General features: G+C 71.6%; 111 protein-coding genes, 1 tRNA gene, 1 pseudogene and 2 riboswitches (2 of these 115 cut by a window edge). Of the genes and pseudogenes, 62 read left to right on the top strand and 51 right to left on the bottom strand.

The window, feature by feature from the left end:
- The 5 genes in view from GKS42_RS04440 to GKS42_RS04460 are tightly spaced (at most 41 nt apart) and all read left to right on the top strand, a layout consistent with a single transcriptional unit that may run on beyond the window.
- Positions 1–621: the 3' portion of an ABC transporter ATP-binding protein gene (locus GKS42_RS04440; RefSeq protein WP_154792751.1), read on the top strand. Its footprint begins 150 nt before the window's first position; the window shows 621 of its 771 coding nt (coding positions 151–771); its start codon lies off the left edge, out of view; it ends in the stop codon at positions 619–621.
- Positions 618–1589 carry an ABC transporter permease gene (locus GKS42_RS04445; RefSeq protein ID WP_232847920.1) on the top strand — a complete coding sequence of 324 codons (972 nt, stop codon included), beginning with the start codon at positions 618–620 and terminating at the stop codon, positions 1587–1589. Before GKS42_RS04440 ends, GKS42_RS04445 begins: the two co-directional genes overlap by 4 nt.
- A gap of 41 nt (positions 1590–1630) precedes the next feature.
- Positions 1631–2809: a hypothetical protein gene (locus GKS42_RS04450; protein ID WP_154792752.1), complete on the top strand. Its 1179-nt coding sequence runs from the start codon at positions 1631–1633 to the stop codon at positions 2807–2809.
- A gap of 4 nt (positions 2810–2813) precedes the next feature.
- The gene (locus GKS42_RS04455) at positions 2814–4172 is read left to right on the top strand and encodes an FAD-binding oxidoreductase (RefSeq protein WP_154792753.1); all 1359 of its coding nucleotides are present in this window, start codon (positions 2814–2816) and stop codon (positions 4170–4172) included.
- The gene (locus tag GKS42_RS04460; RefSeq protein ID WP_154792754.1) at positions 4172–4954 is read left to right on the top strand and encodes a creatininase family protein; all 783 of its coding nucleotides are present in this window, start codon (positions 4172–4174) and stop codon (positions 4952–4954) included. The genes GKS42_RS04455 and GKS42_RS04460 overlap by 1 nt, the downstream gene beginning before the upstream one ends.
- 175 nt (positions 4955–5129) lie before the next feature.
- On the opposite strand, the gene GKS42_RS04465 is transcribed toward GKS42_RS04460, so the two are convergent.
- From GKS42_RS04465 to GKS42_RS04475, 3 genes are read right to left on the bottom strand one after another with little or no spacing between them, the layout of a single operon-like run.
- Positions 5130–6227 carry an acetamidase/formamidase family protein gene (locus GKS42_RS04465; protein ID WP_154792755.1) on the bottom strand — a complete coding sequence of 366 codons (1098 nt, stop codon included), beginning with the start codon at positions 6225–6227 and terminating at the stop codon, positions 5130–5132.
- Entirely contained in the window at positions 6224–6667 is a 444-nt protein-coding gene (locus GKS42_RS04470) for a cupin domain-containing protein (protein ID WP_154792756.1), read from the bottom strand. The genes GKS42_RS04465 and GKS42_RS04470 overlap by 4 nt, the downstream gene beginning before the upstream one ends.
- A 34-nt stretch (positions 6668–6701) precedes the next feature.
- Positions 6702–7214, bottom strand: a complete 513-nt coding sequence (locus tag GKS42_RS04475) for a flavin reductase family protein (RefSeq protein ID WP_154792757.1) — start codon at positions 7212–7214, stop codon at positions 6702–6704.
- Positions 7215–7338: 124 nt separating this feature from the next.
- On the opposite strand from GKS42_RS04475, the gene GKS42_RS04480 reads away from it, so the two are divergent.
- From GKS42_RS04480 to GKS42_RS04515, 8 genes are all read left to right on the top strand, one after another.
- Positions 7339–8784 (top strand): amidohydrolase family protein, encoded by a 1446-nt coding sequence (locus GKS42_RS04480; RefSeq protein ID WP_154792758.1) that lies wholly within the window; start codon positions 7339–7341, stop codon positions 8782–8784.
- Between the two features lie 127 nt (positions 8785–8911).
- A complete protein-coding gene (locus tag GKS42_RS04485; RefSeq protein ID WP_168217754.1) occupies positions 8912–9811 on the top strand; it encodes a DUF1684 domain-containing protein in 900 nt (299 codons plus the stop codon).
- 94 nt (positions 9812–9905) lie between these two features.
- Entirely contained in the window at positions 9906–12011 is a 2106-nt protein-coding gene (locus GKS42_RS04490; protein ID WP_154792760.1) for an ATP-binding protein, read from the top strand.
- A gap of 70 nt (positions 12012–12081) precedes the next feature.
- A complete protein-coding gene (locus GKS42_RS04495; RefSeq protein WP_154792761.1) occupies positions 12082–13521 on the top strand; it encodes an FAD-dependent oxidoreductase in 1440 nt (479 codons plus the stop codon).
- A 101-nt stretch (positions 13522–13622) separates the two neighbouring features.
- The gene (locus GKS42_RS04500; RefSeq protein WP_154792762.1) at positions 13623–14096 is read left to right on the top strand and encodes a COG1361 family protein; all 474 of its coding nucleotides are present in this window, start codon (positions 13623–13625) and stop codon (positions 14094–14096) included.
- Between the two features lie 353 nt (positions 14097–14449).
- Entirely contained in the window at positions 14450–15427 is a 978-nt protein-coding gene (locus tag GKS42_RS04505) for a methionine ABC transporter ATP-binding protein (protein WP_154792763.1), read from the top strand.
- The gene (locus tag GKS42_RS04510; protein WP_232847921.1) at positions 15424–16101 is read left to right on the top strand and encodes a methionine ABC transporter permease; all 678 of its coding nucleotides are present in this window, start codon (positions 15424–15426) and stop codon (positions 16099–16101) included. The genes GKS42_RS04505 and GKS42_RS04510 overlap by 4 nt, the downstream gene beginning before the upstream one ends.
- 49 nt (positions 16102–16150) lie before the next feature.
- Complete coding sequence (locus GKS42_RS04515; RefSeq protein WP_154792765.1) at positions 16151–16996, top strand: MetQ/NlpA family ABC transporter substrate-binding protein; 846 nt, start codon at positions 16151–16153, stop codon at positions 16994–16996.
- Positions 16997–17069: 73 nt separating this feature from the next.
- Here the strand turns inward: GKS42_RS04515 and GKS42_RS04520 are convergent, their stop codons facing one another.
- A complete protein-coding gene (locus tag GKS42_RS04520; RefSeq protein ID WP_154792766.1) occupies positions 17070–17885 on the bottom strand; it encodes an LLM class flavin-dependent oxidoreductase in 816 nt (271 codons plus the stop codon).
- 54 nt (positions 17886–17939) lie between these two features.
- Complete coding sequence (locus GKS42_RS04525) at positions 17940–18266, bottom strand: histone-like nucleoid-structuring protein Lsr2 (protein ID WP_154792767.1); 327 nt, start codon at positions 18264–18266, stop codon at positions 17940–17942.
- Positions 18267–18351: 85 nt separating this feature from the next.
- Here GKS42_RS04525 and GKS42_RS04530 point away from each other — a divergent pair, with 85 nt between their 5' ends.
- From GKS42_RS04530 to GKS42_RS04540, 3 genes are read left to right on the top strand one after another with little or no spacing between them, the layout of a single operon-like run.
- A complete protein-coding gene (locus GKS42_RS04530) occupies positions 18352–18984 on the top strand; it encodes a hypothetical protein (RefSeq protein WP_154792768.1) in 633 nt (210 codons plus the stop codon).
- Complete coding sequence (locus GKS42_RS04535) at positions 18981–19562, top strand: hypothetical protein (protein WP_154792769.1); 582 nt, start codon at positions 18981–18983, stop codon at positions 19560–19562. The genes GKS42_RS04530 and GKS42_RS04535 overlap by 4 nt, the downstream gene beginning before the upstream one ends.
- Before the next feature lie 8 nt (positions 19563–19570).
- Complete coding sequence (locus GKS42_RS04540; protein WP_154792770.1) at positions 19571–20212, top strand: hypothetical protein; 642 nt, start codon at positions 19571–19573, stop codon at positions 20210–20212.
- On the opposite strand, the gene GKS42_RS04545 is transcribed toward GKS42_RS04540, so the two are convergent.
- From GKS42_RS04545 to GKS42_RS04555, 3 genes are all read right to left on the bottom strand, one after another.
- Positions 20185–21663 (bottom strand): hypothetical protein, encoded by a 1479-nt coding sequence (locus GKS42_RS04545; RefSeq protein WP_154792771.1) that lies wholly within the window; start codon positions 21661–21663, stop codon positions 20185–20187. The genes GKS42_RS04540 and GKS42_RS04545 overlap by 28 nt on opposite strands.
- Positions 21664–21673: 10 nt before the next feature.
- Positions 21674–22651 carry an alpha/beta hydrolase gene (locus GKS42_RS04550; RefSeq protein WP_232847922.1) on the bottom strand — a complete coding sequence of 326 codons (978 nt, stop codon included), beginning with the start codon at positions 22649–22651 and terminating at the stop codon, positions 21674–21676.
- Positions 22652–22760: 109 nt separating this feature from the next.
- Positions 22761–24110, bottom strand: a complete 1350-nt coding sequence (locus tag GKS42_RS04555; protein WP_154792773.1) for an MFS transporter — start codon at positions 24108–24110, stop codon at positions 22761–22763.
- 75 nt (positions 24111–24185) lie between these two features.
- On the opposite strand from GKS42_RS04555, the gene GKS42_RS04560 reads away from it, so the two are divergent.
- Together GKS42_RS04560 and GKS42_RS04565 are read left to right on the top strand one after the other, a co-directional pair.
- Positions 24186–24818 (top strand): ArsR/SmtB family transcription factor, encoded by a 633-nt coding sequence (locus GKS42_RS04560; protein ID WP_232847923.1) that lies wholly within the window; start codon positions 24186–24188, stop codon positions 24816–24818.
- 125 nt (positions 24819–24943) lie between these two features.
- Positions 24944–25432 carry a GNAT family N-acetyltransferase gene (locus tag GKS42_RS04565; protein WP_210769311.1) on the top strand — a complete coding sequence of 163 codons (489 nt, stop codon included), beginning with the start codon at positions 24944–24946 and terminating at the stop codon, positions 25430–25432.
- Here GKS42_RS04565 and GKS42_RS04570 read toward each other — a convergent pair.
- Complete coding sequence (locus GKS42_RS04570; protein ID WP_154792775.1) at positions 25429–26826, bottom strand: aminotransferase class V-fold PLP-dependent enzyme; 1398 nt, start codon at positions 26824–26826, stop codon at positions 25429–25431. The two genes, GKS42_RS04565 and GKS42_RS04570, sit on opposite strands and share 4 nt — an antisense overlap.
- 35 nt (positions 26827–26861) lie before the next feature.
- A riboswitch (SAM riboswitch) is annotated at positions 26862–26976 on the bottom strand.
- 309 nt (positions 26977–27285) lie between these two features.
- On the opposite strand from GKS42_RS04570, the gene GKS42_RS25955 reads away from it, so the two are divergent.
- Positions 27286–27474 (top strand): hypothetical protein, encoded by a 189-nt coding sequence (locus GKS42_RS25955; RefSeq protein ID WP_168217755.1) that lies wholly within the window; start codon positions 27286–27288, stop codon positions 27472–27474.
- A gap of 86 nt (positions 27475–27560) precedes the next feature.
- The gene (locus GKS42_RS04575) at positions 27561–30599 is read left to right on the top strand and encodes a helix-turn-helix transcriptional regulator (protein WP_168217756.1); all 3039 of its coding nucleotides are present in this window, start codon (positions 27561–27563) and stop codon (positions 30597–30599) included.
- 46 nt (positions 30600–30645) lie between these two features.
- Here the strand turns inward: GKS42_RS04575 and GKS42_RS04580 are convergent, their stop codons facing one another.
- Positions 30646–31392 carry a DUF6882 domain-containing protein gene (locus GKS42_RS04580; protein ID WP_154792777.1) on the bottom strand — a complete coding sequence of 249 codons (747 nt, stop codon included), beginning with the start codon at positions 31390–31392 and terminating at the stop codon, positions 30646–30648.
- A 94-nt stretch (positions 31393–31486) separates the two neighbouring features.
- Positions 31487–31577, top strand: a riboswitch (SAM riboswitch).
- 6 nt (positions 31578–31583) lie between these two features.
- On the opposite strand from GKS42_RS04580, the gene GKS42_RS04585 reads away from it, so the two are divergent.
- From GKS42_RS04585 to GKS42_RS04595, 3 genes are read left to right on the top strand one after another with little or no spacing between them, the layout of a single operon-like run.
- Positions 31584–31820, top strand: coding sequence for a DUF1737 domain-containing protein (locus GKS42_RS04585; RefSeq protein WP_154792778.1), 237 nt, complete (start codon positions 31584–31586; stop codon positions 31818–31820).
- Complete coding sequence (locus GKS42_RS04590; RefSeq protein ID WP_154792779.1) at positions 31817–32236, top strand: rhodanese-like domain-containing protein; 420 nt, start codon at positions 31817–31819, stop codon at positions 32234–32236. Before GKS42_RS04585 ends, GKS42_RS04590 begins: the two co-directional genes overlap by 4 nt.
- A complete protein-coding gene (locus GKS42_RS04595; RefSeq protein WP_154792780.1) occupies positions 32233–33456 on the top strand; it encodes an O-succinylhomoserine sulfhydrylase in 1224 nt (407 codons plus the stop codon). The genes GKS42_RS04590 and GKS42_RS04595 overlap by 4 nt, the downstream gene beginning before the upstream one ends.
- Before the next feature lie 7 nt (positions 33457–33463).
- Here the strand turns inward: GKS42_RS04595 and upp are convergent, their stop codons facing one another.
- Complete coding sequence (upp, locus tag GKS42_RS04600) at positions 33464–34102, bottom strand: uracil phosphoribosyltransferase (protein ID WP_154792781.1); 639 nt, start codon at positions 34100–34102, stop codon at positions 33464–33466.
- 54 nt (positions 34103–34156) lie between these two features.
- Here upp and tadA point away from each other — a divergent pair, with 54 nt between their 5' ends.
- Positions 34157–34675, top strand: a complete 519-nt coding sequence (tadA, locus tag GKS42_RS04605) for a tRNA adenosine(34) deaminase TadA (protein ID WP_154792782.1) — start codon at positions 34157–34159, stop codon at positions 34673–34675.
- Positions 34676–34693: 18 nt separating this feature from the next.
- Here tadA and GKS42_RS04610 read toward each other — a convergent pair whose 3' ends face one another.
- Complete coding sequence (locus tag GKS42_RS04610; protein WP_154792783.1) at positions 34694–35461, bottom strand: VOC family protein; 768 nt, start codon at positions 35459–35461, stop codon at positions 34694–34696.
- Between the two features lie 54 nt (positions 35462–35515).
- Positions 35516–36379: an NAD-dependent protein deacetylase gene (locus tag GKS42_RS04615; RefSeq protein ID WP_174791129.1), complete on the bottom strand. Its 864-nt coding sequence runs from the start codon at positions 36377–36379 to the stop codon at positions 35516–35518.
- A gap of 79 nt (positions 36380–36458) precedes the next feature.
- Here GKS42_RS04615 and GKS42_RS04620 point away from each other — a divergent pair.
- A tRNA-Ser gene (locus tag GKS42_RS04620) sits at positions 36459–36546 on the top strand.
- Between the two features lie 103 nt (positions 36547–36649).
- On the opposite strand, the gene GKS42_RS04625 is transcribed toward GKS42_RS04620, so the two are convergent.
- The gene (locus GKS42_RS04625) at positions 36650–37687 is read right to left on the bottom strand and encodes a LacI family DNA-binding transcriptional regulator (RefSeq protein WP_154792785.1); all 1038 of its coding nucleotides are present in this window, start codon (positions 37685–37687) and stop codon (positions 36650–36652) included.
- Between the two features lie 432 nt (positions 37688–38119).
- Between GKS42_RS04625 and GKS42_RS04630 the strand changes: the two genes are divergently transcribed.
- The 3 genes from GKS42_RS04630 (at position 38120) to GKS42_RS04640 (ending at position 41252) form a co-directional block, all read left to right on the top strand.
- Positions 38120–39430 (top strand): ABC transporter substrate-binding protein, encoded by a 1311-nt coding sequence (locus GKS42_RS04630; RefSeq protein WP_154792786.1) that lies wholly within the window; start codon positions 38120–38122, stop codon positions 39428–39430.
- 63 nt (positions 39431–39493) lie between these two features.
- Entirely contained in the window at positions 39494–40447 is a 954-nt protein-coding gene (locus tag GKS42_RS04635) for a carbohydrate ABC transporter permease (RefSeq protein ID WP_154792787.1), read from the top strand.
- Positions 40440–41252, top strand: coding sequence for a carbohydrate ABC transporter permease (locus GKS42_RS04640; RefSeq protein ID WP_232847924.1), 813 nt, complete (start codon positions 40440–40442; stop codon positions 41250–41252). Before GKS42_RS04635 ends, GKS42_RS04640 begins: the two co-directional genes overlap by 8 nt.
- A gap of 60 nt (positions 41253–41312) precedes the next feature.
- Here GKS42_RS04640 and GKS42_RS04645 read toward each other — a convergent pair whose 3' ends face one another.
- Complete coding sequence (locus GKS42_RS04645; RefSeq protein WP_154792788.1) at positions 41313–42320, bottom strand: LacI family DNA-binding transcriptional regulator; 1008 nt, start codon at positions 42318–42320, stop codon at positions 41313–41315.
- Between the two features lie 343 nt (positions 42321–42663).
- Here GKS42_RS04645 and GKS42_RS04650 point away from each other — a divergent pair, with 343 nt between their 5' ends.
- The 4 genes from GKS42_RS04650 (at position 42664) to GKS42_RS04665 (ending at position 46900) form a co-directional block, all read left to right on the top strand.
- Entirely contained in the window at positions 42664–44076 is a 1413-nt protein-coding gene (locus GKS42_RS04650; RefSeq protein WP_154792789.1) for a Gfo/Idh/MocA family protein, read from the top strand.
- Entirely contained in the window at positions 44076–44432 is a 357-nt protein-coding gene (locus GKS42_RS04655; RefSeq protein WP_154792790.1) for an L-rhamnose mutarotase, read from the top strand. The genes GKS42_RS04650 and GKS42_RS04655 overlap by 1 nt, the downstream gene beginning before the upstream one ends.
- 274 nt (positions 44433–44706) lie before the next feature.
- Entirely contained in the window at positions 44707–45738 is a 1032-nt protein-coding gene (locus tag GKS42_RS04660; RefSeq protein ID WP_154792791.1) for a type IV toxin-antitoxin system AbiEi family antitoxin, read from the top strand.
- Positions 45739–45916: 178 nt separating this feature from the next.
- Positions 45917–46900 (top strand): NAD(P)-dependent alcohol dehydrogenase, encoded by a 984-nt coding sequence (locus GKS42_RS04665; RefSeq protein WP_154792792.1) that lies wholly within the window; start codon positions 45917–45919, stop codon positions 46898–46900.
- 50 nt (positions 46901–46950) lie between these two features.
- Here GKS42_RS04665 and GKS42_RS04670 read toward each other — a convergent pair whose 3' ends face one another.
- Both GKS42_RS04670 and GKS42_RS04675 read right to left on the bottom strand, forming a co-directional pair.
- Positions 46951–47865, bottom strand: a complete 915-nt coding sequence (locus GKS42_RS04670) for an SRPBCC family protein (RefSeq protein WP_154792793.1) — start codon at positions 47863–47865, stop codon at positions 46951–46953.
- Positions 47866–47889: 24 nt separating this feature from the next.
- On the bottom strand, positions 47890–48219 hold the full coding sequence (locus GKS42_RS04675; protein WP_154792794.1) for an ArsR/SmtB family transcription factor: 330 nt from the start codon (positions 48217–48219) through the stop codon (positions 47890–47892).
- A gap of 299 nt (positions 48220–48518) precedes the next feature.
- On the opposite strand from GKS42_RS04675, the gene GKS42_RS04680 reads away from it, so the two are divergent.
- The 3 genes from GKS42_RS04680 (at position 48519) to GKS42_RS04690 (ending at position 52726) form a co-directional block, all read left to right on the top strand.
- A complete protein-coding gene (locus GKS42_RS04680) occupies positions 48519–49283 on the top strand; it encodes a 3-ketoacyl-ACP reductase (RefSeq protein WP_154792795.1) in 765 nt (254 codons plus the stop codon).
- Positions 49284–49342: 59 nt separating this feature from the next.
- Positions 49343–51457 (top strand): FAD-dependent oxidoreductase, encoded by a 2115-nt coding sequence (locus tag GKS42_RS04685; RefSeq protein ID WP_154792796.1) that lies wholly within the window; start codon positions 49343–49345, stop codon positions 51455–51457.
- A 108-nt stretch (positions 51458–51565) separates the two neighbouring features.
- Complete coding sequence (locus GKS42_RS04690) at positions 51566–52726, top strand: flavin-containing monooxygenase (RefSeq protein WP_232847925.1); 1161 nt, start codon at positions 51566–51568, stop codon at positions 52724–52726.
- Between the two features lie 6 nt (positions 52727–52732).
- Here GKS42_RS04690 and GKS42_RS04695 read toward each other — a convergent pair whose 3' ends face one another.
- From GKS42_RS04695 to GKS42_RS04715, 6 genes are all read right to left on the bottom strand, one after another.
- The gene (locus GKS42_RS04695) at positions 52733–53422 is read right to left on the bottom strand and encodes an outer membrane protein assembly factor BamB family protein (protein WP_168217757.1); all 690 of its coding nucleotides are present in this window, start codon (positions 53420–53422) and stop codon (positions 52733–52735) included.
- Positions 53416–53880: a hypothetical protein gene (locus GKS42_RS25960; protein WP_168217758.1), complete on the bottom strand. Its 465-nt coding sequence runs from the start codon at positions 53878–53880 to the stop codon at positions 53416–53418. The genes GKS42_RS04695 and GKS42_RS25960 overlap by 7 nt, the downstream gene beginning before the upstream one ends.
- A gap of 328 nt (positions 53881–54208) precedes the next feature.
- Positions 54209–54412, bottom strand: a complete 204-nt coding sequence (locus GKS42_RS04700; RefSeq protein WP_154792799.1) for a hypothetical protein — start codon at positions 54410–54412, stop codon at positions 54209–54211.
- Entirely contained in the window at positions 54409–54627 is a 219-nt protein-coding gene (locus GKS42_RS04705; RefSeq protein ID WP_154792800.1) for a hypothetical protein, read from the bottom strand. The genes GKS42_RS04700 and GKS42_RS04705 overlap by 4 nt, the downstream gene beginning before the upstream one ends.
- Positions 54628–54742: 115 nt before the next feature.
- Entirely contained in the window at positions 54743–55210 is a 468-nt protein-coding gene (locus GKS42_RS04710) for a hypothetical protein (RefSeq protein WP_154792801.1), read from the bottom strand.
- A 19-nt stretch (positions 55211–55229) separates the two neighbouring features.
- Positions 55230–56576, bottom strand: coding sequence for an outer membrane protein assembly factor BamB family protein (locus GKS42_RS04715; protein ID WP_154792802.1), 1347 nt, complete (start codon positions 56574–56576; stop codon positions 55230–55232).
- Between the two features lie 204 nt (positions 56577–56780).
- Here GKS42_RS04715 and GKS42_RS04720 point away from each other — a divergent pair, with 204 nt between their 5' ends.
- Positions 56781–57863 carry a fatty acid desaturase family protein gene (locus GKS42_RS04720; RefSeq protein WP_154792803.1) on the top strand — a complete coding sequence of 361 codons (1083 nt, stop codon included), beginning with the start codon at positions 56781–56783 and terminating at the stop codon, positions 57861–57863.
- A 111-nt stretch (positions 57864–57974) separates the two neighbouring features.
- Here the strand turns inward: GKS42_RS04720 and GKS42_RS04725 are convergent, their stop codons facing one another.
- Genes GKS42_RS04725 through GKS42_RS04735 form a run of 3 tightly spaced genes read right to left on the bottom strand, consistent with a single transcriptional unit; the run spans position 57975 to position 61355 of the window.
- Positions 57975–59264: an alpha-L-fucosidase gene (locus tag GKS42_RS04725; protein ID WP_154792804.1), complete on the bottom strand. Its 1290-nt coding sequence runs from the start codon at positions 59262–59264 to the stop codon at positions 57975–57977.
- 55 nt (positions 59265–59319) lie between these two features.
- Positions 59320–60192 (bottom strand): sugar phosphate isomerase/epimerase family protein, encoded by an 873-nt coding sequence (locus GKS42_RS04730; RefSeq protein WP_154792805.1) that lies wholly within the window; start codon positions 60190–60192, stop codon positions 59320–59322.
- Positions 60192–61355, bottom strand: coding sequence for a Gfo/Idh/MocA family protein (locus GKS42_RS04735; protein WP_154792806.1), 1164 nt, complete (start codon positions 61353–61355; stop codon positions 60192–60194). The genes GKS42_RS04730 and GKS42_RS04735 overlap by 1 nt, the downstream gene beginning before the upstream one ends.
- Before the next feature lie 389 nt (positions 61356–61744).
- Here GKS42_RS04735 and GKS42_RS04740 point away from each other — a divergent pair, with 389 nt between their 5' ends.
- A complete protein-coding gene (locus GKS42_RS04740) occupies positions 61745–62086 on the top strand; it encodes a YtxH domain-containing protein (protein ID WP_154792807.1) in 342 nt (113 codons plus the stop codon).
- An 87-nt stretch (positions 62087–62173) separates the two neighbouring features.
- On the opposite strand, the gene GKS42_RS04745 is transcribed toward GKS42_RS04740, so the two are convergent.
- The 3 genes from GKS42_RS04745 to GKS42_RS04755 form a co-directional block, all read right to left on the bottom strand.
- Complete coding sequence (locus GKS42_RS04745; RefSeq protein ID WP_154792808.1) at positions 62174–63196, bottom strand: LacI family DNA-binding transcriptional regulator; 1023 nt, start codon at positions 63194–63196, stop codon at positions 62174–62176.
- A gap of 159 nt (positions 63197–63355) precedes the next feature.
- Positions 63356–63715: a hypothetical protein gene (locus GKS42_RS04750; protein ID WP_154792809.1), complete on the bottom strand. Its 360-nt coding sequence runs from the start codon at positions 63713–63715 to the stop codon at positions 63356–63358.
- Between the two features lie 39 nt (positions 63716–63754).
- The gene (locus GKS42_RS04755) at positions 63755–65098 is read right to left on the bottom strand and encodes an MFS transporter (RefSeq protein WP_168217759.1); all 1344 of its coding nucleotides are present in this window, start codon (positions 65096–65098) and stop codon (positions 63755–63757) included.
- A 101-nt stretch (positions 65099–65199) separates the two neighbouring features.
- Between GKS42_RS04755 and GKS42_RS04760 the strand changes: the two genes are divergently transcribed.
- Complete coding sequence (locus tag GKS42_RS04760) at positions 65200–65772, top strand: ArsR/SmtB family transcription factor (protein ID WP_154792811.1); 573 nt, start codon at positions 65200–65202, stop codon at positions 65770–65772.
- A gap of 49 nt (positions 65773–65821) precedes the next feature.
- On the opposite strand, the gene GKS42_RS04765 is transcribed toward GKS42_RS04760, so the two are convergent.
- Positions 65822–67012 (bottom strand): ROK family transcriptional regulator, encoded by a 1191-nt coding sequence (locus GKS42_RS04765; protein WP_154792812.1) that lies wholly within the window; start codon positions 67010–67012, stop codon positions 65822–65824.
- 79 nt (positions 67013–67091) lie between these two features.
- Here GKS42_RS04765 and xylA point away from each other — a divergent pair, with 79 nt between their 5' ends.
- From xylA to uppS, 4 genes are read left to right on the top strand one after another with little or no spacing between them, the layout of a single operon-like run.
- Positions 67092–68273 (top strand): xylose isomerase, encoded by a 1182-nt coding sequence (xylA, locus tag GKS42_RS04770; RefSeq protein ID WP_154792813.1) that lies wholly within the window; start codon positions 67092–67094, stop codon positions 68271–68273.
- 10 nt (positions 68274–68283) lie between these two features.
- The gene (locus GKS42_RS04775) at positions 68284–69729 is read left to right on the top strand and encodes a xylulokinase (RefSeq protein ID WP_154792814.1); all 1446 of its coding nucleotides are present in this window, start codon (positions 68284–68286) and stop codon (positions 69727–69729) included.
- A 1-nt stretch (position 69730) separates the two neighbouring features.
- Entirely contained in the window at positions 69731–70087 is a 357-nt protein-coding gene (locus GKS42_RS04780) for a cupin domain-containing protein (protein WP_154792815.1), read from the top strand.
- A 52-nt stretch (positions 70088–70139) separates the two neighbouring features.
- Positions 70140–70889 carry a polyprenyl diphosphate synthase gene (gene uppS / locus GKS42_RS04785; RefSeq protein ID WP_154792816.1) on the top strand — a complete coding sequence of 250 codons (750 nt, stop codon included), beginning with the start codon at positions 70140–70142 and terminating at the stop codon, positions 70887–70889.
- 37 nt (positions 70890–70926) lie between these two features.
- Here the strand turns inward: uppS and tyrS are convergent, their stop codons facing one another.
- Positions 70927–72129: a tyrosine--tRNA ligase gene (gene tyrS, locus GKS42_RS04790; RefSeq protein WP_154792817.1), complete on the bottom strand. Its 1203-nt coding sequence runs from the start codon at positions 72127–72129 to the stop codon at positions 70927–70929.
- 266 nt (positions 72130–72395) lie between these two features.
- Here tyrS and GKS42_RS04795 point away from each other — a divergent pair, with 266 nt between their 5' ends.
- Complete coding sequence (locus GKS42_RS04795; RefSeq protein ID WP_154792818.1) at positions 72396–73619, top strand: glycosyltransferase; 1224 nt, start codon at positions 72396–72398, stop codon at positions 73617–73619.
- Here the strand turns inward: GKS42_RS04795 and GKS42_RS04800 are convergent.
- The 7 genes from GKS42_RS04800 to GKS42_RS04830 form a co-directional block, all read right to left on the bottom strand.
- Positions 73588–74529, bottom strand: a complete 942-nt coding sequence (locus GKS42_RS04800) for an AEC family transporter (protein WP_154792819.1) — start codon at positions 74527–74529, stop codon at positions 73588–73590. The two genes, GKS42_RS04795 and GKS42_RS04800, sit on opposite strands and share 32 nt — an antisense overlap.
- Positions 74526–75413 (bottom strand): NAD(P)-dependent oxidoreductase, encoded by an 888-nt coding sequence (locus GKS42_RS04805; protein ID WP_154792820.1) that lies wholly within the window; start codon positions 75411–75413, stop codon positions 74526–74528. The genes GKS42_RS04800 and GKS42_RS04805 overlap by 4 nt, the downstream gene beginning before the upstream one ends.
- Before the next feature lie 47 nt (positions 75414–75460).
- Positions 75461–77383, bottom strand: coding sequence for a DUF6807 family protein (locus GKS42_RS04810; protein ID WP_232847926.1), 1923 nt, complete (start codon positions 77381–77383; stop codon positions 75461–75463).
- The gene (locus tag GKS42_RS04815) at positions 77380–78966 is read right to left on the bottom strand and encodes a glycoside hydrolase family 43 protein (protein ID WP_154792821.1); all 1587 of its coding nucleotides are present in this window, start codon (positions 78964–78966) and stop codon (positions 77380–77382) included. Before GKS42_RS04815 ends, GKS42_RS04810 begins: the two co-directional genes overlap by 4 nt.
- A 418-nt stretch (positions 78967–79384) precedes the next feature.
- Positions 79385–80902, bottom strand: coding sequence for a glycerol kinase GlpK (glpK, locus tag GKS42_RS04820; RefSeq protein WP_154792822.1), 1518 nt, complete (start codon positions 80900–80902; stop codon positions 79385–79387).
- Between the two features lie 109 nt (positions 80903–81011).
- Positions 81012–81716, bottom strand: coding sequence for an MIP/aquaporin family protein (locus GKS42_RS04825; RefSeq protein WP_232847927.1), 705 nt, complete (start codon positions 81714–81716; stop codon positions 81012–81014).
- A 136-nt stretch (positions 81717–81852) separates the two neighbouring features.
- Entirely contained in the window at positions 81853–83589 is a 1737-nt protein-coding gene (locus GKS42_RS04830; protein ID WP_232847928.1) for a glycerol-3-phosphate dehydrogenase/oxidase, read from the bottom strand.
- 170 nt (positions 83590–83759) lie between these two features.
- Between GKS42_RS04830 and GKS42_RS04835 the strand changes: the two genes are divergently transcribed.
- Together GKS42_RS04835 and GKS42_RS04840 are read left to right on the top strand one after the other, a co-directional pair.
- The gene (locus GKS42_RS04835; RefSeq protein WP_154792825.1) at positions 83760–84746 is read left to right on the top strand and encodes a sugar-binding transcriptional regulator; all 987 of its coding nucleotides are present in this window, start codon (positions 83760–83762) and stop codon (positions 84744–84746) included.
- Complete coding sequence (locus tag GKS42_RS04840; RefSeq protein ID WP_232847929.1) at positions 84743–85318, top strand: amino-acid N-acetyltransferase; 576 nt, start codon at positions 84743–84745, stop codon at positions 85316–85318. The genes GKS42_RS04835 and GKS42_RS04840 overlap by 4 nt, the downstream gene beginning before the upstream one ends.
- Before the next feature lie 89 nt (positions 85319–85407).
- On the opposite strand, the gene GKS42_RS04845 is transcribed toward GKS42_RS04840, so the two are convergent.
- The 3 genes from GKS42_RS04845 to GKS42_RS04855 form a co-directional block, all read right to left on the bottom strand.
- Complete coding sequence (locus tag GKS42_RS04845) at positions 85408–85959, bottom strand: hypothetical protein (protein WP_154792826.1); 552 nt, start codon at positions 85957–85959, stop codon at positions 85408–85410.
- Between the two features lie 132 nt (positions 85960–86091).
- A complete protein-coding gene (locus tag GKS42_RS04850) occupies positions 86092–87093 on the bottom strand; it encodes an HhH-GPD family protein (RefSeq protein WP_154792827.1) in 1002 nt (333 codons plus the stop codon).
- A 147-nt stretch (positions 87094–87240) separates the two neighbouring features.
- Complete coding sequence (locus GKS42_RS04855; RefSeq protein WP_154792828.1) at positions 87241–88080, bottom strand: LysR family transcriptional regulator substrate-binding protein; 840 nt, start codon at positions 88078–88080, stop codon at positions 87241–87243.
- A gap of 36 nt (positions 88081–88116) precedes the next feature.
- On the opposite strand from GKS42_RS04855, the gene GKS42_RS04860 reads away from it, so the two are divergent.
- On the top strand, positions 88117–88494 hold the full coding sequence (locus tag GKS42_RS04860; protein WP_154792829.1) for a DUF5997 family protein: 378 nt from the start codon (positions 88117–88119) through the stop codon (positions 88492–88494).
- Between the two features lie 68 nt (positions 88495–88562).
- Positions 88563–89519, top strand: a complete 957-nt coding sequence (locus GKS42_RS04865) for a hypothetical protein (protein ID WP_154792830.1) — start codon at positions 88563–88565, stop codon at positions 89517–89519.
- 55 nt (positions 89520–89574) lie between these two features.
- On the opposite strand, the gene disA is transcribed toward GKS42_RS04865, so the two are convergent.
- The 3 genes from disA to cls form a co-directional block, all read right to left on the bottom strand.
- Positions 89575–90654, bottom strand: a complete 1080-nt coding sequence (gene disA, locus GKS42_RS04870) for a DNA integrity scanning diadenylate cyclase DisA (RefSeq protein ID WP_154792831.1) — start codon at positions 90652–90654, stop codon at positions 89575–89577.
- A gap of 55 nt (positions 90655–90709) precedes the next feature.
- Positions 90710–92113 carry a DNA repair protein RadA gene (gene radA, locus GKS42_RS04875; RefSeq protein WP_154792832.1) on the bottom strand — a complete coding sequence of 468 codons (1404 nt, stop codon included), beginning with the start codon at positions 92111–92113 and terminating at the stop codon, positions 90710–90712.
- An 87-nt stretch (positions 92114–92200) separates the two neighbouring features.
- The gene (cls, locus tag GKS42_RS04880; RefSeq protein WP_154792833.1) at positions 92201–93640 is read right to left on the bottom strand and encodes a cardiolipin synthase; all 1440 of its coding nucleotides are present in this window, start codon (positions 93638–93640) and stop codon (positions 92201–92203) included.
- Between the two features lie 346 nt (positions 93641–93986).
- On the opposite strand from cls, the gene GKS42_RS04885 reads away from it, so the two are divergent.
- From GKS42_RS04885 to proC, 3 genes are read left to right on the top strand one after another with little or no spacing between them, the layout of a single operon-like run.
- On the top strand, positions 93987–94979 hold the full coding sequence (locus GKS42_RS04885) for a carbon-nitrogen hydrolase family protein (protein ID WP_168217760.1): 993 nt from the start codon (positions 93987–93989) through the stop codon (positions 94977–94979).
- A gap of 48 nt (positions 94980–95027) precedes the next feature.
- Positions 95028–95618, top strand: a complete 591-nt coding sequence (locus tag GKS42_RS26380; protein WP_232847930.1) for a hypothetical protein — start codon at positions 95028–95030, stop codon at positions 95616–95618.
- A 32-nt stretch (positions 95619–95650) separates the two neighbouring features.
- Positions 95651–96484, top strand: a complete 834-nt coding sequence (proC, locus tag GKS42_RS04890) for a pyrroline-5-carboxylate reductase (protein ID WP_232847931.1) — start codon at positions 95651–95653, stop codon at positions 96482–96484.
- 71 nt (positions 96485–96555) lie between these two features.
- Here the strand turns inward: proC and GKS42_RS04895 are convergent, their stop codons facing one another.
- Both GKS42_RS04895 and GKS42_RS04900 read right to left on the bottom strand, forming a co-directional pair.
- The gene (locus GKS42_RS04895) at positions 96556–97254 is read right to left on the bottom strand and encodes a potassium channel family protein (protein WP_154792836.1); all 699 of its coding nucleotides are present in this window, start codon (positions 97252–97254) and stop codon (positions 96556–96558) included.
- A complete protein-coding gene (locus GKS42_RS04900; RefSeq protein ID WP_232847932.1) occupies positions 97247–98623 on the bottom strand; it encodes a TrkH family potassium uptake protein in 1377 nt (458 codons plus the stop codon). The genes GKS42_RS04895 and GKS42_RS04900 overlap by 8 nt, the downstream gene beginning before the upstream one ends.
- 75 nt (positions 98624–98698) lie before the next feature.
- Between GKS42_RS04900 and GKS42_RS04905 the strand changes: the two genes are divergently transcribed.
- The 3 genes from GKS42_RS04905 (at position 98699) to GKS42_RS04915 (ending at position 100535) form a co-directional block, all read left to right on the top strand.
- The gene (locus tag GKS42_RS04905; protein WP_154792837.1) at positions 98699–99886 is read left to right on the top strand and encodes an acetoin utilization protein AcuC; all 1188 of its coding nucleotides are present in this window, start codon (positions 98699–98701) and stop codon (positions 99884–99886) included.
- A 146-nt stretch (positions 99887–100032) separates the two neighbouring features.
- Complete coding sequence (locus tag GKS42_RS04910) at positions 100033–100242, top strand: helix-turn-helix domain-containing protein (RefSeq protein WP_154792838.1); 210 nt, start codon at positions 100033–100035, stop codon at positions 100240–100242.
- 194 nt (positions 100243–100436) lie between these two features.
- Positions 100437–100535: a 30S ribosomal protein bS22 gene (locus GKS42_RS04915; RefSeq protein ID WP_003792170.1), complete on the top strand. Its 99-nt coding sequence runs from the start codon at positions 100437–100439 to the stop codon at positions 100533–100535.
- 536 nt (positions 100536–101071) lie between these two features.
- Here GKS42_RS04915 and GKS42_RS04920 read toward each other — a convergent pair.
- Positions 101072–101872, bottom strand: a complete 801-nt coding sequence (locus tag GKS42_RS04920; protein ID WP_154792839.1) for an HAD family hydrolase — start codon at positions 101870–101872, stop codon at positions 101072–101074.
- A gap of 125 nt (positions 101873–101997) precedes the next feature.
- Between GKS42_RS04920 and GKS42_RS04925 the strand changes: the two genes are divergently transcribed.
- Positions 101998–102261 (top strand): glutaredoxin family protein, encoded by a 264-nt coding sequence (locus GKS42_RS04925; RefSeq protein ID WP_210769313.1) that lies wholly within the window; start codon positions 101998–102000, stop codon positions 102259–102261.
- 98 nt (positions 102262–102359) lie between these two features.
- Here GKS42_RS04925 and GKS42_RS04930 read toward each other — a convergent pair whose 3' ends face one another.
- Positions 102360–102914: a YceI family protein gene (locus tag GKS42_RS04930; RefSeq protein ID WP_154792841.1), complete on the bottom strand. Its 555-nt coding sequence runs from the start codon at positions 102912–102914 to the stop codon at positions 102360–102362.
- Between the two features lie 147 nt (positions 102915–103061).
- Between GKS42_RS04930 and GKS42_RS04935 the strand changes: the two genes are divergently transcribed.
- Genes GKS42_RS04935 through ccsB form a run of 6 tightly spaced genes read left to right on the top strand, consistent with a single transcriptional unit; the run spans position 103062 to position 108446 of the window.
- On the top strand, positions 103062–103568 hold the full coding sequence (locus GKS42_RS04935; protein WP_154792842.1) for a MarR family winged helix-turn-helix transcriptional regulator: 507 nt from the start codon (positions 103062–103064) through the stop codon (positions 103566–103568).
- A 43-nt stretch (positions 103569–103611) separates the two neighbouring features.
- A complete protein-coding gene (locus tag GKS42_RS04940; protein WP_154792843.1) occupies positions 103612–104256 on the top strand; it encodes a histidine phosphatase family protein in 645 nt (214 codons plus the stop codon).
- A complete protein-coding gene (locus GKS42_RS04945) occupies positions 104253–104867 on the top strand; it encodes a TlpA family protein disulfide reductase (protein WP_232847933.1) in 615 nt (204 codons plus the stop codon). Before GKS42_RS04940 ends, GKS42_RS04945 begins: the two co-directional genes overlap by 4 nt.
- Positions 104868–104895: 28 nt before the next feature.
- Positions 104896–105690 carry a cytochrome c biogenesis CcdA family protein gene (locus tag GKS42_RS04950; RefSeq protein ID WP_154792844.1) on the top strand — a complete coding sequence of 265 codons (795 nt, stop codon included), beginning with the start codon at positions 104896–104898 and terminating at the stop codon, positions 105688–105690.
- Entirely contained in the window at positions 105691–107421 is a 1731-nt protein-coding gene (resB, locus tag GKS42_RS04955) for a cytochrome c biogenesis protein ResB (protein ID WP_232847934.1), read from the top strand.
- Entirely contained in the window at positions 107418–108446 is a 1029-nt protein-coding gene (gene ccsB / locus GKS42_RS04960; RefSeq protein WP_154792845.1) for a c-type cytochrome biogenesis protein CcsB, read from the top strand. The genes resB and ccsB overlap by 4 nt, the downstream gene beginning before the upstream one ends.
- A 126-nt stretch (positions 108447–108572) precedes the next feature.
- Here ccsB and GKS42_RS04965 read toward each other — a convergent pair whose 3' ends face one another.
- Positions 108573–109043: a PLD nuclease N-terminal domain-containing protein gene (locus GKS42_RS04965; RefSeq protein WP_154792846.1), complete on the bottom strand. Its 471-nt coding sequence runs from the start codon at positions 109041–109043 to the stop codon at positions 108573–108575.
- Positions 109044–109065: 22 nt separating this feature from the next.
- Here GKS42_RS04965 and GKS42_RS26385 point away from each other — a divergent pair.
- Positions 109066–109242, top strand: a pseudogene (locus GKS42_RS26385) (DUF4229 domain-containing protein); the annotation flags it as partial.
- Between the two features lie 159 nt (positions 109243–109401).
- Here GKS42_RS26385 and GKS42_RS04975 read toward each other — a convergent pair.
- Together GKS42_RS04975 and GKS42_RS04980 are read right to left on the bottom strand one after the other, a co-directional pair.
- Positions 109402–110280, bottom strand: a complete 879-nt coding sequence (locus GKS42_RS04975; protein ID WP_154792848.1) for a 1,4-dihydroxy-2-naphthoate polyprenyltransferase — start codon at positions 110278–110280, stop codon at positions 109402–109404.
- Between the two features lie 66 nt (positions 110281–110346).
- On the bottom strand, positions 110347–111579 hold the full coding sequence (locus tag GKS42_RS04980; RefSeq protein ID WP_232847935.1) for an AMP-binding protein: 1233 nt from the start codon (positions 111577–111579) through the stop codon (positions 110347–110349).
- 58 nt (positions 111580–111637) lie between these two features.
- Between GKS42_RS04980 and GKS42_RS04985 the strand changes: the two genes are divergently transcribed.
- On the top strand, positions 111638–112247 hold the 5' portion of the coding sequence (locus GKS42_RS04985; RefSeq protein ID WP_168217761.1) for a DUF3048 domain-containing protein. Its footprint extends 461 nt past the window's final position; 610 of the gene's 1071 nt are visible here — the first part of the coding sequence; the start codon lies at positions 111638–111640; its stop codon lies off the right edge, out of view.

Below are 112247 nucleotides of genomic sequence, written 5' to 3' on the forward strand. Positions count from 1 at the left end.
GGGCCCTCCGGCTGTGGCAAGTCCACGCTGCTGCGGCTGGCTTCGGGCCTCGACCACGTGACCGGCGGCACCATCGAGGTGAACGCCCATTCCACCAGCTACGTGTTCCAGGAACCCGCCCTCCTGGAATGGCGGTCCGCGATCCGTAACGTCGAACTGACCGGCGAGCTGCGCGGGGTGCCGACCTCCGACCGTCGCGCCCGAGCCCAGGAGGCGCTCGACCTGGTCGGCCTGACCGGCTTCGAGCAGCAGTTCCCGCGACAACTGTCCGGCGGCATGCGGATGCGCGTGTCGATCGCCCGCGCCCTCGTCACCGAACCCGACCTCGCGCTCTTCGACGAACCGTTCGGTGCGCTCGACGAGATCACCCGGCTGCGGATGCAGACCGAGCTGCAGCGGATCTTCCAGCTCAAGCAGTTCGCCGGGCTGTTCATCACCCACTCGGTCTCCGAGGCCGTGTACCTGTCCAACCGGGTGATCGTGATGAGCGGCCGGCCCGGCCGCGTGGTCGCGGACATTCCGATCCCCTGGGACTACCCCCGACCGCCCGAACTGCGTTACGAACCCGAGTTCGGCGCCATCACCGGCGAGGTCTCGGCCGCACTGGGAGAGCACTCATGAAGACCACCACGACCAAGGCGGGGCCGGAGCGGGACGCCCTGGACGCCGTCGGAGCGGAGATCACAGAGAGGGCCGTCGCCCCCATGACCCCCACCGAGACCGACGTCGAGTCGGCAGCCGCGGCGGACGTCGCGGACGAGACCGCCGAACAGGCCCACGGCGGCGGTGCCCCGACCACCCCGTGGTGGCGCTCGGCGATCCGGCAGTCCGCCCCGATCCTGCTCGCCCTCGCCGGGATCGCCGCGATCTGGTACCTCGTCTCCCTCGCCCTGCTGCCGCAGGACCAGCGGTTCCTGCTCCCGCCGCCGCACGAGGTGTTCAGCCGGGCCCTGACGAACAGCGCCCTGATGACCCCGATGCTCGAGGCCCTCGGCCGGACGATGGTGGTCGCGATGATCGGCCTCGTCATCGCCGTGGCCCTTGGCATCGGCTGGGCCGTGGTGATGTCCTCGTCCGGCTGGGCGGAGCGGATCCTGTACCCGTACGCCGTGATCATGCAGACGATCCCGATCCTCGCGCTCGTGCCGCTGATCGGGATCTGGTTCGGGTACGGGTTCCCGGCGCGGGTGATCGTGTGCGTGATCATCGCCCTGTTCCCGATGATCTCCAACACCCTGTTCGGCCTGCAGTCGGCGTCGCCGTCCGCCCATGACCTGTTCACCCTGAACAAGGCGACCGCACTGCAACGGCTCACCAAGCTGAAGTTCCCAGCCGCGCTGCCGTCGATCTTCACCGGCCTGCGCAACGCCGCCGGCCTGAGCGTCATCGGCGCCATGGTGGGGGACTACTTCTTCCAGCAGGGCCCGGTCGGCATCGGCGGGCTGCTGCGCACCTACACGCTACGCCTGCAGATGGACGCCCTGTTCACCGCGATCGCCCTCACCGCCGTGTTCGGCGTGCTCGTGTTCACCATCTTCGCCGTGCTGGACCGGCTCGTCATCGGCCGCTGGTACGGCCTCAAGCGCTGACCTCCCCCTCACCCCGACCCCCACCCGAGGAGAACCACGTCATGAACCGAAAGATGAGTATCGCGGGCCTGAGCGCCGCGGGCCTGCTCGCCCTCACCGCCTGCGGCGGAGCCTCCGACGCGGCCGACGACCCGACCGGCAGCGAGCTCGACGCGACCGTCGCGGAGGCGGGCAGCGCCTTCGACCTCTCCGACGTGTGCCCGGCCACCGTGGTCATGCAGCAGGACTGGCAGCCAGAGGCCGAGCACGGCGCCATGTACAACCTGGTCGGCTCGGACTACACGATCGACACCGACGCCAAGTCGGTCACCGGGTCCCTCGTGGTCGACGGCGTCGACACCGGCGTGGACATCGAGGTGCGGCCCGGCGGGCCGAACGTCGGGTTCCAGTCGGTGCCGGCCCTGATGTACCTGGACGACGACATCACCCTCGGCGCCGTGAACACCGACACCGCCATCAGCGGCTACGAGACCCAGCCCACGATCGCCGTCACCTCCCAGATGACGGTCAGCCCGCAGATCCTGATGTGGGACCCGGACACCTACCCGGGGGCCACGACCATCGAGGAGGTCGTCTCACAGGGTGCGGTGGTGGTCACCTCCGGTGACGTGATCCCGACGCTGCTCGCGGAGACCACCGCCTTCGACCTGGCCAACTCCGACACCAGCTACGAGGGCACACCGGCCCGGTTCGTCTCCGACACCACGATCACCCAGCAGGGCTTCGCCACCGCGGAGCCGTACATCTACGAGAACGAGATCGCCGAGTGGGGCCGCCCGGTGGCCTACCAGCTGCTCGCCGAGGTGGGCTACAACATCTACCCGGAGCCGCTCGCGGTGCGGGCCGACAAGCTCGACGAGCTCTCCGACTGCCTCGCCAGGCTCGTGCCGATCATGCAGCAGTCCCAGATCGACTACCTGGCCGACCCGGGGCCGACGAACGAGCTGATCGTCGAGCTCGTCGAGGCCTACGACCTGTCCTGGACGTACTCGCTCGGCGTCGCCGACTTCTCGGCCGCCGCGCAGGTCTCCGAGGGCATCGTCACCGACGACCCGGCGTCCGGGGTGTTCGGTCAGTTCGACCCCGAGCGGATGCAGGCGATCGTGGACACGTTCGTGCCGTTGCTCGAGGCCCAGGGTCTGATCACCGTCACGGACATCGACCCGACCGAGCTGTACACGAACGAGTTCATCGACGCCTCGATCTCGATGGAGAACTGAGCCGATGACCATCAGCGCCACCCCCAGCGTTGCCGAGAGGTCGCACCGCCTCGCCGAGCTCCTCACCTTCGAGCTCGGCGAGGGGGCGGTCTCCACGGAGCCCGAACTGATCCGGAAGGTCTCCTCGGACTGGTCCCGGATGTCCCCGATCCTGCAGGAGAAGGTCCCCGCAGGCCGGTACCTCGCAGACCTCGTGGTCCGGCCGAACGCCCCGGAGGAGGTGCCCGTCGTCCTGGCCCTCGCCCTCGAGGCCCGGGTGCCGGTCACCCCCCGCGGCGCCGGCACCGGCAACTACGGCCAGCTCACGCCGTTCGAGGGCGGCGTCACGCTGGACCTGCGCGGCCTCGACACGATCACCGTCGAAGAGCAGACCATCACCGCCGGTCCCGGTGCGAAACTCACCGCGATGGACGCGGCCGGCCGGGCCGCCGGGCGGGACATCTGGATGTTCCCGTCCACCAAGGGGTCCACGATCGGCGGGTTCATCGGTGGCGGCAGCGCCGGCACCGGGACGACTCTGCGCGGCACCACCACGGACGGGTTCGTGGAGTCGCTGACCATCGCCCCGATGGACGGCAGTGCCCGTGCCTTCACGGTGCATGGCGAGGACACCCAGCCCTACATCCACACCTACGGGGTCACCGGCGTCATCACGTCGGCGACGGTGCGCACCGACCCGGCCCGGGACTGGGTGGCCATCTACGCCGCCTTCGACGGCTACGCCGACCTGGTCGACGTGCACCGGAGCCTGCTCGACCTTCCGGTGCTGCCCCGGCTCGCCTCCGCGGACGAGCCTGCCCTGGTGCCGACGCTGCCGGCGTCGGTGCCGCTGGACCCGGAGCGGTACAGCCTCCGGGTGATCGCCGAGGCGTCGACGGTCGCCGAGATCGAGCGCCGGATCCGGGCCGCGGGTGGGTCGGTGGTCGCGGTGCTGGAGGACTACGCGGAGACGGACAAGCTCTCCTCGATGTCCTACAACCACCCGATCTACTTCTGGCAGCAGGCCGAGGGGAACCCGCCCTGCTTCCACCTGGAGACCGGTGGCACCGTGCTCTGGGACGACCCGGACGCCATCCGCGCCGTGTACCCGAACACCCGTCTGCACCTGGAGCTGATGGGCACCGGGCCGCTCGCGATGGTGGTCGGTGACTACGTGGACGAGGCCCAGGTCCTGGCCGGCATCCCGGCCCTTGAGGCGGCCGGGCTCGGCGTGCACTCGCCGCACCAGTGGTACGTCGACCGGAACGTTGCCCTGGCGGTCGAGACCGCCCGACGCACCGACCCACGCGGCCTGCTGAACCCCGGCAAGCTCGATCCGGGGCTGGCCCGCCCGGACACCCGCTCCACGATCGGGACCCACTGATGGGCGCGCCGAAGTTCATCGACCTGACCTTCCGGCAGGTCGAGGCGCTACCCGCCGACACCGTCGCGGTGCTGCCGCTCGGTGCGATCGAGCAGCACGGTCCGCACCTGCCCGTATCCACCGACTACGTGACCGCGACCGAGGCGGCCGAGGCGGCGGTCGCCTCGGTCGCCGAGGCCGGCGCCGCGAGCGTGGTGCTGCTGCCCGGGCTCGCCTTCACGAAGTCCGACGAGCACCACTGGGCACCCGGCACGATCTGGCTGACCTGGGAGACGCTCATGGCCACCCTGGTGGACATCGGCCGGTCCCTGCAGACGTCCGGGATCACGCGGCTCATGTTCGTCAACGGCCACGGCGGCAACTCCGCGCTCGGCCAGGTCGCGTGCCGGGAGATCCGGCGCAGGTTCGGGCTGCGCACGTTCTTCTCGCACCTGTCCGTGCCGCCGGACCAGGCCCGGGACGTCGCGAACCCGCACGAGCTCGGTCTCGGTGTCCACGGCGGGCACAGCGAGACCTCGCTGATGCTGCACCTGCGCCCCGAGCTCGTGCACATGGAGCTCGCCGAGCGGCGCGTACCCGAGCACCTCGCCGACTACGAGCTGATCGGGTTCGGCAAGCCGGTCAGCTTCGGCTGGCTGTCGGACGACTTCGGCCCGGACGGCCACATCGGCGACCCGACCACCGCGGACGCGGACACCGGCAAGATCCTCTTCACCGCCGCCGTCGAGCGGATCGCCCGGGCGATCGTGGAGGCATCGGTCTTCGACCCCACCCCGCGCTGACCCCGTCCCGGTCCGGGCTCCTCGCCCTGCCGCGGTGAGACAGACCCTCACGCCTGAGGAAGAAGGGCGTGGGGGTCTGTTTCGGGTGCCAGGTTCTGGCTCGCCGCGGGGCGGACCGGCGGCGGGTGCGGCGGGTGCGGCGGGTCCGGGCGGGGTCGCGCGCGGTCGCGCGGGTTCAGGCGAGGTCGGTCAGGTCCGCCTTGCGGATCTTGCCGTGCACGCCGCGGACCCGATCGACCACCTGGGAGACGGCGAAGTCACCGGCGGCGGACAGGTAGGCGTACGCGTGCGCCGGGTGCATGCCCAGGTCGGTGAGGAGAGCGACGGCGGAGCGTACGGCCGCGCGCATCGCCACGTTCAGGTCCGGGTCGAGCCCGATCGGGACGAGCAGGTCGGGCGTCTCCGCCCAGAGCTCGCCCGGGCGGGGCAGGTGCGCGGCCGGGATGAGGTCGAACCGCACACTCGCGCGCAGGGGCGCCTCGAACGCGGTGAGGGCGACCTCGCCGTCGCCCTGGGCGTAGTGCGGGTCGCCGACGTAGGCCAGCGCCCCGTCGACCTGGACCGGCACGTGCAGCGTGGACCCGACCGTCAGCAGCGAGACGTCGACGTTGCCGCCGTGCGCGCCGGGCGGCACCGAGTGGGCCCGCTCGGATCCCGCCACGGCCACGCCCATGGTGCCGAGGAAGGGCGCGAGCGGAAACCGGACCCGCCGATCGTCGCTCGGGCCGACGGCCATGGTGCCCACCAGCGACGGCGACGACGACGCGCCCGGGTGGGCGCCGCCGTCGGGCATCGGCTCGACCCGGGCCAGGATCGAGGTGACCGGCGCGCCCTCGAGCGGGAACTGCTCGGGCAGCGCCCCGCGCCCGTGCCGGCTCGAGACGATGCCGTAGTCGGCGCGCATCCGCAGGTCCAGGACGGTCATCGAGAGCACGTCGCCCGGGCGGGCGCCGCGGACCCGGATCGGCCCGGTGACCACGTGCGGGCCGTGCGCGGCAGGGTCGTGGGATACCTCGGCGGCGACCGCGACGGCGTCCCGGAGCACCTCGGTGATGCCGTGGCCGGCGAAGAACGCGGCGGGGTCGCGGCCCTGGTCCTCGAGGATGCCCTCGTGGGAGACGGTGTCGATCAGCACGGTCTCGCCGGGGTCGATCGTGAGCACCGGGTCGTCGCCGGCGCAAGGCAGCTCACCCCACAACACGGTCCCAGGGGTGGCCGGGAGGTACCGGCCACCCCCGGGACGTGAGTCGAGGGGTTGGAGGAGGGTGCTCACACCACCTGCGGGAGGCCGGCGCAGAGCACCGAGCGGTCGGCTGCGGTGAGCGCGACCTCGGTGCCGTCCGTGACGAGCTTCGCGAAGCCACCGTCGTTGGACATGATCGTGATCGTGTAGAGGTCCTCGGTCTCGGAGGTGTTGATGATCCGGTGCTCGGAGCCCTCCTGGAGGATCAGCACGTCACCGGCGGTGAGGGTCACCACGGCCTCGTCGCTGTGGGCCTGCGCCTCGCCCTTGAGGACGATGAAGATCTCGGCGGACTCCTCGTGGGAGTTCAGCGGTTGGGCGCCGCCCGGCTCCCAGACCTCCAGGAACACGCTGGTGTTCGTGCCGTCCTTCGGTCCGGCCAGGCAGGCGAGCTTCACCGTGTCCTCCGGGCCGATCAGGAAGGCCGGGGTGTCCGCGAGCTTGCGGATGACGGGTGCTGCTCCACTCATGGTGGTGTTCCTCTCGTTGGTGGTGCGGGTGGGGTCAGGAACGCGGGAGTGTGTGGAAGCGCCGGTCCACGTAGGCGAGGGCCGAACCGCCGACGACGGCGGGGGCGTGCACCGCGTCGACGGCGCCGAGGATGATGACGTGGTCCCCGGCGTCGGCGGTCTGCGTGATGGTGCACTCGACCGAGCGCAGGCTGTGCTCGGCGAGCCAGGGCAGGCCGCCCGGGGTGAAGCGGTGCGGGGTGCGCGCGAACTTGTCCGTGGCGCGGGACGCGAACAGGGTCGCGACGTCCTGCGCGCCGCCGTGCAGCACGTTCGCGACGAACGCGCCGCGCTCGAGCACGGCCGGCAGGGTGCGCGACCGGACGTCCACGCACAGCCCGAACATCGGCGGTGTCACGCTGACACTGAACCCGGTGGAGACCGTCAGCCCGCTCGGGCTGCCGTCCGCGCCGGTGGTGGTGATGACGCAGACCCCGGCGGCCAGGCCCGCCATGGCGGCGCGGAACTCATCGGTGACGGCGGTGCCGGGCGGTGCGGTGGTGGTCATGGAGAGGCTCCCCGGGACTCAGAAGGATGTTGATGTCATCAACATTCACGGTAGGGGCGCGATGTTTCGGTCACGTGACGCGCCGTTAATATCCCGGTGACGTCTCGCCGGGAGCATGCGAGTCATGACCCCCGCGCTCCTGCTCACCGACGCCCTGCTCCTGCCGATGGCCGACCCGCGCCCGGGTGAGCCCGACTGGTTCCGGGGCTGGCTCGCGGTGGGGCACGACGGGCGGATCTGCGGCATCGGCCCGGGCGAGGCCCCGACGGCGCTGCTCGCCCCGGGCGTCCAGGTGCGCGCGCTCGGTGGGGCGATCGTGGCGCCGGGCTTCATCTCCGCGCACTCGCACCTGTTCACCTCCGGCCTGCGGGGGATCGCGCCGGAGTCGACGCTCTACCCGTGGGTCGGCGCGATGATGGACGTGTTCGCCCACACCGACGCCGAGGACATGTACTGGTCCACGCTGCACGGCGCCCTGGACTTCATCGCGAACGGGATCACCAGCGCCTACAACTTCACCCAGTCCCGGGTCACCTGGCGCTACGACCCCGCCACGGCACGCAACGTGCTCGCCGCCGTGCACCCGCCGGAGAACCTCACCCGCCAGTTCGACGGCGCCGCCGACGCCGGGCTGCGCACCATCGCCTCGATCCGCCTGGACGACGAGGCCGGTCCGCGGGCCGAGGTGCTCGCCACGTTCGCGGACATGGTCGCCGCCGCCCGCACGCACACCCCGCCGGAGCTGTTCCTCGGTGCGTCCGTGATGGGCGCCGTCCAGTGGGCGGCCGGCCCGAGCACCGCCGAGGTCGAGGCGCGCGCGATGCGCACCCACGGGATCACGAACCAGGCTCACTTCGTGGAGACCGCGCAGGGCCTGGACGTGCAGCGGGCGAAGTTCGACTGGTACGTCCGCGCCGGTGCGCTCGGGCCGGACCTGCTGTTCGGGCACTTCATCCACCCGACCGACCAGATGGTCGACGCCGTGGCCGCGGCCGGCGGGCGGATGGTGTGGCAGCCGACCTCGAACGGGCGCCTGGCCTCCGGCGTCGCGGACGTGGTGCGGTACGCCCGGGCCGGGATCGGCATCGGGATGGGGCTGGACGACCAGGCCTGCACCGACATCTCCGACCCGTTCGGGAACATGCGCCTCGGCCTGTACTCCCAGCGTGCGCTGCACCACGACGCCGCGGTGATGTCGGCCCGGCAGGTGCTGCGCCTGCACACGTTGGGATCCGCGGAGGTGCTCGGGGTCGCCGACCGGGTCGGCAGCCTCGAGGTGGGCAAGTTCGCTGACTTCCTCGTGGTCGATCACACCGCGCCGGACACCGGGCCGGTCTGGGACGTCTACGCCACGTACGTGATGGCCTGCGGGCTGCGCAACCTCAAGGACGTCTACATCGGCGGGCGGCTGGCCGCGCGGGAGGGCACCTGCACCGCCCCGCGCGCGGCCGACGCGCCCGGGCAGCTGCGCGAGCGGATCGGCCGGGCCGCGGCGGCCGCGGGGACGCCGCTGCCGGACCTGGCCGCGGCGCGGGCCACCCCGTCCGAGGAGCCCGCGGCACTCGTGTGAGCAAATCGGGCTCCCACGATGTGGACGCCCGGCCGCCAGCATCCGGGACCGTCGGGCGCCGTCGACCACCGTCCGAGGCACCCGCCGAGGATGGGCGTCGTACCCGTCATCCACAGGAGGCAGCCCCGTGAGCATCACCGACAACCCCGTCCGTCCCAGCGGCTCGACCGACACGACCGAGGCGGTTGTGCAGTGGCGGGACTGGCACGCCGCCCGCGAGGAGCAGCTGCGCGGCAAGCACGACTGGCTGTCCCTGGTGGACTACCTCTGGGTGCCGCGCGCGGAGCGTGCGCTGGCGAACCTGCCCGGCGCCTGGTGGGCCGACGAGGACGGCCTGCACCTGCGGGCAACCGCCGTCGACGGCGTCCGTGTGCTCGGTCCTGACGGCGAACCCGGCGCGGTGCTCGACGGCGTCGCCGGCGTGGTGGTCGGCGAGGCCAAGTCGGCGAGGTTCGCGCTCACCGCAGACGACGTGCTCGTCGAGGTCATCCTCCGCGGGGGCCTGTACGCGCTGCGCGTCCGGGACCCGCGCTCTGCGACCCTGGCCGGCTTCGAGGGCGTGCCGACCTATGACTACGACCCGTCCTGGGTGCTCGAGGTGAGCACCACGACCTACCCGCAGGCACGGCCGACCACCGTCCTCGCCGCCGCCCCCGGCCTGACCCAGGTGGCCTCCGCCGTCGGAGAGGTCACCTTCACCCGGGACGGCGCCGAGCACCGGCTGATCGCGGTCGGAAAGGGCGATTCGTGGGCCGTGCTGTTCAGCGACGAGACCTCCGGGGTGACCAGTTCCGGCTGGCGCGTCGCCGGCGTCACCGGCGACCCGGGTACGGGCACCGCGACCCTTGACCTGAACCGCGCCGTGAACCTGCCGTACGCGTTCACCGACTACGGCACCTGCCCGCGCCCGATCGAGGGCAACCACCTCGCCCTTGCCGTCACGGCGGGGGAGAAGGCGCCGACCGGCCGGACCGGGGTGCCCGGCGAGGACGTGCCGAGCAGGGTCCCCGCCGAGCAGCCCGCCTGACGCAGGACGGACCGACTCGGCGCACCGACACCTGCCGGGCCGGCCCCGCAGCATTGCGCTCGTACCCGGGCGGAGCGAGGTCTAGCCTGAGCGCATGGGTGCGGCCGAGCCGCCGGGGCTCGGACAGCCGGATCGGCTGTCCGAGGAGTTGGCCCGGACCCGCGAGCTCGGCTTCGTGGGCCGGGCCGCCGAACTGCGGTCGTTCAGGGACGCGCTCGCGGGCACCTCGGCGAGCCGGATCCTGTTCGTGCACGGTCCCGGAGGCATCGGCAAGACGACCCTCCTCGATGCGTTCTCCCGCCACGCGCGCGGCGCCGGCCGCGAGCCCGTCTACGTCGACGCCCGGGACCTGGAGTGCACCGCCGCCGCCATCGGTTCCGCCGTGGCCGAGCAGGCCCGGCGGTGTGGCTACCCGGCGGGGCGGGAGCCGGACGTACTGCTCATCGACGGCTACGAGCTGCTGGTGCCACTGGACCGATGGGTGCGCGAGGACCTCCTCGCGGCCCGGCCGACCACCTCCGTGACCGTCCTCGCCGGCAGGGAGCCGCCGCCGGCGAGCTGGCGGCTGGACCCCGGCTGGCGCCGGCTTGCGCAGGTGCATCCGCTGGCCGGGCTGGACGCCGCGGACAGCGACGAACTGCTCGCGCGGTTCGGCCTGCCCCGGGATCGGCGCACGGTGCTCGCCGGAGTGGGCCGTGGACACCCGCTCGTGCTCGCCATGCTGGCCGAGGCGGACCGCGGCGGGTCAGCACCTGCCGCTCTCACCGAGGCGCCGGACGTCGTGGCCCAGCTGTGCCGGCTGATCATCGACGACATCCCCGATGCCGCACACCGGGCCGGACTGGCCACCTGCGCGCACGCCACCCGAATGACGGCGGACCTGCTCGCCCGCACCGTCGGCTCCCGCGCCGAGGAGGTCTGGGCGTGGCTCGGCTCCCGCCCGTACGTGCGGCGGGGCGTGCTCGGCCTGCACGTGCACGACGTCGTCCGGGAGATCTTCGAGGCCGAGTTCATGCACCGCTCGCCGGACGCCTACGTCGCGCTGCACATCGCCGTGCGCGGCTACTTCCTGGACCGGCTCGCCGACCCCGCCGAACCACGTCCGGATCGCGCGGCCGCCGAGATCCTCTTCCTGCACCGGGCCGGGCCGCTCTCGGACCGGGTCGCGGGGCTGCGCGAGGGCGGCATCCTGCCCGTGGCCACCGCGGGCCCCGAGGACCGGGCCGGGATCCTCGCACTCATCGAGGAAGGGGAGGGTGCAGCCTCGGCCGAACTGGCCCGCCGGTGGATCGCCGAGCAGCCGGGTTGCCTGTACCGGGCCCGGTCGGACACGGGGGTCGAGGGGTTCTCGATGCAGGTGTACCTGCCGACCGGCGCTGCCCTGGACGTCGACGACCCGGTCGCCGTGGGGGTGCTGGCCGCTGCCGCGGAACGCGGGCCGCTGCGGCCCGGGGAACGGATCAACGTCAACCGGTTCGCCGGTGCGTCCGGCTCCTATCAGCAGGAGCCGATGCTGCTCCTGGTCAACGGGGTGTCCTGCCTGCTCGAGTGGGCTCGCCGGCCGGCCGCCTGGACGTTCATCGTCACCGTGGAGCCCGAGACCTACGGGCCCTACTTCGGCTACCTCGGGATGAGCGAGATGTGGCGTGGCCCGGCCGGGCCGCCCGCCCGCGGCGGCGGAGCGCCCCGGGAGGCGGTCGCCTACGGCTGGGACCGACGCCGGTTCCCCGCCGAGTCGCTCTTCGAGATGATGGCTCGGCGCGAGCTCACCGGGGAGCAGGGTCCCCCGCCCGCCGACCTCGTGCGGCCCGCCCCGTTGAGCCACACCGCCTTCGCCACCGAGGTCCGCGCGGCACTGCACCAGCTCGCCCGCCCGGACCGGCTGGCCGGGTCCGCGCTGCTCGGCTCGGCGCTGGTCGACGTGACCGCCACCGACCCGGCCGGCGGCCTCGCCCGGACCCTGACCGGTGCGATCGCCTCCCTCTCGAACGAGCGGAACGGCGGCGAGCACCGACGAGTGCTGGAACGCACCTACGTCAGGGCGGCTCCGTCGCAGGAGGCCGCTGCCGAACTGCTCGGGTTGCCGTTCAGCACCTACCGCCGCCACCTCGCGCGCGCCCAGGAGCGTCTCGTCGAGGTGCTCTGGGCGATCGAGATCGGCGAGCGGGGCCTGCCTGGGGCGGAACCGGACAGGAACTGAGCAGCAACTGACCTGTCAGGTGAGCAGCTGACGGCGAGATCGTGGCGATCCACCCACCGAGGAGATCGTCGTGACCGCCCACCGCAACCTGAGCATCGCCGTCGTCGGCGCCGGGATGACCGGCCTGACCGCCGCACTCCTGCTGGCCCGGGACGGGCACCGGGTCACCGTGCTCGAGCGCGACCCGCACCCGCCGACAGCCGCCGCGCTCGCCGCATGGACGGACTGGGCGCGCCCCGGCGTCAACCAGTTCCGGCAACCGCACCTGATGTTGCCCCGCTGGACGGCGCAGCTGCGCCGCGAGCTGCCCGACCTGGTCCACGCGCTCGAGTCGGCCGGGGCCGCCCGGGTCAACCTGCTCCACCTCCAGGCCGACCGGGTCACCCACGGCTGGCAGCCCGGCGACGAACGCTTCGACACGGTGACCGCACGCCGGCCCGTGCTCGAGGCCGTGCTCGCCCGACTGGTCGACGACGAACCCGGGGTGACCATCCGGCGTGGTGCACGGGCCACCGGCCTCGCCGTGCGCGACGGTGCCCGCCCGCCGCACGTGCTCGGGGTCGGCACCACCGCCGGCTTCGTGCCGGCCGACCTCGTCGTCGACGCCGCCGGCCGCCGGACACCCGTCCCGGGCTGGGTCAGGCAGGCTGCGGAACACGCTCCGGTGGAGCTGCGCGAGCCCTGCGGCTTCATCTACTACAGCCGGCACTACCAGGGTCGCGACCGGCACCTGCCCACCGGGGCCGGGCCGGTGCTCAGCCACCACCCGTCCCTGTCGGTCCTGACCGTGCCGGGCGAGGCGGCGACGTGGTGCGTGGTCCTGATCACGAGCTCGCGGGACCGCGCGCTGCGCTCCCTGCGCGAGACGACGGCGTGGGAGGCGGTCGTGCGGTGCAGCCCGGTCGACACGGCGTGGGCCGGGCAGGGCATCCCGAGCACCCGGGTCGAGCCGATCGCGGGCATCGAGGACGTCCGCCGCAGCTACCTGCGCGACGGCCGTCCGCTGGTGACGGGCCTGGTCGCGGTAGGGGACGCCGTCGCCGCGACCAACCCGTCGCTCGGGCGCGGCGCGACGATCGGGGTGCTGCAGGCCGCTGCCCTGCGCGATGTCCTCGCCAGCGGCGGGACCGACCCGGACGACGTCGCCCTCGCCTTCGACGGCGCCTGCGCCGAACAGGTCAATCCCTGGGTCGAGGCCACGCTGCGGTTCGACCGCCACCGCCTCGGCGAGATCGACGCCGACGTCGCCGGCAACCACTACGTCACGGACGACCCGTCCTGGGCGATGACGACGGCGTTGCTGCGGGGTGCCACCCAGGACCCGGTGCTCGCCCGTGCGTCCGCCCGGATCGCCGGCATGGTCGACCTGCCGGCCGCCGTCCTCGGCGACCCCGACACCCGGCGCCGGCTCGGCCCGCACCGCGCGGCCCCGCGCTACGCGAGCACCGATCCCAGCCGTGCCGATCTGCTCGCCGCTCTGGCCGGGGCCAATCTCGCCGTCTCCACGTGAGGCCGCCGTCCGTGCGCTCGTGATCGCTCACCCAGCAGGTGTCGGCACGAGCAGCACCACCACAGAGAACCGATCCACCCAGCTCAGCAAAGGAACCCATCATGTCTCTGCTCGACGACCTCGTCACCGCGATCGAGGACTACCCACACACCGACCTGACCCTCGAGATCATCGAGGTGGATCCGGAGGGCGACAGCATCAACGTCGGTGAGACCGGCACCTTCACCGTGCAGGTCACCAACTCCGGAGCGCTGACCGTCCGCAACCTCGTGCTCACGGCAACGGGCAGGAGCGGGGTGGAGGTCGCCGGCGCCGGGGCCGGTCAGCCCTTCGCCCACACGGCGCTCAGCAACACCTTCGACGTCCTCCCGGGGCACCAGCCCGGTCAGCCCATCCGGATGCCCGGGAGTCGGATGCGCTTCTCGGCGCCCGGCCGGGCCAAGGCCGAGACCGACCTCATCGAGGTCAGCGTCGAGTCCTGGGACACCGACTTCGACCACATGACGGGCGCGCACTCGAAGGAGGACGCGGCGGCGAAGGGCGTCTACCGCGCCGAGGTGCTCCCACCGTCGTGACGCATGCCCGATCCCGACGGGCGGGTCTCGAAGCGGTGGCGTCGCCACTCGCTCGAGGCCCGCCCGCCGGTGCCCGGACCACCGTGGGAAGGCGACCCGGTGGCGACCAGGGTCCGGGTGTCGCCGAGCCGGGCGATCAGGCCGGCCGCCCGCGGGAATGCGTCCCGTCTCGACCGGTGAGACGATTTCCGGGCGCTCGTCGAGTCGATCGGCGCCGCCGTTACCGTCGATGGGCCCGATGCGGCGTCGGCCGCGCTCGCGCGTGCCGCAACGACGAGCCGACCACGGGCCGCCGGAACATCTCAAGGGCGTTCGACGCCCGCCGTCATCCCCCACACCGAAACGAGCCAGCCATGATCACGCTGCAGGACCTGCGGAAGGTCTACCCGACCCGCAGCGGCGAGGTCGTGGCGCTCGACGGCATCAGCCTCGAGATCCCCCAGGGACAGATCCACGGCATCGTCGGCCAGTCCGGGGCCGGGAAGTCCACCCTGATCCGCTGCCTGACCGCGCTCGAGCGGCCCACCAGCGGGTCGGTGGTCGTCGACGGCGCGGAGGTGAGCGCGCTCAGCGAGACCATGCTCCGGCAGGCCCGGCGCCGGATCGGAATGGTGTTCCAGCACGTCAACCTGTTCGAGGCCCGCACCGCGGCGGCCAACATCGCCTACCCGCTCGCGATCGCCGGCGTACCCCGGGCGCAGCGCGCCACCCGGGTGCAGGAGCTCCTCGACCTGGTCGGGCTGGGCGACCGCGGCGACGCGTACCCGGCGCAGTTGTCCGGCGGTCAGAAGCAGCGGGTCGGCATCGCCCGGGCGCTGGCGACCGAGCCCGCGGTGCTGCTCTGCGACGAACCCACGTCCGCGCTCGACTCGACGACCACCCGGCAGATCCTCCGGCTGATCCGCGACGTGCGGGACCGGCTCGGCATCACGGTCGTGATCATCACGCACGAGACGGCCGTGGTCCGCGAGGTCTGCGACGCCGCCACCCTCCTCGCGGATGGCCGGATCGTCGAGTCCGGGCCGCTCGCGGACGTCGTCACCCGCCCGGGCTCGCCGCTGTCCCAGGCGCTCGTGCCGGTGCCGGACGTGGGCGTCGGCGACCAGCGCACACTCGTCCAGGTGAGCGCCGGCGGCGCGCAGACGCAGATCGCGCACGCCCTGCACGCGATCGCGACCGAGCCGGACGCCCACGTCGTCGCGGGCTCGATCGAGACCCTTGGCGGGGTGCGGGTGGGCCGATGGCACCTGGACGTGGCCGACGGCGATCGCGTGGCCGTGCTCGGACGCCTGCGTGCCGCGGGCCTCGCCATCGAGGAGGACGCCGCGTGAACTGGTGGAACGAACTCCTCGCCAACCCCGCGATCAGCGAGAAGCTGCCCGAGGCCACGCTCGAGACGCTGGGCATGGTCACGTTCGCGTCGTTCTGGACCGCGCTCGTCGGCCTGCCGCTCGGGCTCGTGCTGCACGCCACCGGCAAGGGCGGCACCCGCCCGGTCCCGGTGCTCTACGCGGTGCTGTCCGCCCTGGTGAACATCGGGCGGGCGATCCCGTTCATCATCCTGATCATCCTGCTCATCCCGGTGACCCGCGCCGTGGTCGGCACCCCGCTCGGCTGGCAGGCGGCGGTGCTGCCCCTCGCCGTCGGCGCCGTGCCGTTCTACGCCCGGCTCGTGGAGACCTCCGCCCGGGAGGTCGCCCCCGGCAAGATCGAGGCCGCCCTGATGGTGGGCGCGTCCCGGCTGCGGATGACCGGGGGCGTGATCGTCCGCGAGGCGCTGCCCTCCCTGATCGCCGGGTTCACCGTCACCGTGATAGCCCTGGTCGGCTACTCCGCGATGGCCGGCGCGGTCGGCGGCGGCGGCCTCGGCTTCCTCGCAATCACCTACGGCTACCAACGTTTCGACGCCGCCGTGATGTTCGCGGCGGTCATCGTCATCCTGGCGATCGTCTTCCTCATCCAGTTCCTCGGCGACCGGGCCGCCCGGCTCGTCGATCACCGCTGACCCGACCCCCGCTGCACCCAGCGACAACACACCGAAAGGGACACCCCCAATGCGTAGAACCCTGCTGGCCGCCTCGACCCTCACCGTGGCTGCGCTCACCCTGGCCGCCTGCGGAGGCGGTGGCGACGGCGCGGGTGGATCCGGCGACGACGAGAGCGCCGCGTCGGACGGTCACATCGTCATCGGCGCCTCCCCGACGCCGCACGCCGAGATCCTGGAGTTCGTCCAGGACAACCTCGCCGCGGACGCCGGCCTCGACCTCGAGATCGTCACCTACGACGACTACGTGCTGCCCAACACCGCCCTCTCCGAGGGCGACCTGGACGCGAACTACTTCCAGCACCTGCCCTACTTCGAGGAGCAGGTCGAGTCCCAGGGCTTCGACTTCGACCACTTCGAGGGCATCCACATCGAACCGTTCGCCCTCTACTCGGACACGCTGACGGACGTCGCGGACCTGCCCGAGGGTGGCCAGATCGGGATCACGAACGACCCGTCGAACCAGGCCCGCGCCCTGGATCTGCTCGTGCAGGCGGGGATCATCACCCTGACCGCGGACGCGCCGGAGTCAGCGGGCCTGACCGACATCGACGAGAACGAGCTCGGCCTCGAGTTCATCGAGGCGGACCCCGCCTCCCTGGTGCGCACCCTGCAGGACGTCGACGCCGCGATCATCAACGGCAACTTCGCCCTCGAGGGTGGCCTGAACCCGGCCACCGACTCCCTGCTCATCGAGGACGGCGAGGGCAACCCCTACGCGAACTTCGTCGCGGTGCGCTCCGAGGACATCGACGACCCCGACCTGGTGGCGCTCGACGGGCTGCTCCACTCCGACGAGGTCCGGGCCTTCATCGAGGAGACTTGGCCGGCCGGCGAGATCATCCCCGCCTTCTGAGCAAGCACCCCAGCGTGACCGCGGCCCCCGGGATCAACCCGGGGGCCGCCGTCGTCCATTGGGGCCGAGCCGATCAGACCAGCCGCGACCGCGCCTGGGCCACCGCGTCCACGAGCCCCAGCACCGCCTCGGTGCCGTCGGGCATGCCGTTGGCGTCCAGGCCGCAGACCGGGACCCGGCTGACCCCCACGGCCAGGTACGGGCGCACGGCCGCCTCGATGGCATCCGCCGAGGCACCCACCGGCACGTTCACCGTCATGACGACGTCGAACGGGCTGGTGCTGCCCTGCGCCGCACGCGCGTGCGTGGCCACCCGGATGCTCTGGGCCACCGCCTCCGGCGACTCGTTTCCGGCGCCCAGCAGGACGCCGTCGCCCAACTCGCCGGCGAGCGCGAGCGTCTTCGGCTTGACGGCGCCGACCAGCAGCGGCGGCGCCGGGTCCGGCGGGTACCGGAGCTGAACGGCGTCGAGGTGGACGTACGCGCCACTCGTGGTGACGGACTCGCCGTCGAGCAGGGCGCGCAACGCGGTCGTGTACTCGCGAAGGAGGGTCAGCGGCGACGTCGCGCGGGCGCCGACCTGCCCCATCCAGTCGAGCACGCCGTGACCGACACCCGGCAGGAACCGGCCGGGAAAGAGCCGGGAGATCGTGGCGATCTCCATGGCGGTGATCGCGACATTGCGCAGCGGGACCGGGAACAGGCCGATGCCGACGGTGATCCGTTCGGTCCAAGCGAGCACGGCCGAGGCGGGCGCGACACCGGATTCCGAGAAGCAGTCCTCCCAGAGCCAGAGTTCGTCCAGGCCGGCGGACTCGGCGGCGATGGCGACGTCGCGCAGACGCTCCGGGGGTTGATCGGGCGGGAAGACGATACCGAGGGTGGTCATGCCGCCCACCCTAGGTGGCCCCACCGACGCGCCGTCAGGACGCTGGGGCGGGCGTCAGTAACCGGCCTCGCGGAACGCGTCGACGACCTCACGCGGCACCCGGCTCCGCGGCGGGATCGCGATGCCGCGCGAACGGGCCCACTCCCGGACCGCCCGCGGGTCCACCGGGGTCTCCTCACGCACCGTCGCGGGCTCGACGACCCCGCCGCGGACGCGACGTGCGGCGGCGGCGAACGGCGCGAGGGCGGTGAGCAGCGCGTCCCGGTTCGCCTTGTTCAGGTCGATCTCGTAGATGGTGTCCTCGAGCGAGAACCGCACGGTGTGCTGCGCCGGACCACCGTCGAGATCGTCGGTGAGTTCGGTGACTGTCCTGGTGGCCATCGTGTCCTCTGATCGGCAACCTGCTGGGATCACCATGCTATGCGGTGCGGGGTCGCGACCAGCGCAATCGGCGTACTCTAGGCGCGTGGCCAACGACGTGGGGGCGCTGTTGAGCGTGCCGGGGATCGCGCGCTGGACCGTGCGTACCTGGCCGCGGCGGATCGCCATCGCGATGGTCGGGGTCCTGATCCTGGTGATCGCCGCCGTCGGGGGCTTCGCGAGGGTCGCACCCGAGCCCGCCCGCCAGCTCGCCGTGGGTGAGGCCGTGGACGTCGGCCCGTACACGGTGACCGTGGAGTCCTTCTTCGTCTCCGACCAGGTGGACATCTACGGCATCCCGGACGAGGCGGACGCCTGGGTCGGGGTGGTGATGGTGCTCGAGACCTCCGAGCTCGAAGGGATCCTCACCGACTACCAGAACTTCCGCCTGAGCGGCGCGGACCTGGTCGAGGAGCGGTTCCAGCAGGTGCTCCTGCTGGCCGACGACTCACGCGCGAACTTCCTGACCGCGGACCTGCCGGTCCACGTCGCGATGCTCTGGCCCGTGCGGGACTCCGGCGCCATCGGGGACGAGGTGGAGCTCACCCTCACCGAGACCTACGAGGACATCAGCTTCCTGTTCCAGACACCCACCTGGTTCGCGGGGGACCGGATCGGCGCCATCGCCGTGCCCCGCGACGACGAGGTCCCGCCCGCGCTCGTGGACGAGGAACCGTGACCGGGCGGTCCGTCCCACGCTGGGCGATCACCGTGACCATGCTCGCCGTGCTGGTGGGCGCCGGGCTCGGGGTCAACGCCCTCGAGGCCAACGCACCCCCGAACGGGCCCATCGGCGTGCGGATGACCCTCGGGAGGGACTCGGTGGTGCATCCCCTCCAGGTGAACGTCTCGGGTGCGCGTGCCTACGAGACGATCCTCGACGAGGACGAGAACCCCCTCGAGACCGTCGGGGTCTGGGTGCTCGTGGACCTGTCCTACGCCACCACCGACGAGCCGAACCTGCCCGGTGACTTCGTCCTGGTGGACGCGCACGGCCGCCGGTACCCCACGACCGGCCGCGCCTTCAGCGAATGGTTCGCCAGCCCGGACCTCTGGCACCGGGGCACCTTGGCCTTCGAGGTGCCGCTGGACGCGCTCGGCGACCTGACCTTCGAGGCCTGGCCGTCGGGTCAGGGAACGGCCTCCGACACCCCGATGCCCTACGGCGTGCTCGCGCTGCGGGTGGACCCCGGCGCGGTCGAGCCCGGTCCGGCGGTCGTGGCTGAACCAGAGCTGCTACCGGCGGGTGAACGGTGAGCGGACCGATGGCGTACCCGCCCCCGTATCACCCTGGGCAGAGCCGCGAGGACTGGATGGCGCCGGCCCGTGAGCCGCTCCCGGCCGCGCCCCCGCCGCTGCCGCAGCACCGGTCCCGGCGTGCCACGGCGGCCCTCGCGGTGGTGGGGATCCTGGTTCTGGGTGCGCTCGGCTGGCGGGTGAGCGCGGAGGCCCGGGACACCTGGTGGCACGGTGAGTCGCACGTGCCGGTACGCCTCGATGCCAACGGCGTGGCCAGCCACGAGGGCATCAGCGTCGAACTGGTCGGGGTCGAACGACTCGACGACGGTGTCACCACCTACGACGAGTGGTGGGAGCCGCCCGCGGGCACGGTGTTGTGGCAGTTCGGCCTCGCGGTGGAGAGCACGAACACCGAGATCTACAGCCTGGACGTCCTGGTCCAGGACACCCAGGGCCGGCGGTTCGAGACGGGCAACGACGTGCCCTACGGCGTGGACGGCGTCCAGGACACCCTCGACGTGGCGCAGCCGGAACCGGGCGACGATCCGTTGCCCGACGTCCAGTACCTGCTCGTCCTGATGCCGGAGGACGCGGAACCGGCCACGATCCGGCTCGAGTCGAACTGGGGCCTGGCCCCGGACTACTTCAGGCTGCCCGTGACCGACTGACCCAGCCGGTGGGTCCCGGCGGCCGGTTCGGGCGCCGCCTGCGGCGTCGTGATGCCCGACGGCGACCGGTCGCCCCAGGCCGGGTCGGCGCCCGGGTTCGTGGTGCCGCGGGCGTAGCCGAGCTGGTCGGCGTTCTCCCTGCGGCGAGGGAGCGGCAGCCGTAGCGACGGGTTGGCGCCGTAGCGTTGCAGCAGACTGTCCGCGGCCGCGGCGAGCAGGGCCGCGGAGACCATCAGCACGAGGACCTCGGCAATGACGTCGAGCGGGTCCCAGAGGGCGAACCAGCCGAGCGTGGTGATGTTACCGGCGAGCAGACGTGCCACTCCCCAGACCAGGTAGGGGATCTGGGTGATGAGGACGTAGCCGAGGCAGAAGACCAACACGGTGATCCAGCCGGCCCGCACGATCATGGCCATCCCGCCCATCAGCGCGCCGAACCGGCCGTTCGGCTCGGCCAGGGCGTGCCAGGCCTTGGTGATGGTGGTGTCGCCGAACCGGCGGGTGATGCGGCTCAGGAGTGGCGCGCGGCCGCCGAGGCGGGCCACCTCATCATCGGCGATGACGTCACTGGCCTCGATCCCGTAGATGATCGTGCCGATGGCGAGCCAGGCGATCGGTACGATCAGGGCAGTCCCGAGCGCAGCGGCGACCGGGCCGATCGCGCCGATCGCCCAGTCGCCGACGCCGCCGATGACCGGGAAGTCGATCCGTACCCCGGCCCAGAGGTCCATGACCCAGTGCGTCACCGCGCGGCTGCCCAGCCACCCGACCGCGGTGGCCACAAGGCTGCCGACCACGTAGGCACCGAGGACGATCCAGACCAGCTCGAGGTAGCCGACCAGCGCTTGCAGCGCGGTGCGGCGGGGATCGTCGCGGCCCTTCCAGAACCGCCCGGACGTGACGAAGTAGCCGCCGATGAGGCGGCCGAGCAGTGCGGCTCCCACGATCGCCAGCACCAGCGTGGAGGCCGCGTCCGGGATCCGGGCGGCGCCATCGATGTCGGTGGTCTCGAACCGGGAGAAGTCGTCCTGGATCCCGAAGTAGGAATGGTGGCGCAGGTCGTCGTCCAACCGGCCGCCGCTCTGGTAGACGACCAGGAACGGCAGGAGCACGCTGCCGGTGGCGGCGAGCAGGTCGACCGCGACGTGCCGCGAGCGTTCCCGGCGTCGCAGCACCAGGAGCATCCCGATCACCGCGAGCATGGTGCTGAACGGGACCAGCGACAGCCCGAGCATGCCGGGCACGGCCCCGAACCGGCCGAGCCACACCGCGAGGTCCAGCAGGTACCAGTGCGCCGCGACCCCGGCTACGGCGATCACCGCGAGCGGGAGCCAGTGCCGGGCCAGGAGCCGGCCGGTGGTGCGGAACAGGGACAGGCTCTCACTGAGCAGCGACCGGCCGTGACCTGAGTGCACCGGTGCTCCCTGGGGTGGGGGCGCCGGCTCGGTCATGGGCCCCACCTTAGCGAGCGGTCGCGCCGGTCCTGAGGCGGGCCGCGAGCCAGTCGAAGACGGTGCGCTCGTACTCGGCGCGGGCGACCGGCCCGGAGAGGGCGAGGTCGTGCCACCCGCCGGTGATGCGCACCGCGGTGACGTCGGGTCCGACGCGCCCGATCCGGGCATGCATGTGCTCGACGTCCAGGACGCAGTCGGCCCCGTTGAGATCGTCCTCGCTCGGCCGGCTCGCGGATCCGGACCGGGCGGACGTGCACATCAGCACCGGCGCGTCCACGTCGAGCCCGCGTGCGATCCGGGCATGGCCGCGGCGGATCGCGCGCAGCCACCCGGCGTGGACGTCGAAACCCTCGAACGGCTTCCAGGCGAGGTCGTAGTCGTGCGGGCCGCCGGTGGAGACGTGCAGGTGCCGACCGTAGTCCTCGCCGAGGCTGCCGACGTTCAGATGGGGCACCCTGGGCGCGATGAGGTCCACGACCCGCGTGGCGATCACCCGGTTGAACCAGTTCTCGTTGAGGTCGAACCACGGACTGTTCAGGACCAGGGCGTCCACGGCTCCGGGATGGTCGCTCGCGTACAGCGTCGTGACCAGTCCGCCGGTCGAGTGACCGAGCAGAACGACCGCGCGGTACCCCTCGGCGCGGATCGAGGCGAGCGCGGCGTCCAGCTCCTCGTCGTAGCTGCGCAGGTCCTCGACCCAGCCGGGTTGGCGGCCGGGCCGGATCGACCGGCCGTAGTCGCGCAGGTCGAGCGCGAAGAAGTCGTAGCCGTGCGCCGCCCAGGCGGCCGCATGGTCGGCCTGGAAGAAGTAGTCGCAGAACCCGTGCACGTACAGGACCGCGACGTCCCGGGTGCGCTCGGCGCCCAGCCGGACCAGCGTCGCGACCGGTGGCCCGGCCGCAGCGCCGTCGGGGGCGAGCGTGATCGTCCGGGCGGTGAACTCCCCGCCGAGCACGTCGGGAACGGGAGCGTCGAGACTTGTCACGGACACATCATCCCCCACCTCCGCCCCCGGCGGGGCGGGGGTACGGCCGTGCGGCGGATGGACCGGACGAGGCGCACCGGCGCCTCCGCGAGCGGTTGGGTCCGGGCGGTCAACTCGTGCCGAACCGCGCGGCATGGGCGGTCCAACCGGACTCTGCGGGCAGCGCCCTCAGGCCGCGGTTGGTGATCGCCAGGAGTGTCGCGACGGCACAGAGCGCCGCGCAGACGGCAATCGTGCCCTCGCGTCCGATCCAGGCGAGCCCGAAGCCCGCGATCAGCGGACCGAGCGGCATCGCCCCGATCCCGAGGACCATGGACGCACTGTTCGCCCGGCCGAGGAGTTCGCTCGGCGTCGCGACCATGAAGTACCCCATCAGAGCCGCGTTCAGGGCGGGGACGGCGAGCACCGAGGCCGCGAGCACGGCGGTGATCGCCCAGACCGAGTCCACGAGCGAGAGGGAGTAGGCGCCGACGGCCGCCACGGTCAGCCCCACGATCGTCAGTGCGCCGGCCGGCACCCGGGACACCAGCATCGGCGCGACGACAGCCCCGAGCAGCATCGCGGCACCCGCCCCGGCCGAGACCCAACCGATCGCAGCCGGCGACTGCCCGTCCTGCTGCAACGCGTACACCACGGTCGTGATGGCAGCGTTGAAGCCGAGGTTGATGATCGTGGACACCAGCAGGACGCCGCGCAGGTCCGTGCGGGAGAGCAGCCAGGCGAAGCCGGCGCGCAGCTCCGCGAGCGCGTTCCGCTCGGGTGCCCGCGCACCCGCCGTGGCGGTGCCCGCGGCGGGCGTGGCCGGGACGTCCGGGTCGGTCGGAGGGTGTGCCTCGGGCGCGGGGTTCGCCTCGGCCGCACGCGACGACCGGCCGAGCCACCACGCGGCGACCGCCGCGATCAGGTGACAGGCGGTCATGGCGGCGCCGACCACCCAGCCGCCGACTGCGAGCAGGGCGCCGCCGAGAGGGCCGCCGGCGAGCTGGAGCACGGCGTCCCGTCCCTGGTTCGCCGCCTGGGCGCGGCCCATCGCGCCGTCCGGCACGACCTCCTTCAGGGCGCTCTCGCCGGCGACGTCGAAGAGGCCGGTGCGCGCCGCAAGTCCCACGGCGACGACCAGGAGGGTCGTGAACGTGAGGGCGTCTCGGAGTGCGAGCAGGGTGAACGAGCCGGCGATCACGACGCCGACGGACGAGCCGAGCACCATCAGGGCGATCCGGCGGTACCGGTCCGCGATGACGCCGCCGGCCAGCGTGGTCAGCGCGCGCACGGCCAGGGCCACGGCGCCGATGATGCCGGCCCGGGCCGGGTCGTTCGTGACGATCAGGGCGAGGAGGGGGACCGCGAAGGAGAACAGGGCGGCCGCGAGCCCCTTGCTGGTGTCACTGATCAGCCAGGTGAGATACCGCGTGTTGCGCAGCAGCGACGGGGGCGCAGCAACGGTTGCGTCGGGGAGCATGACCGCAACCCTAGATCCGCAAGGAAGATTGCGCAATAGTGTTTGCGCAAGATTTGGTGGGGATATGCTCGAACCATGTCGGACACGGAGGACGAGCGCATGGAGGAGGCTGCGCCGGCGGCCAACCACGGGCACGAGGGTGGGCTCTGGAGCGAGGCCGTGATGACGTCGGCGATGCTCAAGGCGCTGGCGCACCCGCTCCGGCGGCGGATCACGAAGGTGCTCACCCAGCGGGAGTTCGCGCGCGCCGCGGACGTTGCCGCGGATCTCGATGAGCCGGCGAACAGCGTCAGCTTCCACCTGCGCGTCCTCGCGGACGCCGGCCTGATCGTGGAGGCTCCCGAGCGGGCCCGGGACCGACGCGACCGGGTGTGGACCCGCGTGCCGGGCGCCTACAGCCTCGGCACCCCCGAACATCCCGTGGAGGACGAGATGCTCGGGGGCGTCCTCATGCGCACCGTGATCGACGACCACCACGAACTCGTGCGCCGGGTGGCAGCCTGGGCCCCGGAGTACGTCACCGGCCGCGCGACGGACGTGCACGCGCTGTTCACCCAGCGGACGGTCCGCCTCACCGAGGCCGAGTTCGACGCGATGATGACGAAGGTCGAGGACGTGATGCGGGCAGCCGTCGACGCGCACGATCCCGATGACCCGGACGGCCGGGTCTGGGAGATCGACACCGTCGCGGCGGACAACACGATCTGATCGGTGCCGGGTGGCGCGGCCGCGATGGTGCGCCGGGTCCTGCCGCACGCACCACCGCACGCTCGTGCGCGGCGCCACCTGGCAGACTGAGCGGTTCGTGGGTCGCGATGTCTCGGAGGTGCCGCGTGGTCCCGTCACGCCAGGTCGTACGCCCGGCCCGCGACGGCGATCTCATGGCCCTCCAGGAGCTCGCGCGGCGCACGATCGATGCGAGCTATCGACCGTTCCTGGGCGACGAGAACGTCGATGCCTTCGTCGGCTCGGGTGCCTCGGACGAGCACGTCGCGGGCCACCTCAGGCGGGGGCAGGTGCTCTGCCTGGAGGCTGCGGGGACGATCGTCGGGCTCGCCGTCGTCGAAGGGCCGACGGTCGACCTGCTCATGGTCGACGTCCGACGGCATCGCGAGGGCCTGGGCACAGCGCTCCTGGCCCGGGTCGAGGAGTTGCTGTTCGTGCAGTACGAGTCGGTCCGGCTCGAGACCTTCGTCGGGAACACGGCGGCCCTCGCCTTCTACGAAGCGTGCGGCTGGTCGGTGACCAGCCGCACGCCTTCGGACAGCGCCATGCCCGACCGGCTCGAGCTCGTCAAGCACCGCCCGGTCGACGCCACCTAGTGCGCGACGGCGGCGAGCACCTCGGCGACCGACGGTGCGGGGCCGCAGCCCGCGCCCGCGGCGGCGGTCGCCAACACCGAAGGGGCGTCGGAGTCCGCGTGCAGTGCCTGCAGCAGTGCGATCGCCTCGGGGAGCTCGCGCTGGTCGTCGCGCGGCTGCCAGCGGCCGCCCACGACCTCGTAGTCCGACCGGGGTCCGGTGCCGACGAACTCGGACACGCCCCGGACGAGCCGGTCGACGTCCTCCTCGGTGGTACCCAGGCCGATGCTGGCCCGCAGGCCGGCTTCGACGCCCCTGGCCTCGAGCAGGGGGTGCGCGCAGAACCGCCCGTCGCGAACGCCGATGCCGTGCTCGGCGGACAGGTACGCCGCCACCAGGCCGGCGTCGTGGCCTGCCACGGTGAAGGAGACCACGCTCACCGGGTCCGCGGAGTCCGACCAGAGCCGTAGCACCTGCACGCCCGGGATCTCGGTCAGCGCGGACACCAGGCGTTCCCGCAGCGCACCGTCGTGCTCGGCGAGGCGATCCGCGACGGCGGTCAGCTCGGTCGCCGCGACCCCGAGGGCCAGGGCTCCGATCACGTTCGGGCTGCCCGCCTCGTGCCGCTGCGGCGCCGGCTCCCACGAGGTGTGGCCGACCGTGACATTCGTGACCGCGCCGCCGCCGGCGAGGTAGGGGCGGCCGGCGTCAAGCCAGTCCCGCCGACCGATCAGCGCGCCCGCGCCGTACGGCGCGTACAGCTTGTGTCCCGAGACGGCGACGTAGTCCGCGCCCGTCTCGGTCAGGGAGAACGGCCGGTGCGGCGCCAGTTGGGCGGCGTCCACGACCACCCTCGCTCCCGCCGCGTGCGCCAGGGCGACCACCTCCGCGACCGGCAGTGACTCGCCGGTCACGTTCGAGGCGCCGGTGATCGCCACCAGCCGGTAGTTCCGCGTCGCGAGGGCGTTGGTCAGGGCCTCGAGGGTCGCGGCGACAGTCCCGCGTGCCTTCAGCACGTCAGCGCCGATCCGCTGCCAGGGCAGCAGGTTCGCGTGGTGCTCGATGTCCAGGACCAGGACTCGGGCGCCGTCCGGCACGCACCCGGCGAGCAGGTTCAGCGAGTCGGTCGTGTTGCGGGTGATCACCACGACGTCGTCCTCCCGGGCGCCCACGAACCGGCCGATCGCCGTCCGCGACTGCTCGTAGAGGGCCGTGGAGACCTGGGACAGGTACCCGGCGCCGCGGTGCACCGACGCATACAGGGGCAAGGCCCGGGTGACGGCCTCGGCAACGGCGGCCAGTGCCGGGGCGCTCGCGGCGTAGTCGAGGTTCGCGTACCGCACGGTCGCGGCGCCGTCGAGCGGGACCGTCAGCGGGACTCGGGTCTCGGAGCCGACGAGGGGGAGTAGTGCCATGTGAGAGCCTCCAGATCGCTGTGGGACCCGTGGCGGGTCCGCGCTTGCCGGCGCCACCGCGGCACCGACCCGGTCGTCACCCGGGGCACCCCACCGCGGTTGGAGGGTTGCCGGCCAGCAAGCCGGGGCTACGCGCTGGCACTCATGACCTACCCGGCATGATGCCACGGGAACCCCGGCCGGTGGGCCGAACGGCGCCCGGTGTCCGCATGATGGACGCCACCGGCGGGCGTGCGTGCGACTGAGGTGCGGACGATCCCCCGAGCGCCCGCTCGGCCGTCGGCGGAGGACCCCTTACCTCTGTGACGGGTGCCGGATCCGGCATCCCTTACTCGCTCAGCCGACCCCTCAGTGCGCGGGTAAGGGGTCGGCCCCCGAGGGCCCGCGTGACCACCCGATACCTGACCCCTGTGCCTCAGCGGCACCGTATCGGTCATGGGAACGAGCAAGGAGCACATCATGGAACCGAATCTGGACATCCTGAACGCCGACCTGGCGTACCGGCGCGAGCACCTGCTGTCGGAACTCGGCTCCCGTCAGCGGAACTCACGCCACAGCGGCGTGCGCCGCCTGATCGAGGAGCGCCGGGTCCGGCGGGCGGCCGCGGCGCGCGGTCTCGACCCCGCGGACCTGATCAAGCGGGCCTGAGCGGGCCGGGCGTGGCGGCCGTCGTGGAGCCGTGGGGCGGATATACATCCGTCCCCACGGAGCCGACCCGTGACAAGATCTCGGATGTGGCACGGGTCGGCTCCGAGATCGCGCTGGTAGCGCGCGGTGACGAACTCGCGCGCCTCCGCGAGATCTGGGCGCAGGCTGCCGCCGGCTCGGCAGCGGCCGTCCTGCTCCCCGGTGACGCGGGAGTGGGCAAGACGCGGCTCGTGACCGAGTTCGCGGCCGAGGTCCGAGCCGGCGGCGGCTACGTGCTCACGGGCCACTGCGTCGGCCTCGGCGAGTCGGCCCCGCCCTACCTTCCCGTCGTGGAGATCCTCGAACAGATCCGAGACGCCGATCCCGGGATCCTCGAGGACCGGCAGGCGCTGGCGACCCTGGTGAGCCGCTCGGGCACCGACCGTCCCACCGAGCAGCTGCCGCTGTTCGACTCCTTCCTCGGCGTGCTCACCACCCTCAGTGCGGAGCGCCCGGTCCTGCTCGTGATCGAGGACCTGCACTGGTCCGACCCGTCCACGCGGGACCTGATCACGTTCCTGGTCGCGCGGATGTCCGAGCAGCGCCTCACGGTGGTGCTGACCTACCGCTCGGACGACCTGCACCGGCGGCACCCCGTGCGGCCGATGACCGTGGAGCTGGGGCGGATGCGCCGGGTCGAACGCCTCGAGCTCGACCCGTTCTCACCCGAGGAGGCGCGGGCCTTCGCGCGAGAACTGGCCCTGCTCGACCACCTCGGCACCGGTGCCGATGAGCACCTGATCGCCGACATCGCCCGCCGCTCCGAGGGGAACGCCTTCTTCGCCGAGGAACTGCTCTCCAGTGCCCGCTCGGCCACCGGCCTTGGCGACGCCCTCGCCGACGTCCTGCTCGGCCGCATCGAACGGCTCGGTCCGAACGCGCAGCGACTAGTGCGCACCGCCGCGGTCTCCGGCCAGCGCCGGATCCGGCACAGCACCCTCCGGGCGGTTCTCGATCTGACCGACGACGAGCTCGAGGAGGCCCTGCGCGACTGCGTCCAACTGCACGTGCTGGTCGCCGATCCCGACGGCGATGCCTCCTACGAGTTCCGGCACGCCCTGCTCCGCGAGGCGGCGTACTCCGACCTCCTGCCCGGCGAGCGCACCCGCATCCACGCGGCCTACGCCAGCCTGCTCGCGCACCTGCGGCTGTCCGGCTGGCGGGGCGCACAGGCCTACCACGCGAGCCGGGCGAACGACCTGCCCACCGCGTTGGCCGCGCACGTGGGTGCCGCGGACGAAGCCGCTCAGGTCGGAGCGACCGCCGACACGCTCGCGCACCTGGAGAGCGCACTGGCCCTGTGGCAGGCCGTACCGGACCCGGCCACGGTGAGCGGCACCGACGAACTCCATCTGACCATCCGGGCCTCGGATGCCGCGGTCGCCGCCGGGCAGGTGGACCGGTCCCTCGCGTTCGCACGGGCCGCTCTCAAGCTCGCCGACGCCGACGGCGACATCGTTGCGCGAGCCTCGGTGCGCCGTCGCCTCGCCAAGATCCTCTATTCGGTGGATCAGTGGCAGGAGGCACAGTCGGTCATCACCGAGGCCTGGGATCTGATCCGCGACGAGCCCACGAGTTCCGAACGCGCCTGGGTGCTGAGCACGCTCGCGTTCGGGGAGTTGAAGGACTCGAGCCGCGGCTACGCCGAGGCTGCGATCGCGGATGCCCGTGCCAGCGGGGACGGCGGCGCGGAGGCGGACGCGCTGACCACCCTGGCCTACATGCAGCTGAGCGACGGTGAGGTCGCCCGCGCCCTGACCACCCTCGAGGAGGCTCGCACACGAGCGGCCGAGGTGGGTGCCTTCGAGGTGGAGCTGCGCGCCGTGTTCAACCTGACGGTGGGCCAGTTCGAGCTCGGCGAGCTCGAAGCGGCCGCGATGCAGCTCGACCGGGGTCTGGCTCGGGCCGCGGAGACCGGACTGACCTGGGCAACCTACGGTCGGGAGCTCGCCTGGATCGCGGTGCACGTGAACTACGCGCGCGGTGCCTGGGATCTGGTCGAGCAGCTGGCGAGCCCTCCGGGCGAGCAGGCACCGGACTGGATCTCGGGCGTGCTGGCCGCGTCCGCCGGGCTGCTCGCGGCCAGTCGCGGCGAGTGGGAGAAGGTCGAGGCCGCACTGGACCGGGTCGACACCTGGGTGCTCGCCGACGACGAGCCGCTGAAGATCGCGCTGTTCGCCCGCGCCGAACGTGACCTCTGGCAGCACCGCCCGGCGGAGGTGACGGCTCCCGTCGCGGCTGCGATCGCCGGCAACCTGCACAACGCGATGGGCTCGACCGCCGATCTCGAACCGCACGACCCGGACGAGGACGAGCCGCCGATGCTGGCGCTCATCCACGTCGCCGCGGTCGGCATCACCGCCCAGGCCGACCTCGCCGCGCGGGCCCGCCAGGTCCACGACCGCGACGCCGAACGGGCGGCGGTCGCCACCGGGGAACGCTTCCTCGCCGTCGCCGAGGACGCGGCGGAACGCGGCCGGCCGCGCGCGGCCACCATCGGACCGGAGGGCCTCGCCTGGCTGGCCCGGTGCCGGGCCGAGGCGAGCCGGATGCGTGGCGAGTACGACCCGGCGCCGTGGCGCGCACTCGTCGACGCCTTCGGCTACGGCGACAGCTACCAGCAGGCGATCGCGCGCTGGCGCCTGGCCGAGGTGCTGCTCGCGCTCCGCGCGGAGGGTGGGCCGGTGGGAGCCTCGGCGATGGCCCGGCCGGGCCAGGAGTCGGACGATGACGCCGGGCCGGAGTCCGATGCCGACGACGGTGGGGACGAACTCCTGGACGCGCTCGCGACCGCGCGGACGCTGCGTGCACGGCCCCTCGAGGAGGCCCTGCTCGCGACGGCGCGCCGGTACCGACTGAACGTGCCCGGCCAGCGCGCCGCCGCCGTCGCGCTGCTCACCCCGCGCGAACAGTCGGTCCTCGAGCTCGTTGCGCAGGGGCTCACGAACCGGGCGGTCGGGACGGAGCTGTTCATCAGTGAGAAGACGGTGAGCGTGCACCTGAGCCGGGTCATGGCCAAGCTCGACGTGAGCAGCCGGACCGAGGCGGTCGCCGTCGCCATGTCACGCGGAATCCTCGGAGGCTGACCGCGGCGGGCGTGCCTGGGCGCGACCGGCCCAGGTGACGAGGCCCTCAGGCCGGGGTCGGGCCGGCCGACATGCTGAGGGCGCTGAGCCTGCCCTGATCGTCGAGCTTGGCCTCGACGTGACCGTTCGGAGCCCGCAGCGTGATGGCGCCACCTTCCTCCGCCAGCGTGAAGCCGCGCCACTGCGCGTAGGCCCGCAGCGCCCGCGGCCAGTTCGAGATCGAACCCTCGGACGCGGCCTCGGGGAGCACCGACCCGGCCCGGATCGCGCTCGCCGGGATCGGCTCGAGCGCCGGTGACTCCACCAGGAACGTCAGCACCGTGCCGTTCTCGAGTGCGAAGGTGACGAACGGCAACGGCCCGGCGATCAGGCTCGCAGCGGCCGCGAACCTGCGCGCCACGGTGGCGGGCTCCGTGGTCAACGGGACCTCCGCCGTCGTGAGCTCGGTGATGCCGAACCGCTGCCCGAACTCGCGGACCGCGGCGACCCGCGCAACCACCGGCTCGGGGAAGGAGTTGACGTTCTCCCAGCCCCACAGCCATGACTGCGGTCCCGGCGCGGCGGACCCGACGAAATGGGCGCGCACCGTGATCTCGTCCGTCCCGACGAACGTGATCGTGCCGCCGGTCATGTCCGTGCGGTAGCCCGAGCTGTACTTGTCCCCGTACGGGCCGTCGGACTGGGTCAGGTCCATCGTCTCGCGTTGGCGGTCGAGGCCGAACAGGTAGGTGTCGTCGACGACGTCCTGGAGGGAGGCGATCGAGGGCGCGGGTGGTGGCGCGGCTTCCGTCATGGCAGCCAGCGTAGGGCGGCCGACCGTCTCGCAGGATGGGCAGATGTGCCCGCGGGTTGGGGGCGGTGGGGACCCGGGCATACGATCACAGCCGGACCCATCCAGAGTGGCCGAGAGACCTGGCTCGTCGACGCCGCAGCAACCATCCCGTGTGGACATGGTGCTACCGCCAGGACCGATGGAGGAGATTCATGAGCGACCTCGCAGCACAGGACGGCCCGTCCCAGCCGGCCGCCCCGGAGCGGCACACCTACCGACTGCTGACCGGGCCGGACGACGCGGCGTTCTGCGCGCGGGTCAGCGACGCGCTCGCAGAGGGATACCAGCTGTACGGGTCGCCGTCCGTGACGTTCGACGGTGCCCGGGTGATCGCGGCCCAGGCCGTGGTGCTGCCCCAGGCCATTCAAGGAGAGGTTCGATTCGTTTGAGTTACGCAGGTGACCTGAGTCCACGCGCGGCGTGGGAACTGTTGGAGCAGAACCCGGACGCGGTGCTCGTGGATGTCCGTACCCGCGCCGAGTGGTCCTTCGTGGGCGTCCCCGAGACGAGCTCGATCGACCGCCCGACGGCGCTGATCGAGTGGAACACCTTCCCCGAGGGCCAGCGCAACCCCTCGTTCCTTGAGCAGCTCGCCGCCACCGGCCTCGCCCCCGGCGACCAGCGCCCGGTCGTGTTCCTGTGCCGCTCCGGCCAGCGCTCCATCGGAGCCGCCGAGGCCGCCACCGCCGCCGGGTTCGGCCCTGCGTACAACGTGGTGGACGGGTTCGAGGGTGGCGTCGGTCCCGAGGGCCACCGCGGCGAACGCGGCTGGCGCGCCGAGGGCCTGCCCTGGCGCCAATCATGAGCGACCCCCGCCCCCGCGCCGAGCTGCCCGAGGGCCTGTCCGACGCCACCCTTGGCGTCCGCGGCGGGATCCAGCGCACCGAGTTCCGGGAGATGGCCGAGCCGCTGTTCCTGACCCAGGGCTACGTCTATGACGAGGCCGCCGACGCGGAGGCCGCGTTCAAGGGCCAGCTCGACCGGTTCATCTACTCCCGGTACGGCAACCCGACCGTGTCCGCGTTCGAGGAGCGGCTGCGCCTGCTCGAGGGCGCCGAGGCGTGTTTCGCGACGGCCACCGGGATGTCCGCGGTGTTCACCTCGATCGCGGCGCTGGTGCGTTCCGGGAGCCGGATCGTCTCCGGACGTGCCCTGTTCGGGTCCACCGTCGTGCTGTTGAACGACATCTTCAGCAAGTGGGGGGTCACCACCGACTACGTGGACGCCCACGACCTGTCCCAGTGGGAGGCCGCCCTGGCCACCCCGGCGGACGTGGTGCTGTTCGAGACGCCGTCCAACCCGATGCAGGACATCGTCGACATCGCGAAGGTGACCGAGCTCGCGCACGCCGCCGGCGCCGTCGTCATCCTCGACAACGTCTTCGCGACCCCGATCCTGCAGAAGCCGCTGGAGTTCGGCGTGGACGTGGTGGTCTACTCCGCGACCAAGCACATCGACGGCCAGGGTCGCGTACTCGGCGGCGCGATCCTCGGCAGCCGGGACTACATCGAGGGCCCGGTCAAGCAGATGATCCGCAACACCGGACCGTCGCTGAGCCCGTTCAACGCGTGGGTGCTGCTCAAGGGGCTGGAGACACTGGCGCTACGGGTCCGGGCGCAGACCGCCGCCGCGTTGGACCTCGCGCACTGGCTCGAGGACAACCCGCTGATCTCCCGGGTCCGGTACCCGTTCCTGGACTCCCACCCGCAGGCGGCCCTGGCCAGGGAGCAGATGAGCGGTGGCGGCACCGTGGTGACGTTCGACCTGGCGATCGAGGGCGAACCGGAGGAGGTCAAGAACCGGGCCTTCGCGTTCCTGGACTCGCTGCGCCTCGTGGATGTCTCGAACAACCTCGGCGACGTGAAGTCGATCGTGACGCACCCGGCCACGACCACCCACTCCAAGATCAGCTGGGACGAGCGGGCCGCCGTCGGGATCCACGACTCCACGGTGCGGCTGTCCGTCGGGCTGGAGGACCCCGAGGACCTGAAGGCGGACCTGACCCAGGCCCTGGGTCACATCTGAGGCGGCGTCAGTCGACGACGCCGTAGAGGCGGTCGCCGGCGTCGCCGAGGCCGGGCACGATGTAACCCTTGGAGTTCAGTCGCTCGTCGACGGAGGCCGTCACGATGGTCACGTCGGCGCGCTCCCCGATGGCTTCCTGGACCGCTCGCAGCCCCTCGGGAGCGGCCAGCAGGGTGACGGCGGTGACGTCCCGGGCGCCGCGCTCGAACAGGTACTCGATCGCGGCGACCAGGGTGCCGCCGGTCGCCAGCATCGGGTCCAGCACGTAGCACTGGCGACCGGAGAGGTCGTCGGGCAGGCGGTTCGCGTAGGTGATCGCCTCGAGTGTCTCCTCGTTGCGCTGCAGGCCGAGGAACCCGACCTCCGCCGTCGGCAGCAGCCGGGTCATGCCCTCGAGCATGCCGAGCCCGGCGCGCAGGATCGGCACCACGATCGGGCGCGGCTCGGTCAGCTTCCTGCCGACAGTGGCCGTGACCGGGGTGGTGATCTCCCAGGGCTCGGTGCGGATCTCCCGGGTGGCCTCGTAGGCCAGCAGGGTCACGAGTTCCTCGGTGAGCTGCCGGAACAACGGCGACGGCGTGCGCACGTCGCGCAGCACGGTCAGTTTGTGGGCGATCAGCGGGTGCTCGGCGACGTGGAGGCGCATGGTCTCAAATGTAGCGGCCCCGATGTGGCGGCCGCTGCTCCACACTAGGAGGTGATGAACTCGCCCCAGCCGGCTCCCGGCGCAGCCGAAACGTCCGAGCACGCCCTGATGGGCATTGCCATCGACGAGGCGCGGCGGGCCGCGGCCGCCGGCGACGTGCCGGTCGGCGCAGTGCTTGTCTCGGGCGCCGGCGAGGTGCTCGCCGTCGCGCGCAACCGGCGGGAGGTCGACGGCGATCCCACGGCCCATGCGGAGATCCTCGCCCTGCGGGCGGCGGGGGTTGGGCTCGGTCGGTGGCGCCTGGACGACTGCACGCTGGTGGTCACCCTCGAACCGTGCACCATGTGTGCGGGCGCGATCGTGCTGGCCAGGGTGGCCCGCGTGGTGCTCGGCGCCTGGGACGAGAAGGCCGGGGCCTGCGGCTCCACCCGGGACGTCGTCCGCGACTCCCGGCTGAACCACCGCGCCGAGGTGGCCGGGGGAGTGCGTGCCGACGAGTGCGCGGCCCTGCTCACCGAGTTCTTCGCCGCCCGACGCGACCGGGGCGACGAGGCGCCCCGGCCGTCCCACTGAACCTGCGCCGTCGGGCGGTCAGTCCTGGAGCACCGAGATGATGTTCCCGGCCGGATCGGTGAACCACGCGATCAGCGGCCCGCCGCCCCGGTGGATGCCGAGCTCGTCCTGCTCCGCACCGTCGTACCGCTCGAACACGACGCCGCGCGCCGTCAGGTCACGCACGGTTGACTCGATGTCGATGGAGGGCAGGTTGAGGATCGTGTACGTGGCGGGCACGTGGTCCGGCTTCGGGTAGACGACCACCTTGCGGTGGCCAAGGACCAGGGAGATGATGTCGCCCGGTTCACCGTCGACCCGCAGGCCGAGCACGTCGCGGTAGAACGTGGCGACGACGGCGGTATCCGGTGCGGCGAAGCCGGAGAAGGCCTGCGAGGGGAGCATCCCGGCGGGCAGGTTCGTGTCGCCACCGGCCTCCATCGTGGCCCGCTCGGAGGGGCTCACCTGGATGATCTGGACGTAGTTGCCGTCCGGGTCCTGGGTGGTCGCGAACAGGCTCCCGTCGCGGTCCTCGAGCGGCGCCACCCAGGTGCCGCCCGCCGCCTCGATGCGTTCGACGGCGGCGCGCGCGTCGGTCACGTCGAAGTTCAGCAGGATCCGGGCCGGGTCCGGGTTGGCGGGCTGGACGTCGTCGCGTGCGTCGAGGAACAGGTAGAAGCCGCCGTAGTCCAGCACCCAGTAGGGGCCGGCCTGGTCCGCGCGCTCGGGCGGGAGCACGCTGGTGTACCAGGCGTGCAGGCGGTCACGGTCGGTGGTGCCGAGCATGAGGCTGTCGAGGGTGGTCATCGCATCTCCTTCGGTGGGTTCTTCGCAGGGATAGACCCCCGCCGACGGCGGAACTCACCGCCCGTGGTGGGCGTCGCCTGCTCGGCCCAAGGCCTCGGTCAACGCCACGAGCGTCTCGGACGCGCCGCCGTCGACCTTCACGGTGGCGAGCGGATCGCCCCGGGTGACACCGCGGTTGACGATGCCCACCGGCATACCTTCGCGGTGGGCGTGCCGCACGAACCGGAGCCCGGACATCACGGTCAGCGACGAGCCCGCCACGAGCAGCGCCTGGCCGGCGTCGACGAGGTCGAACGCCGCACGCACCCGCTCCTTCGGGACGTTCTCACCGAAGTAGACGATGTTCGGTTTCAGCATGCCCCCGCACACCGGGCAGTCGGTGATCACGAAGGACTCCGTGGCCGCGATCACGGCATCGGCATCCGGGGCGATCTCGACGTCGCCGACCTCGGTGCTGAAATCGGGGTTGAGGGCGTCCAGTCGCTCGTGCACCTCGGCCCGCGTGAACACGGTCCCGCAGTTCAGGCACCTCACCTCGTTGTAGTGCCCGTGCAGGTCGATGACCCGCTTCGAGCCGGCCCGCTCGTGCAGCAGGTCCACGTTCTGGGTGATCACGCCGAGGACGATCCCACGCTCCTCGAGCTCAGCCAGGGCACGGTGGCCCGCATTCGGCTCGGTCGTGCGCATGTGCCGCCAGCCCACGTGGTTGCGAGCCCAGTAGTGCCGGCGGAAACCCTCGTCGGAGACGAACTGCTGATAGGTCATCGGGGTCCGCGGCGGGGAGTCCGGGCCGCGGTAGTCCGGGATCCCGGAGTCGGTCGAGACCCCCGCGCCGGTCAGGACCGCGAACCGCCTGCCCGCGAGCAACTCCACCAGGTCGGCGAACGTGGACGAGGTGGGCTTGGTCACGTTCGCCAGCCTACGGGGCGGATTCCCGGGCGGCCATGTGCGGCCGGTTTGGGCGCGAGGGGCCGAGCCGGGTAACCTGTCCCGGCCAGGTAGCGTGTCCGAGCGGCCGAAGGTGCAGCACTCGAAATGCTGTGTGGGTCAACAGCCCACCGTGGGTTCAAATCCCACCGCTACCGCCCAAGGATGAGAGCCTCGCCCACGCGTGTGGGCGGGGCTCTCACCCGTTGATTGCCTGTGACCATTCACTGCGCACGTGGCGCGACGACAGCGACTGCCCCATCAGCGCGCGGGCGGTGGCGCGGTGCTGGCGCGCACCACAAGTGTGGTCGGGAGCAGGACGCGCTCGTCGTAGCGGATGCTGCCGGGCTCGGTGACCTGTTGCAGCACGAGACGGACGAGCTCGCGTCCGGCGCGGTCGAAGTCCTGCCGAACCGTCGTCAGCGGGGGATGGGCGAACCTGCTGAGGTCGATGTCGTCGAACCCGACCACGGAGAGAGCCTCGGGTATCTGCCGGCCGGCCTCGTGCGCGGCGCTCAGCAGTCCCAGAGCCATGTCGTCGTTGGCAACGTACACGGCGGTGACCGACGCGTCGGCGACGATCTCCCGGCCGGCCTCATAGCCGGACTGAGCCGTCCAGTCACCCCGCCAGACCGCCGGCGGGCTGATGCCGGCGCCCTCCAGGGTGCGGTGCCAGCTCGCGTTGCGCGTCATCGCGGGCTCGGAGTCGGCCGGGCCGGCGAGGTGGTGCACGGTGCGGTGGCCGAGCCCGAGCAGATGCTCGACGGCGTCCCGGGTGCCCTGCACCTGGTCGGCACCGACATCCGGGTAGTAGCCGATGAACCGGGAGTCGGAGACCGAGACCGGCATGCCGGTCGGGAGTAGGAAGGACTCCGGGGTGGTCTCCTCGGCCCGGATGATGATCAGGCCGTCCACGGCTTGATGGGACAGCCGCTGCACCGCGTGCCGCCAGCCGTTGGCCTCGGGCTCCCGGACGGCGAGCAACGTGACGGAGTAGCCCTCGGCCTCGGCCGCCTCGACGACCGACTGGGTCGTCAGGGCCTCGCCGGTGCGGGCGAAGGTCCGCGCGATCAGCCCGATCGAACCGAAGGCGCCGTTGCGTAGGGCTCGGGCGGCGCGGTTCGGGGTGTAGCCCAACCGGTCCATGGCCTGGAGCACCCGCTCCCGGGTTGCCGGGCGCACGTTGTCGGCCTCGTTCGCGACGCGCGAGACGGTCTGAGCTGAGACGCCCGCGAGGCCGGCCACATCCTCGATCGAGGGGCCGCGACTCCTCGGGCGCGAGCCCCGGTTGCTCACCATGACGATCCAGTCTAGTGGTGAATGGTGACGTCAACATCAAGATCGACAAGATGACTGGCGACGGTTCGATTGTTACCAGAGCGTAATGGCGAACCGAGTGACAGGGCACGGTGGGACGGTGCTAAGTTGACGTCAACATTCTGGCGCCCGACATCGTGGTCCCGACCGGGAGACGATGCCGAGCGCCGACAGCGACCGGCATGCCATGTCGGTCGCCGACCCGGATGGACGGCCCGAGGGCACTCGCTTCAGAGATGAGGAGAACGCGCGACGAAGCGCATACCGGTTCGTGGGCAGCCGGGCGCCGGGAACCCCCGGCGGCACGGCGGGTGGGTCCACGACGGGAGCACATGATCGGAGGGCGGCGTTGCCCTCCGGGGAGGCACCGACCCGTACCTCGGTGCGATACGGCCAACGAAGGACTTGTATCCGATGCGTAAGAAGATGACACTCGCGTCCGTGGCCGGCGTGGCCACGATCACGCTGGCACTGGCCGGCTGCGGTGGCGGCTCCGACCCCACCGACGGCGGAGGTGGCGGGGGCGACGGCGACGACCAGACCCTCACCGTGTGGGCCTGGGACCCGGCGTTCAACGTCTACGCGATGAACGAAGCGGCGACCATCTACCAGCAGGACAATCCGGACGTCACGGTCGAGGTGATCGAGACGCCCTGGGAGGACATCCAGACCAAGCTCACGACGCTCGCACAGACGGGTGAACTGGAGGAGCTCCCGGACATCTTCCTGATGCAGAACAACGCGTTCCAGAAGAACCTGATCAACTACCCCGAACTCTTCACCGCAGTCACCGACTCGGGCATCGACTTCACGGAGTTCCCGGAGTCCGTCGTCGCCTTCTCCACGACCGAGGGCGACAACTACGGCGTCCCGTTCGACAACGGCGCTGCGGTGTCGGCGCTGCGCACGGACATCCTGGCCGAGGCGGGTTACACGGTCGAGGACTTCACCGACATCACCTGGGACGAGTTCATCGCGAACGGGGAGGACATCCTCGCCAAGACGGGCAAGCCGCTGCTGTCCGGCACAGCCGGAGAGTCCGACCTGATCACGATGATCCTGCAGAGCACCGGCGCCAGCCTGTTCGACGCCGATGGCAACCCGACGATCACGGACAACGACGCGCTCCTGCAGGCGATCGACGTCTACACCCGCCTGGTGGAGTCCGGGGTTCTGGTCGAGGTCAACTCGTGGGACGAGTACATCGGCACCTTCGTGAACTCGAACGTCGCGGGGACCATCAACGGTGTCTGGATCCTGGGTTCGATCCAGACGGCCGCGGACCAGACCGGCCTGTGGAACATCACCAACCTGCCGAGCCTCGAGGGTGTCGGCGAGGCGACGAACTACTCGGCCAACGGCGGTTCGTCCTGGGTGGTCAGCTCCAACGCGAACACGGAGCTGGCAGCCGACTTCCTCGGCGCCACGTTCGCGGGGTCCACGGAGTTCTACGACACGATCCTGCCGTCGTCCGGCGCGATCGCGAACTGGATCCCGGCGAGCGAGTCCGCCGTCTACGCCGAGCCGCACCCGTTCTTCGCCGACCAGCCCGTCTTCCAGCTCGCCGTCGAGTTCGGCGCGCAGGTGCCGAGTGTCAACACCGGTGCGTACTACTACGAGGGTCGCGACGCCGTCAGCGCCGCGATCACGAACATCCTCAACGGTGCCGACCCCGAATCGGCCCTGGCCGAGGCGCAGGCCACCGTCGAGTTCGCGATGCAGTAGCCGACCCTGCACCGAGGGGGCCGGCAGTGCCGGCCCCCTCCGCGAACGAAACGAGGACTCACGATGTCTACCCAACTCACCCCCGTGGCTCCTGCCGCGGACCGTCAGGACGAGCGGCCGCCGTCGGGCCGCGGCTTCTCGAGCCTGGGCGGGCGGCGCTCACTGACCGGCTGGGTGTTCCTGCTCCCCGCCGCGCTGCTCATCCTGGTGATGAACTTCTGGCCGATGTTCCAGGCGTTCATCCTGTCGCTGCAGACCGGGCGCGGCGCCCAGCTGTCCTTCGCCGAGCCGCTCTGGTTCAACTACCAGCGCATGCTGGCCGACCAGACGTTCTGGATGACCCTGCGCACCACCCTGCTCTACCTCGTCATCCAGGTGCCGATCATGCTGGTTCTGGCGCTCATCCTGGCCAACATCCTGAACAACCCGCGGCTGCGATTCAAGGGCATGTGGCGCACCGCGATCTTCCTGCCGTGTGCCGTCTCCCTCGTGTCATACGCGCTCGTGTTCCGGACGATGTTCGCCACCGACGGCCTCGTCAACGACGTGCTGACCGGGATGAACCTGATCGACTCGCCGATCAACTGGCTGGGGCAGACCCAGACCGCGCAGTTCGTGATCATCGTCGGGCTGCTCTGGCGTTGGACCGGCTACAACATGGTCTTCTACCTGGCCGGTCTGCAGAACATCGATCACTCGACCGTGGAGGCGGCAAAGGTCGACGGCGCCAACAGCGTCAAGACGTTCTGGTACGTCACGCTCCCGCAACTGAAGCCGATGATCCTGCTGACCGCGATCATGTCGACCAACGGGACCATCCAACTCTTCGACGAGTCGTACAACCTCACCGCGGGCGGGCCCGCGTACACCTCGATGTCCGTGTCGCACTACCTGTACGAGGTGTCCTTCGTGCAGAACCCGAACTTCGGGTATGCGGCCGCGATCTCCTACGTGATCCTCGTCATCGTCGCGTTGCTCGCGGCCATCCAGCTGAAGGTGGGTGACAAGCGTGACTAGGCGTTCGCTGCGCAGCGTGCCCAGCCTCGTGTTCCTGACTGTGGCCGCGCTCGCTTCGGTCTTCCCGCTGTACTTCATGGTGGTCTCCGCGACCAACACGAGCCAGGACGTCCTGGGGTCGCGACTGCTGCCGGGCGGGCAGTTGGTGGAGAACCTCAACAAGCTGCTCGCCGCGCAGGACCTCGGCGCCGCGATGTGGAACTCGACGCTCAACGCGGTCGGCACCACGGCGCTGGCGTTGCTGGTGTGCTCGATCGCCGGGTATGGGTTCGAGGTCTTCCACTCCAGGAACAAGGACCGCCTGATGGGGGTGCTGCTGCTGGCGATGATGATCCCGTTCGCGGCGACGATGATCCCGCTGTTCCGGATGTTCGCGGACTTCGGACTGACCAGCACAACGATCGCGGTGATCCTGCCGGCGATCTCGGTGCCATTCGTCATCCTGCTGTTCCGGCAGGCGGCACGGTCCTTCCCGCACGAGATCGTCGAGGCCGCCAGGATCGACGGGCTGCGGGAGTTGGGCATCTTCCTGCGTATCTTCATCCCGACGATGCGCTCCACCTATGCCGCGGCGGCGGTCGTCATCTTCATGACCGCGTGGAACAACTTCCTCTGGCCCAAGGTCATTCTGATCAACGAGGCGTTCCAGACGATGCCGATGCTGATCTCGAACCTGACCTCCGGCTACGTCACGGACTATGGAGTGCTCATGCTCGCGGTGCTGTTGACGTCGCTTCCGACGATGGTTCTCTTCCTCGTGCTGCAGCGGGCCTTCGCCCAGGGGATCACCGGCGCCATCAAGTGAGGATCGTCGTCCGCCCGCTCCACCGTGCTGAGGTTACGGGCGGGCGACTTCCTCGCGCGCTCAGCCGGGTGCGGGGCCCGTGGACTCCCGCCACACGACCGTGCCGATCGGGTCGTCGTCGGCCGGGTCCGGTCGGTCGTTGAGTGCGGCGAGCAGTCGGGTGATCGCCCGCCCGCCGAGGCGTTCGTGATCCATGATCACCGTCGTGATGGTTGGCGACAGGATGGCACCCAGGGTGTGGTTGTCCCAGCCGGTGATGCTCACGTCCTCCGGTACCCGCCAGCCGCGGGCGAACGCACCCCGGAGCGCGCCGGCGGCGACGACGTCATTGCCGGCGATCACGGCCGTGGCCGCGCCCGCGGGCAGATCACGCATCGCCTGCTCGGCGGGTTCGGCGTGCCAGTCGCAGTCGATGACGCCGTACGAATGCAGGCCGAGCCGCTCGATGGTGGCCAGGTACAGGTCCCGCCGGCGCCGGGCGGACGTGTGGTCGTAGTTGCCGGCGAGGTGCACGAACCTCTGGTGACCGAGCGCGGCGAGCTTCTCGATGAGTTCAACGATCGGCGCCGCTTCGGCGAGTTCTCCGATGCTGCGCATCCGGGCGTCGTACTCGGCCGAGATCACGATCGGTGTCCGGTCGCTGCGGCGCCGGGTCGACTCGGGAAGCGGCATCAGCGAGGCGATGCCCTCGAACAGACCCGACTCGGCGAGCTCGAGCACGCGCCAGGTGCGCTCGTCGACCGGTCCGCCGAGGGTGACGACGTCGAGGATGTAGCCGGCCTCGTGAGCGACGGTCGTTGCACCGGCGAGCACCTCGAGGGAACTCACGGCGGTACCCGTCGGCAGGATGAATGCGAGCCGGCCGGTCTTGCGCCCTCGCATCGCCCGGGCCACCAGGTTCGGGCGGTAGTCGAGCTGATCGATCGCGGTGCGGATACGGACCTGGGACTGCGGGCCGACCCGGGGATCGTCGTGGAGGAATCGCGAGACGGTCTGATGGGAGACACCGGCGAGTCTGGCCACCTCGCGGATCGTCGGTCGCCGGGTCCCGGGTGCGCTCTCGCTCACGTCCGGCCTCCTCGGCACCTGTGGTTCCGATCCCGCGCCGATGCGCAGCCCTGGTTCACTCGAACGGTAATGACCGGTCATACAGACCGTCAACCCGCCGCGTCCACAGACTCCGAGTGTGGCTCGCCGGGGTGCCCCGTCTGAGCGCCTCAATCGTTGGAGAATCAACGTTCGGAGCCGATCGGGATCCGGATTCGTGACCACTGCCCGGACACTTCACCGCCTTGGTTGACCCTCGTGTGACCGTGCGCATAACATCGTGCCGCACGTTCGTCGTACCCAGAGCCGGGGCCCGTTCGTCCTGGTGCCCGTTTCGAACACGCCACAGACCCAGGAGAGCCGAATGACCAGCCGCCGTTACGCCGTCGCCGGTACCGGACACCGCGCCAGGATGTATGTGAACGCCCTCACCGGGGTACACGCCGACGCCGGCGAGATCGTCGCGTGGTGCGAGCCGAACCCGGGGCGCGCACAGTTCCACGCCGAGGCCGTGGCCCGAGACCTCGGCCGTGCGGTGGACATCCCCCGTTACGAGCCCGCGGACCTGGAGACCATGATCGCCGAGCGTGATGTCGACGTCGTCGTCGTCACGGCACCCGACCACGCCCATGCCGACCTCGTCACCCGCGCCCTCCGCGCAGGCGCGGACGTGGTCGTGGAGAAGCCGCTGACCACGACGGCCGAGGGGTGCCGGGCGATCACGAGCGCCGTCGAGGAGACCGGGCGGTCTCTCATCATGACGTTCAACTACCGGTACGCCCCGCGGAACTCGAGCCTGCGCGAGGTGATCGCCTCCGGCGAGATCGGCGACGTGACCTCGGTCCACTTCGAGTGGGTGCTGGACACCGTGCATGGTGCGGACTACTTCCGACGGTGGCACCGGGACAAGGCGAACTCGGGCGGTCTGCTCATCCACAAGTCCTCACACCACTTCGATCTGGTCAACTGGTGGCTGCAGGACGCGCCGCGCCGCGTGTACGCCTCCGGTGGGCTGAAGTTCTACGGGCCCGACGGCGCCGGCGCGGCTGAGGCTGGCCCGCGTCCCAGCCGTGGGAGCGAGGCCGAGCCCGGTGACCGCTGGTCCATCGACCTCGCCGGCGAGCCGACCCTGAAGGCCCTCTACCTCGACTCCGAGCACCACGACGGCTATGTCCGTGACCAGGACGTGTTCGCCCCGGGCATCACCATCGAGGACAACCTCGCGCTCGTGGTCGACTACCGCCGCGGGGCGATGCTCACCTACTCGCTGAACGCCCACTCGCCGTGGGAGGGGTACCGGGTCAGCGTGAACGGCACCAAGGGCCGGGCCGAACTCCAGGTCGTCGAGCGCGGCGCGGTCCAGACCGACGCCAACGGAGACGCCGTCGTGGACCCCAGCGCCAAGCCCGAGGTCGGTGGCGGCGACGAGCTGCGGCCCCGCGGTGACCGCCTGATCGTCCAGAAGCACTGGCAGGAGGCTTACGAGTACCGGATCCCGGAAGGCATCGGTGGGCACGGCGGCGGAGACGCGATCCTGCTCCGCGACGTGTTCGACGGCTCCGGCGAGGACCCGCTTGGCCGTCGCGCCGGCTACCTCGACGGCGTCCGCGCGGTGAGCGTGGGCATCGCCGGGAACATCTCGCTCGCCTCGGGCGGCCCGGTCATCGTCGACGAACTGGACCTCGGTGTGGACGTGGGCACCGGGCTGGGTGACGCCGGACCGGATGCCGTTGTGGACGCCGGTGCCGCGGAGGCGGTCGGCGGGGGAGTGGCCTGATGCCCCGTGTCTGCTTCATCTCCCGAGTCCGACCGGACCGCCTCGACGCCTACCGGGAGGCCCACGCGCAGGTGTGGCCGGAGATGCTCGAGGCCCTGCGGGACACGGGCTGGCGGGACTACTCGCTGTACCTGTCCGACGACGGTCTGCTCGTCGGGCACCTGGAGACCGACGACTATGCCGCCGCCCAGGAGGCGATGACCCGCACCGCCGTCAACCCCCGCTGGCAGGCCGCGATGAGCCAGTTCTTCGTGGACCCGGGCAACCCGGACGAGGGCTTCCAGATCCTCGACGAGGTCTTCCACCTCGAGGACCAGCTCCGCGCGAACGGACTACCCACCCGCCCCACGCCCTGACCCAACCGCCCCTACCCGGCGCCCGGACCCGACCACCCGACCGACCACCCTGACCCGACCACCTGACCCGACCATCTGACCCGGCGCCTTCGACTTAGTCGGATCGCCCTCGACCTAGCCCTCGCGGACTCACTGGGTCGGCGGCTCCGGGACTAGCTGGGCGAGGGGCAGCCGCGAGGGCCTCTCCAGGTGGGCGCATCGTCCCGTTCGGCGGGGCAGAGGGGTCTGTCCACAGGGGGCTCCGCGTGCAGCGGCGGCACGTCACCCTGGGTGCATGCCCGCTGACATCCCCGCCCCACCGGAACTGCCGGTCGTGCACCTGACCAGCGAGCTCACGCAGGCGCGGCTCTCCCAGTTGAGGTCTACCGGCGACCTGCGGCGGGTGCGGCGCGGCGCCTACGTGCAGATCGCCGCGTCGGATCCGCCGTGGCGGCGCCGGGAGACCATGATGCTCGCCCGGTGCGTGGCGATCGCCCGGACAGCCTCTGCGACATACGCGTTCAGCCATGTCAGCGCTGCGCTCATCCACGGCTGCCCGATCTGGACACCCGAACCTGCCGCACACCTGACGCAGACCGTGACCCCCAGCGTGCGACCCGGTACGGATGTGCGCCGACATGTGTCCCGGGTCCCCGCGGACGAACTGACCCGGATCCGTGGCCTGCCGGTCACCACGCTCGAACGCACGGTTCTGGACTGCATCCGGAACCTGCATCCCCGGGACGGACTGGTGATCGCCGACGCGGCGATGCGAATCTCGATCCGGCCCGACCGCCGCCACCGCGAGGCGTACGCCGAGAAGATCGAGGAACTACGCAATCGGCTCCTTGCCAGACTGGAGCGTCCGGACATGGCGAGGGGGCGCCGTCGGGCTCGCGCCGTGCTCCGTGCCGCGGATCCGTACGCCGAGTCGGCCGCCGAGTCGGTGCTGCGATGGATCGCGGTCTCCCGTGGGCTCCGGCGCCCCACGACCCAGTATCCGATCGAAACGCACGAGGGCCTGTTCTACAGCGATATGGCCTGGGTGTTCCGGAGGGCGTACAGCGATGGGTCTCCAGGGCCCTCACTGGTGCTGCACGCCGAGTTCGATGGCCAGGGCAAGTACGGAGAGGACGCCCCCCGAGCCCTGGCGGCGGTCCGTGCCGAGAAGGTACGCGAGGATGCGATCCGCGAGGTCAGTGGCCCAATGGTGCGATTCACGCGGCCGGCCCTCGACGATCCGGTGGCGGTCTTCGCCCGCCTCACCAAGCACGTCACTCGGAAGTACGTGCTGACCCTGCGCGCCGACCCCGACCTGCACGGCTGAGACGTCGGGGCAGCCGCCGAGTTAGTCCTGGGGGCTTCGAGACAGGTGGAAGTCTCCCACTAGGTCGGGGGTTTGGGGACTAGGTCGAAGACCGGGCCGTCGGGGCCCTCGATCCTCCCGTGCGGTCGGGCGCCGAAGTGCCCGGACAGGGGCGCGGCCGCAGGGTAGGTTCGCTTCCATGAGGGCCGCGGTCAGCACGCGTTACGGGGCGCCCGATGTGGTCTCCGTCCGTGACGTCCCGGCCCCGGTTCCCGGGCCAGACGAGTTGCTCGTGCGGGTCGATGTGACCACGGTCAACCGCACCGACTGCGCCTACCGGGCAGCCCACCCGTTCTTCGTCAGGTCCTTCACCGGCCTGCGTCGGCCACGCCGCACGATCCTGGGTACCGAGTTCGCCGGGGAGGTCGTCCGGACCGGCGCGCGGGTGCACCGGTTCACGGTGGGCGAGAGGGTCTTCGGCTACTGCGAGGGCCCGTTCGGGGCACATGCCGAGTACCTCGTGGTGGCCCAGGACGCGATGGTGGCGACCGTCCCGGACGGCATCGGGCAGCGTGAGGCGGCTACCGCGACCGAGGGCTGCCACTACGCGTTGTCGGCCGTCCGACGCGCTGGGGTCCGGCCAGGGGAGCGGGTGCTGGTCAACGGGGCGACCGGGGGCATCGGCTCGGCGGCCGTGCAGCTGCTCGCGGCGATGGACGTCACGGTCACCGCGGTGTGCGCCGGTGAGCATGCCGACCTGGTGCGTGGCCTGGGAGCGGCCGAGGTGGTGGACTACCTGACCGAGGACTTCACCCGCACCACGCAGCGCTACGACGTGGTGATCGACGCGGTCGGCAAGAGCACGTTCGGCCGCTGCCGCCAGCTCCTCGAGCCGGACGGGGTCTACCTGTCCTCCGAGCTCGGGCCGGGCTGGCAGAACATCCCGTTGGCGCTGTTCGGTACGCTGCGGCGCGGCCGGCAGCGGGTGGTGTTCCCGTTCCCGGACGAGGGGCAGGCAGTGGTCGAGGGGATCCGCGACCGCCTCGCCGCCGGGACGTTCCGACCGGTGATCGATCGCAGCTATCCGCTCGAGGACATCGTGTCGGCCTACCGCTACGTCGAGACCGGGCAGAAGATCGGCAACGTGGTCGTCACCGTCCGGGACGAGTCCGCGGAGCGGTAGTCGACCGGGCACGACCCGCAGCCCGGGCGCGTGATCGTGAACACCACGGGTCAGGCGCCGAGCGACTGTGCCAGCTGGCCGAGGGTGAACTCCCAACCCTGACGGTAGGAGGTCGCGGGCGCGTCGTCGACCCACGGCCCACTGTGCCGGACGTGCACGACGCAACCTCCGCCGTCGGGCACTATCCGTACGTCGACGGCCTCGTCCGGCACGGAACCGTCCGCGTCCTCCCAGACCCACGTGAACGCCAGGTGCCCGGGTTCCTCGAGTGCGAGGTAGGACCCGCGGAGCGTGATGCCCGCACCCGGTGCCTCGATGCGGTAGCCGCCACCGATACGCGCGTCGACCTCGAACCGCACGTCGTCCCAGTGGCGCCACCACCAGGAGCGCAGGCCGTCGGTCGTCGTGAACGCGGCCCAGACCCGGTCCGGCGATGCTTCCACCCGCTGCGCTAGCTCGAGCGGAGCGCGCGTGATGGTGCGCCACTGCGCGGCGGCGTCCGCCTCCACCGTGTCGTCGGCGGTGCCGTCCGGCGGTGCGCCGAGGCTGCGTGCGAGTGCGTGCAGGCACTGCTCCCACCCACCGCCGTACCCGACGGCGTGGGCCGGCTCGGCGAGCGAGTGCTGCAGACTCAGTTCGGTCGTCGCGGCGTCGAGCGCGGTGATGCGCGCGGAGATGACGCTCTCGGCCTCGCCCTGCCACGACCATGAGACGGCGATCTCCTGGGCCGAGCAGGACAGCACGCGGCCTGCGGCGATGTCGTCGGTCTCATCGCTGAGCACCGCGGTGAACGCGTCGCCCGGAGCGCTCGGCGAGCCGGCGACGTCGCCGAACCAGCGGGCGAGGCGCACGGGGTCCGTGCAGGCGTCGTGGACCTGTGCCGGCGTGGCGCGGTACGTGCGCCGGAACGTCAGGGTGGGCCGCTCGGCGGTGCCGGTGAGTGCTCGCCGGATCGTGTCATCCATCGGGGATCCTCTCGGGGTGGGGAGTCAGGCCTTCTCGGTGCGGGCGCCGCGGGCGAGCTCGGTCTCCAGCGCATCCAGCCGTTGCGGCCAGAGCCGGGCGTATCGGTCGATCCAGGCGGTCACGTCGTCGAGTGCGCCGGGGACCAACCGGTAGATCCGGCGTGAGCCCGCGGGCAGGGACTCGACGACCTCGGCCTCGCGCAGCAGGCGCAACTGGTTGGAGACCGCCGGCTGGCCCACGCCGAACTCGGCTCGAATGACATCGCCGACCCCGCCCGCGGGCCGTTCGCCCTCCGCGAGCACCTCGACGATCCGTCGGCGGACCGGATCGGCCAGCAGGGCGAATGAATTCATTAGATAGTGATATCACGGATTGATGATATGCACCAGAGTTCGAGATTCCGGGGCGAGAGCGCCGACCATCGGTGAGGTCGCCGCCATCGAGCGCGACCGGCGCACGGGCGCCACCGCTCGGGCAGCGTCGCGGCGGGACCGCGCCGCGCGGAAAGCGCTTGCCAAACGCGAGTCGATCGGTGATCATGGACTGTCCCGCCCGGCACGTCGCCGTGCGGGAGACGCCCGAACGCGGACGCTCGAAGGGCGTCGACGAACCCGCGTCCAGACCGACGTCTCGAACACCGAAGGAGCCAAGCGTGCCGAAGGTCGCACTCGTCACCGGCGGAAACCGTGGCATCGGCCTCGGCATCACGAAGGAACTGCTCGGCGAGGGGTACGCCGTCGCGATCCTCGCGACCCGCGAGGAGCCCACCGAGCTGATCGCCGAACTGAGCGAGCTCGGCGAGGTGAGCTACGTCCGGGGCAGCGTTGCCGAGCTGGCCGACCACCGCCGCTACGTCGATGCCGCGCTCGAGCGCTGGGGCCGCATCGACCTGCTCGTGAACAACGCCGGCGTCGCGCCGGCCGAGCGCAACGACCTCCTCGTAGCCACGCCGGAGAGCTTCGACCGGGTCCTCGAGATCAACCTGCGCGGCCCGTACTTCCTCACCCAGCTGGTCGCCAACGCGATGATCGAGCGCCGCGCGCAGAACCCCGACGGCGTCGTCGGCACGATCATCAACGTCTCCTCGATCTCGGCGCAGGCCGTCTCGGTCAACCGCGGTGAGTACTGCATCTCCAAGGCCGGTGTCGGCATGGCCACCCAGCTCTGGGCCGTCCGCCTGGCCCCCGAGGGGATCGTCGTCTACGAGGTCCGCCCCGGCGTGATCGCGACCGACATGACGGCGGGGGTCAAGGAGAAGTACGACGCGCAGTTCGCGGGCGGGCTTGCGCCGATACCGAGGTGGGGCACCCCGCAGGACGTCGCGGGCGCCGTCGTCCAGCTCTCGGCGGGACGGATGGCGTACTCCACCGGCGACGTGATCAACGTCGGCGGCGGCATGCAGATCCCGCGGCTGTAGAGCACCACACGTTCCGGGCGGTTCCAGCCGGCCGTCCCCACGCTCGAAAAGGAAACACGATGACCGAGACCGCAGTCCCCGGCTCCCAGACCCTGACCATCGCCGGGATCGAGGTGCCCGTGGTCACCGCGAACACCGTCGTGGTCGGCACCGGCTCGGCCGGCTTCTGTGCCGCCGACCGGCTCTGGGAGTTCGGCCAGGACGACGTGGTGATGGTCACGGACAAGGTCGGCGCCGGGTCCAGCCGCAACGCCGGCTCGGACAAGCAGACCTACTACAAGCTGACCCTCTCCGGAGACGACGGCGACTCCGTCCACGAGATGGCGAAGACGCTGTTCTCCGGCGGCGCCATGGACGGCGACAACGCGCTCGCCGAGGCCGCGCTCTCGGCGCGCGGCTTCCTGCGCCTGTGCGACCTGGGCGTGCCGTTCCCGCAGAACCGGTACGGGGAGTTCATCGGCTACAAGACCGACCACGACCCGCGCCGCCGGGCCACCTCGGTGGGGCCGTACACGTCGCGGTCCATGGTGGAGCAGCTCGAGAAGAAGGTGCACCGCAACGGCACCCGCATCTACGACGAGTGCCGCGTCGTCGATCTGATCGTCTCGGGCGGCGCGATCGCCGGCCTGCTCGTGCTTCGACAGGACGTCCCGGCGGACTCCGAGGAGTCCCAGTACCTGCTGTTCCGCACGACGAACATCGTCTACGCCACCGGTGGGCCGGCCGGGATCTACGCCACCCGGGTGTTTCCGAACGGCCAGTGGGGTGCGTCCGGCGCCGCCTACCGCGGCGGCGTGCACGGCAAGAACCTCACCGAGTGGCAGTTCGGGCTGGCCTCGACCAAACCGCGCTGGAACGTCTCCGGCACCTACATGCAGGTCATCCCGCGGTTCGTCTCGACCGACGCCGAGGGCAACGACGAGCGCGAGTTCCTCACCGAGGCCATTCCCGACTACGGCCGGCTCATGACCCTGGTCTTCCTCAAGGGTTACCAGTGGCCGTTCGACATCCGCAAGGCCCGCGACGGCTCCTCCCTGATCGACCTGCTGGTCTACCGCGAGACCGTGCTGCGCGGCCGCCGGGTGTTCCTGGACTTCCGGTCCAACCCGGTCCGCCCCGACTTCGACCCGAGCGCGCTCGACCCCGAGGCCCGCGACTACCTGGACAAGGCCGGCGTGCTGTTCGGCACCCCGATCGAGCGGCTGCGCCGGATGAACGAACCCGCCTACCAGTTCTACCTGGACCGCAACCCGTACGTGGACCTCGAGACCGAGCTCCTCGAAGTGGACGTGTGCGCCCAGCACAACAACGGTGGCCTGGTCGTGGACGCCTGGTGGCAGTCGAACGTGGCCGGCTTCTTCCCGGTCGGCGAGGCCGGCGGCGCACACGGCGTCTACCGCCCGGGCGGGGCTGCCCTGAACAGCGGCCAGGTGGGCGCCACCCGCGCCGCCCAGTTCATCGCGGCCCGGCGCACGCAGGGCCCCGTCGCGGCCGAGGAGTTCAGCGCCGCGGCGACGCCCGTCCTCGCCGATGCGCTCGCCCTGGTCGAGCGCGCCACCGCGCGCGCGGCCGCCGGCACTCCGGACAACACCGGCGACCTCCTGCGCGAGGTCGCCGAGCTCATGAGTGCGAAGGCCGGTCCGGTCCGCTCGGCGGCCTCCATCGACGAGGCGCTCGTGCAGGTGCACGCGTGGCTGCGTGATTACGACGAGCTGGTCAGCGCGGACGCGTCCTCTCGTCGTTCGGTGAACCGCACGTTCCTGGTCCGGGACATCCTCACGACGGCGTACGTGTACCTGTCCGCGATGGCGGACTATGTGGGCCACGGCGGCCGCTCGCGCGGCTCGGTCCTGTACACCGATCCCGACGGCGGCCTGCCGCTGGTCGGTCACGGCGAGTCGGCCGAGCAGGAGCTGGACCTCCCGGACCTCTTCCGGTTCACGCTCGACGGCGGCGCCCTGGACCCCGAGGTCCAGGAGTCCGCGTGGGCTCGCCCGGGCGAGTCCGGCGACGGCGCGGGCCTGGCCGGGTGGGTCGGTCCGGTCTCGCGGGAGGTCGCCGACCCGGCCGGGCGACCGCTGTTCCGGTGGCGGCCGGTGCGGCCGATCCCGTCCGGCGACGACTTCTTCGAGAACGTCTGGCGCCAGTTCCGGGAGGACGGCAACATCCACTGATCCCGCGTCACGGCAGCAGCTGAGCGCGCACGATCTCGATCACATCTCGGGCTTCGAGCGGCCCCGAACACGGCATGGCTCGGCGGGAATCGGCCTAGGCTGCCGCTCGTGAGCTCCGAGGACGTCGTCGTCATCGGCGCGGGACCCGCCGGCCTCGCTGCCGCGGCCGAACTCCGCCGCCAGGGCGTGCGTGCCCTCGTCCTGGAGCGGTCGGACACCGTCGGCGCCGCGTGGCGGGGCCGCTACGACAGCCTCCGCCTCCACACGCCCCGTGAGCTGTCCGGTCTCCCCGGGCTGCCCATCCCGCGGGAGATGACTCGCTGGGTGTCCCGCGACGACCTGGTGAGCTATCTCGAGCAGTACGCGGTGCATCACCGGTTGGACGTCCAGTTCGGCGCCGAGGTCACCGGGATCGCTCGGACACCCACGGGAGCCTGGCGTGTTGCGCTCGCGGACGGCGGCATCCTCACGGTGGCGCACGTGGTCGTAGCCGCCGGCAACAGCAACACGACGGCACCGCTCGAGGTTCCCGGCGCGGAAACGTTCACCGGTGAGCTGGTGCCCGCCTCCGAGTACACGAACGGGATCCCGTTCGCCGGCCGCCGTGTACTCGTGGTCGGCTCGGGCAACACCGGCACCGACGTCGCAGTGGATCTGGTCGGGCACGGGGCTGCGTCCGTCTGGATCGCGGTCCGTACCCCGCCGCACATCCTTCCCCGCAACCGGGGGCTGGTGGCCGCCCAGCACGCAGGAGTCCTCGTGCGGCACCTGCCGCTGCCGGTCGCCGACCGGCTCGGCTGGGTCGTCACCCGCATCGCGACCCCCGGCCTGCGGTCCCACGGGCTGCCCCGCCCGCGCACCGGACTGCTGACGCGCGTGGTCCGCGATGGCAAGATCCCGGTCCTGGACCACGGCATCGTCGGAGCGATCCGGGCCGGCACGGTCCGCCCCGTCGCGGCACTTGCCCGTCTCGATGGCTCGGACGCCGTCCTCGTCGATGGTTCTCGCTTCGCGGTGGACGCCGTCGTGGCCGCCACCGGCTACCGGCGGGGACTGGAGCCGCTCGTCGGTGGGCTCGGTGTCCTCGACGGGAGGGGACGTCCTCGTGGCGGCGGCGGGCGCCCGGTACCTGGCGCACCGGGATTGTGGTTCATCGGCTATACCGACCCGATCTCGGGCATGCTCCGGGAGATCCGCATCGAAGCCCGCCGCCTCGCCCGGGCGATCGCCGGCACGTCGTCGCGGACGCATCTTCACGCCCGCCCGTGAACCGCGTCAGCCGACCTCCCAGGCCGTCAGGACACCCTCGCCTGCTGTGAAGAACCGATCGCCGGCGGACATGGAGAGCTGCCACGATTCGGCGATCTGGAGTTCCCAGATCTGCCGCCCGGTGTGCACGTCCACGCCGATGAGCGGGCTTGTCCCACTGCTGGTCCGGTCGTAGGTGCGGCCCGCGATGACGCTCCCGGCACCGACACATGGGCAGGTGAACAACGCGTCCGTCGGGAGTGACCAGTCCAGGGCGCCGGTCGACTCACGGATGCCTCGTAGGCGGCCGGTGCCGTCCGTGGTCAGGACCCGGCCCGCGAGGCGTGCCACCGGCATCTCGCCGGGGCGGCTCCAGAGAGTTTCGCCGGACTCGGCGGCACTGGCGACGGTGTCGATCGGGAACCGGTCCGATGCCCCGGGCGCTATCTCCTCGGCGGCGATCTGTGTCCCCGACAACGGATCGTCGTCAAGTTGTAGGTCCGCCTGGTCGGCGGGAATGGTGAGTGGTTCGCGGTGGCGGGAGTACAGCACGGTGCCGTCCGGCCCGGAGACACGCCAGTCCGGAATGCTCAACGACCCTGGGACGATGCGCTCTGGTTCGGAGAGGACGGCACCGGTCGTCACGTCCAGGATCAGCCCTTGCGGCTCGGTGCGGTGCGTGGCTCGGTCGACCTCGCGGCCGACGGAGATCAGCACTTTCTGGTCGAAGACCGCGATGCTCGGCTGCCATTCCGGTATTCCTGGTGTGACGGCGGTGTTCCAGATCGGTGTGCCAAGAGGGTCCGCTGTTCCCACGCCGGGCTCGATCGACGTGCCTTCACCCCCGTCGTCAGTCCCCAGGACCGGGGCTGCTCATCGACCAGGGCCCGCGCGGCGCCATCGAACCGGGCGACCTCATACCCCGCGGCCACGGTGCGGATCAGGACGAGGTCGGCACCCGCGGCAACAGCGTGCTCGACGCCCGGTACACCGGCGGCACCCACCTCGCCGCTGAGCGGATCGATCAGGAGGACCTGGGCATCGTCCCCCTGCCCGGTCACACAGGTCAGGCGCACGGCGTCATCGGTGCAGCGCGGAGCGAGCGCCGGTACGGACCATTGATCCGTGCCGGTCCGACGGTCCAAGCCCCTGATCGAGCGCTCGTCGATGATCACGACACGGGAGGGAAAGAGGCGCAGTTCCAGGCTGATGCTCGCCCGTGACAGTTCCTGCTCCCACGCGACGCGCGGTGGCTCGGACAGGTCCGTGACCAGGCCCCAGCCTGGTGGTGGCGGCGCCGGGGGTGCGATCAGCACCCCCGCGACGACGAGGGCGGTGGCTCCCCGCCACCCACGGCACCAGGCCGCGCCAGCGGCCGGACCCTCGGCTCACGACCGGTCGACCGGAACGCTCGATGCGGACCGGCCCCGCCGCGCCGTCGGGCTCGTCGTCCCCGGCGAACGTCAGCGTGAACTCGTCCCCCGACGACCCCCGTGCCATCGGTCAGGCGCCCGGCCGCGGACCGGATGAGAGGAGCCACTTGCCGCTGTCGGTGTTGATGAGGATGTCCCCTTCGCGGGCGCTCACGCAACTCAGCGGCCCGTCGCCCGGATCGGTACAGGTCACCACACCGGACCAGTCGACGTCGTCGAGAGCATCGACCAACGGCGTGTACCGGACCGTGGCCAGCGGGTCGGTCGCCGTCACCCAGATCTGCAACGCCGGCGCGGGTGCCGTGAAGCCGCCGCGGCTGTCCGCGGCAGCACCGTCAGCGCGGCGAGCGTCCCCGCGACGATCAGGGCAAGGCCCGCGACGATCCAGACCGCCGGCGCCACGGCAGCCAGGTGCGCTCGACCGCTGGCGGCTGTCACCGGGACCGCGCCGGCCGGACCGTTCGGCGTGCCGTCGTCGGCCCCACCCACGGTGAACTCCTCAGCGGGGTCCGTCCTCGGCGTGGCGTCATTGTGCCGTATCGCGGTCGGGTGGACCGAGTAGGGGGCCGGAGCCCGCGTATGCGGCCGATGCGCAGGGTTTCGATCAGCCCACCAGCCAGGACCTGGCGCCACCGAGGACCGTCCATTTGCCGGTATCCGCGTCGATGTACGCGACCCCTTGGTAGCGCCCGGCGGTACAAACCCATTCCCCACTGGGACGCGTCGGGTCGGGCGCACCGTGTTCGTCGGATTCCAGCGAACCGCTGCAGGATGAACCCATCCAGCCGAGCCCAGCGAGGGCAGCGCTGAAGTTCAGATACTGGGTTGGCGTGAAGCCGGTGTCCTGCGACAGCTCGAGCGCTTCGGGGCGGTCAGCCAGCGCGCGCGCAAGGGTCACCGGCGCCGCATAGATTCCGGCGACGATCAGTGCGGTGCCCAGCGCCGCGAAAGCGAACGCCGGCCGGGCGTGGTGAGTCCAGGAGACCACTCGGTGCGTGGTGCCGGGACCGTCCGCCATGCCGCCGTCGGGCTCGCCGAGGACGAACTCCTCCCCGTGGTCCAGCGACGCCATGGCGCCATTGTGCCGGACCTCACTCGGACTCGAACTGCCACAGCGTCAGCGAGGTGTTGGTCAACAGGACCAGATGGTCCCCGACCGGCGCGACGTCGAGCGGATAGTCCCCGACCGTCGGCACCCGCCAGCGCAGGGCACCGGTCCCCGTGTCGAGGCCTGCAAGCGAGGTCCTCCCGCCGGTGTCGGAGATGCCGACCAGCACGGTGTCGCCGGCCCCCACGCAGGCGCACCAGGCCAGCCGTCCGCGGTTCGCCGTCGTGGTCCAGATTTGTTCCCCGGTCTGCTCGACCAGACCGAACAGTGCACTGTCGGTGTAGACGAGCACGCGCCCGTCCAGCCGGGCGAACGGGTACGGGTACGCCTGCGGGAGCGACCAGAGCGGCTCGCCCGTGGTCCTGGTCAGCGCATCGAGCGTGCCGCCGCGCACCTGGAACACGACGTCGGAGTCCGGGTCGTCGTCGACGGGCATCGTCACCCCGTACGGCGCGATCGGGACCGGCTCGACGCTGCTCTCCCCGTCCGTGACGACCTGTCGGCCACCGGAGTTCCCGGCCTCAAGCGCGACGATCACGCCGGGCAACTCGTACACGAAGCCGCGGTCGAGTCGGATCTCGCCTGTCTGGGCGTCGAGCACGAACCCCGCGAACACCGAGACGAAGACCTCCCCGTCGACCACCCGGAGCACCGGCGCGTAGGGCTCTCCCCGCAGGCCAGGGCCGATGAGGGTGCTCCACCGGGGCTCGGCGAGGGGGTCCGAGCCCTGTAGACGCACCACCCGCTGGCCGTCCGCGTCCTGGCGCAACGCGATGATGTCACCGTCGGACTGCGTGACCAGGAGGGCGCCGGGCATCGGGGTGCGGGTGACGGTGCCGTCGGCAACGTCGATCCTCAGGATGGCGGCATCGACGTCGCGCCCCGCCCGGCAGAGCAACGGCTCGAACTCCCACGCGCACGTCATCCCGGGCTCGGATACGGACCAGATCGCGCGGCCGTCGGCGTCGTCGTAGCCGGTGACGGTCGACCACGTGCCCACCACCACCCGGTCCTCGAAGACTGCGACCCGTGGAGTGTCGAGCCACGAGGTCAGGTTCGGCATCGGCACGCTCCAGACCTCGTCGGGCGCCTGGGCCAGGTCGGCTTCGGCGACCACGCCCCACGCCGGCTGCACCGGCGGAACGGTGAGCACGCCGACCACGATCAGCGAGACGGCCGCGGCCACCCAGGCCGGAGCCGAGGAGGTCGTCACCTGGCTGGGCCGGCGGCGTGGACCGGGCTCGCCGGCATCCACGGGGAAGTCAGCCTCGGCCGGGACATTCTCGGCTGCGAGGGTGAACTCGTCGTAGTCGCCTGGGGCGCCGCCCATACTCGATTGTCGTCCCGTGCGCGGAGGTCCGCCCGGTGGTTGACCGACGGGAGTGGGTTCGCCGCGCCGAAGGTGAAGGTCCTGGACATGACCCGCCGCCCTTGCGCCCGGCGTGCGACACTTGAGGAAGTGTCCGGCGCGATCGAGCGGTCACGCCAGGGCGCCTGAGTGCGTCACCACGCACGAAGAGCCCGAGGCGGCAGTATGAGCAGTATCGCGATCCAGCTTCCGGGGACCGGCACGGTTCGGGAACGGCACGTCAGCGACTTCAAGGAACTGACCCAGCGCGTGCAGGCCGCCGGTCTGCTGAAGCGCAGTTACGCCTACTACTGGTCGAAGATCATCGGCCTCACCTTCGGTGGGTTGGCACTCGCCGCGGCGTTCGTGCTGATCGGCAACAGCTGGTGGCAGATGGCGCTCGCGGTCGGCCTGGCCCTGTTGATGACCCAGGTCGCATTCCTCGGGCACGACGCCGCGCACCGGCAGATCTTCGTCTCCGGCAAGTGGAACGAGTGGATCTCCCTGATCCTGATCAACCTGTTCGTCGGCATGGGGCACGGCTGGTGGCAGCGCAAGCACACCAAGCACCACCAGGTCCCGAACAAGGTGGGTGCCGACCCCGACATCGGGGGCCGCGTGCTCGCGTTCACCCCGGAGGGCTACGCGTCCCGCAAGAACCCGCTGACGCGGTGGCTCGCCACCCAGCAGGGCCGCTTCTTCTTCCCGCTGTTGCTGCTCGAGGGTGTCAACCTGCACGTGCAGGGCATCAAGGGCGTGCTCTCCAGGGGCAAGGTCAAGCGTCGCTGGGTCGAACTTAGTTTCATCGCGTTCCGCCTCGGCAGCTATTTCGCGCTCGTCTTCATCATCCTGCCGCCCGGCAAGGCCGCCGCGTTCATCGGCATCCAGCTCGCCGTGTTCGGCCTGTACATGGGCTCGTCCTTCGCGCCGAACCACATCGGCATGCCGCTCGTGCCGCCCACGGCCAAGATCGACTTCCTGCGCCGCCAGGTGCTGATGAGCCGCAACATCACCGGTGGCCGCGCGGTCGACACCTTCATGGGCGGTCTGAACTTCCAGGTCGAGCACCACCTGTTCCCCTCGATGTCCCGCCCGAATCTGCGCAAGGTCGCGCCGATCGTGAAGGCACACTGCGAGGCACTCGGAGTGAGGTACACCGAGACCACGCTGATGCAGTCCTACCGGGCCGTGATCGCCTACCTGAACAAGGTCGGCCGCGGCGGCCTGGACGTGTGGGCATGTCCGTTGGCGGCGCAGTACCGCCTCTGAGCAGCTCGGCATTACGGGCCATGCCCGACGGCGGTGGGCCGGCTCCGCATGGTGGCGAGCAGTCTGCTCCGGCTCCTGCCCGACGGCGGTGGCCGGCCGGTCGGGCCCGCGTCAGTCCGGTGGTGGTGTGGTCGGCGCACGGTAGTTCGCCGGCAGGTCCGGCACGACTGCGCCGCCGGTGTCGTAGGCCGTGACGGACGTGAGGTGACCGGCCGCGGACGCGCCGCCGTCGGCCTCCACCCGGACCACCAGCTCGCGGACGCGGACCGGTTCGAAGACGTGCACCCGGCGGACCCCGACCGTGCCTGCGGCGACCAGCACCACGCCGTCGGGCGTGCGCACCTCGTGCCCGCGCACGTGCTGGCCGGCGGTGAGGTCCTCGCGCAGCACCAGGTGATCGATGGTCACCGGGCGCTCGAACCGGGCCAGCACGGTGTCCCCCGACGCAGTCAGCGTGGCCGGGACCGGGTCGGCGAACCGGCGGTCCCACACGGCTCGCCAGGCGCGCACCCGGGCCACGTCCTCCTCGGGGATGTGCCCGCGGGCATCGGGCGGCAGGTTCAGCAGCAGGCCCGCGCCGAGGCCGATCGACCGGTAGGCGATCGCCAGCAGGTGGTCCACCGTCTTCGGTGACTCGGCATCGTGGTGGAACCAGCCAGGGCGGATCGAGACGTCGCACTCCGGGGGCAGGTACCGCGCCTCGGCGAGGTCCGCGGTGCCCTCGGTGTAGTTGTCCGCGTGGGTCCGATCGACCACGTACTCGACCGGATCGGCGGCCAGGCCGTCCTCGTTGCCGACCCAGCGGATCGTCGGCCGGCCCATGTTGAAGACCATGGCGCCGGGCTGGAGCTCGTCGATCAGGGCGGCGATACGGTCCCAGTCATAGCTGCGTCCTGCCGAGCCGGCGCCGTCGAACCAGAGCTCGAACAGCTCGCCGTAGTTCGTGCAGAGCTCACGCAGCTGGGTCAGATAGAGATCGTCGTAGGCCTCGGCGTCCTCGTAACAGGGCGCGTTGCGGTCCCAGGGGGACAGGTACAGCCCGAGCGCCAGTCCGTGGCGCCGGCAGGCGGCAGCGACCTCGGCCACGACGTCCCCGCGCCCCTCGCGCCAGGGCGAGGAGGCCACGGAGTAGTCGGTCGTGGCGCTCGGCCACAGGCAGAACCCGTCATGGTGCTTGGCGGTGAGGACGGCGTACTTCGCACCGGCGTCGAGGGCGGTCCGGACCCACTGGTCGGCGTCGAGGTCGCCCGGATCGAACGTGGCCGGATCGAGCGTGCCGTCGCTCCACTCGCGGTCGTTGAACGTGTTGATGCCGAAGTGCCAGAACACCCCGAGCGCGGCCTCCTGCCAGCGCAACTGCGCCGGGGTGGGCACGGGTCTCGGGGTGCCGGGGTTGGTCATGGCTCCATCCTCGCCGATCCGGGCCCGCCGCCCCTCGCACGCCCCGCCGAGTGGGCTACAGGTACGGGCGCACCAGGGTGTCGTAGCGCTCGGCCATGGTGGCGATCGTCTCGTCGCCTGGGGAGTCCCAGATCTGCTGGTTGAAGATCTCGACCTCGACGTCGCCGGTGTAGCCGGTCCCGGCGATCCAGGAGGTGATCGTCGGGAAGTCGATGTAACCGTCGCCCATGAATCCGCGGGAGAGGAGTGCATCGGTGGCCAGCGGGAGCAGCCAGTCGCACACCTGGTAGGACGCGATCCGGCCCTGGGCGCCGGCCCGGGCGATCTGCTCGCGCAGGTCGGGGTCCCACCACACGTGGTAGGTGTCCACGACCACCCCGACGGTCTCGGCCGGGAACTGCTCGGCCAGGTCCAGGCACTGCTTCATCGTGGACAGCACCGCCCGGTCCGCGGCGAAGATCGGGTGCAGCGGCTCCAGGACGATCCGCACGTCGTGCTCGGCCGCGAACGGGGCCAGGTCGGCGACCCGGTCGGCCACCCGCTGCCGCGCCGCGACCAGGTCGCGGTCGCCGTCGGGCAGTGCCGGGCCGCCGGGTGCACTCGCCGCGCCGAGGCCACCGACCACCATGACCAGCTCGCGGGTGCCCAGCGTCGCGGCCTCGACGATCGCGGCCCGGTTGTCCGCCAGGGCGGCCGCCCTGCCCGCCTCGTCCGAGGCGGTCATGAACCCGCCACGGCACAGCGAGGAGACCCGCAGCCCGGCATCGGCGACGATCCTCGCGGCGTTCTCCAGGCCGGCCTCGGCCACCCGGTCGCGCCACAGCCCGACGGCGGGCAGCCCGGCCCGCACGGCGCCGTCGACCGCCTCGGCGAGTGTCCAGGCCTTCGTGGTCGCCGTGTTCAGGGACAGCCGGCTCAGGTCCGCCATCAGAGCGTGATGGGGGTGAGGTCGATGCGGCGGCCCTGCTCCGACGAGGCCAGCCCGGCCTCGGCGAGTTGCACGCCGCGGGCAGCCGAGAGCAGGTCGTAGCGGTGCTCACGACCGGCGACGGCGTCGCGCAGGAACTCCTCCCACTGCAGCTTGAAGCCGTTGTCCAGGTCGTCGTTCGCGGGAACCTCGAGCCACTGGTCGCGGAACGGCTCGGTCACGGGCAGGTCAGGGTTCCAGACCGGCTTCGGTGTGTGCGCGCGCTGCTGGGCGACGCACTTGCGCAGCCCGGCGACGGCGGACCCATGGGTGCCGTCCACCTGGAACTCGACGAGCTCGTCGCGGTAGACGCGCACGGCCCAGGAGGAGTTGATCTGGGCGATGATCTCCTCGCCGTTCGGGCCGGTGATCTCGAAGATGCCGTAGGCGGCGTCGTCGGCGGTGGCGTCGTAGGCCTCGCCGCGCTCGTCCCAGCGGGTGGGGATGTGGGTGGCGGTCCTGGCGACCACGGACTTCACGGAGCCGAGAATGCCCTCCAGGACGTAGTTCCAGTGGCAGAACATGTCCGTGGTCATGCCGCCGCCGTCCTCCTTGCGGTAGTTCCAGGAGGGGCGCTGCGCGGACTGGTGGTCGCCCTCGAAGACCCAGTAGCCGAACTCGCCACGCAGGGACAGGATGCGGCCGAAGAAGCCCTCGTCCACGAGACGGCGCAACTTCACCAGGCCCGGCAGGTACAGCTTGTCGTGCACGACGCCGGCGGTGACGCCGGTCTCGTTGCGGAGCCGGGCCAGCTGGATGGCCTCCTCGAGGGTCTCGGCGGTCGGCTTCTCGGTGAAGATGTGCTTGCCGTTGCGCATCGCCCGGGTCAGTGCGGCGTAGCGGCGGGACGTGACCTGGGAGTCGAAGTAGACGTCGATGTCGTCGGCGTCGATGACCGCGTCCTGGTCCGTGGTCCATTCGGCGATGTCGTGCTTCTCGGCGATCTCTCGGACCGCATCCGCGCGCCGGCCAACCAGGATCGGCTCGACCTGGACCTTGGTGCCGTCCTCGAGGACCACGCCACCGGCCTCCCGGATCGGCAGGATCGAGCGGAGCAGGTGCTGGCGGTAGCCCATGCGGCCGGTGATGCCGTTCATGGCGATGCGGAGGGTGCGGGTCGTCATCGGGGTCGTCGTCTCCTGGGAATCGGTGGGGGAGTGAGGCACTCCCACGTTGGAATGCGCTTTCCGTAGCGTACGGCCGGGGTCGGAGCACGTCAAGATCTGCCACGTCGGGTGCCGATCCACGGCCCTGCGGTCATGCGGTTCCGGGTCCAGCAGTGACGCCGGTGCGTGGCCCGGCCGTTGACCTGGAACCAGTTGCGTCGCCGAGGTACCAAGGCGTGCGGCAACGAGGTCGACGCGGCGGGTACGGGGTCGACGTGTCTGGCCGTGACTCGTCGGGCGGCGGGTTGCCGGGCGGCTCTCCCCATTGTGGCGACCGCCCCACCCCGCCATGCTGGGCTCGCACTGCAGCAACCGAGGCGAACCCGGAGGACGAATCGATGTCGGACATGTTCAACGATTTCAAGGACAAGGCGAGCGAGGCGTTGGAGAGCGCGAAGAGCAAGGTCGGCCCCGCCGTCGAGGGTTTCGCGGACAAGGCCGGCGACGTCTTCGAGGACGTGAAGGAGAAGACCGGGGACGTCTTCGAGGACGCCAAGGACAAGGCCGGGGACGTCTTCGAGGACGCCAAGGAGAAGGCCGGCGACGTGATCGAGGACGTCAGGGACCGCTTCGACGGCGACGACGTCGAGGCGCCCGCCGCTCCGGAGGCCGCTGCAGCCCCGGAGGCCGTCGCCGTTCCGGAGGCCGCTCCCGCTCCCGAGTCGCCGACGCCGACGCCGCCCGCCTGAACCCTGCCGCCGACGGGCGCGGTGCGCGTGCGCCGCGCGCCCGTCGGGCTGCCGGCCGGGGTGCTCTGCGTGCCGCAGCGCGCGGGATCAGTTCCGCGGCGGTGTGGAGTCGCGCAGGACCACGGTGCTCGCCACCTGCTGGACGCGGGGCTCGGGCGCCGGCTCGGCCAGGGTCAGTTCGGTGGCGGCGGTCCCGACCTCGAGGAGCGGCACCCGCACCGTGGTCAGTGACGGCGTCAGGTCGCGCAGCGTGACGATGTCGTCGAAGCCGGCGATCCCGATCCCGGTGCCGACCGCGACTCCCGCATCGCGTGCGGCCGCCATGGCGCCGACGGCCATCACGTCGTTGACGGCGAAGACCACGTCGACGGCGGCGCCCGACTCAAGCAGTTGGCGCATGCCCTCGTAGCCGCCGTCGCGGGTGAACGCCGAGCGCACGATGTGGTCGGGGGCCAGGGTGGCGTCGTGGCCGGCCAGGCCGGCCACGAACCCGTCCAACCGGTCCCGAGCGGTGAGGTGGCCGGCCGGGCCGGCGAGGGCCGCGAACCGGCGGTAGCCGGCTCCGTGCAGCGCCCCCGCCAGGTCCGCGGCCCCGGCGGCGTTCTCGATCACGACCGTGTCCACGTCGAACAGCGGCTGGCCGATCATGGCGACCGCACCACCGCCGGCACGGTAGGCGGCGAGGGCGGCGCGGAGGCGGTCGTTGACGGCCTCGTCGTCGGTCCGGCCGCCGGCCATCACGATGGCCCGCGCCCGCTGGCTCTGGAGCACCTCGATGAAGGCGATCTCGCGCTCCGGGTCGTGGCCGGTGCTCGCGAGGGTGACCATCAGCCCGGCCTGCTCGGCGGCGGCGGTGACGCCGGAGGCGATCGAGGAGAAGTACGGGTCCGCGATGTCGTGCACGATCAGACCGATCGTGGTGGTGCGGCCGCGGGCCATCGCCTGTGCGTTCGCGTCCGGTGAGTAGTGCAGCGCCGCGGCCGCCGCGAGCACCCGCTCCCGCAGCTCGGGCCGGACCGTGCGGTTGGCGCTGCCGTTGATGGCGCGCGAGGCGGTCGCGAGGGAGACGCCGGCCTCGCGGGCGACGTCGCTGAGGGTGACCGAGGGCATGACACCAGGGTAAGCGCTTTCACGACCCTCGTGGGGGAGGTGCCCGGGCGCCGGACTTGCGAGCGTGCGGTTGTGCGGCCCATTGACCGGATGTGCCGCACAGTCGCGCGCTCGGTCTCGGATCCGCGCCCGTTCGGTCTCGGATCCGAACCGCGGCGGTCAACTGCCCGGCTGGGCCATGCGGCGGATCCAGGCGGCCCCTTCGGGGAGGAGGTCGCACGGCAGCGGAACGGGGACTCGGCCACCGGGCACGCCGATCGCGACGATGGCGGTCCAGCTGCCACCCGGTTCGGGACCGGGCACCTGCTCCACGTCGGGCAGCACCTCGAGCACGAGCACGCGGGAGGCCGGGTGGAAGTCGTTGTCGATCCCGCGGCAGTGGCCGAGCACCCGTCCGTCCGGATCGACGGCGACGAAGGAACGCCGGTTGTTCCCGCCGCGCCACCGGTCGGGCAGCAGGTCGTCGAACCTGCCCCGGGACGTCTCGACATCGGCGGTGGTGGCGGGGCGAACGTGCATGGCGGCCAGTGGACCACGCCCACCCGGACACGGTGCTCGTCAGTCGCCGGTGCCGACGGCGGCGTCCTCCAGGGCGGCCCGGTCCGCGTCGGCCCGCGCCACCACGGCCGGTGTGACCCGGGCTATCGCGTAGGCGACGAAGATCAGACACACCGCGACCGCGCCGAGGAACACGGCGGGCAGCCCGAACGCCTCCCCGACCGCGCCGCCGAGCAGGGCGCCGACCGGCATCGTGCCGTACATGAGGGTGGCCGAGGCCCCGCCGACCCGCCCGAGCATGACGTCCGGGATCAGGCGCTGGCGCATGGCCCGGGTGATCACGTTGCCGACCATGTTCGTGAAACCGATCACCACGAACGCGGTGCCGATCGCCCACGCGTTCGGCAGCAGCACTGGCACGGCGAGCAGCGCCGAGTTGACGATCCAGACGATCGCGAGCAGCCGCGTCTCGGTGATCCGTCCGAGCAGGTGCTCGGCCAGCACCGAGCCGAGCACGGCCCCGATCGCCACGGTGGTGATGAGGATCGCGTACATCTGCTCGCTGAGGCCGACGGCCGAGGTCGGCCCGACGAGCCACAGCACGAACACGGCGAAGTAGGCGGTGTTCGCAAGGTTCATCGCGGCCCCGGTGATCACCAGCGGTCGCAGGACCGGGTGAGCGAGCAGGTAGTGCAGGCCCGCCCGGATCCGTGCACCCATCGACTCCGCGGGCGCCGCATCCTTGGGTCCGCGGGCCGCCGGCTCCGACACGCGGGCACCGCCCACATGATCGCCCGCCCGGTACGAGCCCCGCAGACCGAGGCCGATGCAGGCGATCGCGATGCCACAGAGCAGCCCCGGCACGCCGAATGCCCAGGCCGGCCCGGCCGTGAGCAGGAAGCCGCCGAGCGGCGCGCCGACGAACTGGTTCGCGACCTGTTGGACGCCGAGCAGCCGGCCGTTCCCGGATGCCAGGCGTGAACGCGGTGTCACGGCCGGGATGAGTGTGCCCGCAGCAGTGTCCGCGAACACTTCGGCGGCGCCGAACACGAGCAGCAGGCCGAGCAGCACCGGCATGGTCAGCGCACCGGCGAGCGCGGCGCCGGTCGCCAGGGCGAGCACCACCATCCGTAGCGCCATCGCCACGAGCATGATCCGCCGCCGATCGCCGCGATCGATCAGCGCACCCGCGTACAGGCCGAGCAGCAGCCAGGGCAGCCAGGTCGCGGCGGACAGCAGCGAGATCCGTAGCGGTGAGGTGGTCAGCCCGAGCCCGATCAGTGGCACGGCCACCAGCAGGATCCCGTCGGCCAGGTTGGAGGAGGCCGTTGAGGCGAAGAGGGCGACGAACCGGCGCCCCAGTGGCTCGAGGGTCTTCGGCGAGGTGCCGAGCGATGCTGTCACGGTGGTGCTCCTCGTAGACTGAGTAGAGAAAGCGATGCAGAGGAATTTATGCAGAGAAATCTCTGGAACTCTAGCGAGCATGGGCACGGGAGGGCAAGGGCATGGAGGAACTCGCACATGAGCCGCGACTGGACGCCGCGGCGATGAAGGCGTTCGCACACCCGCTCCGGCTCCGGATGTTCTCGGTGCTCTCGAACGGCGGCCCGGCCACTGCCACCCGCCTGGCCGAGCGGCTGGGCGAGAACACCGCCCAGACCAGCTATCACCTGCGCCAACTCGAGCGGCACGGACTCGTCGAGGAGGACACCAGCCTCGGCAAGGGACGGGAACGCTGGTGGCGCGCCGCCTCGTTCAGCATGCAGCGCACCAACGAGGGCGCTGGGCCGGTGCAGGCGATCCTGCGTTCGGCGATCGTGGAGGACCAGGCGGCGACCCTGCAGACCTGGCTCTCCGACGACGCCGCCCCGCAGGAGTGGGTGGTGGCGTCCCTGGAGCAGTCCACGACCGCCGTCCTCACGGCGTCCGAACTTGCCGCCCTGAACCGGGAGGTCCAGGAGGTGATCGACCGGCACACCTCAGCGGGGTCCGGGCGAGAGGCCGCCCTGCGCGAGGGGTCGGCGGGCCTGCGTCGGATCAGGGTGTACTACGACGGGTTCCCGCTCCCGGTGGACTGACGGCACGACGCTGCCGGGATCCGTACCGGGGTGGATGCCCGCGGTGTTCTCAGGCGGAGGCGAGCCAGGCGCTCGGGTCCTCGATCACGGTGGCGAGCGCGGCACGGGCCGCGCCGGTGAGTGCGGGTCGGTCGCCCGCGACCGACGCACGTACCTGCGCCGGTGCCCACGGCGCGGCCAGTACGCGCACGGAGAGTTCCCGCTCGAGCTCGGGCCGGAGGTGCTCGGTCAGCGGGGCGAAAGTGTTGCCCAGCACCACCTCCGAGACGTCGACGAGGTTGATGAAGGCCCCGACGGCGGTCCCGAGTGCGCGTGCCGCGGCGTCGACGGCGCCGCGCGCGGCCGGATCGCCCGCCGCGAGGGCGGCAACCAGGTCCGGCGGGCGCGCGTCGTCGGGCAGGCCGGCGCGGCTGAGCAGGGCCGCGGTTCCTGCGTAGGTCTCCAGGCATCCCGTCGCGCCGCACCGGCACGCCGGGCCGGTCGGATCCACGCAGACGTGCCCGAGCTCGCCACTCCAGCCGTGCTCGCCGGCGAAGAACTCGCCGCCGTGCACGATCGCGGCGCCGATGCCCACGCTGCCCGACAGGTACAGGAACGAGTCGCCCCCGGAGCCCGCGGCCAGTTCGGCGCCGGCCGCGAACCTGGCCTCGTTGCCCAGGTGCAGGCGCCCGCCCGGGATCGGTGCGCCGAGCAGGTCTGCCGGGGTGACGTCCGTCCAGCCGAGGTTCGGTGCCCGCAGCAGCACGCCGCCGCGCAGCAGGCCCGGCAGGGCCAGGCCCGTTCCGGCCAGTCTGGTGCCGCCCGCCGTGGCCACCGCCTCGGTTCCCAGGGCCCCCAGTTCGGCGAGCACCTGCGCCGGATCCGACCCGCGCAGGTCCCGCTCGCGCGTCGCCTCACCGAGCACGGTCCCGGACAGGTCGAGGACCCGGGCGCCCAGGTAGTCGATGTTCACCTCGAGGCCGAGGGCGCCGACCGTGCCGGGGGCTGGCCGCAGCGGGATGGCCGGTCGCCCGGCGAGGCCGGCCGTCAGTGGCGCGTCCTCGGCGACGAGCCCACCCTCGATGAGTTCGGTGACCAGCCGCGAGACCGTCGCCCTGGTCAGGCCGGTCGCCGTGGCCACGTCGGCTCGGGACGGCGGGGTCGGCGCACTCATCACGGTCCGGGCGATCAGGGACAGGTTGTGTTCACGCAGCGTCTCCTGGCGCACGGCGCCGCCGCCTCGTCCGCCGTTGCCTCGCATGGCTTGACCCTAACCGAATCGATGGATAAGTTCAGCAGCACAACAAATCCGAGTTCCACCCAGACCAAGGAGCCCCGCGATGGTGCGCACGCCCACTGCTGATGACAAGTTCTCGTTCGGCCTCTGGACGGTCGGCTGGACGGCCCGCGACCAGTTCGGCGAAGCCACCCGCCCCGCCCTCGACCCGCGCGAGTACGCGACGAAGCTGGCCGAGGTCGGCGCCTGGGGCATCACGTTCCACGACGACGACGTGGTCCCGTTCGGCAGCGACGACGCCACCCGCGAGCAGATCCTGACCGACTTCAAGAAGACCACCGACGAAGCCGGCCTCGTGATCGAGATGGTCACCACGAACCTGTTCAGCCACCCGGTGTTCAAGGACGGCGGTTTCACCTCCAACGACCGGTCCGTGCGCCGGTTCGCGCTGCGCAAGGTGCTCCGCAACGTTGACCTGGCGGCTTCCCTCGGTGCGTCCACGTTCGTGATGTGGGGCGGGCGCGAGGGTAGCGAGTACGACGGCGTCAAGGACGTCAACGCGGCCCTGAACCGGTACCGGGAGAGCGTCGACATCGTGGCTGCGTACATCAAGGAGAAGGGCTACGGCCTCCGGATCGCCCTTGAGCCGAAGCCGAACGAGCCGCGCGGAGACATCCTGCTGCCCACCGTGGGCCACGCGCTCGGCTTCATCGCCGAGCTCGAGCACGGGGACATCGTTGGCCTGAACCCCGAGACCGGGCACGAGCAGATGGCGGGGCTGAACTACACCCACGGCCTCGGCCAGGCGCTGTGGTCCGGCAAGCTCTTCCACATCGACCTGAACGGGCAGCGGTCCATCAAGTACGACCAGGACCTGGTGTTCGGTCACGGCGACCTGCTCTCCGCGTTCTTCACCGTGGACCTGCTCGAGAACGGCTTCCCGGGCGGCGGACCCACCTACGACGGTCCCCGCCACTACGACTACAAGCCGTCCCGCACCGAGGGGCTCGAGGGCGTCTGGGACTCCGCCAGGGCGAACATGGAGACCTACCTGCTGCTCGCCGAGAAGGCGAAGGCCTACCGGGCGGACCCGGCCGTGCAGGAGGCGTTCGTGACCTCCGGTGTGCTCGAGCTGTCCGAGAGCACCCTTGGCGAGGGCGAGAGCGTGGCGGACCTGCTCGCCGACCGGACCGCGTTCGAGGACTACGACGCCGATGCCGCCGGTGAGCGTGAGTATGCCTTCGTCCGGTTGAACCAGTTGGCGATCCAGCACCTCATCGGCTAGGTGTAGACCCATGACGTCGACGTCGCAGCAGCTCGTGGCCGGGGTGGACTCCTCCACCCAGTCGTGCAAGGTGGTCATCCGGGACGCGCGGACCGGAGCGCTGGTGCGCTTCGGTTCCGCGCCGCACCCGGACGGCACCGAGGTGGATCCTGAGGCCTGGTGGGACGCCCTCCAGGTTGCGATCGGCGCCGCGGGCGGCCTCGACGACGTCGAGGCGGTCTCGGTCGGCGGCCAGCAGCACGGCATGGTCGCACTCGACGCCGATGGCGCCGTGGTCCGTCCTGCGCTGCTGTGGAACGACACCCGCAGCGCGCAGGCAGCCCTTGACCTGATCGCCGAACTGAGCGACGGCACGCCGGGCTCGGGGGAGCGGGCGTGGGCCGAGGCGACCGGCAGCGTGCCGGTCGCCTCGTACACGATCACGAAGCTGCGCTGGCTCGCCGAGCACGAGCCGGAGAACGCTGCCCGGGTCGAGGCCGTCGCGCTGCCGCACGACTGGCTGACGTGGCGCCTGGCCGGGGACGGGCCGGGCACCGACGGCCTGAGCCGCCTCACCACGGACCGCTCGGACGCCTCCGGGACCGGCTACTTCGATGCCGCCCGGAACGCGTACCGCTTCGATCTGCTCGAGCGTGCGTTCGGGCGCCGGATCGGCGTACCCGCCGTGATCGGCCCCAGCGAGCAGGCGCGCAGCCGCGACGGCCTGGTGCTCGGCGCGGGCGCCGGGGACAACGCCGGCGCCGCGCTCGGCCTCGGGCTGGGCCGGGGTGACGTCGCGATCTCGATCGGCACCTCCGGCGTCGTCAGCGCCGTGTCGCAGACCCCGACGGCGGACGCGTCCGGTCTTGTCTCCGGGTTCGCCGATGCGACGGGCCTGTTCCTGCCGCTCACGGCCACCCTCAACGGCAGTCGGGTACTGGATGCGATGGGTGCCCTGCTCGGGCGGCCTCACCGTGAGTTCGCCGAACTCGCGCTGAGCGCACCGGCCGGGTCGGACGGCCTGGTCCTGGTGCCCTATTTCGAGGGCGAGCGCACCCCGAACAAGCCGGACGCCACCGGCGCGATACACGGCGTGCGCCTCGGGAACACGACGCCCGCGCACCTGGCCCGTGCCGCCGTCGAGGGCCTGCTCTGCGGCCTCGCGGACGGACTGGACGCCCTGCGCGGCCAGGACGCCGAGGTCGACCGGATCGTCCTGATCGGTGGCGCCGCCCAGTCCGAGGCGGTCCGGCGGATCGCGCCGAGCGTGCTGGGCCTGGACGTGACCGTGCCGAAGCCGGGTGAGTACGTGGCCGACGGCGCGGCCCGCCAGGCCGCGTGGGTGCTGCTCGACGAGGACGAGGCGCCGCGCTGGCCGCTCGCGGGGGAGCAGACCTACAGCGCCGATGGAGCGACGCCCGGGCTGCGGGAGCGCTACGCCCTCGCTCGCGAGCTGACCCTGACCGCGGAGCGCTGACATGCGCAGGTTCGAGTTGCCACGGCGCACCATCGAGGCCTTCGGGAGTGCCGGCGTAGAGATGGACTTCCTGCCCCGGGTTGCCGGCGCAGCCGAGACGAGCGTGCACCTGGCCACGGTCGAGGCGGGTGGCACGATCGGTGTGCATCGCGCCACGAAGTCGCAGGTGTTCGCCGTGATCGCCGGCGCCGGCGAGGTGGCGGACACCGACGGTGTGCGGGTCCCGTTGTCCGCCGGCCAGCTCGTCATCTGGGAGGCCGGCGAGATGCATCAGTCCTGGGCGACCACGGCGATGTCGGTGGTGATCGTGGAGTCGGACGGGCGGTTCGAGACGACCGAACACCACCGGGAGCTGTAGCGGTCGACGCGGTGTCGAGCACGCGGACGATCCGATCCCGGCCGATACTGGGATGGTGAGGACAGCGGGCAGACCCTGGTGGCGATCGCGCGACGTCGGGGTCGACGCCGTACCGGAGCCGATCCGCCCTCGGCACGTCGGCATCGTCATGGACGGGAACCGGCGCTGGGCCAAGGCGATCGGCCAGGCCCCGAGCGTCGGCCACCGGGCCGGCGCCGACCATCTCGGTGAGGTCCTGGACTGGCTCAGGACGCGTGGCGTCGACCACGTCAGCGTGTTCGTCCTCTCGGCCGACAACATCCGGAAGCGTTCGACCGCAGAGGTCGGCTACCTCTTCGAACTCATCGAGTCCGTGCTTCCGGCCACCATCGAGCGGACGCGGCACTGGCAGGTCCACCTCTCCGGCGACCTCGCCCTGTTGTCGCCAGGGGCGCGCCGAGCACTGCGCCGCGCCGTCGAGAGCAGCCGCGGACGGGCGGGCCATCTCACGCTCGCCATCGGCTACGACCCGCACGCGGACATCGTCGCCGGCGTCCGTGCCGCACTCGCGGACGGTGCCGCGGAGCTGGACGGCGCCGGCCTGGTCGAGGCGATCGGGGAGCGGATGCCGGGCGGGCCGGTGCGGGACATCGATCTGGTCATCCGCACCAGCGGTGAACGCCGGATCTCGGGCTTCTTCCCGTGGCAGGCCGCCCGTGCCGAGATCGTCTTCTCGCCCAAGATGTGGCCCGCCTTCACCGAGGCCGACCTCGATGTCGCGCTCGCGGAGTACGGCCGCCGGCGCGTGGCAGCCGACACCTGACCGCGACGGTCGATCCGGCGCGGCGCCCGATCTCGCCTCATGGGCCGACCACCACCTCGAACCAGTTCCGGCGGCCGACCTTCAGGATGGCGCCGGGCGAGATCGCCGGGCGCGCATCGCCGTCCCGCAGCGGCGCCGAGTCGAGGGACACGGCGCCGTCGGCGATCAGACGTCGGGCGGCGTTGCGAGACAGTTCCGGTCGGGCGGCCAGGACGATCTCGAGCACCGCACTGGTGGGCGGCACGGTGAGGTGGGGGACGCCGTCGGGCAGTCCGTGGCCCGAGAACACGCGCGTGAACTCCGCCCGCGCCCGGCCGCCCGCGACCGAGCCGTGGTAGCGAGCCACGATCGCCTCGGCGAGGTCGAGCTTCGCATCGCGGCTGCTCGCCCCGCCCTGCCGCGCTCGGCTCTCGAGATCCTTCACGACGGCGTCGGGCAGGTCCGTGTAGACGCGCGCCCAGGCGCCGATCAGGTCGTCCTGGAGCGTCATCAGCCGTCCGAACTTCTCGGACGGGGAGTGCGCCAGGGCGACGTAGTTGTTCAGTGACTTCGACTGCTTCGCGCCACCGTCCAGCCCGGGGGTGATGGTGCTGGTGATGACGGTCTGCGGGCGCTGGCCGTGCTTGGTCTGCAGGTCACGGCCGACGGTCTCGTTGAACAGCTGGTCCGAGCCGACGATCGTCAGGTCGGAACCGAGCGCGACACTGTCGTAGCCCTGCAGCACCGGGTAGATCAGCTCGTGGACGCCGATCTCCTGACCCTCGCGGATGCGTGCCTTGAACATGTCGCGGGCGATGAGCTGTGCGTGGGTGACGAGGCCGAGCTCGCCCACCAGGTCGGCGATGGACATCGAGCCGAACCACTCGGAGTTGCGGCGGATCTCGAGCACCTCCGGGTCGTCGCGGAGCACCATGGTGACCTGCCTCAGGAACGCCTGGGCGTTGGTCTCGATCTCGTCCGGGGTGAGGACCGGCCGGGTCTGGTTGCGGCCCGTCGGGTCGCCGATCCGGGTGGTGGTGTCGCCGAGCAGGAACACGACGACGTGGCCGAGGTCCTGCAGGTACCGCATCATCCAGAGGTTCACCGCGTGGCCCAGATGCAGGTCGGGTGCCGTGCAGTCGACGCCGAACTTGATCCGCATCGGCCGCCCCGATGCGAGTCGATCGATCAGATCGGTACGGCCGAAGATCTGGTCGGTCGTCCGTCCCAGATGCGTGAGCACGGCTTGGCTGTCGTTCATGTGGTTCCTCCTCGATGGTGCGCTCGAGCGAGGACCGATGCAGCCACTCGCTCAGAGACGACGAAAGGTGAGGACCATGTGGTCCTCACCTGTGACTCTGGGGTGGCTGGCCGACTACGTCAGGGGCGCGCGGGCGAACGGCTCACACCAGAGCCGTTCGGATACACGCGACGCGTCAGCACGTTCGGCAGCCTATCGGATCACCGGGGTCGAGACGGTGACGGTCGGCGAGGCGCCGCTCCCGGATCGCGCACTACCGTGTGCAGATGTCACCTCTGCGGTTGGCGCTCGTCTGCCTGCACACCTCACCGGCCACGGAGCCGGGTGCGGGTGACGCGGGCGGGATGAACGTCGTCGTCTGGCAGCAGGCGCAGGCACTCGCCGCGCTCGGGCACCGGGTCGATGTGATCACCCGGCGATCCGACCCCGGCCAGCCGGAGCAGTCGACGCCGAGCCCGCACCTGACCCTGCGGTTCCTCGACGCAGGGCCGCCCGAACCGCTGCCGAAGGGCGCCCACGAGGACGTCATGGCGGAGTTCGGCGCCGCGCTGGGCCGGCTGGCTCGGCCCGTGGGCTACGACCTCATCCACTCCCACCACTGGTTCTCCGGGATCGCGGCGCTCTCGGTCGCCCGGAGCCTGGGCGTACCGCACGTGCAGAGCTTCCACTCGATCGCAGCCCCGGAGGCCACCCCGCTGTCGGCGGGGGAGCGGCCCGAGTCGCCCGGGCGCCTCGCGGGGGAGGCGATGCTCGCGCGTGAGTCCGACCTGGTGGTCGCGATCAGTGCCGCCGAGGCACGGACGGTCACGGAGCGCCTCGGGGGCGAGCCCGGCCGGGTGGTGATCGTCGGACCCGGCGTGGACAACAACCTGTTCCACCCGGACCTGCGCCACCACGAGGACGCCGGTGCGCAGCACCAGGAGCCGGGGCATCTGCTCGTGGCCGGCCGGCTGCACCCGCTCAAGGGCATCGACCTGGCCATCGAGACCCTCGCGCTGCTGCCCGAACCTCGTCCGCTGCTCGTGATCGCCGGCGACGCGGCCAGTGACACCGCCGCCTACGCCGAGCGGCTGCGCGCGCTGGCCCGGGATCGCGGTGTCGCCGGGCTCGTGCAGTTCGCCGGGGCGCAGCACCGGGCCGATCTGGCGAGCCTGATGCGTACCGCACGGGCAGTCCTGGTGGTGTCCCACTCCGAGACCTATGGCCTGGTGGCCCTCGAGGCCTCCGCGTCCGGGGTGCCGGTGGTGGCCGCCGCGGGCGCCGGCGGGCTCGCCGAGGCGGTGGTCGACGGCGTCACCGGTCTCCTCGTGCCCACCCGGGACCCGGGTGACTGGGCCGTCGCGGTCGAGCGGATCCTCACCGAGCCGGGGCTCGGCGCCGGCCTCGGGCGGGCCGGCCGAGAGCGCGCGCTCGGTCTGGACTGGGAGAACTCCGCGCGGGACCTGCTCGCCGCCTACGTCAGTGCATCAGGGCGACGACCACGATCATGACCGGCAGCGACAGCACCGTGGTGACCAGCTGTGCGTCCCGCGCGATCGCCTGCCCCTGCCCGTACTGGAGGGCATAGACCAAGACGTTCTGCGCCGTCGGGAGTGAGGCCATCAGGACCACCGCGAGGGTCTGGTCGGGGCTGAGCGAGAGTGCTGCGGCGATCCCGAAGGCGATCAGGGGGTGCACCACGGCGCGCATTCCGGTGACCACGATCAGATCGGGCAGCGGAGCGCGCGTGGCGACCGGCCGCTCGGCCGCGCCGGAGCCCTTCTTCGACCCGACCAGGGACAGCCCGAGCGTGATCAGGGCGAGCGGCGCGGCCGCTGCCCCGACGAGCCGGAACGGCTCCAGGACGAACTCGGGAGGTGACCACGGCAGCACCGCGAGCACGATGCCGAGGCCGGCGGCGATGGTGACCGGGTTCGTCAGCGGGCGCAGGATGAGCTGGCGTCGGGAGGCACTGCCCGCGGGCCGGGTGTCCAGGATCGCGAACGCCACCGGCGCCAGCACGAGCAGCTGCACCAGGAGCACCGGCACCACCGGTACGGCGGTGCCGAGCACGTACACGGCGAGTGGCAGGCCGAGGTTGCCGGCGTTCAGGTAGGAGCTCGACAACGCGCCGACCGTCGCCTCCCCGGTGCTGCGGTGCAGCACGAACCTGAGGATCGCGCCCGCACCGGCCGCAACGATCAACGTGGCCAGGACAGTGGTGAGCGCGCTGGAGGTGAACAGCAGACCCAGGTCCGTCTCGGCGATCGTGGTGAGCAGCAGCGACGGCGTCGCGACCGTGAACACAAGCTTCGCGAGCACGAGCTGGGCGCTCGGTCCGAGGACCTTGGTGGTGCCGAGGATCCAGCCGATGAAGGCGATCACCGTCATCGTGCCCAGCGCGACGAGAATCCCGCTCACGAGGCGGACCGCTCCTCGAGGTAGCGCTGCACCACCGACGAGTCCAGGTCGCCCAGTCCCGCGGCCACGACGCCGGCGAACACCTGCTGGAGGAACTGCGCGTGCTCGGTCGGGCCGCCGGTCAGCCGTCCCTGCGCCTGGGCGAAGTCGAGGTCCTTGATCATCAGGTGCGCCGCGCTCGCGGGCTCGTGATCGTGGGCGACGAACCTCGGGCCCTTCACGTCGAGGAGCCTGCTGCCGGCGTAACCACCGCCGAGGACGCTGAACAGCGCGGCCAGATCGAGGCCGGAGCGCTCGGCGATCACCGCCGCCTCCGCGAGCGCCACCGTCGTGGCCGCGACGATCAGCTGGTTGCACGCCTTGGCCACCTGGCCCGAGCCGAGTGGGCCCAGGTGGACGGCCCGCCCGCACGCGGCGAGCAGGTCCACTACGGTCGCGGCGTCCTCGTCCGCGCCGCCGACGAGGATCGACAGCGCCCCGGCGACGGCACCCTCCCGGCCGCCACTGACGGGGGCATCGACCACCCGCACGGCGCCACCCGTGCGCTCGGTGAGGTCGCCGGCCAGGGTGCGGATGCCGTCGGGCGACGAGGTCGAGCAGACCACGAGCAGAAGGTCACCGGTGCGCCCCGCGAGCAGGCCGTCCGGACCCTCCAGCACGTCCCGCAACTCGGGCAGGTCCGGCAGCACGGTGACGATGACGGCGCACTCGGCGGCGAGGGCCGCGGGGGTCGGCGCCCAGTCCGCGCCCGCCTGGAGGAGTTCGGCCGCCGACCCAGGGCGGCGCGCCGTCACGAGCAGCCGGCCGTCCTCGCGTCGGGCGGAGAGCAGGTGCCCGGCCATCGGCGCACCCATGGTGCCCAGGCCGATCACGCCGATATTCATGGTCGGCAACCTACCGCCGATGCGATGCCCGCCGGCTGCCCGGCCGATCAGTGGACGCCAGGCAGGCCAGGCAGCAGGGCCTCGATCTCGTCGCGGTCCAGGGCACGGTCGACCAGGAGCGCATGCAGCTCCAGCGGCAGGTCGGCACCCTCGGCGACGGTGAGCGGGGTGTCCCAGGCCAGCGCGGGACCCACCCCCAGGTAGTCCCCGGCGCGGGCGAACCACGGACGCGCGGCGGGCCCCTGGATCAGCAGGGCCGTCCACGCACCCTCCTCGCCGGCCCGGGAGACGGCCAGCCACGGGGACGTCGAACCGTGCGCGGCGTCCTCGCCCTCACCGTCGGCTACCAGCAGGCGGGCCGGGCCACCGATCGGGAATCGCCAGAAGATCCCGCCGTAGCCGGCTCCCGGGCGGCCGGACGTGGCCGGGCTCTCGATGGTCAGGGCCCGCACGGCCCGCAGGTCGCTGCGCCACGAGAGCTGCCAGCCATCTGCCCCGGGGCGGGCCGCGGCGGTCAGGGTCCGGTCCTCCTCGACGAGCACCTCGCCCTCGTGGGAGTACCACACGAGATGCTCGGACAGGGTCGCGCCGGTCAGGGTCAGGTCGTGGGGGACCTGGGTGCCGTGGTTCTCGAGCAGCGTCGGTCCGGCGCCGCGCACGAACGTGCGACCACCCCAGAACGACGTGCCGTTGACGGCGGGGACCGCCAGGGACAGCCCGTACTGGTGCCGGTGGTCGACCGGGCTCTGCTCGGTGAGCATGGTGCCCGCGAGGGTGTAGATCGGGTGGAGGTACGGGCGGGGGGCGTGCACGTCGGGCATCGCCGCATGGCGCTCGTACCTGGCCAGCTCGAGGCCGTCCACGCCGAGCACACCCACCTCGTCGTCCCGGCTCCAGAGCAGCACCCCGGGCGCCGCCGGGGTCGCGGGCGCCTCCGCGCCGGTGACCTCGGCGGCCGGACCGCTGCGTTCGCGGGGAACGGGACCCGAGCTGGCCCGTTCCACCAGTCGTGGCCGGAAGTACAGGGACGGGCGCTCGCCGCCGCCGAGGATCAGCTGGTGCAGCTGTTCCCAGGCCTGGCGGCCCAGTTCGGCCTGTGGCACGGCCATCGTGGTCAGTGCCGGCGTCGCGTACCGGGCGAACGCGATGTCGTCGAAGCCGACCACGGAGATGTCTCCGGGCACGTCCACCCCGGACTCGTTCAGCTTGCCGAGCAGCCCGAAGGCGACCAGGTCGTTGTAGGCGAGGACCGCCGTCGCCCGGGAGCCGAGCACCGCGTCGAGGGCGGCGTAGCCGTCCTCGATCATCGCGCCGCACGGCTCGTACCGGATGCTGATCTGCGGGTTCTCGCCCTCCAGGGCGCGCAGTGCACGAAGCCGGACCGTGTTCGAGGTGCTGCTCTCCGGCCCGGCGAGGTAGATGAACCGGGTGTGCCCGAGCTTGATCAGGCGCTGGGTGAGGGTGCGGATGCCGTCGGCGTAGTCGACCGAGAGCACGGGTACGGAAGCGTCCTCCGGGTCCCGGTTCACCACGACCACGGGCCCGGCGGTGGCGAGGACCTGCGCGAGGTCCGCGTCCGGCATCCGGGGCGAGCACAGGATGAGGGCGTCGCAGCGTCGCCGGGCCTCGAGGGCCAGCTCGAGCTCGCGCCCCGGGTCCTCGATACTGTCCGCGACCAGGACCCGATAGGAGTCCCGGGCCGCAGCCTGGTTGGCTCCGCGCAGGATCTGCTGGAACATCGGGTTCGACAGGTCCGGCACCAACAGCGCCACGGTCTGGGTGCGGCCGAGGGACAGGCTCCGGGCGACGGTGCTGGGGCTGTAGTTGAGCTCGGTGGCGACGGCGCGCACGCGCGCGGCCAGGTCGGCGCGGACGGTGGACCGCCCGTTCATGACTCGGGACACGGTGGCCCGGGAGACCCCGGCGGCGTCAGCGACCTCGGCGATGGTGGCGACCCGTGGGGTGTTCACGCGATCACCCCCGCCGTCGCCGCGTTCGCCCGGACCTGGGCCGCGTACGTCGAGCCGTGCAGGCTGAGCGTGACCGGGCCGAACCGGGCGCGGGTGCCCTCGTCGGTGCCGACCGGGGCGACGGCGAAGAGGCCGAGCTCTGCCCCGATCCACCGGCCGGGGCGGACCTCGAATCCTCCGACCGCCCGGACCCAGTCCGCGCTGTCGGGGAGCCGGTAGGCCAGGTCGGCGGTGCCGGTGCCGTCGCTGGTGAGGCGGATCTCGATCGTTGCCGGGCCGGGCAGGTCCGAACGATGCACGCGCTCCTCGGTGACGCCGTCGAGCAACCGGCCGGCCGCCACGGTGACGCCGTTCTCGGTGCGCTCAAGGCCGAGCCAGCAGTAGGCCTGACCGAGGATCACGAGCCCGGCGCGGGTGCCGGGGACGCCGTCGGGCAGGCTCAGGGTGGTGGTCGCGGTGAGCGGTTGTCCGGGCAGGACCTGACCGAGCACGTTGCCGAGCCCGCGCAGGTCGCCACGGTCAGCCGGCACCGCAGCCAGGGCGAGCGAACCGGAGCCGTTCGGGTGCGCCCAATGCGGTGCGGGGTTCGCCTGCCAGTGCCACTGCGGACCGAGCCCGGCCGCGGTGAAGTCGTCGCTGCCGTCCGGACCGTGGCCGGCCTGCACGGTTCCCGGGACCGGACTGTGATGCTCGAGCACGGGCCGGCCCACGCCGTCGGGGCCGGATTCCCCGAGCACAGGCCAGCCGTCGTCGTCCCAGGCCATCGGCTGCAGGTGCACCACGCGGCCGTACGCGCCACGGTCCTGGAAGTGCAGGAACCAGTCGTCGCCGTCGGGGGTGTCCACCCACGCACCCTGGTGCGCACCGTTGATCGGCGTGTCCCCCTGGGCGAGCACGATCCGGCCGGAGTACGGGCCGAAGACGTCGCGAGAGCGGAACACAGACTGCCAGCCGGTGCTGACGCCGCCGGCAGGTGCGAAGATCCAGTACCAACCGTCCCGCTTGTAGAACTTCGGGCCCTCGAGGGTGGTGTAGCCCGGCAGTGCGTCGCCGTCGACGACCGTGCGTGGGCGGCCGATCGGACGGCTCAGGTCGGGCGCCACCTCCACGACCGTCAGCCGGTTCTTGACCCCGGCCCGGCTCGCGGCCCAGCCGTGCACCAGGTAGGCGCGGCCGTCGTCGTCCCAGAGGGGGCAGGGATCGATGAGGCCCGATCCGGCCAGCAGCAGCGTGGGCTCGGACCACGGGCCGGCCGCCGACCTGGCTCGGGTGGAGAAGATGCCGTGGTCCGGGTCGGGATAGACGATCACCAGGTCGTCGCCGTGCCGCCGGATCGCGGGAGCCCAGACCCCGTCACCGTGCCGGGGGAGGGCGAAGTGGTCGACCGGTGGCACGGCCGGAAGGGCATGGGAGGCGACCGTCCAGTTCACCAGGTCGGGAGAGGTCAGCACCGGTAGGCCGGGCGCGCGGTTGAAGCTGGAGACAACCATGACATAGGTGTCACCGTCACGGATCGCGTCCGGATCGGGCCAGTCCGCGTCGAGGACAGGATTGAGATACCGCCCGGGCGGCGTGGTGGTCATCGGCATCGCGTGTCCTCCGGATCATGAGGTCTGCGTGCAGACTACCCGATCAGAAACCGGTTCCACGTCTCCTGGCCGCAATCGCGTGCGGTTGTCGCGCATCCGGAGCGCGGGGTGGAGCCTCTCGGCGGAGGTTCCGCCGACCGACGGAGTGCTTCAATCGGCATATTCACGCGCACCGCGGTGTGTCAGTGGTTCGACCGAACGGAACGTCGGGCGAGCCCTTCGTAGGCCGCCGTTGCGAGGAAACCGGTTGCCGCAAGGGATCGGATCTCGAGGACTTCGCAAGCTCTTCGAACTGTACGGGGTGGCGCCGTGCGGCGCGGGCACATCGACAGGTCGGATGGGGGAGTCGTCCAGAGGTCGAACGGCCCCCTCCCGGGCGGGAGAGGGCCGTTCGGCAGTGTCACCGCGCAGCTCAGACCTCGGTGTCGTCGTCGACCCAGTCGAACGTCTTCGTGACGGCCTTCTTCCAGGTCCGGTACAGGCGCTCACGCTCGCCCTCGTCCATCGAGGGCTCCCAACGCTTGTCCTCGGCCCAGTTGTCGATGACGTCCTGCTCGCCGTTCCAGAATCCGACCGCGATCCCGGCGGCGTAGGCCGCGCCGAGCGCCGTGGTCTCGGCGACCTGTGGCCGTACCACCGGCACGCCGAGGATGTCCGCCTGGAACTGCATGAGCGTCTCGTTGGCGATCATGCCGCCGTCGACCTTCAGCTCGGTCAGGTCAACGCCCGAGTCCGCGTTCATGGCGTCGAGGACCTCCCGGGTCTGGAAGGCGGTCGCCTCCAGCACGGCTCGCGCGATGTGGCCCTTGTTCACGTACCTGGTCAGGCCCACCAGGGCGCCACGTGCGTCCGCCCGCCAGTACGGCGCGAACAGCCCGGAGAACGCGGGCACGAAGTACGCGCCACCGTTGTCGTCGACCGTCTTGGCCAGGTCCTCGATCTCCGGGGCGGAGGAGATGATGCCGAGGTTGTCCCGCAGCCACTGCACGAGCGACCCGGTGACGGCGATCGAACCCTCGAGCGCGTAGACCGCCGGCTGGTCCCCGATCTTGTAACAGACGGTGGTGAGCAGGCCGTTCTCCGACGGGATCTGCTCCGTGCCCGTGTTGATCAGCATGAAGTTGCCGGTGCCGTAGGTGTTCTTGGCCATGCCGACCTCGAAGCAGGCCTGGCCGAACGTGGCCGCCTGCTGGTCGCCGAGGATGCCCGCGATCGGGACGCCGGGGACCATGCCGCCCTCGCGGCCCTTGCCGTACACCTCGGAGGATGAGCGGATCTCGGGCAGCATCGAGGTCGGGATGCCCATGTCGGCGGCGATGCCCTCGTCCCAGTTGAGCGTGGACAGGTCCATCAGCATCGTGCGGGACGCGTTCGTGACGTCGGTGACGTGTACGCCACCGTCCTTGCCGCCGGTCATGTTCCACAGCACCCAGGTGTCCGTGTTGCCGAACAGCAGATCCCCGGCCTCGGCCTTCGCGCGGGCACCCTCGACGTTGTCGAGGATCCACTTGACCTTCGGGCCGGAGAAGTAGGTGGCGAGGGGTAGGCCGACCTTGGCCTTGTACTTCTCGGCGCCCTCGGTGCCGCCGAGCTCCTCGACGATCTTCTGCGTGCGGGTGTCCTGCCAGACGATGGCGTTGTAGACGGGCTCGCCGGTGGACTTGTCCCAGACCACCGCGGTCTCGCGCTGGTTCGTGATGCCGACGGCGGCGATGTCGCGGTGGGTGAGGTTTGCCCGGGTGAGGGCGAGCGCGACGACCTCACGGACGTTCTTCCAGATCTCCAGGGCGTCGTGTTCCACCCATCCGGCCTTGGGGAAGATCTGTTCGTGCTCGAGCTGACCGGACTCCACGATCTGCCCGGCGTGGTTGAAGATGATCGCGCGGGAACTGGTGGTGCCCTGATCGATGGCGAGTACGTAGTCGGCCATGGTGTTTCCTCTCACTTCCTTGTGGTGCGCCCGGAGAGCGGGCGTTCATGCGATGGGGACTGAGATGGCCGGGCGCGTACCGGTACGAGTACGCACCCGGCCGGGTGGATCAGAGTGAGACGGTCGCGAACAGACCGGCGATGACACCACCGACGATCGGCCCGGCGACCGGCACCCAGGAGTAGCCCCAGTCGCTGGAGCCCTTGCCCTTGATGGGCAGCAGAGCGTGCGCGATCCGGGGGCCGAGGTCACGAGCTGGGTTGATGGCGTACCCGGTCGGACCACCGAGGCTGGCGCCGATACCGACCACGAGGAGGGCGACGGCGAGCGGCCCGAGACCCGAGGGCGTGCTGCCGAACGCGATGATCACGTAGACCAGTACGAAGGTCGCGATGACTTCAGTGACGAAGTTCCAGCCGTAGGAACGGATCGCCGGCCCGGTCGAGAACACGGCGAGCTTGGTGCCCTCGTCAGCGGGTTCGTCGAAGTGCTGCTTGTGAGCGAGCCAGCACACCACGGCGCCGAGGATCGCGCCGAGCATCTGGGCGAGGATGTAGACGAAAGCGTTCGGGACGGTGCCTGCGATGACCTCGAGACCGGCGTCCGGGTTCCCCGGGAAGAAGTCCGAGCCGTTGGCGAGGAGTCCGAGCGTGACGGCCGGGTTGATGTGTGCGCCCGTGGAGTAGGCGACGTACACGCCTGCGAACACCGCCAGGCCCCAGCCGAAGTTGATGAGCAGCCAGCCCCCATTGTTGCCCTTGGTCTTCGGCAGCAGGACATTCGCCACCACACCACAACCGAGCAACGTCAACATTGCGGTTCCGAGCACTTCCGGCAAGAAGATTGCACTGAAGTCCACGATGTGCCTCTCTTTCTGATTCGGGAGGTGTTACCTGTGAACGCCCCATCGCGCGCCACAACGCAAATACTGCCGCTTCACAGCTTTGTGGTCAGGAAGGCTCGACGAGCGAAATCATCGGGGCGATGTCGTCAGCCTGGAGTCGTGCCTGCTCACCCTCCTCGTCGGTGGCGGTCAGGGCGGCCGCCTCGGTGGCCGCCCGGCGGTCGAGGTAGGAACGCCGTTCGGTCTCGCGGCGGGCCTGGTCCCATCCGAGGATGGGGGTGATGACGTCGAGGATCTCCTCGAGCGCGGCCTCGCCCGCGTCTGGGACCTCGTACTCGAGGCGGGTCCGGTGGGCCAGCACGTCCTCCAGGTGGAGGACGAGTTCGTGGGTCGCAGCGAACGCGATCTCTGCCCGCAGGTACGCCGGGGCATGCTCCAGCGGCCGGGCCAGATCTGGCTGTGCCTCGACCGCGTCCACGATCTGCGTCAGTTGGGATCCGTAGCGGTGCAGCAGGTGATCGACCATCGCCTTCGTCCACCCGTACTTCTCGGCATAGGCACGGGACTTGCGGCGCACGGCCTGTAGTCCGACGGCACCGGCGAGTGGGATGTGGTCGGTGATCGAGGGCAGCGACTCGGCCCGGTCGCCGAGCGCGAAGTCGACCGCGTCCTTGGCCATCACCCGGTAGGTGGTGAGCTTGCCACCGGCGATCGCCGTGAGGCCGGGGGCGACGGAGGCGACGGTGTGCTCGCGGGAGACCTTCGCCGAGGACGTGCCCTCCTTCGTGCCCGGCTGCAGCAGCGGGCGCAACCCGGCCCAGGTGCCGATGATGTCGTCCTTGGTGAGCGGATTGGCGAGGACGGCATTGGCGTGCTCGAGCACGTACTCGATGTCCGCGTTCGTGGCCACCGGGTGCCGAAGCTCCTGCTTCCAGGGCGTGTCGGTGGTGCCGATCACCCAGTACCGGGACCACGGGATCACGAACAGGACGCTCTTCTCGGTCTGCAGGATCAGACCCTTCTCGCCGCGGATCCGCTCGCGGGGGACCACGATGTGGATCCCCTTCGAGGCCAGCACGTGCAGTCCGCCCTCCTCGGCGGCGAGGCCCTCGGTCTCCTCGGTCCACACGCCGGTGGCGTTGATGACCTGGTCTGCCTTGACCGTGAGTCGTTCCCCGGTCTCCGCGTCCACCAGGACTGCGCCGTCCACGCGGCCGGAGGTCTTGGTCAACTCGACCACCTGGGTGCGGGACGCGGCCAGGGCGCCGTACTCGGCGGCCGTGCGGACCAGCGTGACCACGAGGCGGGCGTCGTCGACGCTCGCGTCCCAGTACTGGATCGCCCCGATGGCGGCATCGTGCCGCAGGTCCGGGAAGACCCGCTCAAGCTCGGAGCGGGAGAGGTGCTTGTGGAACGGCAGCGCTCGACGGCGCGAGGTCAGCGAGGCGAGGGCGTCATAGAGCCCGACGCCGGAGCCGACGTAGAACCGTTGCCAGAACCGGTGCTCGAGCGGGTACAGGAACGGCACCGGACGCACCAGGTGCGGTGCGATCTCGGTGAGCAGGAGGTCCCGCTCGGTGAGCGCCTCGTGGACCAGGGTGAAGTCGAGCATCTGCAGGTAGCGCAATCCGCCGTGCACGAGCTTGCTGGACCGGCTGGAGGTCCCGGACGCCCAGTCCTGTGCTTCCACGATGCCCACTCGCAGGCCACGCGTCGCGGCGTCGAGCGCGATTCCCGCGCCCGTCACACCACCCCCGATCACAAGGATGTCGAGCGGGGTGCCGTCGGACATCGCGGCGAGCGCATCGGTTCGGGTCTGGGCGGTCAACGCGATCGTGGCCACTGTTATCTCTCCTCTTCGAGGCTCCTGTCGGGGCCCGATTCCAACCTGGACTCCTCGCCCGACGGGCCCTGAGGACATGCTTGCCCTGTCCGCACGAGTGCGCAATCATCGTGCACGAATGTGCAGTGCCGCTCGGGCGAGGTGACCGATACGTGAGGGCGAGGTGAGTGATGCGTGAGGACGACGCCTTCCGGGCGGCCACGATGTACTACCTGCAGGACCAGACCATGGACGTGATCGCCCGCACGCTCGGGATCTCCCGGTCCACCGTTTCCCGGCTGATCAAGTCCGCCCGCGAGGACGGCATGGTGCGGATCTCGCTGCGCCCGCCGAGCAGCACCGGGTCCCAGCTGGGGCACCGGCTGTCCGCGACGTTCGGGATCAAGGCGCACGTGGTCTCGGTCCGGGAGAGTGCCTCGGAGGTACACCGGCTCGAGCAGGTGGCGATGGTCGCCGCCGGCCTCATCGCCGAGTGGTTCGGGCCGGACATGGTGCTCGGGGTGGCCTGGGGCACCACGGTCGCGGCGATCTCGCGTCACCTCAAGTCGTCCCCGAGCCCCGGGAGCGTGGTGGTCCAGCTCAACGGCGCCGCGAACACCTATGCCAGCGGCGTCACCTACGCCAGCGACCTGATCGCGGCGATCGCCGCGGCGTTCGACTCCACGATGTACCACTTCCCGGTGCCGGCGTTCTTCGACTTCCCGGAGACCAAACGCATGATGTGGCGCGAGCGCAGCGTGCGGCGGGTGCTCCAGATGCAGCAGCGGGTGGACGTCGCGCTGTTCGGGGTCGGGGCGCTGTCGGCCGAGGTGCCGTCCCACGTGTACTCCTCCGGCTACCTCGACGACGCGGAGATCGCCTCGCTCGCCGCCGACCGCGTGGTCGGCGACGTGTGCACCGTGTTCCTGCGCGAGGACGGCAGCTTCCGCGACATCGACATCAACGCGCGCGCCACGGGCCCGAGCCCGCTCGAGCTGCGGTCGATCAAGCGCCGGGTGTGCGTGGTCGTCGGCGAGGCGAAGGCACATGCGCTGCTCGGCGCCCTGCGGGCCCGGGTGGTCACCGATCTGGTGACCGACGAGACGACAGCACGGCACGTGCTCGGTCTGCTCCGCGGTGCACCGGGCACCGCCGAGGGTGGCAGGCTGGTGCCGTGAAACCCGACAGCTCCGGCGGTCCCAGCAGCATCGACGATCCGGCTGTGGTCCCGCTGATCCGGCCCGCGCTGCCCCGGGACGTGCCGACGATCCGGACCCTCGTCGAACCGTACGCCGAGCGCCGCATCCTGCTCGCAAAGGACCTGGTCGGCTACTACGAAGGGGTCCAGGAGTTCCTGGTCGCTGAGCTCCGCGGGGAGGTGGTCGGCTGCGGCGCCCTGCATGTGATGTGGGAGGACCTCGCCGAGGTGCGCACCCTGGCGGTGCGCGCGGACACCCGCGGCACCGGCATCGGTCACCTGATGCTCGAGGCGCTCCTGGCGCGGGCCGCCGACCTCGGCCTGAAGCGGGTCTTCTGCCTGACGTTCGAGGTGGGCTTCTTCACCCGGCACGGGTTCGCCCCGATCGTCGGCGAGGTGGTCGAGGCGAGCGTCTTCCACGAACTGCTGCTCTCCCGCGACGACGGCATCGCCGAGTTCCTCGACCTCGCCCGGGTGAAGCCCAACACGCTCGGCAACACCCGCATGCTGAAGGTCCTCGACGTCCCAGGCGGTCCGGCGCCGGTCGGGTAGCAGGGTCGCCTCGGGCGGCGGTACGTCGCCGCGAGGGCCCGACGGCGGAGGCCGGGTCGGTCCGGATGGTCGCCCGGAGCGCGGGCGGCTCAGGCGCGAAGCATCGGCGCGAGCAGCACCTTGACCCGCACGATCGCGATGACGACCGCGACCTGGATCGTGAGCACGGCGCCCACCACGGCGCCGAGCAGGCCGGCCGGGGCGGCGATCGCCCAGACGGCGACCCCGACGATCGCCGCCACCACGACGACTCGGAGCAGCAGCGCGAGCCGCCTGGCGGTGCGCTCGACGGTCCGGGCCGGCAGGTGTCGGCGCGCAGCGTCGGCCGAGTCGGTGCTGCCTGGCTCGCCGACCCCGCGCAGGATCGCGGCCAGGCCGATCCCGGCCAGCACGGCACCGGTGATCGCGAGCAGCTGGCCGACCGCCAGCAGTGTGAACCCGGCGACCATCGGCAGGTCCCGGCCCTGCGGCCCGGCCATGCTGAGTGCGCCTGCGCCGATGAAGCCGAGGACCACCGCCACGGCGCACATCGCGAGCAGCGTCCGGGTGTGGGCCTGCACACCGCGCGCGATCACCACGTCGGCCGGGGCGTCGTCGGCCGGGGCGCCCGGCTCCGGGGACTGCGGGGGTGGCGTGGTCACGGCAACCGAGCGTACCGGCCACGCCGCACACGACCCGGCGACGGTCCTGCCGAACAGAGGAGGTGGACCGTGCAGGAGTGCGCGGCCTGCCCGGGCGCGCGGCAGCGCGCGGCCTAGCCTGGTGAGGAGCCCTCAGGTGAGCGGCAGCAGGTAGCCGCGCACAACGCCGTCGGGCGCGGTATCGGCGGCGATCAGACCGTCGGCGAGCAGGCCCGCCAGAGCGCGCTCGAACTGCGGGCCCGGCTCCCAGACCGCGGCCAGCTCGGCAGTCGTGAGCGGACCGGGCGCGGCCCGCAGCGCTGCCAGGAACCGGCCCCTGGCCTGACGGTCCGTGCCGTGCCAGGCCTGCGTCCGGCGCTTGGCGGCGTGTGCGTCCGCGGGTGCGCCGGCGCGGCGCCAGGCGCACCCGGTCCGAACCGGGCAGGCCGAGCAGGACGGGGACCGGGCCGTGCAGACCAGCGCGCCGAGCTCCATCAGCGCCGCGTTCCAGCGGGCGGAGTCCTCGTCGCCGTCGGGCAGCAGGTCCAGCGCGCGCTCGGACTCGACGGCCAGCAGCGCCGGGGGCGGCAGCGCCTGGCCACCGATCAGGCGGGCCAGGACGCGTCGCACGTTCGTGTCCAGGACGACGGCGCGGCGCCGGTACGCGAAGGCCGTCACCGCGGCCGCCGTGTAGGTGCCGACGCCGGGTAGGGCGAGCAGGTCCGCCATCGCGGTCGGCACCCGGCCGTCGTGCTCGCGGGCGATCGTGGCCGCGGCCTCCCGCAGCCGCAGTGCCCGGCGCGGGTACCCGAGCCGGTCCCAGGCCCGCAGCACGTCCGCCGGGCTGGCGGCGGCCAGGTCTGTCGGGGTCGGCCACCGCGCCATCCAGTCCCGCCACCTCGGCTCCACCCGGACCACCGGCGTCTGCTGCAGCATGATCTCGCTGACCAGCACGCCCCAGGCCCCGGCGGCCGGATCACGCCAGGGCAGGTCGCGAGCGTTGGCGGCGAACCAGTCGAGCAGCGCCACGTGCAGATCGTGGGCGGACCCGGCGGACCCGGCGGACCCGGCGGACCCGGCGGACCCGGAGCCGACGCGGCCGCCTCCTGCGGCGCCGTGAGCGGCGACGACGCGGCGGTCCACGGGTGTGGTCATGGCGCCAAGCCTAAGTGGGGTAGACCTCGGCGGGGTCGCTCCGGGCTGCAACGGTCCGAACCGCGGCGTGGACCGGGCACGCTTGCGGCCGGAGAGGCGCTCGGTCGGCTGGAACGTGCTCGGTCGGCAGTGCGTTCGTGCGCGGCCTCAGCCGCGGCGTCGCCCGGAACCGCCGCGCCGCCCGCCTGTGGACCCGCGCGCCCGGCCACCCTTCCCGCCCCGGCCCCCGGCGCGCGAACCGTCACGGCCGCGCCCGCTCTTCCCGTCGTTCCCGCCCTGGCGGGTCTTTCCGCCCTGACCCCCACCGCGAGGCGCGGCGGACGCGGAGGAGGCACCGCCGTCGGGTTCGGCCTGGCGACCACGGGAGGAGTTCACTGTGCGGCCGCGCACGATGCCGACCAGATCCTCGACCTGATCCGTGGTGCGTTCGCTGACCCAGGCGAGCTGCACCGGTGCCTCGGGGCCGCCGTCGAGGCGCCGGTGGGTGACGTCCTTGCGATGGTGCAGCCGAGCCAGGGACTTCGGCACGACGAGTACCCCGATGCCCGCGGCCACCAGTTCCACGGCGGCCGCGGTCGTCGCCGGCCGCTCGCGGGCGCCGATCCCGGGCAGGTCCGCTGCGCCGGAGTACAGCACGTCGTCGAGGGGGTGCAGCATCGTCTGGTCGGCCAGGTCCGCCACGGTGACCGGTTCGTCATCGCCGAGCGCCGCGAACAGGTGGTCGCGGGAGACCATGACCACCGGTTCCTCCATGTAGACCGTGATGGTGCTGAAGACGGCGGCGTCCAGGGGCGGGCGCGCCAGTGCAGCGTCCGCGAGACCGGCCACCAGTACGGCGGCGGCGGTCGCCGGCTCGAGCGGGACGAGCGTCAACGGGACCCGGTGTCGCTCCTGCCAGATCCGGACCCACTTCGCCGGGGTGACGCCCGGCACGTAGCCGAGGCGGAAGCCGGGGGCCTGCGCGGAGTCATCGGCGTCGGCCAGCATCCGCTCACCCTAACGGTGAGGACCTACGCTGGGCCCATGAGCACGAAGGATTCCTCCCAGACCATGAAGTCGACCACCGCGGCGAAGCGGCTCGGCATCTACCTTCCGGCGGCGCCGGAGGAGTTCCAGGCCGCCACCCCGACCCGCGCCGAGCTGGAGGAGCTGGAGCGCAACCCCCCGGAATGGCTCGTGGAGTTGCGACGCAACGGCCCGCACCCGCGCCCCGTGGTGGCCGGCCGTCTTGCGATCTCGATCAGTGGCCTCGCCCGCGGCGGGGTGACCGAGGCACTCACGACCGAACAGATCCAGGCACTGCGCGATGACCCGCCCGCGTGGCTCGTGACCGAGCGGGCCGTCCACGCCAAGGTCCGGGCCGAGGAGGAGCGGCTCGCGGCCGAGCGCACCGCGGACTGAGGCGAGAAGCGCGTCACACCTCGGAGAGCCTCGCCGGAGTTCGCCGTTCCCGGCGTTAACGTCGGGTCGTGACCAGCCAGACGCGCGGTAAGAGCTCGAGGCAGCGGTCGACCCCGGCCGCCGGCGCCACGGGCGCGGGCCGGCCTTCGGCCTCGGGCTCCGCGTCGGCGAAGGCCGGTACCGGCTCGCGGGCCACGGCGACTGCGACCGCCCGGGCCCCTGCCGGGACGAGCGCGCGCGGCACGACGACGCGGAGCAGCGCGGGCACTGCGAAGCGCACCAGCGGCACTGCGAAGCGCACCGCCGGCACCGCGAAGGGCGCCGCTGCCCCGCGGGCGGGCGGGTCCGGGGCGAAAGGACGGTCAGGGGCCGGCGGCTCCGAGCGCGGTGGCCCGAACGGGCCGACGCGTGGCACCTATCTGCGCCGCCGGGTGGTCGTCCTGCTGATCGCGGCGGCCGTGATCGCGGCCATCGCGTTCGGGGTGACCCGGTTCCTGCTGCCCGCGCTCTCCGCCGAGGACCCACCGACCACGGCCGGGACCTCCGCCGAGGGGGCCGAGCCCACCCCGGCGGACGGCGCCACCGACGCGGCCACCGGGACCCCGGACGAGGACGCTCTGTCCAACCCGGTCAGCTGTGTGCCGGCGGCAGTCGGGCTGACCCTGACCCCCGCGGCCGCGAGCACGGCGGCAGGGTCCGGACTGGGCGTGGCCGTCGAGATCGTCAATGCCGGCCAGGTCGCGTGCCTGTTGGACGTCGGCGCCGGTGCGCTGACGCTCGAGGTCTACTCCGGCGAGGACCGGGTCTGGTCCACCCAGGACTGCCCGGCCGTCGCGGCCGAGGTGCCGGTGCTGCTGGACACGGGCGCGGTCCAGTCGGCCTCGTTCACCTGGCCCGGCACCCGCAGCGCGGCCGGCTGCCCGGGCGGGCAGCCCGTGGCCGGCGCCGGGACGTACCGGCTCGTACTGGGGCTCACCACCGACGGTGGTCCGGTCACGACCGAGCAGGCCTTCACCGTCTCCTGAGCCGAACCGCACTCGGCTGTGCGCGCGCGCCGGACCGGGCGCGCGCCGTCGGGGGTCAGACGAAGCGCTCGAGCAACGAGGACTCCGCCTGCCGGGACAGGCCCTCGCGTACGGCCCGGGCGCGCTGGGTGCCGACGCCGTCGACCACCTCGAGGTCGTCGATCGTGGCAGAGAGCATCCGCTGCAGGGAGCCGAAGTGCTCCACCAGGGACGTCACCACGGACATCGGCAGGCGCGGGACCTTGGTCAGCATCCGGAAGCCCCGAGGGGCGATCGCCGAGTCCAGCGACTCGCCCTGGCGGCCGCCCACGCCAAGCACCCGGGAGATTTGGGTGAGGTCGATCAGCTGGGTCGAGTCCAGCTCCGCGAGTGAGCCGAGCACGTCGTCGAGGGTGCGGGCGCTGCGCACGTCCAGGTAGTCCCGGACCACCAGCTCCAGGTCCGGCCCGATGCCACCGATGAGCTCGTCGAACTGGAGCGCCAGCAGGCGCCCGTTCGTGCCGAGCTCCACGACGTAGTCGGAGATCTCGGCCGAGATCCGGCGCACCATCTCCAGGCGCTGCACCACGGCCGCGACGTCCCGGACGGTGACGAGGTCCTCGATCTCGAGGGCGGAGAGGGTGCCGGACACCTCGTCAAGGCGGGACTTGTACCGCTCGAGGGTGGCCAGTGCCTGGTTCGCGCGGGACAGGATCACGTCCGAGTCCTCGAGCACATACCGGTGCGCCCCGACGTAGAGCGCCACGATCCGCATCGACTGGCTCACCGAGATCACCGGGTAACCGGTCTGCTTCGCCGCTCGTTCCGCGGTGCGGTGCCGGGTACCGGACTCCGTGGTCTCGATCGTGGAGTCCGGCAGCAGCTGCACCGCGGCCCGCACGATCCGGTTGCGGCTGTGGTCGACGACGATGGCGCCGTCCATCTTGGCCAGCTCCCGCAGCCGGGTGGAGGAGAAGTCGACGTCGAGCTCGAATCCGCCGGAGCAGATCTCCTCGACCACCGTGTTGTACCCGAGCACGATCAGGGCGCCGGTGCGCCCCCGCAGGATCCGCTCCAGGCCGTCCCGCAACTCGGTCCCCGGCGCGACGGCGCGCAGGGTCTCCCGGAAGAGTTCGGGCAACGCCACGTCAGCCACTGAGGTCCCCCAAGGAGGTTCGAGAGTTTCGCTGCCGACGCAGCTCGGCCCAACTCTACGCGAGTCGGATCGGGCGACGCCGGACGCCGAACTGGGCCGCCGTGATCGCCTGGTGCAGGTCCTCGGCCCGGACCACGTCGATGCCGTCCGGCATGGCGCCCTCGAGGTCCGTCGCTGCGGGGATGATGGCCCGCGAGAACCCCAACCGGGCCACCTCGGACAGGCGCCGCCGGGTGCCGACGGCGGGGCGCAGGTCCCCGGCGAGGCCCACCTCTCCGATCGCCACCAGGCCGTCGACGAGTTCGAAGTCCTGCCGGGCGCTGACCACCGCGAGCGCAATGGCCAGGTCCGTGGCGGGCTCGAGGGCCCGCGCCCCACCGACGGTGGACACGTAGATGTCCATGCCGGAGGTGTCGATGCCCGCCCGGGAGCCGAGCACGGCCAGCGTCATCAGCACCCGTGAGGAGTCCACACCGGCCGTCGTGCGGCGGGCGTTCGGCATCACGGTGCGGTTCGTCAGCGCCTGGATCTCGGTAGGCATCGGGCGGCGCCCGTCCAGCGTGACCGTGACGCACGTGCCCGGCACCGGGTCTCGCTTGCCGGACAGGAACAGGCCGCTCGGGTCCGCCAGCGAATGGATGCCCGTCTCGGTCAGGCTGAAACAGCCGACCTCGTCGGTGGTTCCGTACCGGTTCTTCACTGCGCGGACCATGCGCAGTTCGGAGTGCTTGTCCCCCTCGAACTGGCAGACCACGTCCACCAGGTGCTCCAGGACCCGCGGCCCGGCGATCGACCCGTCCTTGGTCACGTGGCCCACCAGCACCACCGGCGTGGCGGTGCGCTTGGCCACGGCGATCAGCGCGGCGGCCACCTCCCGCACCTGGGAGACGCCGCCCGCGGAGCCGTCCACCTGCGCGGAGGCGATCGTCTGAACGGAGTCGATGACGAGCAGGTCCGGGTCGTTCGCCTCGATGTGCCCGAGCACGGTACCGAGGTCGGTCTCGGCAGCCAGCAGCAGGCCGGGCCGGATCGCGCCGATGCGCTCTGCTCGAAGGCGAACCTGGCTCGCCGACTCCTCACCGGTGACGTAGAGGACCTTCGAGCCGCCCTCCGCCGCGCGGGCCGCCACGTCCAGCAGCAGGGTCGACTTGCCAACGCCGGGTTCGCCGGCCAGCAGCACCACCGCCCCCGGCACGATCCCGCCGCCGAGCACACGGTCGAACTCCCCGACTCCGGTCGGCCGGAACCGGGCCTCCTCGGCGTCGACGTCCGCGATCGGCTGCGCCGGGCTCCGCAGTGGCGCGGAGACGGCCGTGCGCGGACCCGTGGCGGCGACGCCGGCCTCGACGACCGTGCCCCACGCCTGGCACTCGCCGCACCGGCCCACCCACTTCGCCGTGCTCCAGCCACACTCGGTGCAGCGGTGGACGGGGCGCTGGGCGCGGGCGGTCGAACTCATGTCGACGACGGTACCGCCGACCTGCGACACCACGCCGAGGCGCGCGGCCGGGGTGTGGACGGGTGGCAGTGGGCACCCGCGCGTAGGTCACTGGACCGCGGACGTCAACCTCATGACGTTGTCGAGCCACCGTTGCGTGAGCGGGCGCTTCTTCCACTCCGCGAGGGTCAGCTCGCGGCAGACCGAGCGGTAGGAGTCCTCGACCTCGCGCATCTTCGTCACGAAGGAACCCCCGGTGCACATCATCGACACCTCGAAGTCGAGGTTGAACGATCTGATGTCCATGTTGCTGGAGCCGATGACGGCCGTGTGGTCGTCGACGGAGAAGTGCTTCGCGTGCAGGACGAACGGGTAGGGGTATCGGAAGATCCGGACGCCGGCCTCCAGCAGGTACCGGTAGTAGGAGTTCTGGGCATGGCTCACCATCAGCTGCTCGCCCTTCTCGCTGACGAACAGCTCGACGGCGACGCCACGCTGGGCCGCGGTCGTGATGGCGTACAGGAGCGACTCGTCGGGCACGAAGTACGGGCTGGTGATGGACAGCCGCTCCTGCGCCCCGTAGATCAGAGTGTTGAACAGACGAAGGTTGTTCTCGTCGGGGAATCCCGGACCGCTCGGCACGATCTGGCAGGTGAGATCACCCTGATCCGCGGGGAACTCCTCGGTCTGGACGTAGTCTCGCAACCGTTCGTTGGTCTCGATGAACCAGTCGGAGGCGAACACGAGGTTGAGGGACTGGACGACGGGGCCCTCGACCCTCGTGGTCAGCTCGCGCCATTTCCGGCCGTTGGCCTCGTGCTTCTTCTTGTGGTAGCTCGCGTCGATCAGGTTCTGCGATCCGACGAACCCCGTCCGGCCGTCGACGACCACGATCTTGCGGTGGTTGCGCAGGTCCGGCCGACGCCACCGGCCCTTCAGCGGCTGGATGGGCAGCATCGGGTGCCATTCGATACCCGCCCGGTCGAACGTCGCCAGCAGTTCCTTGTGGCCGGGCAGGCCGATGGTGGACAGATGGTCGAAGAGCACGCGCACCTTCACACCGCGCCCGGCGACCTCCAGCAGCGCCGCGATGAACGGCTCGCTGGTGGCATCCCGGCAGATCATGAAGTACTCGACGTGGACGTAGCGTTCGGCGGTGCGGACCAGGTCCGCCTTCGCCCGGATCGATTCCTCGTAGTCGGGGAACAGCTCGGCCGAGTTGTTCTGCACGGCCGGCATCCACGCCAGTCGCCGGTTCAGCACCATCACCGGGTCGAGCCAATCCGGTCGTTCGCGCGACGCGGGCAGCGCGGGGACCTCGGCCAGGCCGGCGCGGATCAGTTCCCCCGCCCGACGCTGCTCCTCGCGGCGCTTGCGCGGCACGTACGGGCTGCCGATCAGCAGGAACAGCAGCAGGCCGACGCCCGGCAGGAAGAAGATCAGCAGCAGCCACGCCATCGCCGAGGACGGGCGCCGCCGTTCCGGTACCAGACCAAGGGCCACCAGGTTGATCAGGAAGACCAGCAGGCCGATCAACAACGGCGTCATCGGCTCACCGGGGGCCGAGCCTCGTCACCAGCCATGTGTCCGTCTCCTCGCTCTTGGCTGATCCTGGCACAACCCGGGCGGCCGACGTAGTCAATGCCTTGACGAAGCGATCCGGATCGCACCGCGTGTCGAAGGACGCGCGCGCACCACCGCACCGGGTAACGTCGTTCCTGTTCTTCCGGCGTGGCCAACGCCGAACCTCCTCGGACCGACCCCAGCTCGGCCCACTGCACCGATGCGCAACCGGAGGCAAAGGGACTCGGTCTCAGGTCGCCGTCGTCAGACACTCGGACGCCGTGCACCGGGTATCGCTGGGGGAGCCGGGGGCGTGGCATCGGAGTTCACAATGACGATCGATCGAGCACTCAAGAACAAGATCCGTGACCGGGCTGCGCGCACCGGCGAGTCGTACACGGCGGCGCGCCGGCACCTGGTCCGCACTGACGCGGAACCGGGCACGAGCCGCGCGGAACACGGGCCGGACGGGCCATCCGTGCGGGTGGCCGTCGCGCAGACACGGCCACGAGAGGATCCCGGCGACGTCGCCGGCTTCGCTGCGGCCGGTGACGAGGTGGTGTCGCTGATCGACGAAGCCGCGCGGATGGGAGCGAGCCTCCTGCACCTGCCCGAGGCCGCCCTGTGCTTCCCATCGAAGCACCTGCTCTCGTCCGTGCCGGGTGAGGTGGCCGAGGCGGACTGGACGCGGTTCGCCTGGGATGCCCAGGCCGCTGCCCTCTCCCGGATCCGGGCCAGGGCCGCGGAGCGGGCCATCTGGGTGGTGATCGGCGCGGTCACCCGCCCTGCCGGGGATGCCGTTCGCCCGCACCTGAGCCTGCTGGTCATCGACTCGGCCGGTCGGCTCCACGCGAAGTATGACGAACGACTGCTGTCCCGGACCAAGGCGACCCACCTCTACGCGGCCGGCACCGGTCCGACCCTGTTCGAGGTGGCCGGCGTCACGTTCGGCTGCACCTCGGGCCTCGAGATCCTCTTCCCCGAGGTCTACGGCGACTACCGGGCACTCGGCGCGGACTGCGTCCTGTACTCCACCGCCGGGCCGGGTGATCCCGGGGCGGACGACACCCTCACGTCGTCGGCGCTTGTGGCGGCCCGCCACGACGGGATGTGGATCAGCTACGCCGTGCACAGTGACAAGGCGCCGGACGAGCCGTCGGGTCTCATCGATCCGAACGGGGCGTGGCACACGCGCTGCGAGGCCGTCGACGCACCGGCGCTGACGATCGCGACGGTGACGGCGCGGCCGGAGGACCCGGCGCGGCAATGGCACCGCGACATGGCCGAGGCCTACCGGAGCGGGAGGTCCGACGCGCCGGGCTGAGCTCGGGTGGGCCATTAGGCTGTCCCGGACTCACGCGAAGGGACGTCCATGGCCGCGATCGGCAAACTCGAACTGAACCGGCGCACCGTCGGCATCGGCGTGCTCGTGATCGCCGTTGTCGCGGTGATCACCGTGTTCGTGGCGATGCTGCTGTCCGACCGGGGTGACGCCGGTGACCCGTCCGTGACGATCACCACCACGGGGCCGGTGCCCACCCCGGAGGCGGAGCCGATCGCCCGGGACACGGGTACCGCGCTGCTCGCGGTACTCCCGGACACGGTGCTCGGCTACGCCGTCAGCGCGCAGGTCGCCGACGAGGCGATGGTGACGGCCGGCGCCGTCGAGGGTTGGCAGCTCACCTACACCGGTGCCGACGGTGACGTGACGGTCCGGGTCGGCCAGTGGGGCAGTGCCGAGGAGGTCGCCGCGGCGCTGCCGGCCGTGGCCGCCCTCGACGGCGCCGACGTCGTCGAGGACGGTCAGGTCGACGTCGCGGGCGCCGCTGCCGGCACCTTCCAGATCCTCGAGACGGCCGACGGCGTGGGCCGGGCCGTGTGGACGAACGGCACCGTCGGCTTCGTCGTCGACGGTCCGGACGCCGACTCCGTCCGGGCCATGTACCTGGCGTACCCACTGTGAGTGCCGCACAACCACCGAGGAAGGACATCGACGTGCCGATCGAGAACGAGTCAGGAACCGGGGCGGACGTCGCCCTGATCGGCGCCGGCGTGATGGGGGAGGCCATCCTGGTCTCCCTGATCGGTGCCGTCGGGGCCGAGCGGATCCGGATCAGCGACGGTCGGGCCGAGCACGGCGCCGCCGTGGCGCTGCGCCATGGCGTGCGCTGGTGCCCCACGAACACCGAGGCCGTCGACGGCGTCGGTGCCGTGATCATCGCCGTCAAGCCGAAGGACGTGGGCGCCCTCGCCACCGAGATCGACGGCGTGCTGGATGCCGCCGCGCTGGTGGTCTCGATCGCCGCCGGGATCCCGACGGCGTACCTGGAGTCCCGGCTCGGCGGCGCCAACCCCGTGGTGCGGGTGATGCCGAACACGCCCGCCACGATCGGGCACGGTGTGAGCGTCCTCAGCGCCGGGACGAGCGCCACGGCGGACCACCTGGACCGCACCGAGCAGCTGCTCGCCGGGACCGGCACGGTGCTGCGGGTGGATGAGGCCTACCAGGACGTGGTCACCGGGATCTCCGGCTCGGGTCCGGCGTACGTCTTCTACCTGATCGACGCCCTCGCCGAGGCAGGGGTGCTCGGCGGGCTCAGCCGGGACGTGGCACTCGACCTGGCCCGGGCGACGGTCGCCGGGTCCGGTGCGATGGCGCTGGCCTCGGGCGAGCACCCGGCGATCCTGCGGGAGCGGGTCTCCTCGCCGGCCGGCACCACCGTCGCGGGCGTGCGCGAGCTCGACGAGCGGGGCGTGCGGGCCGCGGTGATCGCGGCCGTGGACGCGGCCCGGGCCCGGTCCGTGGAACTCGGCCGCGACCTGGCCTGACCGGTCCACGGCACGACCCGACCGGTCCACGGCACGGCCCGACCACCGCCGTCGGGCAGCGTCCGAGGCGCTCAGGGCCTGCGCGCGAACTTCTCCAGCAGCACCGTGTCGCCGGAGAGGATCAGGGTGTCCTCCGCGTCGATGCGGGTGCTCTCGGTCGCGTACTCGAACGGCTGCCCCGGCGGCTTCACGCCGATCACGGTGACCCCGTACTTCTTGCGGATGTGCGACTCGCCGACGGTGAACCCGTGCGTCTCCTGCGGCGGGCGCATCTTGACGATCGTGAACCCGTCCTCGAGCTCGATGAAGTCGAGCATCCGCCCGGAGACCAGGTGCGCCACCCGGGCGCCGGCGTCGTGCTCGGGGTAGACCACGTGATGAGCGCCGATGCGCTGCAGGATCCGGCCGTGCTCGGCGGAGATCGCCTTCGCCCAGATCAGCGGCGTGCCCAGGTCCACCAGGTTCGCGGTGATCAGCACGCTCGCCTCCAGCGAGGTGCCGACGCCGACCACCGCGATCGGGAAGTCCTTCGCGCCGAGCTGGACCAGCGCGTCGGCGTTCGTGGCGTCGGCCTCCACCAGGGGCAGTCGCCCGCTCCAGGTCTGGATCAGGTCCGGGTCGCGCTCCACGGCCAGCACGTCGCGACCCAGCTCGTCGAGGGTGGCGGCGAGCGAGGCGCCGAAGCGGCCGAGCCCGACCACCAGCACCCCGGCGTCGCTGCCCGGTCGCGCGGCGTTGGCCGTGTTCCCTCGTGCTCTGTTCTCAACCAATGATCGGCCTCTCCTCGGGCATCCGGATGACCCGACGTCGTTGACGCAGGGCGAGCGCGGCTGCAAGTGTCATTGTCCCGGTCCGGCCCGCGAACATCAGCGCGACCAGCACGTAGTGCGACGACGTCGGCAGGTCGGCCGTGATCCCGGTACTCAGGCCGCACGTCGCGAACGCCGAGATCACCTCGAACAGGATCACGTCCAGGTGCAGGTCCGTCTGGACCAGCAGGGCCAGGGTCGCCAGGCCCACGAACGTGGCGCCGATGAACGAGACCGCGATCGCCAACCGGACGGTGGTCAGCTCGATCCGGCGCCCGAAGGCCTCGATGTCCCGGTCGCCGCGGGCCTCGGCAACGATGGCAAGCAGCATCACCGCGAACGTGGTCACCTTGATCCCGCCGCCGGTGGAGGCGCTGCCCCCGCCGACGAACATCAGCGCGTCCTGCATGAACCAGGTCGCCTCGCGCATCTCGCCGATGTCGACCGTGGAGAACCCGGACGAGCGGGGTGTGATGCCGGCGAGGAGGGACCCGAGGATCCGATCGCCCACCGGGAGGCTGCCGAAGGTGGCCGGGTTGGTCCACTCGAAGGCGCCGATGAGGACCGCGCCGAGCCCGAACAGCGAGGCGCTGGTGATCAGCGTGAGCTTCGCGTGCAGGGTCCACCGGCGTGGCTGGCGAAGGTGGGTCGCCACGGACAGGATCGCCGGGAAGCCGAGCGAGCCGATGAACGTGCCGACGATGATCGGCAGGCACATCCACCAGTCCCCGACGTAGGCGTTCAGGCCGCCGGGGATGATCCCGATCCCGGCGTTGTTGAAGATCGAGACGGCCAGGAACCACCCGTTCCAGGCCGCCGAGCCCAGGCTCTCGCCCAACGTCAGGAACCGGGGGATGAGCGCGAGCGCGAGCACTGCGGTGATGCTCAGCGAGGCGATGATGACCGCCCGGATCAGGGTGCCGACCTCACCGAGCCGGGTGGTCTTCGTCTCCTGCGCGGCGAGCAGGCGCTGGGTCAGCCCGATCCGGCGGGACACGGCGAGCCCGAGGATCGAGGCGAGGGTCATCACGCCGAGGCCGCCGACCATGATCGCGAACATGATCACCGCATGCCCGAAGGAGGACCAGTAGCTGGCCACGTCCACGATCGTCAGGCCGGTGACGCACACGGCCGACGTGGCCATGAACAGGGCATCCATGAACGGCGCCGACTCGCCGCTGGTGGTCGCGATCGGCAGCGACAGCAGCGCGGTGACGACCGCGATCACCCCGACGAAGACCATCAGGGTCAGCCGCGCGGGCGAGTGCCGTGCGATGGCGTCGACGGCGTCGCGTCCGGCGCGCAGGAACGACGGGATCTCTCGCGCCACCCGCTCTCCTCACCCCTGTCCCGACGATGCGGAGCCTACTGTGCCACCAAAGCGCTGGTGGCGTTACGGTGAACCATGCTCACGCCGCCCGCGTCCGTCGCGCTCGCCTGGAGTTCCGAGCTGCTGGGCTACGACTTCGGCGTCGGGCACCCGATGGCACCCGCCCGGTTGCGCCTCACGATTGACCTGATCCGCGCGCTCGGCCTCCTGGACGCGCCGGGGCTGCGCATGGTCGAGACCACCGAGGCCAGCGACGAACTGCTCGCGACGGTGCACGACCGGGACTTCATCGCCGCGGTCCGCGCAGGTGGCGACGGCCTCCGCGACCCGGTCCGGGGCCTCGGCACCACCGACAATCCGGTGTTCCCGAGGGTGCATGAGGCCTCCGCGCGGATCGTCGGCGCCACCGTGGCCGGTGCCGAGGAGGTCTGGTCGGGCCGGTCCCGACATGCAGTCAGCCTCGCCGGCGGCATGCATCACGCGATGGCGGCCGCGGCGTCCGGGTTCTGCATCTACAACGACGTCGCGGCGGCGATCCAGTGGCTGCTGGAGCACGGCTGCGAGCGGGTCCTGTACGTCGACGTCGATGCCCACCACGGCGACGGCGTGGAGCGGGCCTTCTGGGACGACCCACGGGTGGTCACGGTCTCGGTGCACCAGAGCGGGGAGTCCCTGTTCCCCGGGACCGGCTTCGCCCAGGACGTCGGTGGGCCGAACGCTCGCGGCTGTGCGGTGAACGTGCCACTGCCCGCGCACACCTCGGACATCCCCTGGCTGCGCGCCATCGAGGCCGTGGTGGCGCCGCTGGCCGAGGAGTTCGCCCCACAGGTCATCGTCAGCCAGCACGGCTGCGACACCCACCGCCGGGACCCGCTCACCACCATGGACATCTCGATGGACGGGCTGCGTGCCGCGGCGGTGCTCATCGGGGAACTGGCCGAGCGACACTCCGGGGGCCGCTGGCTCGCGACCGGCGGCGGCGGGTACGACATCCTCTCCACCGTGCCGCGGGCCTGGGCCCACCTCGTCGCGGTGAGCGCCGGCGTGGACCTGCCGGGATCGACACCCGTGCCGGCGTCCTGGCGCGAGGAGGTCGCCGCGCTCGGCGACCTGGAGGCACCGCAGACGATGGGCGACGGTGTGGACGTCACGTTCCGGACCTGGGTCGAGGGGTTCGACCCGGACGATCCGGTCGACCGCGCCATCATGGCGACGCGTCGCAGCGTGTTCCCGTGGCACGGGCTCGACCCGCTCACGGCATGAATTCGGCCATTGGATTCCCGAACAGGTCCCTGACCCTCTAGGATTCACTCCTGTGCCGGTGCGCGGGCCTTTCGACGTGTTCACCTGCACGCATGACAGTGGGTGTGTCCGCCGACGGGCACCGGAATCGGGGAGGGGTGAGGCACATGGCTGAGGCCGAGGCGCCGCGCTTCCTCACCGTGGCCGAGGTCGCCGAGTTGGCCCGGGTCTCCCGGATGACCGTGTACCGGATGGTGCACGCGGGCGAACTCCCCGCGATCCGGGTCGGCAAGTCTTACCGCGTGCCCCAGGCGGCGGTGCAGGAGATGCTCTCCGACGGTCTCGGCTCCTGGGAGGGGACCGGAACCGGGCGCTGACCGGGGCCGGGTAAGATACCGGGAAGATGTAGTACTGGTCTGTTTCAGTGCGTGCGCCCCGACCGGGTCGGCGTCGGCTAGCACCCCGTCGTAAGTTCTCTGTTCATCGGTGAGTCTCCGTCGAGATTCGGCCGGAGCCGCACGGCTTCCGTCCGGGCTCGCGACGGGCCTCATCCCAGCCGTAGTGAGGTCCCATGGGTTCTGTCATCAAGAAGCGTCGCAAGCGGATGGCGAAGAAGAAGCACCGCAAACTGCTTCGCAAGACGCGTCACCAGCGTCGCAACAAGAAGTAGCCTTTCGCGGGCGTTCCGCCCGCCGGCGCTGGGTGCTCTCGTGCGCCCAGCCCTTGCCGAGACCGGACCCTTCGACCGGAACCGGACCCGCGTGGTCCTGTTCCGGGCCGGGCGTCCGGTTTCGTGCGTTCCGGAGCGGTTCGCGCGGCTCGGCGTCCCGATCCGGCATCGGCTCGGTCTCTCGGCTCGGCCAGCACCTGCCCGGCCCGGCTCCGCTGACTCGAGACGTGGATGGGCGCGCACCCGACCCGCATCTCGCGTCAGTGGAGTGGGCACCCTGGGCGTTCGCCTGACGTGAAGTGTCGGTCGGTCCGTCCGTTACCCGCATCTGGCGTCAGCGGAACCGGATCGAGGCGGCGTGTGTGGCGGTCGGTCGGCTCGGCCTCTCCGTGCCCGACTCCGCTGACTCGAAACGTGGGTGGGCGCGCACCCGACCCGCATCTCGCGTCAGTGGAGTGGGCACCCTCGGCGTTCGCCTGACGTGAAGTGTCGGTCGGTCCGTCGGTGACCCGCATCTGGCGTCAGCGGAACCGTGGTCAGCCGCGCAGGCGTCGCACCACGGCGCGGGCCGCCACCGCGGTCACCCACACCGCACCGGCCCACGAGGCGGTGCGGACCCCGCGACGCACGTCCCGCCGTCGGCGGCGGAAGTCGCGGACCTGCCAGCCCCGCTCGGCGGCGTACCGACGTAGTCGCGCGTCGGGATTGATCGCGAACGGGCGCCCGACGAGGCTCAGCAGCGGCGCGTCGTTCACCGAGTCGCCGTAGGCCGAGGACCGGGCCAGATCCAGCCCCTGGTCGGCGGCGATCCCGCGCGCGCCGTCGGCCTTGTGCTCGCCGTGCATCATGTGCCCGACCAGCCGGCCGGTGTAGAAGCCGTCGCGCGACTCCGCGACCGTGGCCAGCGCCCCGGTCGCGCCCAGCCGGCGGGCGACCAGGTCGCCGAGCTCACGTGGCCCGGCGGTGATGATCCACACCTGGTCACCGGCCCGCAGGTGCGCCTCGATGAGTTCCCGGGTGCCGGGGAAGACCCGGTCCGCGAGCACCTCGTCGTAGACCTCGTCGGCGATGGCCGCGACCTCCGCGACCGAGTGCCCCTGGATCAGGCTGAGGGCGCGCCCCCGCAGTTCGTCGATGGCGCTGAGGCGTTCCCCGAAGGTCAGGTAGTAGACCGAGTGGAGGCCGAAGTAGGCGATGTCCCGGCGTCGGAAGAAGCCCCGCTGGTACAGCCGACGGGCCAGGTGGTAGGCGGACGCGCCCCGGATGATCGTGTTGTCGACGTCGAAGAACGCGGCGGCCCGGGTGGGCTCGCGCTCCGGCGACTGGTCGGCTGACACCACCTCACTGTAGTCACCGCTGCCCGCGACCCGGCCCTGGCCGGCCGCCGTCGCCCGAGCGCGTCGGGGCGGCCGTGCGCGCGCCGGTCGGCCGTCGTGCAGGGGGAGTCGATACGATGTTCCGCATGGCCGAGACAGGCACCACCGACGGCGCCGTGCCGCGGGTCACGCTGTTCAGCAGGCGCGAGTGTCACCTCTGCGAGACCGCCCGGCGCGCCGTCCGGGCAGTCTGCGAGCCCGACGGCGTCGCCTGGGCCGAGGTCGACATCGACGCCGACCCCGTGCTCCAGGAGCGTTACGGCGAACTGGTGCCGGTGGTCACGGTCGACGATGTGCAGGTCGGGTACTGGCGCATCGATCCCGAACGGATCCGCAAGGCCCTGCGCTGAAGCAGTGCCCCCGGACGAGGAAGGAGCGCAGTCCCGTCGGACTGCGCTCCCTCGTTGATGCGGCGGCGTTCGCCAGCGGTGCCCCGGTGCGCGTGGGGTCAGGCGTTGACCGACGCGACCTCCTTGACGGCCTCGACCTCGATCGAGAGCTTGACCTTGTCGCCGACCAGCAGGCCGCCACCCTCGAGGGCGACGTTCCAGGTCAGGCCGAACTCCTTGCGGGAGATCTCGGTGCTGGCGGAGAAGCCCACCTTGTCCGCGCCGCTGGCGTCGGCAAGCGCGCCGTTGAACTCGACGTCGAGGGTGACGGGCTTGGTCACGCCGTTCACGGTGAGGTCGCCGATCAGGGCGAACTCCTCGCCGGAGCCCTCGACGGCGGTGGACACGAAGGTCCACTCGGGCTTGGTCGCCGCGTCCCAGAAGTCGGCGCTGGTCAGGTGACCGTCGCGGCCCTCGTTGCCGGTGTGCACGGAGCCGGCGGCGATGGTCACGGTCGCGGCGGAGTCCGCGAAGTTCTCGGCCACGGTGAACGAGCCGGAGAACTCGGTGAAGCGGCCCTTGACCTTCGCGATGCCGGAGTGGCGGACCTGGAATCCGACCTCGCTGTGGCTGGCGTCGATGACGTAGGTGCCGGCGGGGATGACGTTGCTCATACTGGGTGCTCCTCGGGATGGGGTAAGAATTGGTTGAACGGGTAGTTGAACGTTGTAGTAATGAGGATGCCGGAGACCTAGGCTGATGTCAAGGGGGGTGATTCCGCCGAACAGCCTCGGGAACGATCAGGAGCAGGAGCAGGTCCCATGACACAGACGCCTATCGACCTATCGACCGAGGCGCCGCCCGGCGCCCCGGTGCACTGGCTCGACGCCGAACAGCAGGTCGCCTGGCGCGCGCTGCTGACCGGCACGTCAGTCCTCTTCGACGCACTCGGCCGTGATCTCGAACACGGTGCCGGCCTGAGCCTGAACGAGTACGAGGTGCTGGTGCGGCTCTCCGAGGCGCCCGGCCGCGTCTTGAGGATGTCGGTCCTCGCGGAGGAACTCGTGCACTCGCGCTCGCGGCTGACGCATACGGTCAGCCGGATGGAGCGTGCCGGCCTGGTGTCCCGCTGCAGCAGTGCCCAGGACGGACGCGGCGTGGACTGCATGCTCACCGACGCGGGCATGGCGCAGCTGGAGGCCGCGGCCCCGGTGCACGTCGCCTCCGTCCGCCGACGGCTGGTGGACGTCCTCAGCAGGGACCAGTTGCTGGCCCTCGGTGCGGCGTACAGCCAGATCGACGAGGAGGTCCGGTCCCGCGCCGGCTGAGGCCGGTGCGTAGCATCGGCGAAAACTTTGCGAGACTGGGACCATGTCGCGTACCACCGTCCACCTGCTGCGTCATGGTGAGGTCCACAACCCCGATCGGGTCCTGTACGGGCGCATCCCGGGCTATGGGCTCTCCGAGCGCGGTCACCGGATGGCCGAGCGGATCGCAGACACCTTCACCGCGCGCGGTGCGGACCTCGTGCACCTGGTCGCCTCACCGCTGCAGCGGGCCCAGGAGACCGCCGCCCCGCTGGCGGCCGCGTTCGACCTGCCGGTCCGCACGGACGAGCGGGTGATCGAGGCCGAGAACTACTTCGAGGGCTCGACGGTCGGCAAGAACCCGGCGGAACTGCTGAACCCCGCGCACTGGGCCAAGCTCGTCAACCCGCTGCGCCCGTCCTGGGGCGAGCCCTACGCCGAGCAGGCCGCGCGGATGTACGCGGCGATCCGGGACGCCCGCGCCGCGGCCGACGGTCACGAAGCCGTGATCGTGTCCCATCAGCTGCCGATCTGGGTAGCCCGCAGCACGATCCTCGGCCGGTCCATGCTGCACGATCCCCGCCGCCGGCGCCTGACCCTGGCGTCGCTGACCACACTGACGTTCGAGCGCGGCACGCTGCTCGCGGTCGACTACACCGAGCCGTGCGCCGACCTGTTGCCCGATGCGACGACGGCGGTGCTTCCGTGAGGCGGTTCCGTCCGGCTGGTCGCGCCGCGGGCAGGGCGCGGCTCACCGTGCTGGGTCTGCTTGCCGGCGCGCTGGTGCTCGCCGGCTGCGCGAGCGAGCCGACGCCGTCGGCCACCGACGACGCGAACCAGGGCTACGTCTCGGGTGACGGCTCGGTCCAGTCCTGGGCCCCGTCCGATCGCGGTGACGTCGTCGAGCTGGCGGGGCAGTCCTACGCCGAGGAGCCGATCGACATCGCGGACTGGCGCGGCGACGTCGTCGTCGTGAACTTCTGGTACGCCGCCTGCCCGCCGTGCCGTGCCGAGGCTCCGGATCTCGCCGCGATCGCGACCGACTACTCCGATCAGGGCGTGCACCTGCTCGGCGTGAACCACACCGACGACGCCGGCACCGCGCAGTCCTTCGAGCGCCGGTTCGAGCTGCCGTACCCGAGCCTGGACGACGACGACGCCGCGGGCGTCGCCGCGATGCAGGGCGTGGTCCCGCTGACCGCGATGCCGAGCACCGTGGTCCTCGACATCGAGGGCCGGGTGGCCGCCCGCATCATCGGGATCGCCGACCCGACGATCCTGCGCGGGCTCATCGACGACGAACTCGCCGCCGGCGCATGATCGGCGTGTCCCGGCGAGCCGAGCTGCCATGACCTGGCTCGAGCAGCTCAGCCGCACGTTCGCCGAGACCGTGTTCTCCGGGTCGATGGTGGCGGCGGTCCCGATCGCCCTGCTGGCCGGGTTCGTCTCGTTCGCGTCCCCGTGCGTGTTGCCGCTGGTGCCCGGCTATCTCGGTTTCGTGGGCGGCATGGTCGGTGCGGATGCGGGTGGTTCCGGGCGCGGCGGGTCGACGGCCTCGACCGGATCGAGGGCTCGGCTGGTGCTCGGTATCCTCGGGTTCGTCGCCGGCTTCACCCTGGTGTTCGCGGTGATGACCCTGGCGCTGACCTCGGTTGGCATGTACCTGTTCCGGTGGCAGGACGTGATCACCCGGGTGCTCGGCGTCCTGGTGCTGCTGATGGGGCTGGCGTTCCTCGGGGCGGTGCCGTTCCTGCAGCGCGAGCGCCGCTTCCACATGAGCCCGAAGGCCGGGGTGTGGGGCGCACCCCTGCTCGGCATCGTGTTCGGCTTCGGCTGGGCTCCGTGCATCGGCCCCACCCTCGCCGCCGTGCAGGCGCTCGCGGTCCCGGGCGGCGACCTGGGCCGGGCGATGATGCTCGTGATCGCCTACTGCCTCGGTCTCGGCCTGCCGTTCGTGCTCGTCGCCCTCGGGCTGAAGTCCTCGGACCGCATGATGAACTTCCTGCGGCGGCACCGGCTCCTGATCATGCGCCTCGGCGGGGGCCTCCTGGTGCTGCTCGGCCTGGCCCTGATCACCGGCGTCTGGTCCTGGCTCGCGAACTGGCTGCAGGGCTTCATCGACGGATTCGTGACGGTGATCTGAGTGGCGACAAGGTACGAACCGGAAGGGCTGGCGACGACCGACGACGCCGCCGACGGGATCGAACCCGCCCCGAAGCGGGCCGGCGGCGCAGGCGGAGCGGGCCCCTCCGGGCCTCGGTCACCCTCGGGCGGCGCGCCTCGCGGCGACGCCGGGCTCGGCGTGCGGGGGTGGTTGCGGTGGACGTGGCGGCAGCTGACCAGCATGCGGGTGGCCCTGCTGCTGCTGTTGCTGCTCGCGGTCGTGGCTCTGCCGGGCGCCTTCTTCCCGCAGCGCACGTCCGACCCGAACGCGGTGCAGCAGTACTTCCTGGACCACCCGGACACGGCGGACCTGCTGGACTCGCTGCACCTGTTCGACGTCTACGCCTCGCCGTGGTTCTCCGCCGTCTACCTGCTGCTGTTCGTCTCCCTGATCGGCTGCATCCTGCCGCGCACCTGGGTGCACCTGAAGAACCTGCGCGCCGAGCCCTCCCGGGTGCCGAGCCGGTTCACCCGGTTCGACGTGCGCGGCCAGGCGCGGGCCGCCGGCACGCCGGAGCAGGTCCGGAGGAGCCTGGACGCAGCCCTCGGGCGCCGGTACCGACGCCGGCTCGCGAGCGAGCGGGGCCGGACCGCCGACGGCGAGACGAGGACGGCGCTGACCATCTCCGCGGAGCGCGGCTTCGGCCGTGAGACGGGCAACCTGGTCTTCCACCTCGCCCTGGTCGGCCTGCTCGTGGTGACGGCGTGGGGCCAGCTGGTGCACTACCGCGGCCAGGTCGTCGTGGTGCAGGGGGACACGTTCGTGAACTCCCCGCTCGACTTCGACTCCTTCGACACCGGCAGCTGGTACGGCGCCGACGCCCAGGAGCCGTTCCGGGTCCGCCTGGACTCGTTCGAGTCCGAGTTCACCGTCGACTCCCAGGCCCGGGACTTCGTGGCCGGGGTGACCCTCACCGAGACCGACGGCAGCACCCGCACCGCGGACGTGCGGGTCAACCACCCACTGGAGACCAACGACACCCGCATCTACCTCACCGGGAACGGCTTCGCGCCACGGTTCACGGTGACCGACGGCAGCGGCGAGGTGGCGTTCTCCGGTGCCGTCCCGTTCCTGCCCACCGCGGACCCGAACTACACCTCCAACGGGGTGGTGATGGTGCCGGACGCGAACGGCGGTGAACGCCAGCTCGGCTTCAACGGGGTGCTGCTGCCCACGGCCACCGCGGACGAGGAGGGCAACCTGATCGGGTCCGCCTACCCCCAGCCCCTGGACCCGGCTGTGGTGCTCAACGTGTGGGTCGGGGACCTCGGCCTGGACAACGGCGTGCCACAGAACCTCTATCTGCTGGACACCACGAACATGGAGCAGGTGCTGACCACCGGCGAGGACGGGACCGAGGCTCCGGTCCAGGTGGTGCTGCGGCCGGGGGAGTCCGTGGAGCTGCCGGACGGTCTCGGCACCATCACCTTCGAGGATCTGCCCCGGTTCGCCGCGTTCGACGTGCGCTACGACCCGTCGATCATATGGATGGGGGTGTTCGCGGGACTCGCGTTCGCCGGACTGGTGGCCTCGCTGTTCCTGCCGCGGCGCCGGATCTGGGTGCGCCTGGTGGCCGGTGCCGACGGGGATACAGTGGTCTCCGCGGCGGCGTTGGCCCGCGGCGACGATCCCGGACTCCAGCGTGAGCTGGACCGGGTCCTGGCGGTCCTGGACTCCGATCAGGCCGCAACGTCGAAGGAGGACCGGTGAACAGCGATCTCGGTGACATCAGCACGCTGCTGATCTATGGGGCGATGGCGTCCTACGTGGTCGCGATGATCGCGTTCGCGGTGGATGTCAGCGCGCTCGGCGTCGGTGCACCCAAGGATCGCAGGCGCCGCGCCGCAGGGATCGGCCTGTCGACGATGTGGCTCGGTGCCGGGCTGCAGTTCGTGGGGATCGTGGTGCGCGGCCTCGCCGCCGGGCGGGTGCCATGGGCGAACATGTACGAGTTCACCCTGATGTTCACGTTCTTCGTCGTCGCCATCTTCCTCGGCCTGCAGACCCGACGGGACATGCGCTACCTCGGCGTCGCGGTGGCGATGCTCGCGTTCCTGGCGCTGATGCTCGCGGTCAGCGTGCTCTACGTCGAGGCGGACGGGGTCCAGCCCGCCCTGCGCAGCTACTGGCTGGTGATCCACGTGTCCGTGGCGACGCTCGCCACCGGCCTGTCCGGTCTGGCAGCGATCATCTCGATAGCCCAGTTGGTCAAGGCGCGCAGCGAGCGCGCGTCGGCCGGCTCCGCCGCCATGGCGGCGGCCGGGTCGACGGCGGAGGTCACCTCGGCCGCTACCGGCGGCGGCACGTCTGTCACCTCGCGCGCTGCCGCTGGCGGCGGCACGTCGGCGACGGCGACCGCGGTCGCCGAGACGGCCACGGAGCCCGGCGCGACGTTCGGCTCCAGGATCGTCGGCGCGCTGCCGGCCTCGGCCAACATGGAGCGCCTCGCCTACCGGCTCAACGCCGTCGGGTTCGTGGCCTGGACGTTCACGCTCGTGGCCGGAGCGATCTGGGCGGAGCACGCCTGGGGCCGCCCGTGGGGCTGGGACCCGAAGGAGACCTGGACGTTCGTGATCTGGGTGATCTACGCGGCGTACCTGCACGCGCGGGTCACGACGGGCTGGGCGGCCGAGAAGTTCGCCTACTTCGCGCTCGTCGGGTTCATGGCGGTGCTCGCGAACTTCTACATCGTCAACATCTTCTTCAGCGGCAAGCACTCCTACGCCGGCGTGTGACCTGTCTGACCCGGTCGCTGCGTCACCTCACGCTCACCGGGACCGCCCGTGAGGCAGTACCTCGCGCCTGAAGAAGTAGTCTCTCCGGTTCTTCGGGCGGGGAGGTCTGTGTGACGGCGGGAGATACTACGCGCGGTCCTCGGTGTCCCCGGGCTTCGGTCCGGTGCGGCGTCCATCGGGCCGGTCGGTGCCCTCGTCGCCGTCGTCGGAGCTGTCCGCCGAGGCACCCGGTCCACTCGTCGGCAGTGCCGGCGGCACCGGAGGTTCGGGCGACTTCGTGACCTCGGGCGGGGTCGGGCGGTTCAGTCCGGCCAGGAACTCGGGGTCGTCGTCGGGCGCGACCGGGCGGCTCGGGCGTCGCGAGGGCCGTGGGGCCGGGTAGTCATCGGCTCCGCCGTCCGCGGAACCGCCCGTCGCGATCGGGAGCCGGGACGCGATGAGCCAGATGAGGGCGCCGACCCCGAGGGTGACGATGATCACGGCCACCCACAGCCACGCAGGCAGCCCGAGGCGTCGCCGGGGGTCCTCGGTACGTGCGACATCGAGGATGGCGTAGGTCATGAGACCGATGATGGCCAGGACGAGCAGGAACCTCATTCCCAGAGCCTACGCTGAGTCCATGGCTCTCCTCATCTACAGCGTGCTCCGGATCGTGCTGGTGGTCGGCGCCGGTGCCGTGCTGTACCTGCTCGGACTGCGCAGCTGGCTCCTCGTGCTCGGCGCGGTGCTGCTGGGGGCGGGCCTGTCCTACGTGCTCCTCGAGGTGCCGCGTCGGCGCGCGGCCGAGTCCATGGCGGCCCGGCGGGCTGACGGGGACCGGTTCTCCAAGGCCCTGGCCGAGGAGGCGGCGGACGAGGACGCCGAGGCGGACTCGATCGCAGGTGCGGACCTCGCGGAGCGGGCGCGCTCGGCCGGCGCCGAGCGGACGCCGTCGGCCGGCGCCGAGCGGACTCCGTCAGCCGGCGCCGAGCAGGAGGGCGCCGCCGAGGACCAACCCGAACGCGAGCTCAAGGAGGCCGGTGTTCTTGAGCACGACGATCAGGTCACGCCCGGTCGCACCGCCGAGGACCCGGCGCGCGAGGACCACCGCCACGGGAGCCAGCAGCAGGAGAAGTAGCGCCCACGGGGTCCACGCGGTCACCGCGAGCCCCGCGAGCAGCGCGGTCACGAGCATCGCCACGTAGGCGACCCGGGCTCGCCGCTCGCCGAGCCGGACGGCCAGGGTGAGCTTGCCGACGCCGGCGTCGGTGGGAATGTCGCGAATGTTGTTGGCCATCAGAAGAGCGCAGGCGAGCAGGCCGATCCCGATGGCGCCGAGCACGGCCGGGCCGGTGATCCGAAGCGCCTGCGAATACGTGGTGCCCAGAGTGGCGACCAGCCCGAAGAACACGAACACGGCCACCTCGCCGAGGCCCCGGTACCCGTACGGGGAGCGTCCGCCCGTGTAGAACCAGGCAGCCACCACGCAGACCACCCCGACGACGAGCAGCCACCAGAGACCGGACACGGCGCACAGGGCCAGCCCGAACAGGCCGGAGACCCCGAACGCGGCGAACGCGGCGGCCTTGACGCGCTTCGGCGGGACCGCGCCGGACGCCGTCAGCCGCTGTGGCCCGACGCGGACGTCGTCGGTGCCGCGGATGCCGTCCGAATAGTCGTTGGCGAAGTTCACACCCACCTGCAGGGCCAGCGCCACCCCGGCCGCGAGCAGGGCGCGCACGGCGGAAACCGAGCCCACGAACGCGGCCGCCCCGGTGCCGGCGAGGACCGGTGCGACCGCCGCCGGGAGGGTGCGCAGCCGCGCACCCTCGAGCCAGTCACTCACCGAGGGCATGCGGACTCCGTTCACGTGGGACCGGCCCCGGACGGGGCGCGCAAGCGAGGATATCGGGCCGCGAGGTCAGGGCTGCGCGGGGTCAGCTCGGTCCGTGCTGCCGTGCCGTTCGCCGTGCCGTTCGCCGAGGCCCGCCGCGAGGTCCGCCGCGGCGCTCGCCGCCAGGGTCAGCCGGTCCACCTTGCCCGGCCCGCGCAACGGCAGGGACTCGCGCACGAGCAGGGCACGCGGCGCCCCCGGGCCGCCGCCGACGGCAGCCCGGACGGCGGTCAGGTCGGGCGGGGCGGCCCCGGGCCGGGGGACCACGACGGCTGTGACCGACTCGCCCCACTCAACGTCCGGGACGCCCACTACGGCCACTTCCGCGACCGCGTCCAACGCGGCGACGGCCCGTTCCACCGCAGCCGGGTGCACGTTGACGCCACCGGTGACGAGGACGTCGTCCACGCGGCCGAGCACGGTCAGCGTGGCGTCGTCGAGGGCGCCCGCGTCCCCGGTGCGCAACCACCGGCGGCCGTCGATCGTGACGAACGGATCGGGGCCGTCGTCGAGGTACCCGTTGGCAAGCACCGGCCCGGCGAGGTGGATCCGGGCATCCGCGTCCAGGTGTACGTCCACGCCGTCGAGTGGGACGCCGTCGTAGACGCAGCCGCCGCAGGTCTCGGTCATGCCGTAGGTGGTCACCACCGGGATGCCGGCCTCCCGGGCGGCGGTCAGCACCGGCCCGGCGGTGGCAGCACCGCCCACGAGCACCGCGGCGCAGGTGCGCAGCAGGTCGACGGATGCCCCGCCGTCGGCCAGGACCCGCACGAGCTGGGTCGGGACCAGGGAGAGGTACCGGGGCACGTCGCTGCGCATCGCGCGCAGCGCGGCGGTCAACGCGGCCGGGGTGAACCGGCCGGGTCGCATGGCGACCGGCATGGTCCCGGCCAGGACCGAGCGGATCAGCACCTGCAGGCCCGCCACGTGGTCGGTCGGCAGCGCCAGCAGCCACTGGCCCGGACCGGCAAGACGCGCCTCGGTGGCGCTCGCGCTGGCCCGCAACGCGGCCGCGCCGAGCGCGACCGGGCGGCCGACGCCGCTCGTCGACCCCGAGGTAGTCAGGATGACCGCGGTGCCGGCCGGGGCCAGGTCGCGTGCGGCGGCAGCCGCCGGCGCGGTCGCGACCGCCGGACCGGTGCCGTCGAGGGCGTCGGCGAGCGCCGCCAGCAGCTCGTGCGGCGGGCGCACCGGCAGATCGTCGGAGTCCGGGACGGGGCCCGGCTTGCTGGGGGCGGGGGACTCGGGCGACTCGGACACGGGCCCCAGCCTAGGAGGCAGACGGACGCGGCCGCGGCTGGGGCTAGAGTGGGCCGCGATGTTGAACGCGACCAGAGCCGGACGCCGGCACCGGACCGCCATCGCGATCGTTGCCGCGTTGCTCATGGTCGCAGGATGCTCCGGGCAGGACCCCCAGGACGGGGCCACCGAGACCGTCGAGGTCCCCCCGGAGGTGGTCGTCGACAAGGCCGCCCCGCCGGAGCCGGCGGCGGTGATCGTGTGGCCGCTGACCGGCGTTGCCGGCGAGCCGGCCGCGCGACCGGCGATGTCCATCAAGATCGAGAACTCGAACGCCGCACGACCGCAGACCGGCTTGCAGGCGGCGGATGTCGTCTGGGAGCAGATGGTCGAGGGTGGCGTCACCCGGTTCAACGCGGTGTACCACTCGACGATCCCGGACGAGGTCGGGCCGGTCCGGTCGGTGCGCCCGATGGACGCCGGAATCTCGGGCCCCTACGGTGGTCTGCTGGTCTTCTCCGGCGGGCTCGCCCCGTTCGTCCAGGCGGCGCGCGACGTAGGCCTCCAGGTGCTCAGTGACGACGGCGGTCAGGCCGGATTCCACCGGTCCTCGGACCGGGTCGCCCCGCACAACCTGTACGGGACCCCACAGGAGTTCCTCGACCAGGCCGACGCCGCGGACACCGCCC

Source organism: Occultella kanbiaonis (genome assembly GCF_009708215.1).
Taxonomy (GTDB): domain Bacteria; phylum Actinomycetota; class Actinomycetes; order Actinomycetales; family Beutenbergiaceae; genus Occultella; species Occultella kanbiaonis.

Excerpts from the sequence above, each read along its gene's own strand:
- GKS42_RS04445 (WP_232847920.1), top strand. The coding sequence starts at position 618 with ATGAAGACCACCACGACCAAGGCGGGGCCGGAGCGGGACGCCCTGGAC.
- GKS42_RS04450 (WP_154792752.1), top strand. The coding sequence starts at position 1,631 with ATGAACCGAAAGATGAGTATCGCGGGCCTGAGCGCCGCGGGCCTGCTC.
- GKS42_RS04455 (WP_154792753.1), top strand. The coding sequence starts at position 2,814 with ATGACCATCAGCGCCACCCCCAGCGTTGCCGAGAGGTCGCACCGCCTC.
- GKS42_RS04460 (WP_154792754.1), top strand. The coding sequence starts at position 4,172 with ATGGGCGCGCCGAAGTTCATCGACCTGACCTTCCGGCAGGTCGAGGCG.
- GKS42_RS04470 (WP_154792756.1), bottom strand. The coding sequence starts at position 6,667 with ATGAGTGGAGCAGCACCCGTCATCCGCAAGCTCGCGGACACCCCGGCC.
- GKS42_RS04475 (WP_154792757.1), bottom strand. The coding sequence starts at position 7,214 with ATGACCACCACCGCACCGCCCGGCACCGCCGTCACCGATGAGTTCCGC.
- GKS42_RS04480 (WP_154792758.1), top strand. The coding sequence starts at position 7,339 with ATGACCCCCGCGCTCCTGCTCACCGACGCCCTGCTCCTGCCGATGGCC.
- GKS42_RS04490 (WP_154792760.1), top strand. The coding sequence starts at position 9,906 with ATGGGTGCGGCCGAGCCGCCGGGGCTCGGACAGCCGGATCGGCTGTCC.
- GKS42_RS04500 (WP_154792762.1), top strand. The coding sequence starts at position 13,623 with ATGTCTCTGCTCGACGACCTCGTCACCGCGATCGAGGACTACCCACAC.
- GKS42_RS04505 (WP_154792763.1), top strand. The coding sequence starts at position 14,450 with ATGATCACGCTGCAGGACCTGCGGAAGGTCTACCCGACCCGCAGCGGC.
- GKS42_RS04515 (WP_154792765.1), top strand. The coding sequence starts at position 16,151 with ATGCGTAGAACCCTGCTGGCCGCCTCGACCCTCACCGTGGCTGCGCTC.
- GKS42_RS04520 (WP_154792766.1), bottom strand. The coding sequence starts at position 17,885 with ATGACCACCCTCGGTATCGTCTTCCCGCCCGATCAACCCCCGGAGCGT.
- GKS42_RS04525 (WP_154792767.1), bottom strand. The coding sequence starts at position 18,266 with ATGGCCACCAGGACAGTCACCGAACTCACCGACGATCTCGACGGTGGT.
- GKS42_RS04540 (WP_154792770.1), top strand. The coding sequence starts at position 19,571 with ATGGCGTACCCGCCCCCGTATCACCCTGGGCAGAGCCGCGAGGACTGG.
- GKS42_RS04545 (WP_154792771.1), bottom strand. The coding sequence starts at position 21,663 with ATGACCGAGCCGGCGCCCCCACCCCAGGGAGCACCGGTGCACTCAGGT.
- GKS42_RS04555 (WP_154792773.1), bottom strand. The coding sequence starts at position 24,110 with ATGCTCCCCGACGCAACCGTTGCTGCGCCCCCGTCGCTGCTGCGCAAC.
- GKS42_RS04560 (WP_232847923.1), top strand. The coding sequence starts at position 24,186 with ATGTCGGACACGGAGGACGAGCGCATGGAGGAGGCTGCGCCGGCGGCC.
- GKS42_RS04570 (WP_154792775.1), bottom strand. The coding sequence starts at position 26,826 with ATGGCACTACTCCCCCTCGTCGGCTCCGAGACCCGAGTCCCGCTGACG.
- GKS42_RS25955 (WP_168217755.1), top strand. The coding sequence starts at position 27,286 with ATGGAACCGAATCTGGACATCCTGAACGCCGACCTGGCGTACCGGCGC.
- GKS42_RS04580 (WP_154792777.1), bottom strand. The coding sequence starts at position 31,392 with ATGACGGAAGCCGCGCCACCACCCGCGCCCTCGATCGCCTCCCTCCAG.
- GKS42_RS04585 (WP_154792778.1), top strand. The coding sequence starts at position 31,584 with ATGAGCGACCTCGCAGCACAGGACGGCCCGTCCCAGCCGGCCGCCCCG.
- GKS42_RS04595 (WP_154792780.1), top strand. The coding sequence starts at position 32,233 with ATGAGCGACCCCCGCCCCCGCGCCGAGCTGCCCGAGGGCCTGTCCGAC.
- upp (WP_154792781.1), bottom strand. The coding sequence starts at position 34,102 with ATGCGCCTCCACGTCGCCGAGCACCCGCTGATCGCCCACAAACTGACC.
- tadA (WP_154792782.1), top strand. The coding sequence starts at position 34,157 with ATGAACTCGCCCCAGCCGGCTCCCGGCGCAGCCGAAACGTCCGAGCAC.
- GKS42_RS04610 (WP_154792783.1), bottom strand. The coding sequence starts at position 35,461 with ATGACCACCCTCGACAGCCTCATGCTCGGCACCACCGACCGTGACCGC.
- GKS42_RS04625 (WP_154792785.1), bottom strand. The coding sequence starts at position 37,687 with ATGGTGAGCAACCGGGGCTCGCGCCCGAGGAGTCGCGGCCCCTCGATC.
- GKS42_RS04630 (WP_154792786.1), top strand. The coding sequence starts at position 38,120 with ATGCGTAAGAAGATGACACTCGCGTCCGTGGCCGGCGTGGCCACGATC.
- GKS42_RS04635 (WP_154792787.1), top strand. The coding sequence starts at position 39,494 with ATGTCTACCCAACTCACCCCCGTGGCTCCTGCCGCGGACCGTCAGGAC.
- GKS42_RS04650 (WP_154792789.1), top strand. The coding sequence starts at position 42,664 with ATGACCAGCCGCCGTTACGCCGTCGCCGGTACCGGACACCGCGCCAGG.
- GKS42_RS04655 (WP_154792790.1), top strand. The coding sequence starts at position 44,076 with ATGCCCCGTGTCTGCTTCATCTCCCGAGTCCGACCGGACCGCCTCGAC.
- GKS42_RS04660 (WP_154792791.1), top strand. The coding sequence starts at position 44,707 with ATGCCCGCTGACATCCCCGCCCCACCGGAACTGCCGGTCGTGCACCTG.
- GKS42_RS04665 (WP_154792792.1), top strand. The coding sequence starts at position 45,917 with ATGAGGGCCGCGGTCAGCACGCGTTACGGGGCGCCCGATGTGGTCTCC.
- GKS42_RS04670 (WP_154792793.1), bottom strand. The coding sequence starts at position 47,865 with ATGGATGACACGATCCGGCGAGCACTCACCGGCACCGCCGAGCGGCCC.
- GKS42_RS04675 (WP_154792794.1), bottom strand. The coding sequence starts at position 48,219 with ATGAATTCATTCGCCCTGCTGGCCGATCCGGTCCGCCGACGGATCGTC.
- GKS42_RS04685 (WP_154792796.1), top strand. The coding sequence starts at position 49,343 with ATGACCGAGACCGCAGTCCCCGGCTCCCAGACCCTGACCATCGCCGGG.
- GKS42_RS04710 (WP_154792801.1), bottom strand. The coding sequence starts at position 55,210 with ATGGCGTCGCTGGACCACGGGGAGGAGTTCGTCCTCGGCGAGCCCGAC.
- GKS42_RS04715 (WP_154792802.1), bottom strand. The coding sequence starts at position 56,576 with ATGGGCGGCGCCCCAGGCGACTACGACGAGTTCACCCTCGCAGCCGAG.
- GKS42_RS04720 (WP_154792803.1), top strand. The coding sequence starts at position 56,781 with ATGAGCAGTATCGCGATCCAGCTTCCGGGGACCGGCACGGTTCGGGAA.
- GKS42_RS04725 (WP_154792804.1), bottom strand. The coding sequence starts at position 59,264 with ATGACCAACCCCGGCACCCCGAGACCCGTGCCCACCCCGGCGCAGTTG.
- GKS42_RS04730 (WP_154792805.1), bottom strand. The coding sequence starts at position 60,192 with ATGGCGGACCTGAGCCGGCTGTCCCTGAACACGGCGACCACGAAGGCC.
- GKS42_RS04735 (WP_154792806.1), bottom strand. The coding sequence starts at position 61,355 with ATGACGACCCGCACCCTCCGCATCGCCATGAACGGCATCACCGGCCGC.
- GKS42_RS04740 (WP_154792807.1), top strand. The coding sequence starts at position 61,745 with ATGTTCAACGATTTCAAGGACAAGGCGAGCGAGGCGTTGGAGAGCGCG.
- GKS42_RS04745 (WP_154792808.1), bottom strand. The coding sequence starts at position 63,196 with ATGCCCTCGGTCACCCTCAGCGACGTCGCCCGCGAGGCCGGCGTCTCC.
- GKS42_RS04750 (WP_154792809.1), bottom strand. The coding sequence starts at position 63,715 with ATGCACGTTCGCCCCGCCACCACCGCCGATGTCGAGACGTCCCGGGGC.
- GKS42_RS04760 (WP_154792811.1), top strand. The coding sequence starts at position 65,200 with ATGGAGGAACTCGCACATGAGCCGCGACTGGACGCCGCGGCGATGAAG.
- GKS42_RS04765 (WP_154792812.1), bottom strand. The coding sequence starts at position 67,012 with ATGCGAGGCAACGGCGGACGAGGCGGCGGCGCCGTGCGCCAGGAGACG.
- xylA (WP_154792813.1), top strand. The coding sequence starts at position 67,092 with ATGGTGCGCACGCCCACTGCTGATGACAAGTTCTCGTTCGGCCTCTGG.
- GKS42_RS04775 (WP_154792814.1), top strand. The coding sequence starts at position 68,284 with ATGACGTCGACGTCGCAGCAGCTCGTGGCCGGGGTGGACTCCTCCACC.
- GKS42_RS04780 (WP_154792815.1), top strand. The coding sequence starts at position 69,731 with ATGCGCAGGTTCGAGTTGCCACGGCGCACCATCGAGGCCTTCGGGAGT.
- uppS (WP_154792816.1), top strand. The coding sequence starts at position 70,140 with ATGGTGAGGACAGCGGGCAGACCCTGGTGGCGATCGCGCGACGTCGGG.
- tyrS (WP_154792817.1), bottom strand. The coding sequence starts at position 72,129 with ATGAACGACAGCCAAGCCGTGCTCACGCATCTGGGACGGACGACCGAC.
- GKS42_RS04795 (WP_154792818.1), top strand. The coding sequence starts at position 72,396 with ATGTCACCTCTGCGGTTGGCGCTCGTCTGCCTGCACACCTCACCGGCC.
- GKS42_RS04805 (WP_154792820.1), bottom strand. The coding sequence starts at position 75,413 with ATGAATATCGGCGTGATCGGCCTGGGCACCATGGGTGCGCCGATGGCC.
- GKS42_RS04815 (WP_154792821.1), bottom strand. The coding sequence starts at position 78,966 with ATGACCACCACGCCGCCCGGGCGGTATCTCAATCCTGTCCTCGACGCG.
- glpK (WP_154792822.1), bottom strand. The coding sequence starts at position 80,902 with ATGGCCGACTACGTACTCGCCATCGATCAGGGCACCACCAGTTCCCGC.
- GKS42_RS04825 (WP_232847927.1), bottom strand. The coding sequence starts at position 81,716 with ATGTTGACGTTGCTCGGTTGTGGTGTGGTGGCGAATGTCCTGCTGCCG.
- GKS42_RS04835 (WP_154792825.1), top strand. The coding sequence starts at position 83,760 with ATGCGTGAGGACGACGCCTTCCGGGCGGCCACGATGTACTACCTGCAG.
- GKS42_RS04850 (WP_154792827.1), bottom strand. The coding sequence starts at position 87,093 with ATGACCACACCCGTGGACCGCCGCGTCGTCGCCGCTCACGGCGCCGCA.
- GKS42_RS04855 (WP_154792828.1), bottom strand. The coding sequence starts at position 88,080 with ATGCTGGCCGACGCCGATGACTCCGCGCAGGCCCCCGGCTTCCGCCTC.
- GKS42_RS04860 (WP_154792829.1), top strand. The coding sequence starts at position 88,117 with ATGAGCACGAAGGATTCCTCCCAGACCATGAAGTCGACCACCGCGGCG.
- radA (WP_154792832.1), bottom strand. The coding sequence starts at position 92,113 with ATGAGTTCGACCGCCCGCGCCCAGCGCCCCGTCCACCGCTGCACCGAG.
- cls (WP_154792833.1), bottom strand. The coding sequence starts at position 93,640 with ATGACGCCGTTGTTGATCGGCCTGCTGGTCTTCCTGATCAACCTGGTG.
- GKS42_RS04885 (WP_168217760.1), top strand. The coding sequence starts at position 93,987 with ATGACGATCGATCGAGCACTCAAGAACAAGATCCGTGACCGGGCTGCG.
- GKS42_RS26380 (WP_232847930.1), top strand. The coding sequence starts at position 95,028 with ATGGCCGCGATCGGCAAACTCGAACTGAACCGGCGCACCGTCGGCATC.
- GKS42_RS04905 (WP_154792837.1), top strand. The coding sequence starts at position 98,699 with ATGCTCACGCCGCCCGCGTCCGTCGCGCTCGCCTGGAGTTCCGAGCTG.
- GKS42_RS04910 (WP_154792838.1), top strand. The coding sequence starts at position 100,033 with ATGGCTGAGGCCGAGGCGCCGCGCTTCCTCACCGTGGCCGAGGTCGCC.
- GKS42_RS04915 (WP_003792170.1), top strand. The coding sequence starts at position 100,437 with ATGGGTTCTGTCATCAAGAAGCGTCGCAAGCGGATGGCGAAGAAGAAG.
- GKS42_RS04925 (WP_210769313.1), top strand. The coding sequence starts at position 101,998 with ATGGCCGAGACAGGCACCACCGACGGCGCCGTGCCGCGGGTCACGCTG.
- GKS42_RS04930 (WP_154792841.1), bottom strand. The coding sequence starts at position 102,914 with ATGAGCAACGTCATCCCCGCCGGCACCTACGTCATCGACGCCAGCCAC.
- GKS42_RS04935 (WP_154792842.1), top strand. The coding sequence starts at position 103,062 with ATGACACAGACGCCTATCGACCTATCGACCGAGGCGCCGCCCGGCGCC.
- GKS42_RS04940 (WP_154792843.1), top strand. The coding sequence starts at position 103,612 with ATGTCGCGTACCACCGTCCACCTGCTGCGTCATGGTGAGGTCCACAAC.
- GKS42_RS04950 (WP_154792844.1), top strand. The coding sequence starts at position 104,896 with ATGACCTGGCTCGAGCAGCTCAGCCGCACGTTCGCCGAGACCGTGTTC.
- GKS42_RS04965 (WP_154792846.1), bottom strand. The coding sequence starts at position 109,043 with ATGAGGTTCCTGCTCGTCCTGGCCATCATCGGTCTCATGACCTACGCC.
- GKS42_RS04975 (WP_154792848.1), bottom strand. The coding sequence starts at position 110,280 with ATGCCCTCGGTGAGTGACTGGCTCGAGGGTGCGCGGCTGCGCACCCTC.